Raw genomic sequence first — 115,343 nt, forward strand, 5'->3', positions numbered from 1 at the left:
GTCAGGTCTGACATTCGGACACAACCTCAGCTGTAACCGATGCCTGAGAGCGGCAGCTCAATGCCGACGGGACTGATATGGTTGAGGCGGTGTCGGAATGTCAGACCTGACCCCACAGTGGCTGATATGGTTGAGGCCGTGTCGGAATGTCAGACCTGACCCCGCTGTGTGCATGACCCCGCTGTGTGCAACCAACGTCTGAATGGACGTACGCCCGGCTCAATCGCCGCTACGCCCACCGCTCATATGCAAATCGACGACCTTCATGATCTCGAGCGTGAGATCGAGGTCGAACTGGCCCGACGCCAATGCAGCTGCCAGCTGCTCGCGCGGTACGCCCACGCTGGCTGCCAGCGCGCCCAGTCCCGGCGCCTGCGCCACCGCCTTCAGGGCCGCGCCGACGACGGCGCCATCGCCGTCTTCGAAGGCATCGGCCAGGCAGTCTGCAATCGCATCGAGCGAATCGAGGCTGGCGGGATCGATCGGGGAATTCTGTTCACTCATAAGATTTGACTAGTGCGTCGGCGTCGCGCCAGGCTTGGCGCCGTCCTTCGGCGGTGGCGGCGGAGGCGGCACGGTCATCGACTCGACCGGCTGCTCGTTCTTGCGCAGCACCTGCACGAAGATTTCATTCTGCTTGATCATGCCCAGGTCGTAGCGCGCGCGCTCCTCGACCGCCCCCAGTCCTTCGCGCAAATCCTCGACCTCGGAAGCCAGCTTGGCATTCCGGGCCGTGAGCTGCTCGGTCTTGAGCCGGGTGGCTTCGACCTGGCCCTGCATGTCGGCCACGGACAGCCAGCCGCCCTTGCCGAGCCAGAGTGGGTACTGGATCAGCACGAGCAATACGGCAAGGGCGATCGTGATCAGGCGCATGGAAAAATGGATGCAATCTGGCCGGAGAACGGGAAGAGCAAGCGCCCTTCCCGCGCGCCGGCCAGTGGATTACTTCAGGTTGTAGAACGCGTCGCGGCCAGGGTAGCTGGCGATGTCGCCCAGGTCCTCCTCGATGCGCAGCAGCTGGTTGTACTTGGCCATGCGGTCCGAACGCGACAGCGAGCCGGTCTTGATCTGCAGGGCGTTGGTGCCAACCGCGATGTCGGCGATGGTCGAGTCTTCGGTCTCGCCCGAGCGGTGCGAGATGACGGCGGTGTAGCCGGCGCGCTTGGCCATTTCGATGGCGGCGAAGGTCTCGGTCAGGGTGCCGATCTGGTTGATCTTGATGAGGATCGAGTTGGCGATGCCCTTCTGGATGCCCTCTTTCAGGATCTTGGTGTTGGTGACGAACAGGTCGTCGCCCACCAGTTGCACCTTCTTGCCCAGCGCGGCGGTGAGCGTGGCCCAGCCTTCCCAGTCGCCTTCGTGCATCGCGTCCTCGATCGAGATGATCGGGTATTTGTCGCACCAGGTGGCCAGCATATTGGTGAAGTCGGCTGCCGACAGCGACAGGCCGCCCTCGCCTTCGAGCACGTACTTGCCGTCCTTGTAGAACTCGCTGGCCGCGCAGTCCAGGCCCAGGGCAATGTCCTGGCCGGCCACGTAGCCGGCCTGCTCGATCGCCTGCATGATCAGCTTGATGGCTTCTTCGTGGTTCGCGACCGATGGTGCGAAGCCGCCTTCGTCGCCGACGGCCGTGTTCAGGCCCTTCGAGTGCAGGATCTTCTTGAGGGTGTGGAACACCTCGGCGCCGTAGCGGATGGCTTCCTTGAACGACGGCGCGCCGACCGGGATGATCATGAATTCCTGGATGTCCAGGTTGTTGTCGGCGTGCGCGCCGCCGTTGATGACGTTCATCATCGGCACCGGCATCTGCATCGCGCCCGAACCGCCGAAGTAGCGGTACAGCGGCAGGCCGGCTTCTTCGGCCGCGGCCTTTGCAACCGCCATCGACACCGCCAGCATGGCGTTGGCGCCCAGGCGGCTCTTGTTTTCGGTGCCGTCGAGATCGATCAGGGTGCGGTCCAGGAAAGCCTGCTCGTTGGCGTCCAGGCCCATGATCGCTTCGGAGATCTCGGTGTTGATATTCTCGCAGGCCTGCAGCACGCCCTTGCCGAAGTAACGCTTCGGATCGCCGTCGCGCAGTTCGATCGCTTCGCGCGAACCGGTCGAGGCGCCCGACGGCACCGCGGCGCGGCCCATCACGCCCGACTCCAGCAGCACGTCGCATTCGACGGTTGGGTTACCGCGCGAATCAAGGACTTCACGGCCGATAATATCAACGATAGCACTCATGTTTCTCAGTCTCCAGATGGTGGGGAAATCGTACTGATGCGCCCTGCCGCAGGACGCACCGAGGATGCGCTGTTACTTGAACTTGGTTTCCATGAAACCGGTCTTCTTGACGATGCGGTCGATCTCGACGAGCGTGGTCAGGAGTTCCTTCATGTGCGCCAGCGGCACGGCATTCGGACCGTCCGACATCGCATTGGCCGGATCAGGGTGGGTTTCCATGAACAGGCCGGCGATGCCCGCCGCCACGGCGGCGCGCGACAACACCGGGACGTGCTCGCGCTGGCCGCCCGACGACGTGCCCTGGCCGCCCGGCAGCTGCACCGAGTGGGTCGCATCGAACACCACCGGGCAGTTCGATTCGCGCATGATGGCCAGGCCACGCATGTCCGACACCAGGTTGTTGTAGCCGAACGAGGCGCCGCGTTCGCAGGCCATGAAGTTATCCTCCGGCAGGCCTGCTTCGCGCGCGGCGGCCCTGGCCTTGTCGATCACGTTCTTCATGTCGCCCGGGGCCAGGAACTGGCCCTTCTTGATGTTGACTGGTTTACCCGAACGCGCGCAGGCGTTGATGAAATCGGTCTGGCGGCACAGGAAGGCCGGGGTCTGCAGCACGTCGACGATGCTCGCGACTTCGGGGATCATCTCTTCGTCGTGCACGTCGGTCAGGACCGGCACGCCGATTTCGCGGCGCACATCGGCCAGGATCTCCAGGCCCTTCTCGCGGCCAGGGCCGCGGAACGACTTGCCCGACGAGCGGTTGGCCTTGTCGAACGACGATTTATAGATGAACGGGATGCCCAGCGCCGAGGTGATTTCCTTGAGCGTGCCGGCGGTGTCCATCGCCATCTGGCGCGATTCGATCACGCAGGTGCCGGCGATCAGGAAAATCGGGTGCTCGAGGCCGACGTCGAATCCAGCGAGTTTCATGCTGCATCTCCTTGCAAGGCCGGGGCTGCATTGGCTGCGCCGGCCGCGGTGTTCGTGTTGGAAGCCTGGTGCGCCAGCGCCGCCCGGATGAACGAGGTGAACAGCGGGTGGCCGCTGCGCGGGGTCGACTTGAACTCTGGGTGGAACTGCACGCCCATATACCACGGGTGCACGTCACGCGGCAGTTCCATGATCTCGCACAGGTCTTCATTCGGGGTACGCGCCGAGACGGTCAGGCCTGCAGCCTCGACCTTCGGCAGGTAGTAGTTGTTGCCTTCGTAGCGGTGACGGTGACGCTCGGTCACGACATTGCCATAGATCTCGGCCGCCAGCGTACCCGGATTGACCGCGCAGGTCTGGGCGCCCAGGCGCATGGTGCCGCCCAGGTTCGAGTTGGTGTCGCGTTTCTCGACCTTGCCGTCATGGTTTTGCCATTCGGTGATCAGGGCGACGACCGGCTGGTCGGTTTCCGGATCGAACTCGGTCGAGTTCGCGTTCGGCAGGCCGGCCATATTGCGGGCGTATTCGATCAGCGCGACCTGCATGCCCAGGCAGATGCCGAGGTATGGGATCTTGTTTTCGCGGGCATAGCGCGCGGCCATGATCTTGCCTTCCACGCCGCGCTTGCCGAAGCCGCCCGGCACCAGGATGGCGTCGTACTTGGCCAGGTGGTCGCAGCCGCGGGTCTCGATCTCCTCGGAATCGAGGTACTCGATATTGACCCGGCTCTCGGTATGGATGCCGGCGTGGCGCAGCGCCTCGGTCAGCGATTTGTACGACTCGATCAGGTCGACGTACTTGCCGACCATGCCGATGGTGATCTCGTGCTTTGGATTCTCGAGCGTGTGAATCAGGCGGGTCCACATCGACAGGTCGGCCTTCGGCGCCTCGAGGCCCAGGGCTTCGAGGATGATGTCGTCCAGGCCCTGGTCGCACAGCACTTGCGGGACCTTGTAGATGGTGTCCACGTCCCACACCGAGATCACGGCCTGCTCTTCGACGTTGGCGAACAGCGAGATCTTGGCGCGTTCGTCGTCCGGGATGCGGCGGTCGGCGCGGCACAGCAGCGCGTTCGGCGAGATGCCGATCTCGCGCAGCTTCTGCACGCTGTGCTGGGTCGGTTTGGTTTTCAGTTCGCCGGCCGAGGCGATGAATGGTACCAACGTCAAATGCACGAAGGCGGCGCCCTTGCGACCCGAGCGCAGCGACAGCTGGCGCGCGGCTTCCAGGAATGGCAGTGACTCGATGTCGCCGACGGTACCGCCGATTTCCACGAGCGCGACGTCGACGCCTTCGGCGCCGCGGCGGATGTAGTCCTGGATCTCGTTGGTGATGTGCGGGATGACCTGCACGGTCTTGCCGAGGTATTCGCCGCGGCGTTCCTTGCGGATCACCGATTCATAGATCTGGCCGGTGGTGAAGTTGTTCACCTTCTTCATGCGGGTGCTGATGAAGCGCTCGTAGTGGCCAAGGTCCAGGTCGGTCTCGGCGCCGTCGTCGGTGACGAACACCTCGCCGTGCTGGGTGGGGCTCATGGTGCCCGGGTCGACGTTGATGTACGGGTCGAGCTTGAGCATGGTGACTTTGAGGCCACGGCTCTCGAGGATCGCGGCGAGGGAGGCGGCCGCGATCCCCTTGCCCAGGGAAGACACGACGCCGCCAGTGACGAATACGAATTTGGTCATTGTGCTGATGGTGCCGAACGGCACACGCGGGAAATAGAAATTATACCTTAAAGCTGCAAATACTTCTTCATAACAAGCTGCCAACACCTCGAAAGTTCGTGTCGCCGCTCGTGCACAAAACCACTATTCTCAGTGCATTTTCGTTTCGGTTGGGCAATAATTGTAACTGGTCAGACGAGACAATATTTTACCGACAACGCTTGTCAAAGACAGTTCCGGTGTCATAAGCACAAACGCCGCAAGGATGCCGCCAATCCGGCGCAAAAACCCAATCTCAACTACACAAATCATGGGCAATTTCATCAAACTCAATATCGGTACGCGCCTGGCCGCCGGCTTCGCCTTGACGCTGCTGATGACCGTCATCATCGCCACCGTCGGCGTCTGGCGCCTGAACCAGGTCGCGCAAGAGACATCGTCGATTCTGGCAGAACCGCTGGCGAAGGAGCGCATGATCGCCGAGTGGTACACGCAAATCTTCGCCGCCGTACGCCGCACCGCCGCCATCGTCAAGAGCAGCGACCCGTCGCTGACCGGGTTCTTCAAGGAAGACGCGGCCGCCACCGGCAAGCTGTCGGCCGACCTGGTCAAGCAGATCGAACCCCTGATCAGCGGCGACGACGAGACCGCGCTGTTCAAGTCGGTGATGGAACACCGCACCGCCTACAGCCGCGCCCGCGACGGCGCAGTCAAGGCCAAGGCCGATGGCGACGTCGACCTGGCCGAGCAGATCCTGACCCAGCAATTCAATCCGGCCGCCAAGGCCTACCAGGAACGCGTGAAGGAACTGGTCGACCTGCAGCACAAGCGCATCGCCGCCAGTGCCGGGCTGATCGCCAGCACCGCGAAACGCGGCAATATCGTGATCGGCTCACTGGCCGCCGGCGCCTTGCTGCTGGGCGGCGTGTTCGCCTGGCTGCTGACCCGCTCGATCACCCGTCCGCTGCGCCAGGCCGTGTACGCCGCTGAACAGGTGGCGGCCGGCGACCTGACGGTGGACATAGACAGCAAGGCGACCGACGAGACCGGCGCCCTGCTGCGCGCGCTGGGGCATATGAATACCTCGCTGTCGAAGATCGTCGACGAAGTGCGCAGCGGCACCCAGACCATCAGCGGCGCCTCGAGCGAGATCGCGGCCGGCAGCTTCGACCTGTCCAGCCGCACCGAGCAGCAGGCCGCGGCGCTGGAAGAAACCGCCGCCTCGATGGAAGAGCTGACCGGCACCGTGCGCCAGAACGCGGACAATGCGCGCCAGGCCAACCAGCTGGCGATCGCCGCCTCGAGCGTCGCCTCGCAAGCCGGCCAGGCGGTCGACCAGGTGGTTGCCACCATGGGCTCGATCAACGATTCGTCGCGCAAGATCGTGGACATCATCTCGGTCATCGATGGCATCGCCTTCCAGACCAATATCCTGGCGCTGAATGCAGCCGTGGAAGCGGCGCGCGCCGGTGAACAAGGCCGTGGCTTCGCGGTCGTGGCATCCGAAGTGCGCACCCTGGCGCAGCGCTCGGCCGCCGCCGCCAAGGAAATCAAGCAGCTGATCGGCGACTCGGTCGAGAAGGTCGACACCGGCACCAAGCTGGTCGACCATACCGGCGCGACGATGCGCGAAGTGGTCGACTCGATCCAGCGCGTGACCGACATCATGGGCGAGATCTCGTCGGCCAGCCAGGAGCAGATCACCGGCATCGACCAGGTCAACCAGGCCATGGGGCAGATGGACAATGCGACCCAGCAAAATGCGGCCCTGGTCGAGGAAGCGACCGCCGCTACCGCGGCAATGCAGGAGCAGGCGCAGCGCCTGGCGCAGGTGGTCGATGTGTTCAAGCTCGATCCGCGCCATGTGACGCCGGCGGCGCCAGTGGTGGCGGTCAAGCGTCCGCCGGCACGGCCGGCGTTGGCCAAGCCGGTGACGCGTGCGGCGGTCAAGACTGCGCCGGCGGCCAGGCCGGCCTCGAAACCGGCAGTTGCCAAGGCGGCGGGCAAGCCTGCAGCGCCAGCCAAGGTCAATGAGGCAGAGTGGGAAGAGTTCTGAGCAAGCCATCGCCTGGATGAAAAGCCGCCGTCCCCGATCCGGGCACGGCGGTTTTTTTCAATCCACAGGGCGCCGATGACGATATCGGCCTCTCGCATCAGCCATGATAATCCTCGACTTCGCGCGGATCGGTCAGCTTGATAACGCCCTTTGCCAGATACAGGGCGAACATGATGCCAACAATGTCACCCGCGATCATCACAGCGAGCGCGAACCAATCCACAAGCCCGGTCTGGACCCACATGAACGCGTGATGGAAAGCGGGACTCATCAGGCCGCACAATATCCCGGTAATCAGCAGCCTTGGCGCAGTCAGGTTCTTGAGGCGCGGCCCAAGGTTGTACCAGTGTTTTGCGAACAGGTAGGCGAGATAAGGCCCACCCGCACCTGCCAGCGCACCGCTGATGGCGCGTACGTCATCCGGGAAAGCGAAATGATGGAAGTTCAAGTAAAAACTTGCCAGCAATAGACCGACAAAGCCGGCAAATCCGAACAGTAGGGTTGCCAGCAGGCGTATCCCCGCCGGTAAGAATACCCAGTTAATGCCGGGACTGTGCTCCAGCCTCAAGAACATCCATTCGTTGATCGCGTTCAGCGCGAGAAAGCTGATCGCCGTGATACCGACGTAGGCCAGCTGCCGTCCCGGGCTTTCCTTCAAGGCGTTCATTTTCACGTAACCACAACGGAGCTTTGCAATCAGGCAATTATAGCTGCGGCACATAGCAGCCCGTGAATAATGTTTGTGTTTGACATGCCGCCCAACGGGCGGCATACTTGCCAACGATGTTAGCGCTCACATAACGATTAACAAAATCTGGAGACAAGCATGTTCAAGCGCGGGCCCGAGACACCTGCAGCAGCGAACGCCCCCCTTGGCTGGCGCGAAAAGCTCAGCTATGGCGTGGCCGATATGGGCTTCAATTTTTATTGGGCCAATATCGCAACCTTCCTGCTGATCTTCTACACCGACACCTTCGGCATCTCGGCGGCCCAAGCCGCCACCCTGCTCGCCTCGATCAAGCTGGTCAACGCCTTCACCGACCCGCTGATCGGCGCCGCCGCCGACCGCACCAGCACCCGCTTCGGCAAGTTCCGGCCATATCTCGTCTGGATGTCGATCCCGCTCGGCGCCGCCGCGGTACTCACCTACACCACGCCCGACCTCGACGCCGACGGCAAACTGGCCTGGGCCTACGCCAGCTACCTGGCGATGATGGTGTTCTACACCTGCGTCAACATCCCGTACAACGCGCTGTCGGGCGTGATGTCGGCCGACCCGCAGGAGCGTTCGACCATCAACGGCCTGCGCTTCATCTTCGCCTTCGCCGGCGGCACGCTGGTCACGGCCGCCACCCCGGCCATGGTTCAATGGCTTGGCAATGGCGACAACGAGCGTGGCTGGCAGCTGACCATGGCCGCCTGGAGCGTGGCAGCTGCGTTCATGTTCCTCATCACGTTCCTGAACACGCGCGAACGCATCGCGCCGCCGCCCGGGCAGAAGAGCGACGTGTGGCGCGACATCCGCGACCTGGCCGCCAACCGGCCCTGGGTGGTGCTGTTCGTGCTGGCCCTGGTGATCATGGTGACCATCACCCTGCGCACCACCACCTCGGCCTATTACTTCAAGTACGTGGTCGAGCGCCCCGAACTGATGGCGAGCTTCGTGCCGACCTATATGATCTTCGCCGCCATCGGCGCGGCCTGCACGCCGCTGATGACGCGCTTCGTCGACAAGAAGCTGCTCATGATTATCCTGATGAGCGCCACCGCCGTGCTGTCGAGCGCCTTCTTCCTGATCCCGGCCGACCGCATCGACCTGATGTTCGTGCTGCAGGCCGCCACTGGCTTCGTGCTCGGTCCCAAGTCACCGCTGGCGTTCTCGATGTATGCCGACACCGCCGACTACAACGAATGGACCACCGGCCGCCGCGCCACCGCCATGACCTTCGCCGCCGCCACCTTCTCGCAAAAGCTGGGCACCGCGGTCGCGGTGAGCGTGATCGGCGCCGTCTTCACCTGGCTCGGCTACGTGCCCAATGCGGCGCAGACCACCGGCTCGCAGGCCGGGATCGTGTGGCTGATGTCCTTCGTGCCGGCCTCGTTCGCCCTGTTGGCGGTGCTGGTCATGTGCTTCTATAACCTCGACGCCAAGCTGCTGGCGCGCGTCCAGCTCGAGCTGGCGTCACGCAAGGCGGCGCCATGAAATCACTGGAGATTCCATCCATGCTGCACCCGCAAGACGACCGTTATGTGCTGACCAGCCCCACCGCGATGCCGCAGGCCGGCGGCTTCCTGTGGAACCGCAGGATGATGATCCAGTCGACCTGCCGCGGCTACGCCACCGCCCAGTTCATGCAGCCGGAACCGAGCAAGTATTCGCACGCGCCGAACATCCAGGCCAAGTCCTTCATGCAGCCCGAGCAGCATTACTACGCCCACCATCCGGGCCGCTTCTTCTACGTGAAAGACGAAGACACGGGCGAACTGTTCTCGGCGCCCTACGAGCCGGTGCGCGGCGGCGTCGACCTGTTCGAATTCTCGGTCGGCCGCGCCGACCTGCGCTGGACCGTCGAGAAGTTCGGCATCCGCATCGAGCTCGTGCTCGGCCTGCCGGTCGACGACGTCGCCGAGCTGTGGTCGATGCAGGTGACGAACCTGTCGGATCGCCCGCGCCGCATCAGCGTCTATCCGTATTTCACGATCGGCTATATGTCATGGATGAACCAGTCGGCCGAGTACCGGCACGACCTTGGCGGCATCGTGGCGTCGAGCGTCACGCCCTACCAGAAGCTGGAAGATTACTTTAAAAACCGCTTGTTCAAGGACCGCACCGTGCTGCTGTGCGAGCAGGCGCCGGACGCCTGGGAGACCGGCCAGGTCGCATTCGAAGGCGAAGGCGGCCTGCATGCGCCGTCCGCGCTGGCGGGTGAACGCCTGGGCTGCGGCGATGCTCGCTACGAGACGCCGGCCGCGATCGTCCAGTACCGGCTGGCGCTGGCGCCGAGTGCCGCGACGACGCGCCGCTTCCTGTTCGGCCCCGCGTTCGACGATGCCGAGATCGATGCGCTGCGCCAGCGCTACCTGGGCGCAGAAGGCTTCGCCGCCGCCGCGCGCGACTACGCTGCCTATATCGCCGAGGGCGAAGGCGTCATCCAGGTCAGGACGCCCGACCGCGAGCTCGACAATTTCGTCAACACCTGGCTGGCGCGCCAGGTGTATTACCACGGCGACGTCAACCGCCTCTCCACCGACCCGCAGACCCGCAACTACCTGCAGGACAATATGGGCATGGCCTTCGTCAAGCCGGCATCGGCGCGCGCCGCCTTCCTGCATGCGCTGAGCCAGCAGGAAGCCAATGGCGCGATGCCCGACGGGATCCTGCTGTTCGAAGGCGCTGAGCTGAAATACATCAACCAGATCCCGCACACCGACCACTGTGTCTGGCTGCCGGTCTGCCTGCGCGCCTACCTCGACGAGACGGGCGACGCCGCCATCCTCGACGTGCCGGTCGCCACCCACGACGGCCAGGTGAAAAGCGCGTTCGAGCGCATCTCGCTGGCGATGGACTGGCTGCTGCACCGGCGCGACGCGCGCGGCCTGTCGTACATCGAGCAGGGCGACTGGTGCGATCCGATGAATATGGTCGGCTACAAGGGCCGCGGCGTCTCGGGCTGGCTGACGGTGGCGGCGGCCTATGCGCTGAACCTGTGGGCCGACGTGTGCGCGGCGCGCGGCGACGGCGCGCGCCAAGCCCATTATCGCGCCGGCGCCGACGAGATGAACGCGGCGGCCAACACGTACCTGTGGGACGGCGCCTGGTTCGCGCGCGGCATCACCGACGACGACGTCAAGTTCGGCGTGGCCAGCGATGCCGAGGGCCGCATCTACCTCAATCCCCAGAGCTGGGCTTTCCTGTCCGGCGCGGCCAACCATGAGCAGCGCGCCCGGATGCTGGGCGAGATCGACGAGCAGCTGCGCACGCCATACGGGGTGCAGATGTTCGCCCCACCCTACAGCGGTATGCGCGAAGACGTCGGCCGCGTCACGCAAAAGCATCCCGGCTCGGCCGAGAACGGCGCGGTGTACAACCACGCCTCGGTGTTCTACATCTATAGCCTGTACACGATCGGCGAGGCCGACCGCGCCTTCGATGCGCTGCGCAAGATGATTCCGGGGCCGGGCCTGGACGACTACCTGCAGCGCGGCCAGCTGCCGGTGTTCATTCCCAACTATTACCGCGGCGCGTACAAGGAATATCCGCGCACCGCCGGCCGTTCGAGCCAGCTGTTCAACACCGGCACCGTGGCCTGGGTCTATCGCTGCCTGATCGAGGGCCTGTGCGGCCTGAAAGGCGATTTGCAGGGCTTGACGGTGGCGCCGCAGCTGCCGTCGGGCTGGGACGGCATGACGGTCACGCGGCGCTTCCGTGGTGCGATTTTCGAGGTCGACATCAAGCGCGGCCCGGTCGCGCAGGTCGAGGTAATATGCGATGGCGTGGCCCTGCCCGCGGCTCGCATCGACAACATCGAGCCAGGCCGCACTTACCGCATCGAGGTAACCGTCCCTTCGACACCATGAATATCACGACACGACCGGCCGTTGATGCCGACATTCCCTGGCTGCTGCAGCTGCGCCGCACGACCATGGACGCCCATTTTTCGGCATCCGGTGCGCCGGCGAGCGAGGCTGAGCACATGCAACGGCTGCGCAAGCGCTTCGACTGCGCCGAGGTGCTGCTGCTCGACGGCCGTCCCGCCGGGCTGCTGAAGGTGGCGCGCGATGGCGAGTGCTGGGAAATCGTCCAGATCCAGCTCGATCCTTCCCTGCAAGGCAAGGGCATCGGGCGCCGGCTGCTCGAACGGGTGATAGCCGAAGCGCGCGCAGCAAAAGCCCAGCTGACGCTTCACGTCCTGACTGCGAATCCGGCCAGGAAACTGTACGAACAGCTGGGCTTTTCGATCGTGGCCACCGAAGGCCACGAATACCGCATGCTGCTGCGGCCATGACGACGCTTAGAACCTATCTCGGTAGGTTCTTACTGCATCGTATGCGTCTGCTGCTGGGTATCGACCGCGAAGTTACGCTGCGTATCCCAATAGGTAAACCAATACCGCACCACGTCGCCGATCTTCAGCCCGCCCGCCGTGTACGTATTGTTGCCGCCGCTGAGCTGCATGCGCACGTTCTGCTGCGCGCCATTGTTGACGGTGTAGTGCACGTCGGCCCAGCCGCCGGTCGTGGTGCGGAACTGCAGCATCGTCGACGAGGCCTGGCTGACCGAGGTCGGCCCGCTCGGCTCCGGCGTCGGCGTGGTGCCGCCGCCGCCCGACTCCCATACGATGTCGTCGATCGCGAACTGGAAGCTGGATGACGGCAGCGCGCCATCGATGCTCGAGATCATGAAGATGTCGTGGATAGCCTGGGCCGCCACCAGTGGCCCGAGCAGGGTCGAGACCGGGATCGAGACCTGCCCCCACTGGCCATTGCGCGTCAACCCATACGCCGTGGTATTGGCCGGGAAGTTGACCCAGTTCTGGTTCGTATACGTGTCGCCGATGCCGATCCGGAAGCCCACATTGGCCGGGATCCGGATGCGGAACTTGACGGTGCCATTGGCGCGGTAGTTACTCAGGTTGCGCACCTGGCGCGCCTGGATGCCGCCGCCGAACCACTGGCCGGGCGTGTTGTAGCTCCAGGCGATGACGTTATTGCCTTCGAACGGCGCCGTATTGCCGGCGCCAGTGGAAGTGGTATTCCACAGGAAGATGTCGGAGCTGGTGCCCGCCACCAGCTTGTCGTTAACCGCCGTGTCGTCGGTGAACACGCCGAACTTGCCGGCCACCTCGGGCACGGTCTGGTCGCCCAGCTTGACCTGGCCCTTGCCGTCGAGTTGATAGACGCGGACGTAGTCGACGTACATGGTGCCCGGCAGCGGCGCCGTGACCTGGCCCGGGTTGGCGGCGTCCGTGAAGTTGCCACCCACCGCCATGTTCAGCAGCAGGTAGAACGGCGCCCGCAGCGCGGTCGAGTTGACCGGCAGCGGCGCGTTGTACATATTGTGCTCGACGCCGTTGTCGACCGTCGTGAAGCGCATCTGGCTCTCGTCCCAATAGAAGCGGTAGGTGACGAAGCGGTTCGCCAGCGAGTTCTGTGGCACGTACCAGTTCTTGGTCTGCCATGCGGTCGATGCGGCGCAGCTCTCGTTGCCCGGCACGCAGGCGGCCTGCTGCCAGGTGATCACGTTCGAGCCGACGAAGTGGTTCGACGACGGCGCCCCGCCCTCTGCGCGGCCGGAGGCCTTGTGCCCCATCTCCATCATGTCGATCTCGCCGTTACGCGGCCAGGTCTGCGGACTGACGCCCAGCAGCCACGCGGCGGGCCACAAGCCGGTGCCGAGGTTGGGCGTGGCCACGCGCACCTCGATCATCCCGTACTGCACCTGCACCTTGTTCTTCGTGTCGAGCCGGGCCGACGTGAAGACATTGCCGCCGACCGTCTGGCTGCGCGCCTGGATCGCCAGCGCGCGCGTGCCCGCTTCGAAGGGCACATTGACGATGCTGGCGTTATTGGGACTGTAGTACTGCAGCTCGGCGTTGCCGTAGCCGCACAGGCCGATCTGGCAGCCGTTCCCGTCCTGCAGGGTCCACACGCCGGTGTTCACGCTGCTGCCGTTGAACTCTTCGGACCATAGCAGCTGGCCTATGACCGGATTGGTGACGCTGGCCGCAGCCTGCGCGCCGCACACCGCCAGGATGGCGGCGGCAAGTATGTGGAAAGGTTTCCATCTCGAGCGATACTGCTTGATTTGCTGGTTCACGTCGACTCCTCGGTTCTCACTACAAGAAAATGCGGCCCATGCCGGATGGCCCTGCCGCGCCTTGCCAACTTGGCGTTGGTCTCGAATGATGTCGTGCGAATGCGTGTGGAATGTGAACTTGGAAACCTTTCCAATCAGGAAAGGAAAATATAGTCCGATTTCAGGATCATGTCCATACAGGATGGATGACGTGCGCGATTACCCGGATGGCATATGGCAGGGAGAAAATCTCCCTGACCAGTTGCTCGGGCATGTGACGAATAACTCGCCATTCCCTGGGGCCGTGAACTGGATCGCAGGATTACTGAAATGCGTCAATCGACGAATAATGCGAAATCGTCACCGATTTCGCATCATTGTTTGCGGTCGACGATACGGCACAACGCCGTAGCGTGAAAGTAGCGGGGTCGGTGCGATTATGCCGTTGGGATTTTCTGCAGGGTGCGGCGACGACGGCCATAGCCCATCATCATGATGCCGGCACCCATCAACAGCGCCGTTGCAGGTTCTGGCACATCGGTCGTCGGTGGATCGATATCGGGCGAATAGGTGATGGTAATCGTGCCGAAGTTCCAGATACTGTCCGGATTGACGGCGCTATCATTGAAATCGTCGTAGAACTCGACGCGCAGGAGGCCGTCGGCGCCGACGTTGAAGCCGAGACCTTCATCGGCAAGGATCACGTTATCCGAATAGCTGGCGGTGCCGCCAAAATCGCTCAGGAAGCCGGGAGTAAACAGGACGCCTTCGGTCACGCTCGAGTCGGAAATGGCGAACCCGATTTCCGACAGCCAGCTCGGGGAATAGGCAGTGACGTTGAATGAATAGTTAACGCTGAGAATAGTCGCGCCGGCGCCAACGTTATACGAGTAAACCGTGTTGCGGGAATCGCCAAATTGGCCGCCGCTCTGAATGCCGCCGACATCGATGGTGACTGGTGCAGCAAATACCGAAGAGCAGGCCAGCAGCGACAGTCCAGCAAACAGCTTTTTCAGGGAATTCAACGACATGGAAATCTCCTTTCAGGGTGAATCCTCCCAAAAGCAATTAGCATGCCATTAATCTGTATTTATTTATCTTCTTGATTTTTATCGAAATAATTTCCAGCATGAATCGTGATCAGGATTGCTTGTAAGATATTTCGACAAAATCTGAGCGCGCGTAGGCTTGCATCCAGCGCACCTAAACCTGGATAGTTGCCAGGATCTGCGCCACCAGCTGGTCCGGCGTCTCGCGAATGTCGAGCGTGATGCCGGCTTCATCCGGCTGCAGGGGTTCGAGCGTGCGCAGCTGGCTGTCGAGCAGCGATGGCGGCATGTAGTGGCCGGGACGGTTGCTGACGCGCTCGAGCAGCAGGCTGCGCTCGCCGGCCAGGTGCACGAAACGCACGTCGCCGCCGGCGCCGCGCAGCAGATCGCGATAGGCGCGCTTGAGCGAGGAACACGACAACACCGCCCCGCCCTCGCGCGCGGCCAGCTTGTCGCGCAGGGTCACCAGCCAGCCGTGGCGGTCGTCGTCGGTCAGCGCGACACCGGCCGACATCTTGGCGACATTGGCTTCGGAATGAAAGGCGTCGCCTTCGATGAAGGGCATGCCGAGCCTGGACGCCAGCTGCGAGCCGATGCTGCTCTTGCCGCAACCGCTTACACCCATCACCACCCAGGCCGTTCCCTTGCCGTCGTCTCGCACTTGTGTCGTCATCTTTTCCATGTTAACGCTAACATACATGCTGCGATTGTAACGGCTGCACAGGAAAAGTAAAGCGGCGATTGTGGGCCGGTCGAGGCGGCCGCGGTTCAGGCGCTTTCGCGCGCGCGCAAGGTGAAGCCGAGATCGATCCGCTTGCGTTCGGGCTCCTGGCCCTTGATCACCTGCAGCAGCAGGCCGGCGGCCTCGAAGCCGATCTGGTAGCGCGGCGTGTCGATGGTGGTCAGCGACGGCATCATGAATGCCGACGCGGGCAAGTCGTTGAAGCCGCACACGGCGATGTCCTGCGGGATCTGGACGCCGTGGCGCTGGCAGTGGTAGACGGCGCCGTGGGCCAGGTCGTCGTTGCAGCAGAAGACGGCGTCGCAGTCGGGCATGCGCGCCATCATCTGCCCCATCAACTCGGCGCCGAGCGCGATGGTGGAGCGTTCCGGCACCATCATCTCGAGCCCAGGGTCGGCCAGGCCCGCCTCGGCCATCGCGGCGCGGTAGCCGTCGGCGCGGCGCAAGGTGCGCTCGTCGAGCTGGGCGCCCATGAAGCCGATGCGGCGGTAGCCCTTCTTGAGCAGGTGGCGCGTCATCTCCATGCCGGCCTCGAACTGCGAGAAGCCGACCGACAGGTCGCCCGGTGCGTCGGACAGGTCCATCATCGATACCGCCGGCACCTGCGATGCTTCCAGCATTTTTACGACGGCCGGGCTGTGGGCCTGGCTCGAGAACAGGATGCCGTCCGGGCTCGATTGCAGGTAGGTGCGCAGCAGCTTTTCTTCTTCGGCCTGCGAATAATAGGTATTGCCGATCAGGAGCTGGTACTGGCCCGGCGCCACCGCATCGTGGATGCCTTCGAGGACGGCGGTGAACACGGCATTGGAAAACGACGGCACCAGCACCACGATCACGTGCGATTGCGACGAAGCCAGCGCGCGCGCGGCGCGGTTGGGCACATAGCCCAGCTCCGCCACCGCCCGCTCGACCTTGACGCGGGTGACTTCGGAGACCATCTGCGGCTGGCTCAGCGCGCGCGAGGCGGTCATGATCGACACGCCTGCCATGCCCGCCACCTGCTCGAGCGTCGCGCGCCCCGTTCCCCTGCCCCTGCTGCGGCCCGTTTTTTCCATTGTCATCCTGTCGTGGCTTTCTTCATCCCTGGTTCCATTCTATCAACAACGGCCAGGGCTTTTGCGACTCCCTGGGCGGATGCCAGAACTGGCTCCCGAGTCGACTATTGGTTTTACTGGTTTTTGCGTTGTATTTTTGCTGAATCTGATGCCTGGGTCGCAGACGCCCTCACCGGCTGTCGTTATACTTTCCTGTTAGAAATCCCGCTACCCCTTCATTGTCTCGACCGTTCGAGAAAGGCCTCTTGTATGCGTCTTAACACCCCGATCACCGACAACGAATACCAGCTCGCCGACGGCAAGACCATCGTCTCGACCACCGATTTGCAGGGCAATATCCGCTATGCGAACCCGTACTTCGTGCAAGTCAGCGGCTTCACCGAGGAAGAGCTGATCGGCGCGCCGCAGAACATCCTGCGCCATCCCGACATGCCGGTCGAGGCCTTCGCCGACATGTGGCAGGCGATCCGCGCCGGCCAGCCATGGAGCGGCATGGTCAAGAACCGCTGCAAGAACGGCGATTATTACTGGGTGTCCGCCAACGTGACGCCGGTGCTCGAGAACGGCCAGGCGGTCGGCTATATGTCGGTGCGCACCAAGCCGACCCGCGAGCAGGTGCGCGAAGCGGCGGCAGCGTATGCCGAATTCAAGGCCGGCAACCCGCGCGGACTGGTGCTGCGCCGTGGCCGCGTCGAACGGGGCGGCCTGCGCGGCCGCCTGGCGGCACTAAGCAGGCTGCCGCTGCGCACGCAGGTCAATGCCGGCATGGGCCTGCTGGCCGTGCTGCTGGCGGCGATCACGGTCGAATGCTGGCGCGACGGCTTGCCGGCGTGGACCTTGTTGTCCCTCGGCGTGTCGCTGGCGATGGTGCTGGGCCTGTGGGCCAGCCTGCGCCGCAACGTGCTGGCGCCGCTGGCCGACGCATCGGGCTTCGCGCGCCGCCTGGCCGGGGGCGATCTTACCTGCCGCCTGGCGCCGCGCCGCGACGACGAGATGGGCCAGTTGGTGGCGGCGCTGCGCCAGTCGGCCGTGAACCTGTTCAGCGTGATCGGCGACGTGCGCGCCAACTTCGACGAGATGCGCCATGCGACCGGCGAGATCGCGACCGGCAACCTGGACCTGTCGAGCCGCACCGAGACGCAATCGTCCAGCCTGCAAGAGACGGCGGCCAGCATGGAACAGCTGACCCATAACGTGTTGCAGAGCGCCGACAGCGTGAACGCGGCCAGCGACCTGGCACGCCGCGCCGCCACGACCGCCGGCAACGGCCAGCGCACGGTCACCGAGGTGGTGAGCACGATGGAGGCGATCAGCGCCTCGTCGCACAAGGTGCTCGACATCGTCGGCATGATCGACGGGATCGCCTTCCAGACCAATATCCTGGCCCTGAACGCCGCCGTGGAAGCGGCGCGCGCGGGCGAGCAAGGGCGCGGCTTCGCGGTGGTGGCGGGCGAGGTGCGCACGCTGGCCCATCGCAGCGCGCTCGCGGCCAAGGAGATCAAGACGCTGATCGACGCCTCGATCGTCAACGTCGAGAGCGGCAACCGCCTGAGCGTGGCGGCCGGCGCGGCGATCCAGGAAGTGGTGGGCGCGGTCGGCCAGGTCACCCGCGTCATGGACGAGATCGCGACCGCGACGCGCGAGCAGTCGAGCGGCATCGGCCAGGTGAACCAGGCCGTGACCCAGCTCGACGCGATCACGCAGCAGAACGCGGCGCTGGTCGAGGAAGCGGCCGCCGCGACGGCGACGCTGGCGCGGCAGACCGACGAGGTATCGCAGGCCTTGCAGGTGTTCCAGTTGCATGCGGGCGCACCGGCGCGGACCGCGCGTGCGGTGGCCGGCAAGCGCACCACGAAACTGGTCGCCGCGTAATCAACAAAAATCCCTGCTGCGCGTATCCAGCCCACCGAGCAGGTGCGACAGGTCCACCAGCCGCTTGGCCACCAGGTGGCGCACCTCCCCCTGGCGCTGCCAGATGCCATACACCCCCAGCAGCGGCGCATTGAGCACTTCGCGCCGCTGCTGCTCGACCAGGGTCGGCCACACGATCACATTGATGTTGCCGGTCTCGTCTTCCAGCGTCATGAACAGCACGCCCTTGGCCGTGCCTGGACGCTGGCGCACCGTGACCAGGCCGCAGGCGCGCGCCAGCTGGCCGTCCTGGTAATCCATCAGGCTTGACGCCGGCATGAAGCGCTGCTTGAGCAGCCGTTCGCGCAGCAGCGCCAGCGGATGGCGGCCCAGGGTCAGGCCCTGGGCGCGGTAGTCGCCGACGATCTCTTCGCCTTCGCTCGGCGCCTGCAATGCCGGTGTTTCCTCGCGCGGCACGGTCGGGCGCAGCAAATCCTTGTCGGGCGCCGCGCCCGAGGCCTGCCACAAGGCTTCGCGCCGGTGCCCGGCCAGCGAGCGCAGGGCATTGGCTGCTGCCAGCACCTGCAGGTCGCCCCGGTCGAGCTGCGCGCGGCGCGCCAGGTCGGCCACGCTGTCGAAAGGCCGCACGGCGCGCGCCTGCTCGATGCGCTCGGCCGCGTCCTGGCTCATCCCCCGCTGTAGCGACAAGCCCAGCCGCACCGCCGGCTGGCGCGAACGATCGAGCGGATCGTATTCTTCCAGGGCCGAATCCCAGGTGCTGACGGCGACATCGACCGGCCGCACCTCGATGCCGTGGCGGCGCGCATCCTGCACCAGTTGCGAGGGACTATAAAAGCCCATCGGCTGGCTGCCCAGCAGCGCGCACAGGAAGGCGGCCGGCTCGTGGCACTTGAGCCAGGAACTGGCATAGGCCAGCAGCGCGAAGCTGGCCGCGTGCGATTCGGGGAAGCCGTATTCGCCGAAGCCCTGGATCTGGCTGAAGATCGCCTCGGCGAATTCCTGCGTGTAGCCATTCTTGAGCATGCCGCCGACGATGCGCTCGTAGTATTTTTCGAGGCCGCCCTTGCGCTTCCAGGCCGCCATCGCGCGCCGCAACTGGTCCGCCTCGCCGGGTGTGAAATCGGCGCCCAGGATCGCCACCTGCATCACCTGCTCCTGGAAGATCGGCACGCCCAGGGTGCGCCCGAGCGCGACCTCCATCTGGGGGCTTGGATAGACGACCGGCTCGAATCCCTGGCGCCGGCGCAGATAGGGATGGACCATGCCGCCCTGGATCGGCCCGGGACGCACCACCGCGACCTCGATCACCAGATCGTAGAAACGGCGCGGCCGCATGCGCGGCAACATGCTCATCTGCGCGCGCGACTCGATCTGGAACACGCCGACGGTGTCGGCTTGGCAGATCATGTCGTAGGTGGCGACATCGTCGGCCGGGATGTCCTGCATCTCGAACAGCTGGCCATGGCGCTGGCCGACCAGCTCCAGGCCGCGCCGCATCATCGACAGCATGCCCAGCGCCAGCACGTCGACCTTCATCAGGCCCAGTTCCTCGAGGTCGTTCTTGTCCCACTGGATCACGCTGCGGTCGGCCATCGTCGCGTTCTCGATCGGCACCAGGCGCGAGAGCTTGCCCTTGGCGATCACGAAGCCGCCCGGATGCTGGGACAGGTGGCGCGGGAAGTTCAGCAACGACTGCGCCAGCGTGGCCCACTGGCGCGACAGCGGCGCCTCGGGATCGAGGCCGCTTTCGGCCAGGCGTCCCAGCAGGTCGGCGCGGCTGTCGAACCAGTGGTGGGTCTTGGCCACCTTCTCGACGATGGCGAGGTCAATGCCGAGCGCCCGCCCGCTGTCGCGCAGCGCGCTCTTGGGCCGGTAGCTGATCACCACCGCCGCCAGCGCCGCCCGCTCGCGGCCGTACTTGTTGTAGATGTACTGGATGACTTCTTCGCGCCGCTGGTGTTCGAAGTCGACGTCGATGTCGGGCGGCTCGTTGCGCTCGCGCGAGATGAAGCGCTCGAACAGCAGGCTGGCGCGGGCCGGGTCGACCTCGGTGATGCCGAGGCAGTAGCACACCGCCGAATTGGCGGCCGAGCCGCGGCCCTGGCACAGGATGTGCTGCGAACGCGCGAAGCGCACGATGTCGTACACGGTCAAAAAGTAATGCTCGTAGCCCATGTCGGCGATCAGTTCGAGCTCGTACTCGATCTGGGCCTGCACCTTGGCCGGCACGCCTGCGGGGAAGCGCCGGTGGGCGCCAATCCAGGCCTGGCTGCGCAAGTAGCTGGTGGCGTCGTGGCCTTCGGGGACCACCTCGTCGGGATATTCGTAGCGCAGTTCGTCAAGCGAGAAGGTGCACAGGCGGGCGATGCGCACCGTCTCGGCCAGCGCTTCGCGCGAATAGAGATTGGCCAGGCGCAGGCGCGCGCGCAGGTGCTGCTCGGCGTTCTGCGCCAGGCCGTAGCCGCAGGCCGCCACCGGTTTACCGAGACGGGTCGCGCTCAGGGTGTCCTGCAGGGGCTTGCGCGAACGGACGTGCATGCACACATGGCCCAGCGCGACGATCGGCAGGCCGTGCTGCCAGCCCACCTCTTCGACCGTGGCGCGGTGGGCGTCGTCGAAGGCGCGGTGCAGCAGGGTGAGGCCGAGCCAGGCGCGGCCCGGGAAGGTGGTGGCCATCCATGCGGCCTGCGCGTGCAGGCGGTCGACGTCCTGCGCTTCGTGGCCGGGGTATGGCGGCAGCAGGATCGCCAGGCAGTCGGGCATGTGTTGCAGGTGCGCGTATCGTGGGGCGGGATTGGCCAGGTCGTCGGGGGTGAGCAGGTAGGTGCCCTTCTCGCTGCGCGTGCGGCCGATCGTGATCAGTTCGGACAGGTTGCCGTAGCCGTTGCGGTTTTGGGCCAGCAGGATCAGGGACGGGGCTGGGGTTAGAGCATCGTCGGGGTTCTTGAGGTGGAAGTGGGCGCCGATGATCAGGGGCAGGCCAGCGTTTTTCGCCTCGGCGTGGGCGCGCACGACGCCGGCCAGCGAGCATTCGTCAGTGAGGGCCAGCGCGAAGTACCCGAGCTGCACCGCGCGCGCGACCAGCTCCTCGGCGTGCGAGGCCCCTTGCAGGAACGAGAAGTTCGAGAGGCAGAACAACTCGGCGTAAGGTGGCAGCGCTTGGGAGGCTGGAGGCTGGGCGGTGTTGGCGGTCACGCTGCGGGGCTGTCAAACAGCCAATACTGTACAAAAACACAGTATAACCCAGCTGACCAAAGCGGCAAAAAATCTGCAATATCGGGTGAACGGGTTGACTACGCGTCCAGGCCCACCCTACGCATCACAAATTTAGACATGCGTTGGAAAAGGACGTGGCAGCGGCCCGAGGGTCGACGCGCAGGACTCCTTGCAAGCCGTCCGCGCACGCAGGCCCGACACGCCACCACCATGCGCACGGCGCAGGATCGGCTGGTCGGCACTGACCATGCGCTCGTACGCGAGCATCAGCGCCGTGCCACCGGTGGAATTGATGTAGTCGAGCATATCCATCGTGGTCTCGTAAGCCCAGTCGGAAAAACTCTCGCCCGGCCCGGCCGCTTGGGCAGCCCCGGCCATCGCGACACCGCCCTGCACTTTCGTCAGGATCGTGACGATGGCCCACGAAATCCCCATCCATCCGCTCGTCGCAAGCGTCAGGCGCAGCACCGGCATAAGAATGCCCGCTTCATGAATCGCCTTGAGCACGGACAGCAAGGCGCCGGAGGGCATCGCGCGGTTGCAGTTGATGGTCGCGATCAGGATCGCGATCTTGTTCATCACGCCCGGATAGCGCCGCAGGAAGCGGTACAAGGTAGGACCGATTTGCCGCGGGTCGCCGAGCAAAGGGCCAAGTCCGGTCGCTAGAAAGCAGCCGCCGGTCAGCTTCCACACCACTTTCACCAGCTTCATGTCGACCGGGCCGTCCAGCATCGTCTCGCTGGCGAAGGCCTGCAAATGGCTGGCGTTGCCGGCCCGGGTGGGGTTCAGCAGCAGGTTGAAGCAGGTGGAAAAATTGGTGTCGTAGCTGCCGTCCACCGCGATCGCGCCGCTCGCGGTGACCGCGATGAAGGGCGCGCCCGCGCCACCGACGACGCCGATATTGATGGCGCCGTTGGCCTGGAGCGATGCCATCAGCTGGACTGCATCCTCCACGCTGCCACCCCCACGCAAGCTGCCGTCCGGGCCGGTGCTCACATAGCTACCGTCACGACAGCGCAGGGTGATGGCGGCCGAATCCAGGGCCTCGGGGACGCCGATGGTGAACACCTCGGCGGCATCGCTCGAGGTCCCGAGCGCCGTGATCTGGTCATCGGCGGCGAGCGACCAGTAGCCGCCGGCGGCGGTCTGGAGCTTGATCTCGTCGCCAGCGGCGAGCAGGCCGGCCAGCGAGACGAAGGTGCGGTCGGCGGCAAAGGCAGGCTCGGGCGGGGTGATCGAGACCGGCGTCTCTTCGGGCACGTTGACATATGACACCGCCGTCGTGCCCCAGCTATACACCATCGAGAACGACTTGACGGCGGCCGGCCAGGTGTCGCCGAAGGTCATGCTGTCCACCGTGAACGACAGGCTGCCGTCCTCCACCAGCGCGGCCACCTTGGCCGTGACGTCGACCGGTCCGTAGGCGGCCGCGATGATGTTCAGGGCGCGTGGGTCGAGCGAGGCCTGGGCGGCGGGCGCGGACGGGTCGTAGTCGATGTGCAGAACCTGGTTCTCGGTGGTTGCGGCCATCTGCGGCTTGCGGTCACCGTACTGGTAGACCACATGCAGCGTCTTGCGCATGGCCGGCCAGCCATCGCCGAATACGCTGCTCGATGCGCTGACCGACAGCCTGCGCCGGCTCACGCTGGCGCGGACGATGTCGGTGACGTCCTTCAGGCCGTAGAAGGCGCTCAGGATATGCAGTGGCGGGCGGTAGCCGAGCGTATAGGGATTGCCTTCGACGACGATGTCGATGAACGGCACCTGGCCGGCATAGCTGGCCACGATGACGAAGGCGCTGCGTTTGTCATTGCCCGCGTTGCCGAGGGTGGCGCGGTCGGCGATCAGGGACAAGGTGCTGGCTGTCCTGTCAACCAGGCTGCGCACAGTCGCGCTGACGTCGGCAGGACCGAAACTTGCGCCCCACACCGTCAATGCCGACTGGGCGGCATCGTCTTCCGGCGCTGGGAGGGGAGCCTGGGCGGCTTGCTCGAACTGCGGCACGCCGATGGTCAGCGTCTGGCCTTCCGACGCCGTCGCCACGTACGTCGGGCCACCGTCGTAGCGATAGACGACCGTCAGCGTCTTTTCATGGCCGACCCAGGTGTCGCCGAACGCCTGGTTGCTTGCCAAGACAGTCAGGGACTCTGGAAAAGCCTGACGGTTGACCAGCTTGATGACTTGGGCGGTCACTTGCTTGAGTCCATACGCCGCGCCAACGATCTGCAGAACGCCTGTGTTTTGGGTAGCCATACTTGAATCTTCTCTCGGGAATGAATAACATGCTTTGCGTCAAGGGCAGCGATGGCGTCACGGCTTTTTGTTGCGTTTCATCATCGCTGCGAGCAATAGTTTGCAAACTCCGTGCCAGGCTGAAACAATGGTGCCGGAGCAACAAATCCGAGGATTTGGTCGACGATTTATGCCAAACGGGTGTAAAACAGCGGGTGTTTTTACATGTCAACGAAGTCGTTGACACGCTGGGTGCCTGCATCACGGACTAAAGAATGTGTGTTCGGCAAGTTTCTTTTCCTGTAGTATTTACGGCGCCTGCGCCGACCAAACGAGCCGCAAATGACTTCTTCGCCTGACCTGATTGCCACTCCCAGTACCGAGCGCTATCGCCTCGGTAAGCTGCTTGGGAATGGCGGTTTTGGCGACGTGCATGAGGCTTGGGATCCGGCGCTGCAGCGTACCGTTGCCATCAAGCGCCTGAAGCCTGACCTGGTGCGCGACCAGCCGGACAATCTGCTGCAGGAAGCCCGTCTAGCGGCTTCGCTGCGGCATCCCGCTTTCATCCAGATTTATTCGCTCGAAGACGACGGGCACAGCAAGTCGATCGTGATGGAGCTGGTTGGGGGGAAGACCCTGCATCAGCTGCTGTCCACGACCAAGCTGTCAAGGGATCAGATCCTCGATATCGTTTGCCAGTTGGCGGATGCAATGGCGCAGGCACATGCGGCGGGGTTGATTCATGGGGATTTGAAGCCGGCGAACCTGATGATCGAACCGTCGGGGCAGTTGCGCATCATGGATTTTGGGCTGGCGCGCAAGATTGATCCGCTGGCGACCGAATCAGGGGATGTGCTGCAGACGCAGGGCACGATCGCCTATCTGGCGCCTGAAATTTTGAACGGCAAGCTTCCGAGCACGCTCAGCGATATTTATGCTGTTGGCGTGCTGATGTACGAGATGATGCATGGGGAGCGGCCGTTTGCGCATTTGCATGGATTGGCGCTAGCTGCTGCGCAGGTGCAGTCCTCATGTACGCAATGGGCCATTGCTCCGGATGCTGATCAGGACATGGTAACGTTGCTACGCGCAATGTGTGCCCCGGATCCAGCTATGCGTATACCGACGATGCAAGCCGTCAAAGAGACTGCGCGAGCGTTGCAAGGATCAGACTCTACAGTGTCCCAAAGACTCATGTCCCCGACTGCGGCTAAAGAACCGTCTACGTCTCGCTACATTTCGCGAAAGATTATTTACTGTTCTTTAGGATTTTTACTAGTTTTAGGTGCTACCGCATATTGGGGAACCACCGAAGAAATTACTCGCCAATGGCTGCCTCCAATATCCGATTCGGCGCATATGTCAAATGGCATGGCAGCACTGCGTCGGTTTGATAGTGATGGCAGCTTAGATATTGCGATTGAGAATTTTAACGCTATCCTAGCGAAACAGTCCAATCATGCAGCTGCATCGGCCGGCTTAGCGTTGGCCTATGCACTACGTTTTGCGGGCGATCGCAGCGACGCAAGTTGGTTACAACGTGCCGACGCTAGTGCTCAGGCAGCAGTGGCTCTTGATGACCAACTAGCACTCGGCTATGCCGCCAAATCTTACGTACGCTGGCAGCAAGTACGAAACGAGGAAGGGCTGCAATTTGCAAATCAGGCATTACAACTCGACCCTACTAATCTTTTCGCTCATAATACCAAGTGCGGAATTCTACTTCATTTACAGCGCTACTCGGAAGCCGAGCTTAGTATCGAAGCCGCCCGTAAGGCACACCCAACAGAACGTCTATTTGTTGATCAATTGGGCGAGCTACGCTATCGACAAGGCGACTATATGGGTGCTGAGCAGGCTTTCCGCCAAAGCATTAGATTGGATCCAGACGCCGTATACTCCTACGCCAACTTAAGCATGACATTAGTACGACTGGGACGAGATGACGAAGCATTACAAGTGCTTCAACAAGGATTACAGGTGCGTCCCAATGGACACCTTTATAGCAATCTTGGAACAGCATTATTCAGTCGAGGTGACTATATCGGTGCGGCCAAAGCCTTTGAGCATGCCGTATCTGTCTCAAAAGGTAACAGTATTGCATATTTGCGGTGGGCAAATTTGGCAGATACACTCCGCTGGATTCCAGGTCGCGAATCAGATTCCCAGCAAGCCTATCGCAAAGCAGCTGCATTAATAAAACCCTTATTGGAGCGCGCTCCAGACAACGCCACCCTGATTTCACGTATGGGTTTATATGCAGCTAAATTAGGCGACAAGGACGTTGCATCTGTAATGAGTCAAAAAGCAGTATCCGCCAAGCCGTCCAATGCGGATATTCGCTTTCGTGCTGCCATAGCCTACGAAATAACGGGGCAACGCGATTCGGCGCTGCTTGAGTTAACTACAGCACAGCAGCTTGGCTATCCCAGGAAATTAATCGGGACCGAGCCCGATTTATTGGCACTGCGGAGCGATCCGCGGTTTGATTTACTCAAAATGGAAGAGGAATAATGGCACAACCATTGATGACATTGACAGCAAGCTTTGACGTTAATCAAGTAGACGACGGTATTGACTGGGTATTTGCGGACATCGATGCCGCCATCAATTCCGAGCATAATTCTCCAGAACCTTACTGGAATCGTGACATTGACTTCTCCGCTGGCCAAGTTTTCCGAATTGCCATTAACGCAACCGACAAAGATAAAACCGGCTTTGACTCACTGGAAGTGATCGATTGCTGTTTGATTACTCGGCCTCGTATTCTGAGTTGCGGGCCAGACGTACGTACCCACTATGGCATGCCTTCCCTCTTCGTTGACGAAGAAGGAAAACAACTCGGTGCACTGTATCAAATTAACCCTTCAGCATTCTCTATCCATAGCACTGGCGTCGACCCCAAAAAAGGAAAACGCGTCACCCTACTTTGGGACGGCAAGCTTACCGTCGGACCTTATAACGGATTTTGGGATATTTCTTTCTATGTCACCGTCCGGATTAAACGTACTGGCGAAGAACTGGAGCAACTTCGGGTATTCTATTTCGACCCCGAAGGCGAAATCGGTAATGGCACCTATCCTCCGAATTAAAAGATTAAATTAATTCAGCCAAAGCCTAAAATTCCCACATGACGCCTTAATGCCTCCGCCGGCGTCATGAGCCTAGAAGCACACCGCTGGAGATCACCCTCACAAGCCTCCCAAGCTGCACGAATCTCTTCCTCCGAAATATTGGCAGGAAAGCGAATCCGAGGGTGAGCCTCCAGCAACTTATAAACCGTCGGCCGCGAAATCCCCAGTGTCCTGGAAGCAGCCAGAATCTGCCACTGACTCTTCTCCATCGCCTCCACCAGATCGTCATCGCTCAACTCCGACACCTTGCGCCGTACCGGCCTCGATGCAGCAGAAGCAGTAGCCGCAGCACCAGCAGGACCAACCGGCTGCACCACAGGCATCATCACCGACTGCTCCAACATCGGCACAATCCCCGCCTGCAAATCCAGCGCCACCCGCCGCATCGCATGCCCCAGCTGCCGCACATTCCCCGGCCAGTCCCCATTGAACACCTGGCTCAGCAACTCAAACGGCAAACTCCACGCATCCCCTGCCGCCTCAGCCTCAAGAAAATGCCGCACCAGCACCCCAATATCCTCACGCCGCTCGCGTAACGCCGGCACCCGAATCACGAACGCTTCAAGACGCCGCCGCAGCGCCTGATTAAACCCATCTGCCCCCAGATCCTGGTCGGTCGCCGCAACGATCCGCGCATTCGACCTCGCATCCGCACTCGCCCCCAGCGGCCGATACTCGCCGCTTTCGAGCACACGCAACAGCATGGCCTGCACCGACGCCGGCGTATCCCCGATCTCGTCGAGGAACAAGGTCCCATCCTCGGCCTCGGCAAACCAGCCGCGCCGGCTGTTCGCGGCCCCGGTATATGCCCCCTTGACCGCGCCAAACAGCTCGGCCGCCGCAAGCGACTCGCTCAGGGTCGCCATATTGATCGCGACAAACCGTCCGCTCCGACGCGCACTGAGCGCATGAATCGCCTGCGCCGCCACCTCCTTGCCGCTGCCGGTCTCGCCCAGCAGCAGCACCGGCATGGTCGTCCCCGCCACCTGCGCGATCGCTTCGCGCATCTTGATCGCGCCATCGCCAACGCCGATCAACCCCGGCACGTTCGCCGCGCGCGGCAGGCTGCGCATCAGGTGCAGGCAAACAAAGACCTGGCTACCAAGCCCGATCACGATGCCGCGATCGAGGTCGCCGGCCGTGAACTGGTCGGTGCCGTTCGACGGCCGGCCATTGAGCTCCAGCCCCATCTTGCCGCGTACATGGTCGATCTGGATGCCGCCCTCGGCGATGAAGCGGATGTGCACCGGCTCGCGCGTGATCGAGCGCTCGCCCAGCGGCGTGCCGTCATGCCCGGCGCCAGGACGTGTGGAAAGCGGCGCAAACAGCGGCGCAAACCGGTTCACGGCGATCGCACCGCCCGCGGCCGGGCCGAGCATCTGTTCGCCGATACGTTCGCGCTGCGGATGCCAGAGGATCGTGATGGCGAGCACCGGCGCCGACGCGAAGTCCTCGGCCATCCCATAGCTGGTCAATGTGGCGTCGGGATCGCTCACGCTTGTTCGCTCACGAAGTGGGCTCCTGCTGCATCGAGATATTCCTGAAACATGGGCAATGTCGGCACTATCCGCTTGATGAAAAATATACACAAATTCTAACCGATCGGAACGACTTGGCGGTCGTCTTAAGGCCCATGAAATTGTCATCATTTGGTCAGCACGAGCAGGCCAATCCCGCTATGCTGCATCCGGCCACACTACCCATGCCACACACGAAGGAACATCCATGCAGATCCACACCCTGCGCTGCTTCGGCGCCATCCCGGGCGCCGGCAATCCGGCGCTCGTGATCGAAGACGATCGCTCGCTCCCCGACGCGCGCCAGGCCTTCGCGCGCGAGCGCGACACCACCTGTGTGTGGATCGATCCAGCGCTTGACGACGGCATCGCGGCAAGCGTCGACTTCTACTATCCGCACACGCGCAGCCCACTGTGCCTGCACGCCACGCTGGCCGCGGCCGAGCGCCTGTTCGCGCGCGCCGACGCGCATCCACCCCTGACCGTGAAAACCGCCATGCACGGCCAGCCGCTCGCACTGACGCGCAAAGGCGAAGACGTGTTCGTGCGCCTGGCGCCGCAGGCCGCGCCGCAACCGTTACTGACGCCCGAACTGCCGGCGCGCCTGCTCGGCATCCCCGCACACGCCATCGTCGCGCCACCGCAAGTGGCCTCGATCGGCAGCCCGAAACTGCTGGTGCAGGTACGCGACGCGGCCACCCTGCACGCGCTATCTCCAGACCTGGATGCGATCGCGCAGTGGAGCAAGCATTATGGTGTGAACGGCTTGTACGCCTACTGCCGCCTGGCCGACGATACGAACACACAGTTCGACGGCCGCAGCTTCAACCACCTCGACCCACGCCTCGAAGACAGCGCCACCGGCGTCGCGGCCGGCGCCCTCACGGTCCTCCTCGGCCACGGATTGACCCTGCGCCAGGGCCGCGCAACCGGCCACGACTGCCTGATCCAGACGCTGATCAAAGACGACGACGTGCTGGTCGGGGGCCAGGTCGAGACAATGTGACACACCCATTTGTCACATTTTGTCGCCAATTGGCCGAATAAGACCGAGCTATAGCAATACACCGTTGTGTTATTGCTACATTACGATGGTTATCGAAGATACAATTGAGTAAAATCCGAATTTCCTTCGGAGAAAATCGTGATTAAACTCAAAATAATGTCTGGTTCGGTGCTGTTTGCCTTATATGGTAGCGCCATCCTCGCCGCCCTCGTTCCCGCCATCGCCCACGCGCAAACCGCGCCCGCCGTCACTGGCGAGGTCATCCCGAGTGTCAGCGTAGTCGGCTCGCGCCGCGTCGGCGCCGCATCGAGCACCGACACCCCGGTAGCGATCGATTTCATCCCGATGACGAAGGCGGCCGAGCAAAGCGGCCAATTCGACCTGGCGCAGGTACTGTCCAATCTGTCCCCCTCGTTCAACTCGACCCGCCAGACCGGCGCCGACGGCGCCGACCTGATCGACTCGGCCGCCCTGCGCGGCCTGGGCTCGGACCAGACCCTGGTGCTGGTCAACGGCAAGCGCCGCCACACGGTGGCGCTGGTGAACCTGTTCGGCGCGCGCAACCGCGGCAATACCGGCACCGACATGAATGCGATCCCCGTGATGGCGATCCGCGAAGTGCAGGTGCTGCGCGACGGCGCCGCCGCCCAATACGGCTCGGATGCGATCGCCGGCGTGATCAATATCGACCTCAAACGCAGCCTGGGTTGCGAATCGGTGCTCGGCTACGGCCAGTACACCGCAGGCGATGGCGAGAACTGGCTGGCCTCGGCCTATTGCGGCGTGGCGGTGGCCGGCGGCGTGCTGGGCATCACCGGCGAATACTACGATCGCGGCCGCTCCAACCGCTCCGAACCTGGCAACCCGCGCATCATCGGCGACACCAAGTCGCAGAACCAGACCGTCTACCTCAACGGCGAATTCCCCGCCGGCCCAGGCAAGCTGTATTTCACGGCCGGCGCGCAAAAGCGCGACGCCTCGTCGGCCGCCTGGGGCCGCGAAGGCCTCGGCTCCGAAGACATCCCCTCGCGTAACTCGGCGGCGATGTACCCGGATGGCTTCGTCCCCTTCATCGACGGCGACGTCGACGACCGCTGGGGCACCGTCGGCTACCGCTGGGCGGTGGGCGAATGGAATGCCGATGTCTCGCAGACCTATGGCTACAACCGCCTGAAGTACGACATCAACAACACGCTCAACGCCTCGATCGCCAACCTCGATCTGCTCAATGGCGGGCCTGGCGTCAGCGCCAGCCGCTTCTATGCCGGCGCCTTCTCGTTCCAGCAGTCGACCACCAATCTCGACATCAGCCGCTTCTATGGCGATGTCTTGAAAGGCATGAACGTCGCCTTCGGCCTCGAGCACCGCCGCGAGAACTATAAAATCTTCGCCGGCGAGACCGGATCGTGGATCGACGCCGACGGCGTGGGTATAGGGGGCAACGCCGGCAGCCAGGGCTTCCCGGGCTTCCAGCCGGGCGACGAGACCGACAGCGACCGTCACAGCAACGCCGCCTACGTCGACATCGAGCTTGACGCGACCGACCGCTTCAAGGTCCAGGCCGCGCTGCGACACGAACGCTACTCGGACTTCGGCTCGACCACCACCGGCAAACTGGCCGGCGCATACCGGCTGGCGCCGAACGTGCTGCTGCGCGGCTCGGCCAGCACGGGCTTCCGTGCGCCGTCGCTGCAGCAGGTGTACTTCTCGTCGACCTTCACCGACTTCGTCGGCGGCCAGCCGCTCGACGTCGTGCTGGCGCCGAACGGCGGCCCGGTGGCTAATGCCGCCGGCATCCCGCAACTGAAGGACGAGGAATCGAAGAGCTATACCCTGGGCCTGACCTGGTCGCCGACCGGCTCGACCTCGGTGACGGCCGACCTTTACCGCATCGACATCGACGACCGCATCGTGCTGTCGGGCCGCTTCGACGCCGACAACTACCCGGCGCTGGGCGCCACCCTGCAGCAGCTGGGCGTCGGCCAGGCGCAGTTCTTCGTCAACTCGGTCGACACCAAGACCCAGGGCCTGGACCTGACCGTGTCCAACCGCAGCAAGGTGGGCATCGGCAACCTGACGACCTTCCTGGCCGTCAACTTCAGCAAGACCGAAGTGCAGCGCGTGAAGGCGCCGGCGGCGCTGGCAGGTTTCGAGGACGTGCTGCTGTCGGAACGCGAGCGCCTGTTCATCGAAGAAGGCGCGCCGCGCCGCAAGGCCACGCTGGGCCTGGACTGGACCCAAGGCCAGCTCGAAACCTCGCTGCGCGTGATCCACTTCGGCCCGCAGACCCTGGGCACCTTCTCGGGCCCGCCGGTGCCGAACCAGAAGTACGAAGCGAAGACCTCGGCCGACCTGTCGTTCACCTGGGCGTTTACCGAGAAGACCCGCCTGACCGTGGGCGGCACCAATATCTTCGACGTCAAGCCGACCCGCCAGGATGCGAACGAGACCGACAACGGCTTCAAGTACGAGAGCGTGCAGTTCGGCCTGAATGGCGCGGCGATGTTCGCGCGCCTGGCGCACAAGTTCTGATCACGCGCGTCGCTCGAGCGTAGCGCAGGCGGCCCGCGATCTTCGCGGGCCGTTTTCATTCGTGTTGTCGCACCGTCCGGCCGACAAGCGATATCATGCTTTTCTTTTGACGTCGTAAGAACACCATGCAAAAACTGATCGCCGAACTGATGCGGCTTTATCTTCCCGCGGACGCGCCGCCGCCCGATGTGCTGGCGGCGCACCTGCTCGGCCAGCACAGCGTGCCGGTCAGCCTGACGGGCAGCGACGGCCTGGCGCGCGCCATGATGATCCCCTTTCGCAAGGCCAAGGGGACCGATGGCGATGCCCACTGGCTGCGGCTGTGCGACGTCGCCAACACACTGCAAGAGACGCTCGGCCTGCCGGCGCCGGCGGTGAGCATCTCGGGCGGCGACGCCTATTACCTGTGGCTGTCGCTAGCGACGCCGGTTGCTGCCGAGCGCGCCCAGACCTTCCTTGAGCGCCTGCGCGACGCCCACTTTCCCGAGATCGAACTGGCGCCGGACGCCGTGCGCGCGCCGGTGGCGCTGCCGCCCTGCCTCCACCCGCGCACCGGCAAGTGGGCCGCCTTCATCCATCCGGGCATGGGCGCCTCGTTCGCCGACGAGCCGGGGCTGGACATGCAGCCGCCGCCACTGGGCCAGGCGGCCTTTCTGGAAGGACTGGAAAGCATCGGTGAAGAGCAGTTCGAACGGATCCTCCAGGCGCTCGAAGCGGCGCACGAAAGCAAGCCGGTGGCGGCGCCCGCGGTGGCCGCCGCGCCCGCACCATTCGAGCCACAACCGGCGCCGGGCCTGCTACTGAAGGATGCGACGCTGGAAGACATCGTGCGCCACCTGCATGCGATGAATATCGAGCCGACATTCAGGCATGTGATCGCGCCGCGTGGCGGCGCTTAGGGCGCCGCTTACTTGGTGACGGCGATCATCGAGCGCTTGCCGCCCTTGAAGGTATACAAGGTGATGGTGCCGTCGCGGATATCGCCGCGCTGGTCGAAGGCGATCGGCCCGGTGACGCCCTTGTACTGGATCTTGGCCAGCACCGGCAGGTACCTGGCCGGCACCGACGATCCGGCCTTCACCATCGCCTCGGCCATGGCCATCGTCGCGTCATAGGCATACGGCGCGTTGATCTGCACGTCGATGCCGAAGCGCTTCTTGTAGTCGGCGCGGAACTTGTCCATGCCGGCCTTGGCGTCGCCTTCGACGCCGCCGGCCTCGGCGCACACCACCTGGCCATCAAGCATGGTGCCGCCCGACAGTTTAAAAATCTCGTCCGAGCAGATGCCGTCGCCGCCCATCATGCGTACGTTCATGCCCAGCTGCTTCATCTGGCGCAGCATCGGCCCGGCGGTCGCGTTCATCCCGCCGAAGAACACCAGGTCGGGCTTGGTGGCGCGGATACGGGTGACGATGGCGGAAAAATCGGTCGCCTTGTCGTTGGTGAATTCGCGCGCGACGACACTGCCGCCCTGCTTTTGCAGGCTGCGCGAGAACTCGGTCGCCAGGCCCTGGCCGTAGGCGGTGCGGTCGTCCACCACCGCCACCCGCTTGGCCTTCATGGCGCCGGTGGCATAGCGGCCCAGCGCCTGGCCCAGCTGCACGTCGTTGGCGATCACGCGGAAGGCCGTGTTGAAGCCCTGCTGGGTGTATTTCGGGCTGGTGCTCGAGTGCGAGATCTGCACAATGCCGGCGGTGTTGTAGATCTTGGAAGCCGGGATCGTGGTGCCCGAGGTCTGGTGGCCGATCACGCCGTTGACTTTCGCATCGACCAGCTTCTGCGCCACCGCGGTGGCCTGCTTCGGATCGGCCGCGTCGTCCTCGGCCACCAGCTGGAAGGTGACCTTCTTGCCGCCGATCGACACGCCGCGCGCATTGAGCGCCTCGATCGCCATGCGCGCGCCGTTCTCGGTGTCCTTGCCAAAATAGGCCACCGGACCGGTCAGCCCCGCCACGTGGGCGATCCTGACCACTTCCTGGGCCGGCGCCACGCCCGCGGCCGTCGACAGCAAGGCCACAGCCAACATCTTCTTGTTCATCGATTCCTCGTCCTCTGCAATGCGGGCCATGCATGGCCCGCGGAACCGGTCATTCTACCGCGAGGGCGAGTTGAACGTCACGACCGCCTTCAATCCACCCAGGCGCGCCGAGGCATCCAGTGCCAGGGTCGCGCCGTGGCGCTCGGCGATCGCCTTGATGATCGCCAGCCCCAGGCCGCTGCCGGCGGCTTCGCTGCCGGCCACGCGGTAGAAGCGGTCGAACACGCGCTCGCGTTCTTCCGGCGGGATGCCGGGGCCGCTGTCCTCGACCTGCACCACGATGCTGGCGCCCTCGTGCTGGACCGAGATGTCGACCGTGCCGCCACTCGGGGTGTATTTGACGGCGTTGTCCACCAGGTTGCGCAGCAGGATCTGCAGCGCGTCGGGCTGGCCGTCGACGGTGGCCGGGTCGGCCTGCTGCACGCCCAGGTCGACGCCCTTGGCGGCGGCCACGCCGGCAAGATCCGCCACGGTGCGACGCGCCAGGTCGGCCAGATCGACCGGCCGCGACACTGCGCCCTCGGCCGCCGTCGCCTCTTGCCGCGCCAGCACCAGCAACTGCTCGACCAGGCGCGTGGCGCGGTCGATGCCGGCCGTCAGGCGCCCGACCGCGACCCGGCGCGCGTCCGGATTGTCGGCGCGGTCCAGGCTTTGCGCCTGCAGGCGCAGCGCCGCCAGCGGCGTGCGCAGCTCGTGCGCGGCATCGGCCACGAAATGCTGCTGGGCCTCGAAAGCGGTTTTCACGCGGCCGAACAGCAGGTTCAGCTCTTGCACCAGCGGGCGCACCTCGTCGGGCAAGCCGGTGTCGGACACCGGCGACAGGTCGTCGGCCTGGCGCGAAGCCACCTGCGAACGCACCCGCGCCACCGGCTGCAGCGAGCCGCTCACGACCCACCACACCACCAGCATCAGGATCGGCATCATGACCGCGATCGGGCCCAGGGTGCGCAGCGCCATATTGCCCGCCATATTGCGGCGCACGGCCAGGTCTTGCGCGACCTGTACGGTCTGGTTCGAGGTCTGGATCGAGAACACGCGGTAGGTGGTGCCGTTGGCGCGCACATTGGAAAAGCCCAGCACCGCGCGCTGCGGCAGGCGCGCGCGCGAGACGCTGTGGAACATCTGGACCCCGTCGGGAGACCACATCTGCACCACCATGTCGTCGTTGCCGCTGGCGCTGCTGTCGGCTTCCAGGCGCGCACGCGCCTCGTCGTTCGACAGCGGCGTGCCGGAGCGCAGCGACAGCGCCATCTGCTGCATGTGGTAGTCGAAGATCTGGTCGGCGTCGTGCAAGGCGGTGCGGTAGGCGATCGTCGCCTGGGCCACCGCCGCGATCGTGATCGCCGCAAGCAGGAACCAGAGCAGGCGCCCGCGCAGCGAGTGCGTCATTTTCATGCCTTGGGCACCATATAGCCGACGCCGCGCACGTTCTGGATCAGGTCACTGCCCAGTTTCTTGCGCAGGCCGTGGATATACACTTCGACCGCGTTGCTGGAGACTTCATCGCGCCAGCTGTACAGTTTTTCCTCTAACTGCGCCCGCGACAGCACCGCGCCCGGACGCGCCACCAGCGCCTCGAGCACCGCCCATTCGCGCGCCGACAGCGACACTTGCGTGCCGTCGACCAGCACTTCGCGGGTGACGGGATTGATGGTGATGTTGCGGTATTCGAAGATCGGCTCGGCGCGCCCGGCGGCGCGCCGCAGCAGCGCGCGGATGCGCGCCAGCAGCTCGTCGAGATCGTAGGGCTTGAGCACGTAGTCGTCGGCGCCGGCGTCGAGGCCGGCGATGCGCTGCTGGACCGAGTCGCGCGCGGTGGCGACCAGCACCGGCGTGCGGTCTTTTCGTGTGCGCATCGAGCGCAGCACTTCGAGGCCGTCCTTGCGTGGCAGCCCCAGGTCGAGCAGCACCAGGTCGTAGTTCTGGTTCTGCAGCAGGGCCGTGTCGGCCATCTCGCCGTCCTTGACCCAATCGACGGCGTAGTGCTCGGCCCTGAGCAGGTCGAGCACCACTTCGCCGATCATCGTATCGTCTTCTACCAGCAATAGCCGCATGAAATTCCCTGTTATGAAGCCCGTGCGGGTCGAGGACGCTATGCCTTCTTAACCAATCCGCACCGGAATGAAGATTTTGTCACCACCGCGCTGGATCAGCAAGGCCACCGACTTGCTGGCCTTGGACACCATGTCGCGCACCTGCTCGACCGAGTTCACCGGACGGCCGTTGACCGAGATGAGCACGTCGCCCGGCTCGATGCCGGCGACCATCGCGGCGCCGGACGCATCCTCGATCACCAGGCCGTTGGCGATGCCGCTGCGGCGGCGCTCGACCGATTCGAGCGGACGCAGGGTCAGGCCCAGCCTGGCGCTATTGTCGACCGCCTCGGCCAGTTGCGGCTCCTGGCCGCGGCGCGGCCGGTCGTTCGCATTGCCCAGGGTGGCGTCGATACGCACCAGTTTACCTTCGCGCCAGACATCGAGCGCCACCTTGTCGCCCGGCTTGGACAGGGTCATCATGGCCGGCAGGTCGACCGACGCGACGATGGGCCGGCCATTGGCACTGCGGATCACGTCGCCCGACTTCAGGCCGGCGCGCTCGGCCGGGCCGCCGCGTTCGACGTTGAACACCAGGGCGCCCTCGACCGATTCGAGCTTGAACGAATCGGCAAAGGCCTGGTCCACCTCTTGCACGCTCACGCCCAGCTTGGCGTGCTGCACCTTGCCGGTGGCGACGATCTGGTCCTTGATGCGCACGGCGAGGTCGATCGGGATCGAGAACGACAGGCCCTGGTAGCCGCCGGTCATGCTGTAGATCTGCGAGTTGATGCCGACCACCTCGCCGCGGGTATTGAACAGCGGACCGCCCGAGTTGCCGGGATTGACCGCGACGTCGGTCTGGATGAAAGGCACGCTGTTCTGCGAGATCGAACGGCCGGTAGCGCTGACCACGCCGGCGGTGACGGTGCTCTCGAGGCCGAACGGCGAACCGATGGCCAGCACCCACTCGCCCACCAGCAGCGATTGCGATTTGCCGATCGGCGCGACGGGCAAGCCCTTGGCGTCGATCTTGAGCACGGCCACGTCGGTGCGCGGGTCGGAGCCCAGGACCTTGGCGCGGAATTCGCGGCGGTCTTGCAGCTTGACGGTCACCTCGTCGGCGCCTTGCACGACGTGGGCGTTGGTAAGGATGACGCCGTCCGGGCTTACGATAAAGCCCGATCCGGCGCCGAAAACGGGAGCTTCACGACCGGGCTCGGCATAGCGCGGGTCTTGAAACTGCTTGAAGAATTCGTAGAAGGGATGGCTCGGGTCGAGGTTCGGCAGGCCGCCGCGATTGGCCGCCTTGGTGCCGCCCACGACACGGATATTGACCACCGACTTGCCCTGCTGGGATGCGATGCGGGTAAAGTCTGGCAGCGCCACGGTCGACGCTGGAGCGCCGGCGGCAGCGGCCGGGGCTGGTGCGGGGGCCGGAGCGGCTGCCACGGCCGGCACATTCGGGGCCGCGGCATTGGCGACGGCGTTATTGTGGTTGACTGCGATGGCACCGACCGCGCCACCGATGACGCCTGCGGCACCCAGGGCCAGCATGAGGCGTTTGGCAGTGATGGCAGTAACGGCACTTGGGTTCGACATGGTGTGTGCTCCTGGTGAAAATGTATTGAATCGATGTTGAGTACCGATGGACGTATCTTCGCGCAGCCGCCTTAGATCATGCTTAAGTTGACAAGGCGTGGGGCTTAGGGATGTCTTAAGGATGAGCGGGGCGCGGGCAACCCGGACGTACGAAGGGCGCCCAAACCGCGAGCGCCCTTCTTTCAAACGACTACCGGGCCGTTACCGTTGCTGGTATTGCCAAGCCTTAGGCGGCTTCGCGCTGTTCCAGGGTCTTGACGTTGTCGCCACTGATGATGCCGCTCGCGTCGCCGATGGCGATCTTGCGCGGCTTGAGCGCCTCGGGCACTTCGCGCACCAGTTCGATGGTGAGCATGCCGTTGTCGAACGACGCGGTGGTGACCTTCACGTGGTTGGCCAGCTGGAAGCGCTGTTCGAAATCGCGCGCCGCGATACCGCGGTGCAGGAAGGTGCGCTGGACGTCGTCCTTCTGCTTGCGGCCGGTGACGTGCAGGCTGTCACGCTCGGTGACGATTTCCACTTCGTCACGGCTAAAGCCGGCGAGCGCCATCACGATGCGGTATTGGTCTTCGCTCACCAGTTCGATGTTGTACGGCGGGTAGCTTGGCTGCGCTTCGGCGCGTTGCTCGAGCAGGCTGGCCAGGCGATCGAAACCGATGGCGGAACGGTACAGGGGAGTCAGGTCGAAAGTACGCATGGTGTCATATCCTTTTGAAAGTTAAGCGATAAGGGGCGGAACCTCTGATGAGCATTCCGCTGGGACCAATCTAATGTCGTGCTAAGCGTTTTTCAAGTCATACGAAATACGGATTTTTATACTGATTTGCAAATATTATTTGCATGATGTATCTGGAGAAATTTGGGTTGGCATGCGGTGCTACACTCGCCCGCTTCCCTCCAGCTTCCCCGTTCCACCATGACCGCATTCCGCTTCCTGGCCCGCGCCGCCCGTCCGGCCGGCGCCCTCGCCCTTGCCCTCGCTCTCGCCCTGCCTGCTTCCGCCCAGGTGCCCGCCGTCGGCGACGCCCCGTATCCGGGCACGATCGCGCTGCACGTCGATGCGAGCAACCTGTCGCAGCAGATGTTCCGCATGCGGCTGTCGATGCCGGTGCGTCCGGGTCCCATGACCTTGTTCTATCCGCAGTGGGCGCCAGGTAACCACGGCCCGAACATTCCGCTGACCCAGCTGGCCGGCCTGAAGTTCAGCGCAGGCGGCAAGCCGCTCGAATGGACGCGCGACCCGGTGCAGGTCCACGCCTTCCACGTGACGGTGCCGGAAGGCGCCACCACGCTCGAAGCCGAATACCAGTTCCTTTCGCCGCTCGACACCAGCCAGGGCCGCATCACGATGACCGACGACATCCTCGGCGTGCAGTGGCAATCGGTGGCGCTGTACCCGGCCGGCTACCACGCGCGCCGCATCACGGTGCAGCCGACGCTCACGCTGCCGGCCGGCTGGCAGTTCGCCAGCTCGCTGGCGGTCGAGGGCCGCACCGGCGACGAGGTGCGCTTCAAGGCGCACGACCTCGACACCCTGGTCGACTCGCCGCTGTTCGCCGGCCGCTATTTCAAGCGCATCGACCTGGCGCCCGGCGCCAAAAACCCGGTGCTGCTGAACATGGTGGCCGACAATCCCGAGAACCTCGAGGCCAAGCCCGAGCAGATCGCGCTGCACCGCGCGATGGTCGACCAGGCCGTCAAGCTGTTTGGTTCGCGCCACTACCGGCAGTACGACTTCTTGTTCGCGATCTCGGACGAATTCGGCGGCATCGGCCGCGAGCACCAGCAGTCGAGCGAGAACGGCGTGCGGCTCGGCTACTTCAGCGACTGGGGCCGCAACGAAGCCGGCCGCGAACTGTTGCCGCACGAGTTCGTGCATTCGTGGAACGGCAAGTTCCGCCGTCCCGCGGGCCAGGACGTGGCCAACTTCAACACCCCGCTGCAGAACGAGCTGCTGTGGGTGTACGAGGGCCAGACCCAGTTCTGGGGCAAGGTGCTGGCCGCGCGTTCCGGCCTGGTGTCGCAGGCGCACGCGCGCGAAGCGCTGGCGATCGACGCGGCGCGCTACGACACCACCCAGGGGCGCGACTGGCGCGCGATGCAGGACACGGTCAACGACCCGATCATCAACGGCCGCAAGCCGATCGGCTGGGGTAACTGGCAGCGCAGCGAGGACTACTACACCGAGGGCATGCTGGTCTGGCTCGACGTCGACACCAGGATCCGCGAACTGTCGGGCGACAAGCGCAGCCTGGAAGACTTCGCGCGCGCCTTCTTCGGCATCCAGGACGGCAGCATCGACCCGGTGTACTACACCTTCGACGACGTGGTGGCCACGTTGACCAAGGTGCAGAAGTTCGACTGGGCGCCGTTCCTGCGCACGCGGCTGGACGGCCACGGCCCGGGCGCGCCGCTCGACGGCTTGAAGCGCGCCGGCTGGAAGCTGGTCTACGCCGACGCGCCGGGCAATGCGGTCCGCGCCGTTGAAGATCGCAACCGCAGCACCGACTTCACCTATTCGCTCGGCTTCTCGGTGCGCAGCAACGGCGACATCGCCGGCGTGGTCTGGGACGGCGTGGGTTTCCGTGCCGGCCTCGCAGCCAACACCACCATCGTCGCCGTCAACAACCGCGTGTACAAGGGCGACGTGCTGAAGGCGGCGGTGCGCGCCAACAAGGACGGCAAGGCGCCGATCGAGCTCCTGGTACGCAAGGGGAACAACCTGCGCACCATCACGCTCGACTACCGCGACGGCCTGCGTTATCCGAAGCTGGAGCGCATTCCGGGCACGAAGGATCGTCTCGAGGCCTTGTTCAAGGCGGCCAAATAATCTTGACCTGCGTTCTTCGCTGCGGCTAAGATGGCCTCATGACTTTCATCGTGACCTCCCCTGCCAGCTATTGCGCCTACCGCAACGCGCGGCGGTAGGGGCTTCACACAACCCGGTCCGCCTCAGGCGGACCACGCATGGGCAATCGGTCATCCTGGGGCGTTCCACCACCAGGAAACCACATGACCCACACTTCCGACCTGCTGCAGCTGCTGCAAGAACGCGGCTTCATCCACCAATGCACCGACGCGAACGGCCTGCGCCATGCCATGGGCACGCCAGTCACCGCCTACCTCGGTTTCGACGCCACCGCCGACAGCCTGCACGTCGGCCACCTGCAGGGCCTGATGCTGATGCGCTGGCTGCAGCGCGCCGGCCATCGGCCCATGCTGCTGATCGGCGGGGCCACCACCCGCATCGGCGATCCGAGCTTTCGCGACACCTCGCGGCCGGTGCTGGACGCCGCCGCCATCGACGCCAACAGCGCCGGCATCCGCCGCGCCTTCATGCGCTACCTTGGGCCTGGCGTCACCGTGGTCGACAACGCCGAATGGCTCGACGGACTGGGCTACCTCGACTTCCTGGGCAAGGTCGGGCGCCACTTCAGCGTCAACCGCATGCTGACGTTCGACGCGATCCGCTCGCGCCTGGATCACTCGCTGTCCTTCCTCGAATTCGGCTACACCCTGCTGCAGGCCTATGACTTCGTCGAACTGGCGCGTCGCCACGGCTGCACCCTGCAGATCGGCGGCGCCGACCAGTGGGCCAATATCATCAATGGCATCGATCTCGGGCGACGTTCCGCCGGGGTCGACCTGTACGGCCTGACGATGCCGCTGCTAGCCACCAGCGACGGCAAGAAGATGGGCAAGTCGGCCGATGGCGCGGTGTGGCTCAATAGCGATCGCCTGGCGCCCTACGGCTTCTGGCAGTTCTGGCGCAATGTGGACGACCGCGACGTCGAACGCTTCCTGGCGCTGTTCACCGAGCTGCCGATGGATGAGGTGCGGCGCCTCGGCGCGCTGCAGGGCGCGGAACTGAACGAGGCCAAGATCGTGCTGGCCAACGAAGCCACGCGGCTGGCGCACGGGCAGGATGCGCTCGATGCGGCGCAGCGCGCGGCGGCGGCGGCCTTCGGCGGCGCGGACCGCGGCGATATGCCGACCCATGCGATCGATGCAGCGCGCCGCGGCGCCGGCGTGACGCTGGCGGAGCTGGCAGTGGAAGCCGGCCTGGCGGTATCGCGCGGCGCGGCGCGGCGCCTGGCCGCGGGCGGCGGCCTGCGGCTGGACGGGGTGGCGGCGATGGATGCCGACATACCGCTGGCGGGCGATCGTGCCGAATGGGTGTTGTCGGCGGGCCGCAAGCAGCACGTGCGCATCGTGGTCGCGGCCGGGGAGCCGGAAATCTTCTAGGCGCTCGGGGCCCGCAGGCTGTGGCACACTGGCGGCATCCATTGTCCGCCATCCGTCCATGAACAAGTTCGCCGCCAAGCCTTATTTGCAGCGCGTCTGGCCCGACTTCGGCAACGAGGTCGATGTCGACGCCTTCCCGTTCAACATCCCGGCCGTGCGCGAATTGCAAACGATCGAGTTCCACGCCGACGTGACTTTCTTCGTCGGCGAGAACGGCAGCGGCAAGTCGACGATCCTGGAAGCCATCGCGCTGGCGCTGGGCTTCGGGGTCGAGGGCGGCACCATGGCCGTCCAGCTGCTCGATACCCTGGGCGAGAGGTCGCCGCTGGCCGGGCATCTACGCATGTCGCGCGGCGTGCGCCGGCCCAGGGACAGCTATTTCATGCGCGCCGAAAGTTTTTATAACGTCGCGACCTATATGGACCAGCAGATCGGTTCGGCCAGCTATGGCGGCAATTTGCATGCGTGCTCGCACGGCGAGGCCTTCATGAGCGTGCTGCTCAACAAGTTCAAGGGCAACGGCCTGTACCTGCTGGACGAACCCGAGGCGGCGCTATCGCCCAATCGCCAGCTGGCCGCCCTGCGCGCGATCCACCAGCTGGTGCAGCAGCAATCGCAATTCATCATCGTGACCCACTCGCCGATCCTGCTGGCCTATCCGGGCGCGAAGATCCTCGCCTTCGATGCCTCGGGCATCACCGAGATGGCCTACGAGGACACCGAACACTATGCGGTCTCGCGCGACTTCCTGAACCACTATCCGCGCCGGCTCGAGCAACTGCTGGCGCCGGATTGAATCCGGGCCGGGATCACTTCCATTCGCCGCGCTGGTTCACCAGTGTCTTCTTGCCTTCGGTGACCACCAGGCGGCCATCGGCGAACACGGTATAGCTCACGCGGCCTGACTTGAACACATAGCCCTGGAAGGCGCCAGGCGTCACGCCGTCGGCGGCGGTCGCGTGCATGGTCTTGCCGCGCAGGGCGATCGCCTTGCCGGACTTCTTGCTGGTGCCGACGTAGCGCACGTCGTCGCAGGTGACGTTGCCCTCTTCGCATTGCTGCGTGATCTTGACGGTATAGCCTTTGGTTTCCAGGGTTTGCTGCGCCTGGGCGTGGGCGGATGCGGATGCGGCCAGCGCCAGCGCGGCCACGGCTGCCAGGTTGATTGATCGCTTCATGGTTCCTCCGGTCGGCTTCGATGGGCGAAATTATGCCCGATCGGGGCGTCTCGACCGTTCGCTGGCGCGCTTATGACTCGGCGCGGCCCAGGTCGAGGTAACGCGAGGCCCAGGCCGCGATCACATCGGCGATGTAGACGGCGTCGTGGCGGCGCCGCAGCAGGTGGTCGGCATCGTCGAGCGAGACGAAGCTCTTGGGATGGCGCGCGGCCAGGAAGATCTGCTCCGCATTGGCCACGGCGACAGTGTCGTCCTGCGGCGAATGCATCACCAGCAGCGCACGGCCCAGGTCGCGGATCTTCTGCTCCAGGCGCTGCTCGGCGACGTCCTCCAAAAACTGGCGCTTGATCGTGAACGGACGGCCGGCCAGCTGGACATGGGCGACGCCGTGCGTTTCGATGGCGTCGAGGTGCTCTCGGAACATGCCGGTGACGTGGTGCGGGTCGCTCGGCGCGGCGATGGTGGCGACGGCGCGCACCTCCGGCATGCCGGAGGCCGCGGCCAGTACCGCCGCGCCGCCCAGGCTGTGGCCGACCAGGAGCTGCGGCGCCGCGTACTCGGTGCGCAAGAAGTCGCTTGCCGCCACCAGGTCGGACAGGTTGGACGAGAAATTCGTGTTGGCGAATTCGCCTTCGCTGGCGCCGATGCCGGTGAAGTCGAAGCGCAGCACGGCGATGCCGTGGCGGGTCAGGCCCTGGGCGATGCGGGCCGCGGCGAAGACGTCCTTGCCGCAGCTGAAGCAGTGGGCAAACAGGGCATAGGCCTTGACCAGGCCTTCGGGTGCGTCGAGGCGGGCGGCCAGCATCTGGCCGTCGGCGCCTTTGAAGTGGACTGCTTCGCCTGCCATGAGCGTCTCCTCGTCGTTGTCGTATCGTTGTCGTATCGTTGTCGTAGCGTCGTGCCGTCGTCGCAGGCAAGATAGCATGGGCTTGCGAGGCGCAGATATCTGCCAATGGGGGCATTCAAGCCAGGCCGTCACCCGAACAAGCCATGCAGGAACCAGCGCGGCGCGGCATCCTCGCCGGTGCCGTTGATACGCTCGCGATAGATCCAGTACAGCGCATGGTCTTGCCCTTCGGCGATGAAGTAGTCGCGGGTTTGCGTCTGGCTCCACCACCCGGCCTCGATGCGCTCGGGATTCGAGGCCACCCGCAAGGGCGAACCGTAGAACGGCCGGTGGTCGCGCATCAGGAGCGCGATCGGCTTGGCCAGCAGCCAGCTCGGACGCGGCAGGCTCTGCACGTCGGGCGGCATCTGCGCCGCGCGGGCGGCTGCGCTCACCTTTTGCTGCACCGGCACCCAGGCATTGGCTACCTCGGGCCGGTAGTCGGCCAGCGGCAGCGCCTGCAAGACATTGTCTGCACCCAGGCGCGCCACCAGCAGCTCGATCATGCGCATCCGGTCTTCTTCGCTGCCGCCGGGATCGGGAAACAGCGAGTCGGTCGGCGGCGCCATCGCCTGCAATTGCTGTGCCTCGAGCCCGATGCCGATCACGGGCGCCACGAGCTCCAGCTTGGCCAGGCGCTCGCGCAAGAGCCGCAGCAGGTGGTCGTCGCGCCAGGTGGGCTCGGCCAGCGCGACCTCGAGCAGGGTCGGCGGACGCGCAAGGCGGCCGCGCTCGTGCTCGAGCGACAGCCGGATGCGCTCGACCGCCAGCTGGCGCGCGCACAGCCAGCCGGTCATTTGCAGCACCAGGCGATGGGCGCCGGCCAGCAGCAAGTCTGCCTGTTCGAGCCGGTCGAACAATTCGAGCCGCGCATGGAAACGCTCGGGCGGCGCGACCCACTGGAACAACTCGGCGTTCAGGCCATAGGCGGCGTCTAGCATGTCGAGCAACTCACGACCGCAGCGCCGCTGCAGGCCGGGACGCGGCAGGCGCCGCAACTCATCCAGGCGACGACAGCCGATGCCCTCGAACCAGCTGGCGAACGGGCGCGCCGGCGGCAGCAGGGCCACCGGCAAGCGGTCGAGGCGCCGCACCAGTGTATCCATCGTCAACGCGCGGCCCGCATTGCGGCGCGCCAGCAGCCACGCCCCGCGCGCGGTCGGCGCGCAGGCGATGCAGGCCGTGAAGCCGAGCGCCGCCATATTGGCGCGCACCCGCTCGCACAGGCGCCGGATGCCGCCGAACAGGCGCAGGCTGGCGCCGACATCGAGCAGCAAGGTCGCCTCTTGGGCCAGGGTCACTTGCGGCGTGTACTGCAGCATCGTCATGGCCACCGCCTCCATGGCCTCGGCCTCGCGCTCGTGGCTGCGCAGCTCGATGCGCGCCTCGGGCATCAGCATCAGCACGCCGCCGCGGCGCATGCCGATCTGCACGCCGGCAGCGTGCGCCGCCGGCGACAGCGCCATCACCCGCTCCTGCTCGAGGACGACGCTGCCGAGATCGCGGCCTAGACCGCCATTGCCATCGCTGCCGCTTGCGCCATTGCCATCGCCTGCGCCTGCGCCTGTGCCTGCGCTGCCAACCATGCTGCCAACTGCTGCGCCGGCAGTTACACCGCCAGTCGCATTGCCAGTCGCATTGCCAGCCCCGCCGCTCGCCGCGCTGCCAGCCTCACTGAACCAGCGTGGGCTGAAGACCTCGAGCGGTAGCTGGGGCAAATACAGGCCGATCCAGAGGCGCATGGCGTTGCAGTAGTGAAGATCCAAGAGGAAGGAACAGCGGCGCTTCGCGCTGCGGTCCCCGACGTTTGACGAAGTCGATATGCATGCCGCCGGCTGCTGGCCGCAGCGCAAGACGCAAAGGCGCGGGAGATGCGTCTTGCGCCGCCGCCAGCGGGCGGAGCATGAAAAACAGCGTTTCGCCGCCCTGCGCCGCCAGGTGCAGGCGGCGCAGGCTTTCGTTACGCATATGGTTGCTCCAGAACAGCAAGGCGCCGCAACTGCCACTACGCAATACCTGCTCGGCCGCCCATAGCGCATCTGCGGTGCGCGTCGTGCGCAGCCACAACAACTGGGATGGCTCCAGGCCCAGCGCGGCAAGCGCCAGGGCCTGGGGTGGATGGGGCGGCTGCAACAGCACGATGCGGCGTTCGGCGCAGGCGGCCAGGGCCGGACGCAGCAGGCGCATTTCGCCGATGCCGGGCTGTTGCACGTGCAGGTCGACCAGGGTGCCGCCGGGCCAGCCGCCGCCGGGAAGCTGGCTCGAGAGCGTCGCGTGGCCGGTGTCGATGCAGCGCGTGTCGGCATGCGCCAGCTGCGACGCGCGCCACAGCGATGGGTGCACTGCCTCTGGTGCGGCAAGGATGGCTGAGTGAGTCATAGGCCTTATCAAACAAATACTGTATAAACATACAGTACTATCTGCACCCGGGTTTGGCAAGGTCTATTCAATTTGACTATACCAGTTAGGTGATTGGTATTGACCATAATTAAATGTGTTCATAAAGACCACACCACATGGGCGAAATGGCTTGTTTATTGGCGTTCCGGCACCATCTCTTTTACTTGCGTACGACGACAACCTTACGAGGACGCCATGGACGACGACATCCTGGTCAGCAAGGCCGCCACTATCGAACGCTGCTGCCGGCGCGCCCGCGACGAATACGACAAGGACCCCAACACCTTCGCCGACGACGTCACGCGCCAGGACGCGGCCACGCTGAACGTGATCCGGGCCTGGGAAGCGGCGATCGAGATGGGCGACTATGTGATCGGCAATGCCCGCCTCGGCCTGCCGCAGGACGAGCGCGAGGTCATCGCCTTGCTGGCCGAACATGGCTGGATCGCCCCGGTGCTGGCCGAAGACCTCAAGCGTACTGGCGAATTCTGCCGCGCGGAATGGGATTACCAGGCGGCCCCATTGCCGGCCCTGGTGACCATCGTCAAGCGCGGCCTCGACGATTTCACCGATTATTCGGCTGCACTATTGAGCGGCGTGCGCGAAGTCGGCTAACAGCCCTCAGGCGCGCCATCCCTGCGCCAAAGCTGTACTAACTGATATCATGCGCCATTTTCCGGGGATGGCCCCCACTATCGTCCGACACGATGCCCCGCCATCCCGCACCTGATTACAAAGAAAAAATGACCCAACCTGACAACCTGCCCGGCTTCTTCAGCCGTCTTTCGATCGCCTTCGGCGCCCTGTTCAAATCGCTCGGCGACGCCGAGTTCGCCGCCCGCGTGCGCGACGACAGTGTCGGCCCGACCGCCGCGCCGGCGCCGGCCCCTGCTCCAGCGCCAACGCCCGCTGCGGCGCCGCTGCGCGCCCCGACCCCGGACTCGGCCCTGCAACTGCTGAGCCTATTCCAGCGCGAAGCGCGCCTGATCGACTTCGCCCACGAAAATCTCTCCGGCTATTCGGACGCCGACATCGGCGCCGCCGCCCGCGTCGTGCACGAAGGCTGCGCGCGCGTGCTGCGCGAGCACTTCACGATCGAAGCGGTGCGCAGCGAGAACGAAGGCAGCCGCATCACCCTCGACGAAGGCTTCGACGCCGCCAGCGTGCGCCTGACCGGCAACGTGGTCGGCAAGGCGCCGTTCACCGGCACCTTGAGCCACCGCGGCTGGCGCGCATCGAAAGTGACGCTGCCACAGCTGGCCGAAAGCCACGACGCGCGCGTGCTGGCCCCGGCGGAGGTGGAACTGTGAGCCAGCCAGAAAACGCACGCTACGCCATCGGCATCGACCTGGGCACCACCCACAGCGCCCTGTCATACGTCGACCTGCAGGCCAGCGACGGCGAGAAGGCCGTCGACGCCGTGCTGCCGATCCCGCAGCTGACCGCCCCCGGCACGATCGAGGCGCTGCCGCTGCTGCCGTCCTTCCTCTACCTGCCGCACCCAGACGAAATGCCGGCCGGCGAACGCGCCCTGCCCTGGAGCCAGGGTGAAGAAGCCGCGGTCGCCGGCGAGATGGCGAGGAGCCGCGGCGCGACCACGCCGATCCGCCTGGTGTCGTCGGCCAAGAGCTGGCTGTGCCACCCCGGCGTGGACCGCCGCGCCGCGATCCTGCCGCAGGACGCGCCGGAAGAAGTCACCAAGGTGTCGCCACTGGCCGCCTCGACCCGCTACCTCGAACACCTGCGCCAGGCCTGGAACGCGGCGCACCCGGAATCGCCGTTCGACCAGCAATCGGTCACCGTCACCATCCCCGCCTCGTTCGACCCGGCCGCGCGCGAACTGACCGCGGAGGCGGCGCGCCAGGCCGGCTTCGCCCCGACCCTGCTCGAAGAGCCGCAAGCGGCCCTGTACAGCTGGATCCAGGGCAGCGGCGGTCGCTGGCGCAAGCAAGTGCAGCCGGGCGACATCATCCTGGTGGTCGACGTCGGCGGCGGCACCAGCGACTTCTCGCTGATCGCGATCCTCGAGCGCGACGGCAAGCTCGAACCGCACCGCGTGGCCGTGGGCGACCACATCCTGCTGGGCGGCGACAATATGGATCTCGCCCTGGCCCATTTCGTGGCACGCAAACTTGCCACCAACGGCACCCAGCTCGACGCCTGGCAGATGCGCTCCCTCACCTATGGCTGCCGCAGCGCCAAGGAACACCTGCTGGCCGACCCGAACGCGACCACCTGGCCGATCGTGGTGCCAAGCCGCGGCTCGAAGCTGATCGGCGGTTCGATCCGCACCGAACTCACAAGCGAAGAAGTCACGTCCTTCATCACGGATGGTTTCTTCCCGCGCGTGGAAGCGTCGGCACGCCCTGCCGTGCGCGCCCGCGCCGGCCTGACCCAGCTCGGCCTGCCGTATGCGCAGGACGCGGCGATCACGCGCCACCTGGCCGCCTTCCTGGCGCGCCAGGCCGGCGCCACCGCCGAACTCGAAGGTTTCAGCGGCCGCGTGAACGCGGAGCACAGCTTCCTGCATCCGAGCGCGGTGCTGTTCAACGGCGGCGTGTTCAAATCCAGCATCCTGGCCCAGCGCGTGATGGACACCATCAACGACTGGCTGTACATGGAAGGCGCCGAACCGGCGCGCATGCTCGAAGGCGCCGATCTCGATCTGGCGGTCGCGCGCGGCGCCGCCTATTTCAGCTACGCGCGGCGCGGCGGCGGTGTGCGCATCCGCGGCGGCACGGCGCGGTCCTATTACGTCGGCGTCGAGTCGTCGATGCCGGCCATCCCCGGCATGGAACCGCCGCTGGAAGCCCTGTGCGTGGCGCCGTTCGGCATGGAAGAAGGCAGCGAACTCGAACTCCCTGGCCAGGAATTCGGCCTGGTGATCGGCGAGCCCGTCACCTTCCGCTTCTTCGGTTCGACCGTGCGCCGCCAGGACCGCATCGGCGAGGTGCTCGAATTCTGGGGCCCGGACGAGCTGCAGGAACTCAACGAGATCCAGGCCACCTTGCCCGCCGAAGGCCGCGTGGCCGGCGAAGTCGTGCAGGTGAAACTGCATGCATTGGCCACCGATGCGGGCACGCTGGAACTGGCGGCTGTCGCCCGTGACGGTCAGCGCTGGAAGGTCGAGTTCGACGTTCGTACTGCCGCAGAGGCATAGTGACGTACCTGGTAGGCATCGACCTGGGCACCACCAATACGGTGCTTGCCTTTGCCCGTGATGGCAAGGGCGCGATCGAACTGTTCCCGATCGACCAGCTGGTGGCGCCCGGCGAAGTCGCCGGCGCGCCGCTGCTGCCGTCGATGCGCTACCACCCGGGCGCCGATGAACTGGCGCACGGCGAACTGCAACTCCCCTGGAACGTATCCGACGTCGCCGGCGTCGAACGCTTCGCGCTGGGCCGCCTGGCGCGCGCGCTCGGCGCGGCCACGCCGGGACGCCTGGTCGCCAGCGCCAAGAGCTGGCTGTCGCATACCGGCGTCGACCGCATGGCGCCCATCCTGCCCTGGGGCGCCGATAACGAGGTAGCCAAGGTGTCGCCGGTGGCCGCCAGTGCCAGCTACCTGGCGCACCTGCGCGCCGCATGGAACACGCGCCATCCCGGGCAGCCGCTCGAACGCCAGCAGATCGTGCTCACGGTCCCCGCCTCGTTCGACGAAGGCGCGCGTGCGCTGACACTGGAGGCGGCGAAGCAGGCCGGCCTGCCGGATGTGCGCCTGCTCGAAGAACCGCAGGCCGCGCTGTACGACTGGCTGTACCGGCATCGCACCGACCTTGGCGCGCTTCTTTCCAATACGCGCCTGGTGCTGGTGGCCGACGTCGGCGGCGGCACCACCGACTTCAGCCTGGTCAAGGTCGAGACCAACGATGGCGAGCCGACGCTGACCCGCATCGGCGTGGGCAACCACCTGATCCTGGGCGGCGACAATATGGACCTGGCGCTGGCCCATCTGGTCGAGGCGCGCATGGCCGAGCAAAGCGGCGACGACGCCACCCGCACCCGCTTGCCCGCTGCGCGCCTGGCCCAGCTCACCGAACGCTGCCGCGCGGCCAAGGAGCGACTGCTGGCCGAGGATGCACCCGATCACGTCACCGTCACCCTGCTCGGCGCCGGCAGCCGCCTGATCGGCGCCAGCCGCAAGGCCGACCTGCGGCGCGAGGACATCGAACGCATCGTGCTCGATGGCTTTTTCCCGCTCAATGCCGTGCAGGAGGACGCCAGGCGCGCACGCGCTGGCATCGTCGAATTCGGCTTGCCGTATGCGAGCGATCCAGCCGTCACGCGCCACCTGGCGGGCTTCCTGCGCCAGCACGCGTCGGCCGCGCGCGAGGCGCTTGGCCTGCCAGACGATGATCAACTGCCGGTGCCAGACACGGTACTGCTCAACGGCGGCGTATTCAGGGGCAGCGCCCTGGCGCAGCGCCTGGTCGATACCTTGACGGCGTGGCGTGGCGCGCCAGTACGCGTGCTGCACAACGAGAACCCCGACATTGCCGTCGCCCGCGGCGCCGTGGCCTACACGCTGGCGCGCCAGGGCCTGGCCCCGGCCATCGAAAGCGGCGCCGCGCGCAGTTATTACCTGCTGCTCGATGGCGAGGCACAGCAAGACAAGCTGCGGACTGTCTGCCTGCTCCCGCGCGGCACACAAGCCGCGCTCGAGGTGGCGCTGGCCGATCGCAGCTTCGCGCTGCGCGTCGGTCGCCCGGTGCGCTTCCACCTGGTCTCGACCATCGCCGACAGTGGCGCCCCGCCACAGCCCGGCGACCTGGTCGACCTGGATCCGCTTGAGGTGGCGCGCCTGCCGGCGATCGCCACCGTGCTGCGCGCCGCGCGCGGCGCTCCGACCGAGATTCCGGTGCGATTGGTGACGACGCTGAGCGAGGTCGGCACGCTCGACGTGCACTGCGTGGCCGAGGATGGCGGCCAGCGCTGGCAACTGGCCTTCCAGCTGCGCGGCGAGGCCGACGATGAATCCCAGGACGAAGCGCTGCCGCTGGAACTGGACGCCGCGATCGACAAGATCGAGCGCGTATTCGGCGCCCGCTCGAAACAGGTCGACCCGAAGGAAGTCAAGCAACTGCGCGCCAGCCTGGAACACCTGCTCGGCTCACGCGAACGCTGGACCACGCCCCTGCTGCGACGCCTGTTCGACGCCCTGCTTGCGCGCGCCAAGGGCCGACGCCGCTCGGTCGAGCACGAGCGCGCCTGGCTCAATCTCGCCGGCTACAGCCTGCGGCCCGGCTTCGGCCATCCGCTCGACGAATGGCGCATGGAGCAGTTGTGGGCGATGTTCGAGGGCGGCGTCCAGCACCACAAAGACAGCCAGGTACGCGCCGAATGGTGGACCTTGTGGCGCCGCGTGGCTGGTGGCCTGTCGACCGAATCGCAGTTGCGCGTGCTCGACGATTTCGCCTTCAACCTGCAGGCCGACGAATCCGAACGCGGACGCAGGCCGGTCACCCTGGTCGACGGCAGCGAAGAGGACATGCTGCGCGTCGGCGCCTCGCTCGAGCGCATCCCCTCGGCCTACAAGGCCGAGATCGGCGAATGGCTGCTGGGGCAGATCGACGGCATCCCCTCCGCCGGCAAGCTCGATGCCCGCGCCATGGCGCGCTACGGCCGCTACCTGTGGGCGCTGGGCCGGGTCGGCGCGCGCCAGTCGTTCCAGTCCAGCGCCCATGAAGTCGCGCCACCCGAAGTCGCCGAACACTGGCTCGGAAAACTCCTGCAACTGGACTGGCGCAAGGTGGAGCCGGCCGGCTTCGCCGCCGCCCACATCGCGCGCATGACGGGCGACCGTTCGCGCGACGTCCAGGAGGCGGTGCGCGACGACGTGCTGCGGCGCCTGGCCGCGAGCGGCGCGCCGCCGATGTGGGCATCGATGGTGCGCGAGGTGGTGGAGCTCGACCAGGCGGTCGAGACCCGCTTGCTGGGCGATGCGCTGCCGCCGGGACTCAAGCTGCTGTACTAATAGTCCCAAGCTAATCTAAGCTAGTCTTGCTTCATGGATACGCCATCCGTACGCTACGAACGTAGACAAAGCACCGCATGATTTGTCATTCACTGACATCATTAATCTGCAAGAAGCCCATAATAATCAGAATGCATAGGCCTATCATCCAACAGGTGAGAATTCGCGCATTTTGACGGAAACTAAAAGGGTATTCTGGAACTGCGTTTTATTGACTAACAAGAGACCCCGCTGAATTCACGGCAGAGTGACAGATAATGATCCGTCAAGCACACATCTGAGTACTCTCTACCAAAAAATTAGAACGAAAGCGAAGATTATGTCGATCCAAAAAATATTTGAAAATTTTTCCAACTGGCCAAATTCTGTTGCCTTAGGAATCTCATCACTTGAATCCATCGCAAATCTTCAACTGTGGCCAAATGGAGAAGCCGAAGTTGCAATCCCTGACAATCTTGCTCGTCTTTTGGATCTAATTCGTGACGGCAGCCAAGAACATCGCACATTCCTAGCCAGGATAATTCGCTATTTTCGCGGAGGATATTACCGTCCCACCTCTCAATATGAAAGCTATGACGATGTATTAGTTGATAGAATCATTGAATTTATAGAGAATCTACGGATTACAGGACGGTTAGTAATTATTGGCGACGATAACAGCGACCCAGAAATTTCCAATGCATTAAGAAAGCTCTATCCTGGCAAGGCTTTCGAAATTTCGCTTAGCCCTAAAAGAAATTTTGTTCGAGATTACCTGATCAGGATTTACTCATGGTCCAAGGCCAAAGGTGGATTAGTACTTGAGCGCACACGTCGAGTGTTCAGTGATATGGGCCATCATATAACGGCCCTTCAAATTCCAGATAACCTCGACAGACATATCGATCTGAAAAGTAGATATATCCAAAATATTTTTAACTTTAAAGGTGGCAAAACAGCAAAGTTCTTTCTCGGATGTGCGGTAAGTATTGCTGGACTCGAACATTACTCTGCCGGAATTGTTGGTGTCGCGATTGCGTTCACCGATCCCTGAGTAGCAGTGCCTAAAATCACATTGTCCGCTAATGGTTAACCAATAACTCACGACTTTCCAATAAAGGATGATATTCACCGTCGGTGGCAGCCAACAATTTTCCAAACAAAATCAGCGACACCGGCTTGCCGGTACGCGGATGCAGCGGCTCGCGCAGCTCGACCACGCGCAGGCCGTGCGTTTCAAACAGTGCGATCCAGCTCGAGATGGTGCGGAAGTACCACGGCGGCGCGTCCTGGAAATCGTCGCTGAAGCCGGCCCAGCTGCCGGCGCGCCAGCCGTCGACATAGGGCGCATCGCCGCAGGCCATCAGGGGATGCACGGTCTGCACGATCAGCGTCCCGCCCTTGCACAGATAGGTCGGCGCGGCGGCGAACAGGCCCTCGACCGCTTCCTTGCCGATCAACGAGAAATTGGCGACCGCGACGTCGACCGACAGCGCCAGCGCGCCGGCCGCGATCTCTTCATACGACAGCACGCGAAAATCTCCGCCACCGGCGGCCCGCGCCTGCTCGACCAGACCGTCGATCGCATCCACGCCGACCATGTCGACTTCGGGCAGCGCGCGCACCAGCCATCCTTCGCCGCAGCCAAGATCGACGCCGGTGCGCGGCGCCCGTGCGCGCACCGCATCGACGATGGCGGCATTGGTCACCAGGGTGCGGCTTTCGATGTCGCCGCCGCGCACTGCGCTGGTCCAGGGATTCGCATTGCGCGACCAGGATTCGAGGATTGCTGCATCGGTTTGAGCGGTCATGGCGTCTCCTTTGACGACGATTATGCCTGAGGCGGCGTGCAGCTCCCCAGGCTGGCGGCGTCTGACGCGATCATCCAGTAGACTGGCCGGGTTTCCAGTCCATGCAACCGCCCTGCCGTCCATGAAATCTCCGCAACGCCTGCCGATCCTGCTCGTCGCCCTTACCGCCGCGGCCATCACCTTCGCCTTCATCAAGCAGCCGGCCGAGCAGGAAGCCGCGCCGCCGCCGCTGGTGTCGCTCGAAAAGATGGGCCACCTGGTCTCGCTCAAGATGAACTACTCGGACGTTATCGAGTTCACGCAGCCCAATGCCGTCGACATCCCCTGGTCGCAATGGGAGGTGCGCCTGGGCAGCACCCGCGTGCTGCTGGTCGCGCGCGGCGATTGCACGGTCGCGACCGACCTGCGCCAGGCGCGCTACGAAGACATCGACGAACGTGCGCGCACCCTGAGCATCGTGCTGCCGCCGCCCGCCCCGCTGCAGGCGCGCATCAGCCACGAGACCCGCGCCCGCGGCGGCTCATACTTCTATGCGATCACCGAACAGGGCCTGCAAGCCTTCATCCCCTCGGCCCAGACCCGCACCAATGCGATGAACAGCGTGCTGGCTAAGGCGCAAAAAGCGGTGCAGGTAGCCTGCAACCAGCCCACGGTGCTCAATACGGCCAAGGAAAATGCGGCCACCGTCATGCACGCCACCCTGGGCGCCACCGGGTGGACGCCGACCATCATCTGGGAACCGCCCGCGCCCGCCAGGCCCTGAGTTCAGGCCGGCGCCGACAATACCGGCGCAATCGCATGGCCGAGCGGGATGCCATCGACGCTGTCCGGCAGCGCCATCGACAGCACCAGGAACGGCCGCTCGATGCCGTTCTGGCCGCCGTCGTGCTCCGGCAGCAGTTCGCTCTGGGTCGCCGGCACGAACAGGCGGCGGTCGCGCGTGATGAACAGCGCATCGGGATCGACCAGGCGCTCGTCCGACGCCAGCACGGCGCGCTGGCCGGATGGCGCCCTCACCTCGATGCGGCGCTGCTCGGCATTGGCTAAATACAGGTTGCCGCGGCTGTCCATCGCCGTGCCGTTCAGGGTCGGGTTCGCGGCCACTTCCTCGATGGCGGCGGCAAGCGCCTCGTCGTCCACCGCCTGGTCGCACAGCAACGCGGTCGGCACGCGCCGGAACGGGCCGGTCGGCGTCGAGAAATACAGCCACTCGCCGTCGGGCGAGACTTCGAGAAAGTCGCAGCCGACCCGCGGCCGTTCGCCATCGGCATCGACCAGCACGCGCCGGCCGCTGCCGCGCATCGGCTGCACCTCGGATTGCAGCAGCAGCGGATGCGCTTCGAGGCGGCGCAGTGTGCGCCCGGTCGCGAGATCGTGCACGACAAGGGCGCCCAGGCCGGAGTCGGTCAGGTAGATACGCGAGCCCCAGATGCGCAAGTCGTTCAGGCAGGCGCCGTCGGGCAGGATGCCGGCATCGAAGCGCAGCGCGCGCAGCAGCTCGCCGCTGCGCGTATCGAACTGCAGCACCTTCTGCGCACCGGCCAGCGTGGCCTTGCGGTCAGGCGCGCCCTGGTCGACCACCCACAACGTATCGTCGCCGAAGACATGCAGGGCGTTGACCTGCACGAAGGCGTGTTCTACCGGCTTACCGAAGGCCCAGTCGTTCCAGGCGCCGCCGGGGAAAGGCTGCAGCTCACCGTCGGCGTCGACCCGCACCACCGACGGCGTGTCGCGCATGCCGGTCCAGCGCGGCAGGCCGAGGAACATCGTCCCCGCCGCCGTCAGGGCCACGGCATTGCACAGGAATTCGGGAGAACGCGCCGCGATGGCCAGCGCATTGCCGTTCGATGCCGGCACCGTGGTCGAAGGCGCCGCGCGCCGCGTGGGATCCTGCTGTTCGTGTTCGTTCGCCATGTTCACCTTTCGCGTTGCAACGGGTGGACGCGAGCGGTTTCCTCGATGGCGCGTCAATACCTCGCCAGGAAAAGGCGAACCCGATGCCGGGGTTGGGGATGTCGCCGCATTGTAGAGGGCCTGCGTCTTGTGCAGCGCCACATTGGGCGGCCTAGTGTCCCGAATTGAAGATTCGTTGAATAAATGCGGCGAGAATCGCCCCGATACTGCGTCGCAAATGCGCGCAAGGCCCCGGCCTTGCTGTGCTTTGCTCCTTGTCTCGGGGCGATTCTCGCCACATTTACTATTCAACGAACTTCCAATTCAGGACACTGGCCCTTGAACAGGGCGGCGAAGCGCGCGAGCTCGTCGTCCACGAATTCGTGCACCGGCCTGACCGGGTCGAAGGCCCACCACAGCAAGGCGCCCTGCCACTGGCTCGCCATGAAGCGGCCGATGCCGTCCGGCGCGCCGGGCGTGCCGACGAAACAGGCGTCCAGCGCGGCAACCAGGGTCCGGCCCCAGGCCGCGCCGCGCTCGCGCAGCAGCGGGTCGCGCAGGTCTTCGCGCAAGAGGAGCAAACCCTGGGCATAGGCTTCGATGCCGCCATAGTCGCGCGACAGGTCGACCAGCAGCCGGCGCGCGCCTGATGGCGTGCGCTCCATGGCCCCGATCAGCTGCGCGCTGCGCCGCTCCAGCAGCTCCCATGCATGCAGCAGGGTGCGCTGGCGCAGCCCGGCCTTGGTAGTGAAGCGCTGGACAAGAGTCGCGCCGGACAGGCCGGTCGCAGCCGCCAGGCTGGCGAAGGTCAGGTGGTCCGGGCCGCTGCCGTGCATCAGCGCGACCGCCTGGTCGAGGACCGCCAGGTCGGGAAGGGTCTTGGTGCGTGCCATGCCGGCATTATCCCATAAGTGAATAATCATTTATAATCGATTTATAAGTGAACGTTTGTTTACAAATCGAGACAAGGAACGCATATGGACTTGAGGAACAAAATCGCCCTGGTGGCGGGCGGCACGCGCGGCGCCGGCCGCGGCATCGCCATCGAACTGGGCGCGGCCGGCGCGACGGTCTACGTCACCGGCCGCACCACCCGCGCCCGGCAATCCGAGTACGCGCGGCCCGAAACGATCGAGGACACCGCCGAACTGGTGACGGCCGCCGGCGGCGCCGGCATCGCGCTGCAGGTCGACCACCTCGACCCGGCGCAGGTCAAGGCGCTGGTGGAGCGCATCGGCCGCGACGCCGGCCGCCTCGACATCCTGGTCAACGACATCTGGGGCGGCGAGAACCTCAACGAATGGGAAAAGCCGGTCTGGGAACACGACCTGGACAAGGGCCTGCGCATGCTGCGCCTGGCCATCGACACCCACCTGATCACGGCCCACCATGCCTTGCCCCTGATGCTCGCGCACGAGGGCGGCCTGCTGGTCGAAATCACCGACGGCACCGCGGCCTACAACGCCGACCACTATCGCCTGAATCCCTTCTACGACCTGGCCAAGACGGCGGTCAACCGCATGGCGTGGGCCCATGCGCGCGACCTCGGCCCACGCGGCGCCACCGCGGTATGCGTCACGCCGGGCTGGATGCGTTCGGAAATCATGCTCGAGACCTTCGGGGTCGATGAGGACAACTGGCGCGCGGCCCAGGAGCCGCATTTCACGATCTCGGAAACGCCGCGCTTCGTCGGCCGCGCCGTCGCGGCGATCGCCGCCGATCCGCAGCGCGCGCGCTGGAACGGGCAATCGCTGTCGAGCGGCGAGCTGGCCAGGGTGTATGGCTTCACCGACCTGGATGGTTCGCAGCCCGACGCCTGGCGCTACATGCTCGAGGTCGTCGAAGCCGGAAAACCCGCCGATGCGACCGGCTATCGATGATTTTCGTTACTATCTATCACTATTGATGGATAATACTCGCTCCATTTTTTCGACCGGATTGCACATGCCTGCATGCCTGCCCTATCGCCTGCTCCATCGCCTGACCTTGTCGACGGTCCTCGCCAGCGCCATTCTCGCACCGGCCTTCGCCCAGAAGCCCGGGAGCCGCGCCGAGGCGGTCAAGATCGTCGCCGACATGCGCCGCCTGGTCATGCCGGGCGCCATCGAGCGTACCGAGGCGGTGCGCATCGGCGGCATCGAGCAGTGGATCTCGGTGCGCGGCGTGGACCGCCGCAACCCGGTGCTGCTGATGCTGCACGGCGGCCCGGGCTACGTATCGATGCCCACCAGCTGGTACTTCCAGCGCGGCTGGGAAGATTTCTTCACCGTCGTGCAATGGGACCAGCGCGGCGCCGGCAAGACCTACGCCGCCAACGATCCGGCGCGCGTGGCGCCGACCATGACGCGCGCGCGCATGGTCGCCGACACCGAGGAGATGGTGCAATGGCTTAGAAAGGAGTTCGGCAAGGAGCGCATCTTCGTGCTCGGCCATTCCTGGGGCAGCTCGCTCGGCATCGAGCTGGCGAGCAAGCACCCGGAGTGGCTGCACGCCTATATCGGCATGGGCCAGGCCACCAACGGCCCGGAAGGCGAGCGGCGCGGCCTGCGCTTCGCGCTCGACGCCGCGCGGCGCGACAATAACGCCAAGGCCGTGCAGGAACTCGAAGCGCTCGGTCCCTATGCGGCGCCGGGCCGCCCGATCGTGCTCAAGGACATGTACCTGCAGCGCAAGTGGCTGGGCTATTACGGCGGCGCCATACATGGCCGCAAGGACTTCTCCCACGAAGGCGCCGCGGCGCTTCTCGCGCCCGAGTACACCGACGCCGACCTGCGCACGATGTGGGAGGCCAACGACTTTTCGCAAGAACGCCTGCTGGTCGAGGTCGTCTCGACCGACTTCAGCACCTATCGACGCTTCGACTGTCCGATCGTCGTGTTCAACGGCCGGCACGACTACAACGTGTCGTCGAGCGTGACCGCCGAGTGGTTCGAGACCGTGAAGGCGCCTTCCAAGAAACTGGTGTGGTTCGAGCATTCGGGCCACGAGATGTTCAACGAAGAGCCGGGCAAGATGCTCGATGCGCTGCTGCGCCACGTGCGGCCGATCGCCGAGAAGGCGGGCGACGTCGCGCCTTGAAGTCAGCGTGGCTGTGCCAACCGGACGCGCCGCTCGAAGTCCTGGCCGATGTCGGCCAGCGAGATCTCGCCCATTCGAAGCAGCATGAATGCCTCGGTCTCACCGAAGATCGTCTCGAGCGCGGCAACTGCCGACTGCTCGACCGGGCATGAAGAATGGTCAGTGGCGGCCTCCAGCGCCAGCGCCGGGGGCGCGCCGAGCGCCAGATAGACATCGCGCACGGTGATCGCGCCCAGGTCGCGCACCAGGGTCCAGCCGCCGCCATGACCGCCTTCGGAGCTGACGATGCCGGCCGCCTTCAGCGTACCCATGGTCCGCCTCACCACGACCGGATTCGTCCCCAGCATCAGCGCGATCGTTTCCGACGTCGCCTTCCCTCCCCGCTTGTCCATATGCACCAGCACGTGCAGCATGCGTGACAATCTTCCATCGCGTCTCATCAACCACCTTTTATTCGACCATCGATTCTGTAACCGCATATGTTACGCCACTTGACCGCCAGAATTGCGTAACTTATGATGTTTCACATGTTCCTGATGGAGGCTTCATGCAACGCAAAACGATCGATGCACGTGGTTCGACCATATCCTTTCTCGACGCCGGCCAAGGGCCATTGGTATTACTGTGCCATGGCTTTCCCGAGACTGCTCATGCATGGCGCCACCAGATCGACGCACTGTCGGCCGCGGGCTTCCGGGCGATCGCGCCCGACCTGCGCGGCTACGGCGACTCCCTACAGCCGGAAGCGATCGACGCCTACACCGTATTTCATGCAGTGGGCGACCTGGTCGGCTTGCTCGACGCACTCGACGTCCGGCAAGCGGCGATCGTGGGCGGCGACTGGGGCGCTACGGTGGCCTGGCAGGCGGCAATGATGCGACCGGACCGGTTCCGTGCGGTGGCAGCGCTCGGGGTACCATTGATGGAGAGCACACCGATGCCTCCAACGCGCCTGTTCCCCTGTTTTGAGCACGCACTGTTCTATACCTTGTATTTCCAAAAGCCTGGCGTGGCCGAGCAGGAGCTGGAGCGCGATACACGCTCGAGCCTGCGCAAGATTTATTTTTCGGCATCGGGCGATGCAGGGCCCCGCCGGCCGGGCGACGGCACGCCGAATCCGTTTGGCATGGTGCCGCGCTCACAAGGGCTGCTGGGCGCCCTGCCAGACCCGGACACGCTTCCCGGCTGGCTGACCGAGGCTGACCTGGACATCTACACTGCCGCCTTCGAGCGCAGCGGCTTTCGCGGCGGCCTGAATTACTATCGCAACCTGGACCGCAACTGGGAACTGCAACGCAGCCTGCATGGCATGCAGGTGACAGTGCCGGCGTTGTTCGCCATCGGAGAACGCGATCCCGGCCTGCAGATACCGGGAATGGACGCCATCATCGACGCCATGCCGCGGCTGGCGCCGGGCTTGCGCGACTCGATCGTCGTTCCCGGCGCCGGTCATTGGCTGCAGCAGGAACGACCGGATGCGGTCAACCGGGCGCTGCTCGGCTTCCTGGAGGCGCTGCCGCATGGGGCGTGAACGAGGGCCTGTCAGTCATCAAGACGCAGGCATCGATACACGCAGCTCGTCGCGCGCTTCCTTGTAGTGAGGCGACGCCTTCAGGCGTTCCAGGTAGCGGATCGGCCGCTGCTTGTCCATCCCGATCTCGTAATTCAGGCGCAGTTGTGATGCGTATGTACATGCAACACTTTACCGGGAACGGACGACCCACGTACTACTACGTACGCAATCCGCATGACCATTCGTGTAAAATCGTTACAGCAGCTTAACTAAAATTCGCGAATAATTCGCGTAATAATCAACTACATAGGTGACAAAACCATGCGAGTCTTCCCGTCTAAAGGAAAATCCCTCGTCTTCGCTCTCGCAGCAACCGTTCTCTCCACCAGCGCCTTCGCCCAGAACTGGCCGACCGGCAACGTGACCGTGGTGGTGCCATGGCCCGCAGGCGGCCCGTCCGACATCGCGGCGCGTCCGCTGGCCAAGGGCCTGACCGAAGGCCTGAAGCAGTCGTTCGTGATCGATAACCGCGGCGGCGGCGGCGGCAATATCGGTACCCTGGCCGTGACCCGCGCCAAACCGGACGGCCAGACCCTCCTGATCACCTCGAGCGCGCCGATCGTGATCAACCCGAGCCTGTACAAGAAGATGGCCTTCGACCCGGCCAAGGACCTGATCCCGGTCACCAACCTGCTGCGCGCACCGCTGGTGCTGGTCGCCCACCCGTCGGTGCCGGCCAAGAATGTCAAGGAACTGCTGGCCCACATCCAGTCGAAGAAAGGCCAGTTCTCGTACGCGTCGGCCGGCAACGGCACCCCGCAGCACCTGACCGGTGAACTGTTCCGCGGCGTGACCAAGCTCGACATGGTGCACGTGCCGTACAAGGGCTCGGCGCCGGCGATTTCCGACCTGCTGGGCGGCCACATCCCGATCATGTTCGACTCCACCATCGCGATCATGCCGCACATCAAGAGCGGCAAGGTGAAGCCGATCGCCGTCTCGGGCAACAAGCGCTCGCCGCTGCTGCCGGACGTGCCGACCTTCGCCGAAGCGGGCCTGAACATCGAGTCCTACGCCTGGTACGGCATGTTCGTGCCGGCCAAGACCCCGAAAGCCGTCGTCGACAAGATCAACGCCGAATCGCAGAAGGTCATGAAAGGCGCCGACTTCCAGCGCGTGCTGGCCGATACCGGCACCGAGTACGTGGGCGACTCGCCTGAGAACTTCGCCAAGTTCGTCCAGGCCGAAAGCGCCAAATGGTCGAAGATCGTCAAGGACAGCGGCGCGACCGTCGACTAATCTACGCGATCTGGAAGTACCCGATGAAACGGGTGACGCGGCGATGCCGGGTCACCCGTTTTTTCGTTTACTTCCGCCCGTTTTGCAAGGCGACATGGTGGAAATGCGGCGACGTCAGCCTGACGCCGGCAGCATCGAACACGTCCAGCACGTTCTGGTGCAGCGCGTTGCGCACCTCGGCCCGGCCGCGCGGGCTGTCGGCCGACGAATGCGCGCACAGGCGGTACTCGATATAGAAGTCGGACAGCGCCGACTGCACGATGAAGGGCTCCGGTTCGGCCGCGATGCCCTGCGTCGCCGCGGCAGCATCGTCGAGCAGCGCATGCACCGTGCGCCATGGCGTGTCGTAGCCGACCGTGACCTTGACCTCGGTGACGAAACCGTCCTCGGTCACGCCGTCGCGCGAAAAATTGCTGGTGGTGTTGGACAGCACCCAGGCGTTCGGCATCAGGACCTCTTCACCGCTGCCGGTGCGCAGGCGGGTCTCGAACATGCCCATGTCGACCACCGTCCCCTCCTTGTCGCCCACGCGCACATATTCTCCCTTGCGCAGCGAGCGGGTGTACATCAGGATCAGGCCCGCCGCGCCTTGCGCGACGATGCTCGAGGCGCCGATCGACACCATCAGGCCGGCCAGCACCGTCACGCCCTGGAAGGCCGCCGTGTGCGAGCCAGGCAGGTAGGGATAGGACATCGCCAGCGCGAACAGCCCGATCACCAGGTTGACCAGGCGCCGGGTCGGCGCCGCCGTGTCCTGGTCGAGCCAGCCGACCTGCAACTCTCCGCTCTCGACCCGCTTGAACACCGAAGCCGCGGTCAGCATCACCAGGCGCGCCAGCGCGGCGATCACCAGCACCACCAGCAAGCCGGGAATCGCGGCCGCCATCGACTGGCCGATCCCGACCGCCATCTCGACCAGGTAGCCCTTGAGCCATTCGCCCCAGCTGCGGGTATAGGCGAACTCGCCGAGCAGGAAGCTGATCCAGATATAGGTGGCCAGGAGGCGCAGGCCCCACACCACCGCCATCGTTACCTGGCGCAGGAAGCTCACATAGAGCTGGGCATCGAGCAGGCGCACATTGCGAAAGCTCACCCGCGCCAGGCGCACGCCGAGCAGGCGCTCGAAGCGGCTCTTGACCGCGCTGCGCAGCAGCACCAGCGCGCGCAGCACGACCACATAGGCCAGCGTGGCGGCCATGCACAGCGCCGCCGCCTCGACCAGCACGCGCGGATCGCTCGCCTCGCGCCGCGCGGCCAGGGCGCGCTCGAGCTTGCGCGCGCTGTCCTGGGCGACGTCGTGCGGCGTGTCGCCGGCCAGCGCGTTGATGTCGTTCGGTGTCACCAGGAACAACGGCGCGCCGTCCAGCAGCACCTGGCTGCCCTGGGCGAGCTGCCTGGTCGCGGTGCGCTGTGGTCCCTTGCCCGACAAGGCCTTGTCCAGGCGCCGCTGGGCCGCTTCGAGACGGTCCTGCGGCGAGTGGCCGTCCAGGGTCGAGCGGAACACGAAGACCTTGCGGGTGGCGACGGTGAAGTCGGCGCGCACGGCCGGCTGGGCCGGCGCCGCGGCGGTGGGCGTTGGCTCGAGCTCTGCAGCCCAGGCGAAGGGATATAGCGCAAGCAAGGCAAGGACGAGGAGTGCTCGGAAGATCGTCATGGAAAGACGCAAAATCGGTAAAGGCGAAATGTTACCCCAGAACACTTCTTCTCAACCGGCAATGCGTGCGCTTACAACAGTCTTCCTTCGATTCTTGCCGGCGAGCTACCGTGTTCCGTGTCTTTTCGATAACGACTAACATCTTCGCCACCAGTGGCCGCGCTTGGCGGCCGCCCACCCCCATCAAGGAGCAAGCATGAATCCAGAAGACCAGAAGCCAGAAGGCGTGACGCCATCGCGCCGTCGCTTCGTGAGCACCGTTGCCGCCGGCGTGGCCGCCTCGGCCGCCGCCGTCCCGGCCCTGGCCCAGCAGGCGAGCGGCGGCAACCAGCCGGCGCCGAACGCCGCGCGCGAAGCGGCCAAGCGCTATCCACGCCCGCCCTTCCCCAACCAGGAACAGAACTGGCCGGCGCTGGCCAGCAAGATGACGCCGCGTCCCGACCATGGCGAAACCACCTACCGCGGCAGCGGCCGCCTGGCCGGACGCAAGGCCCTGATCACCGGCGGCGACTCGGGCATCGGCCGCGCCGCCGCGATCGCCTATGCGCGCGAAGGCGCCGACGTCGCCATCGGCTACCTGCCGGCCGAGGAGCCGGATGCGCGCGAAGTGATGCAGCTGATCCGCGATGCCGGCCGCAAGGCGGTGGCGATTCCCGGCGATATCCGCGACGAAGCTTTCTGCAAGAAGCTGGTGGAGACGGCGGTGCGCGAACTGGGCGGCCTGGACATCCTGGTCAACAATGCCGCGCGCCAGCAGAACAATGCGTCGATCCTCGACATCACCAGCGAGCAGTTCGACTGGACCGTGAAGACCAATGTATATGCGGTGTTCTGGATCACCAAGGCGGCGATCCCGCACATGTCAGCCGGCAGCGCCATCATCAATACCTCGTCGCAGACGGCCTACGATCCGCCGGAAAAACTGCTCGACTATGCTGCGACCAAGGCCTTCGAGGTGGCCTTTACCAAGTCGCTGGCCAAGCAGATGGCATCGAAAGGGATTCGGGTGAATGCGGTGGCGCCGGGGCCGGTATGGACGCCGCTGCAGCTGGCCGGCGGCAATTCTCCGGAGGGGCGCCAGAAGTTCGGGGAAGATACGCCGATGAAGCGTCCGGGCCAGCCGGCCGAGCTGGCGGCGGTGTTCGTCACGCTGGCGTCGGACGAATCGAGCTATACCACCGGCCATGTGTATGGCGTGGCGGGCGGCGGCGGACAGCCGTAAGCGTTCACTTCGGTCCGCCTGGCGCTGCCGGGCGGTCAGCCGCGGCGCAGCAGGCGCGCCAGCAGCGAAGCGAAGGACCGGGTGCGGATCAGCTGGCCAAGCGGGCCGGCGTTGGTGCAGCGCGAAATGACGGTCATCTGATTTTCCTCCTAAACATAGCTTGGCAGATTAGCCATGCCACGCGGGCTGATCTGTGCGCTGGCTCGCATAGTGCTCCAGCCCGTTCGATGCTAGCGCGCGCGCCCCGAACCGGTAGCGTCCTATCATGACTCCTTCGTAGGGTGACGGTCTGCTCAAATCGGGATGATCGTCGCATTGTTCGCAACGTCAATTGACTAGGAGGAACATATGGGCTACGCAGACCGCGATAAATACGGTATCTACAGGGACAGCACGAACGCCGGACCGGGACCTTCCCTGATGGGCGCCGACACCTTGATTGGCGACAGCGTCGTCAACGCCGCCGAGGAAGACTTGGGCGATATCAAGGAAATCATGCTCGACATGCAGACCGGCCAAGTGGCCTACGCCGTGCTGGCTTTCGGCGGCTTCCTGGGCGTGGGAGAAAAACTGTTCGCGGTGCCATGGCAGGCGCTGCACCTGGACACCGTCAATAAACGCTTCGTGCTCAATATCGACAAGGACCGCCTCAAGACCGCGCCGGGCTTCGACAAGGATGCCTGGCCGGATATGAGCGACCTGAGCTGGGCGAGCGGCATCCACAGCTTCTATGGTACCGACCCGAACCGTTCGGGCGCACCGACCATGGGGCCGGGTGTGCCGATCGGCGGCATGGTGGGCGGCGCCGGGACCGGCAGCAGCACCTATGCCGGCGGCGCGATGGGCTCGAGCGTGGGCGCCGGGCATGCCGGTTCCAGCAGCCTGGGCGGCGCCGGCGCCGGCATGGGCGATTCGCGGGCGAACCAAGGACCGGGCAGCAGCCTCGACCCGCGCTCGGGCAACCTGGGCGACGACAAGGATATCAGCCGGATCAGGGGCAGCAATATCGGTTGATGCCACACTAGGCCCGGAATGCAAGAGGGGACGGCGTACTGCCGTCCCCTCTTGCATTCCGGGCGCTACGCCAATCGCTCAACAAAACACGAAATCGTCGTTCGACCGCGGCACGCCAAGCAGCGCAACGCGTACCAGATACCCTGCCAATCCGGCCAGGGGCAGCACCAGTAACCATAATCCAGACATGACCGACTCCTTCTGCACAGCCCGCTTTCGCACGGGTGTGCGAAATTTGATAAAAAAAAGGGCGGGCGATGCCCGTCCCGGCCCGACCGACCTCATTCGAGGTCGCTGAAACTCCTGTAGGTGGAAATGAGGCGGTTGAAGGCACGCTGCGCCCGCTTGGGCGCACCCTCGTCGCGCAGGAAGCGCGCGTCGTGCATCACCCCGATCACCAGGCTGTAGATCTCGAACACCAGCTGCTCGGGCTCGGTATCTGGCCGCAGATGCCCTGCTTCCATCGCCTGCAGCACTGTCTTGCGGATCGATGCGCGCCAGCGCACCACGCCCGCCTCGATGCGCTCGCGCAGCGGATGCGGCATCGGGATATCGTCGAATTCGAAAGCGCCCGCCGTGTAGAGGCAGGAACCGCGCGCGGTTTCACCGGCGATCTTTTTCAGCCACAGGTTGACCATCGCGGACAGGCGCGGCAGGCCGCGCGGCGATTGCAAGGCAGGCAGGAAGACCTCATCGGCAAAGCGCCGGTCGTATTCGTCCAGCACCGCCGCCTGCAGGGCCTCGAGCGAGCCGACGCGCGAGAACACGCCGCTCTTGCTGATCCCGGTGCGCTTGGACAGCTCACCCAGCGACAAGCGGCCGATGCCTTCGGTCGACGCCATCTCGACCGCGGAATCGAGGATGGTGGCGTAGGTTGCTTCGCTTTTGGCCGTGGTGTTCATTGAGCCACTTTAGCACAGGTGTGCGAAACAGCAAGCGGTATTTCACCACACCGCTTACCGCAACATGGACTCCCATACTTTTTGCAGCCGCTTGGCCGACACCGGCATCGGCGTCCTCAGCTCCTGCGCGAACAGCGACACCCGCAGCTCTTCCAGCATCCACCTGAACTCGATCATGCGCGGATCGTTGTTCTTGCCCGCCATATTCTTGAGCGTGCGCTGGAACTGGCTGGCCGCCGTCTGCCACTCGGCCATCAGCTGCGCATCGCGCGATGGATTGCCGCGCAACTTCTCGAGTCGCACATTGATCGCCTTCAGGTAGCGCGGGAAGTGCGCCAGCTGGCCGTACTCGTTGTCGGCGATGAAGCGCTTGTGCACCAGCGCCTGCAACTGCGCCGAGATGTCCGACGACACCGCCGACGGCAGGCCCTGCACGCGCTTGGGCAGGCCGTGGTACTCGCCCAGGATCTGCCCGGCCAGGCGCGCCACCTCGTTGATCAAGAGGCCGATGCGGCCCTTGCCCTGGTCACGGCGCTGGTTGAACGAGGCCGCATCGACCGGCAGCGGATCCTGCAGGCAGGCGATGTCGATCGCCTTGGCAACGATCTGGTCGCGCAAGTCTTCCTGCGAGCCGATGTTCATGAACTGCATGCCCATGCCCTGCAGGCCCGGGATGTTCTTCTCGGCGAACTTCAGCTGTTCCTTGAACTGCAGCGCGAACAGCCGGCGCAGGCCCACGCGATGGGTGCGCGCCGCCACGTTCGGATCGTCGAACACCTCCAGGTCGCAGTGCGTGCCCTTGTCGACCAGCGCCGGGAAACCGATCAGGGTCAGCTTGCCCTGCTTGATCTCCAATAGCTCGGGCAGCTCGCCGAAGGTCCAGCCGGTCAGGCCCGTATGCTGGCGGCCGGATGCCGATTCCTGGGCCGGCGCGGTCGCCGCCGGCGCAGCCTGCGGCGCACCGCCCTTGCCCTTGCCGGCAGGCGCAGCGGGCGCACTGGGCGCCGCCGCCACCGGCCGCGCCGCCTGGGCCCGCGCATTGGCCGCGGCAGGCGTTGCCTCCGCCATCTTCTGGAAGCTCTGGCGCGCCTGTCCGCCCAGCTCGGCCTGCAGGGTCGAGAGATTGCGCCCCATGTCCAGCTGGCGGCCATGCTCGTCGATGACCTTGAAGTTCATGAACATATGGGCCGGCAGGGTCTCGAGCTTGAAGTCGGCGCTGCGCACCGCCACGCCGGTCTGCGCGCGCACATCCATGATCAACACGTCGACCAGGTCGCCGCGCCCGAAGGCGCCCGCCGCATGGATGCGGTCGACGAACCTGGCGGCATACTCGGGCAGCGGCACGCAGTGGCGGCGCAGCTTCTGCGGCAGCGATTTGAGCAGCAGGTGCACTTTTTCCTTGATCATGCCCGGCACCAGCCACGCCGGACGCTCCTGCGGAATCTGGTTCAGCGCGAACAGCGGCACGGCGAGCGTGACGCCATCGCGCACGCTGCCCGGCTCGAAGTGATAGGTCAGGCCCATCTCGATGCCGGTGACGACCATCGTCTTCGGGAACAGCTCGGTGGTGACGCCGGCCGCCTCGTGGCGCATCAGCTCTTCGCGGTTCAGGTACAAGAGCTTCGGATTGTCGCGCGCCGCATCCTTGTACCACTTCTCGAAGCCGGCGCCGTTCACGATATCGCCCGGGATCTCGCTGTCGTAGAAGGCCGCGATCAGCTGGTCGTCGACCAGCACGTCCTGGCGGCGCGACTTGTGCTCGAGGTTCTCGATGTCCTTCACCAGCTTGTGGTTGTGGATGTAGAACGGCAGCCGGGTCTCGTAGTCTCCGGCCACCAGCGCGTCGCGAATGAAGATCTCGCGCGCCTCGCGTGGATTACGCTGGCCGTAGTTGATGCGCCGCCCGCCATAGATGACGATGCCGTGCAGGGTCGCGCGCTCGAGCGCCGTCACTTGCGCCTGTTTCTTTTCCCAGCGCGGCTCGCCCCACGATTTTTTCAGCAGGTGGGCGCCGACCTTCTCGACCCACTCCGGCTGGATCTGGGCGATGGTGCGCGCATACAGGCGCGTGGTCTCGACCAGCTCGGCCGCCATGATCCAGCGGCCCGCCTTCTTGCCCAGCGTGGAGCCGGGCCAGATGTGGAACTTGATGCCGCGCGCGCCAAGATACACGCCGCCCTGCTCGTCCTCGGCCTTGAAGCCGATATTGCCCAGCAAGCCAGTGAGCAGCGCCAGGTGCAGCTGTTCATAGGTCGCGGGGCTTTCATTCAAGCGCCAACCCTGCTCGCGCACGATGGTCAGCAATTGCGAATGCACGTCGCGCCACTCGCGCAGGCGCAGCTGCGACAGGAAGTTGGCGCGGCAGTTGTCCTGCAACTGGCGATTGGTCTTCTTGTGCGCGATCGCGTCCTCGAACCAGGCCCAGATCTTCAGGTAGCCCAGGAATTCGGATTTCTCGTCCGCGAACTTCTTGTGCTTCTCGTCGGCCTGCTGCTGGTATTCGATCGGCCGGTCGCGCGGGTCTTGCGTCGACAGGGCCGAAGCCACGATCAGCATCTCGGTCAGGCAGTGATTGTCGAGCGCGGCCAGGATCATGCGGCCCACGCGCGGGTCGAGCGGCAGCTTGGCCAGCTTGCGGCCCAGCGGCGTCAACTCATTATCGTCGTCGACCGCGCCGACTTCGTGCAGCAGCTGGTAGCCATCGGCGATCGCGCGCCCTTGCGGCGCCTCGATGAAGGGGAAGGTCTCGACATCGGTCAGGCGCAGGGACTTCATGCGCAGGATGACGGCCGCCAGCGACGAGCGCAGGATTTCCGGTTCGGTGAATTTCGGACGCTTGTTGAAATCGTCCTCTTCGAACAGGCGGATGCAGACGCCGTCGGCCACGCGGCCGCAACGGCCGGCGCGCTGGTTGGCGGCCGACTGCGCGATCGGCTCGACCTGCAGCTGCTCGACCTTGTTCCTGAAACTGTAGCGCTTCACCCGCGCCAGACCCGTGTCGACCACGTAGCGGATGCCCGGCACGGTCAGCGAGGTCTCGGCCACGTTGGTGGCCAGCACGATGCGGCGCGCGTTGCCGCTGGGGCGGAACACGCGGTCTTGCTCCTCGACCGACAGGCGGGCGAACAGCGGCAGGATGTCGACGTGCGGCGGATGGTGCTTGCGCAGCGCCTCGGCGCAGTCGCGAATTTCGCGCTCGCCCGGCAGGAACACCAGCACGTCGCCCGAACCGAGGCGGCACAGCTCATCGACCGCGTCGACCACGCCATCCATCAGGTCGCGTTTTTCACGCGCGGCTTGCGCCTTCGGCAGCGGCTTGGTCGGGTCGACCGCAGGGGCTCCGGCAACCGGGTCCCGGTCGATCGGGCGATAGCGCACCTCGACCTTGTACAGGCGGCCCGACACCTCGATCACCGGCGCCGGCTTGTCGTTGGCGGCGAAGTGGCGCGCGAAGCGCTCGGCGTCAATGGTCGCCGAAGTGATAATGATCTTCAGGTCGGGACGGCGCGGCAGCAGCTGCTTGAGGTAGCCGAGCAAAAAGTCGATGTTCAGGCTGCGCTCGTGCGCCTCGTCGATGATGATCGTGTCGTAGTTGCGCAGCAGCGGGTCGGTCTGCGTTTCGGCCAGCAAAATACCGTCGGTCATCAGCTTGACCGAGGCGCCCTTTTGCAGGGTGTCGTTGAAACGCACCTTGAAGCCGACGTGCTCTCCCAGCGGCGAGCCGAGTTCCTGGGCGATGCGCTTGGCGGTCGACGACGCCGCGATCCGGCGCGGCTGGGTGTGGCCGATCAGGCCTTTGCTACCGCGGCCCAGTTCCAGGCAGATCTTCGGCAGCTGGGTCGTCTTGCCCGAACCGGTTTCGCCCGAGACGATGACCACCTGGTTCCCTGCGATGGCTTTCGCGATCTCGGCGCGGCGGCCGGAGACCGGCAGGTCTTCGGGGAACGTAATCAAAGGCAGCGGGTTGCGCACCACGGGAGTTTCTTCGCGCGGCGGACGTTCCTGGCGTGGACGCGACTCACCCCGCTCGCCGGACGCGCCCGGTGCACGACGTGGGCGACGCTCGGAGGAATTGGCGTTGGCGGTGGCGCCTGCTTCGCGCGCCGGCTGTGGCGAAGGCTTGTTACTCTGTTCAGACATTGATTTTTACAAGGATTTGGTGCGCACAACGCGCAGCGAATTATAATGCGGCAAATGGAAACTCCTACCCAATTCGTCCAGTGGCTGCGCTCGGTCGCGCCGTATATTCATGCCTTCGGTGGCAAGACCTTCGTGGTCGCCTTCCCGGGCGAACTGGTGGCCGCCGGCGCCCTGCCGGTACTGGCGCAAGATCTCTCCCTGCTGGTCGGCCTCGGCATCCGCATCGTGCTGGTGCACGGTTCGCGGCCGCAGGTAGCCGAACAGCTGGCATTGCGCAACGTCGAGGGACGCTTCCACAACGGCGTGCGCGTCACCGACACCGCCGCGCTGGAATGCGCCAAGGAAGCCGCCGGCGAGCTGCGCCTGGATATCGAGGCCGCCTTCAGCCAGGGCTTGCCCAATACGCCGATGTCGAACGCCCAGATCAGCATCGTCTCGGGCAACTTCGTGGTCGCCCGCCCGCTGGGCGTGATCGACGGCGTCGACTTCGAGCTCACCGGCGTGACGCGCAAGATCGCCGCCGAAAAAATCCACCCGATCCTGCAGACCGAGGACAACCTGGTGCTGCTGTCGCCGCTGGGCTTCTCGCCGACCGGCGAGATCTTCAACCTGACGATGGAAGACGTGGCCGCGTCGGCCGCGATCGCCCTGCACGCCGACAAGCTGATCTTCATCACCGAATCGCCGATGATGCTCGATGCCGGCGGCGCCGAGCTGCGCGAATTGTCGTCGCACATGGCCGAAGCGGTGCTGCAGGCAGGATTCCTCTCGGACCCCGCCGCGTTCTACATGCAGCACGCGATCAAGGCCTGCAACGCCGGCGTCGACCGCGCCCACATCATCCCGTTCGAGATGGACGGCTCGGCCCTGCTCGAGGTGTTCACCCACGACGGCGTGGGCACCATGATCAGCCACGAGAACCTGGAAAGCCTGCGCCAGGCCACAATTGAGGACGTTGGCGGAATTATCAAGCTGATCGAGCCACTCGAAGCGGACGGCACCCTGGTGTATCGGGGCCGCGAGCTGATCGAGCGCGAGATCGATCAGTTCTCGGTGATCGACCACGACGGCGTGATCTTCGGCTGCGCGGCGCTGTATCCCTTCCCCGAAGCGAAGATGGGCGAGATGGCCTGCCTGACGGTGAGCCAGGACGCCCAGACCCAGGGCGACGGCGAGCGCATCCTGAAGCATATGGAAAACCGCGCCCGTGCAGCAGGATTAACCAAGCTGTTCGTGCTGACCACGCGCACCTCGCACTGGTTCAAGAAGCGCGGCTTCGTGCCGGCCACCGTGGACGATCTGCCAAAAGACCGACAACATATGTACAACTGGCAGCGCCGGTCACAGGTACTGATCAAGACCTTATAATAGCGGTCTTACCCGGAAAACGCACAACAGGAGTACACGATGGCACGCACCGTCCACTGCATCAAACTGAACAAGGAAGCCGAAGGCCTGGATTTCCCGCCGGTCCCAGGCGAAATGGGCAAGAAGCTGTACCTGTCGATCTCGAAAGAGGCCTGGCAGGCATGGCTCAAGCATCAAACGATGCTGATCAATGAAAACCGCCTGAACCTGGCAGACGACCGCGCGCGCAAATACCTGGCGACGCAAATGGAGAAGCATTTCTTCGGCGAAGGCGCCGATGCGGCGGTGGGTTACGTGCCGCCGACGGCCTGATCGAAACGCATCGTCCAGGAAAAATCCCGCTTGCGGCGCCAGCCGCCAGCGGGATTTTTTACATCTTGCGGCACTGGCGCAATTCGCAGCGCGCCATGAATACCTTGCCATCCTGGCATTGCATCCGGTAGACCTCGATCGGCCCCGGCTCCGTGACCAGGCCTGCGCCCTGCTCGCTGGCGCAGGCCTGCGCCCGGGCCAATTGCTCGACCGTGGTCGACGACACGCCGATCTTGAACGGCACGCGCTGGATCTCGACGACGTCGGTCGACGCTGCCACCACGGCCGGTTCCGACAAATCCACCTTGCTGCCGAAGGCGGAGCAACCGCCCAGCAGTACCGCCGCCACGATCCACGCGCGTTTCAAGGCCGTTCTCCTTCTTACAGCGACAGGGTCTTGACGCCGTCGGCCGTGCCCAGCAGGCAGACGTTGGCGCCGGCCCTGGCGAACAGGCCCACGGCGATCACGCCGGTGATCTGGTTGATCCGCTCTTCGAGCGCCACCGGGTCGGTGATCGACAGGCCGGCCACGTCGATCAGCTCACCGCCGTTATCGGTAATATAAGGCTGGTCGGTGCCCGGCTTGAGGCGCAGTTTCGGCTGGCCGCCGAGGGCCGCCAGCTTGCGCATCACGACGGCCCTCGCCATCGGGATCACCTCGACCGGCAGCGGGAATCTACCGAGCGTGTCGACCAGCTTCGACCCGTCGGCGATGCAAACGAATTTGTTCGACACCGACGCCACGATCTTCTCGCGCGTGAGCGCCGCGCCGCCGCCCTTGATCATGGCGCCTTGCGCGTCGATCTCGTCGGCGCCGTCGATGTAGACCGCCATCGACTCCACCTCGTTCAGGTCGAATACCGGGATGCCGTGGCCGCGCAGGCGCGCAGCGGTGGCTTCGGACGACGCCACGGTGCCCTTGATGCGGTCCTTGATCTTGGCCAGTTCGTCGATGAAGAAGTTGGCGGTCGAGCCGGTGCCGACGCCGATGATTTCACCATCGACCACGTAATCGATGGCGGCGCGCGCCACTGCCTGTTTCAGTTCGTCTTGAGTCATGATGCGGTTGGTAGAGGAAAGGGAATGCGCCATTTTAGCGGATTGCCGCGATTCTCCCGCTGAAAAAACATCGCACTATCTGGCATATGCATGCCACGTTCATGCAATCTGCATTTGCTAATCTTGTAACGAGGCATCACACTCGTCGTTTTCGTCGCAGTCCGTTTCAGTGGGAACCAATGAAAATCTTTACCAAGAAACGCATCGTCATCGCCACCGCCATCCTGGTCGCCGTCGCGACAGCCGCGGTTTTGCTCAAGCCGAAAGACGATGTGGTGCCGCCATCCAAATACCGCAGCAGCGCGGTCGACCGCGGCGCCATCAACCAGACCGTGACCGCCACCGGCACCATCAATCCAGTCGCCCTGATCAACGTCGGCTCGCAGGTGTCGGGCACCGTGGCCGAGCTGCACGCCGACTTCAACGACCGCGTGAAAAAAGGCCAGGTACTGCTCAAGCTGGAGCCGACCATCTTCAACGCCCAGGTGGGGCAGGCCGAAGCCAATATCGCCTCGGCGCGCGCCAGCCTGCGCCTGGCCCAGGCCACCTTCCAGCGCAACGAACAGCTGGTGGCGCAGAACTTCGTCTCCAGCCTGGCGCTCGACCAGTCGCGGCGCGAGATGGATGTCGCCGCGGCCAACCTGAAACTGGCCCAGGCCCAGCTCGACCGCGCCCGGGCTGACCTCAACAACAGCGTGATCCGCTCGCCGATCGACGGCGTGATCATCAAGCGCACGATCGACCTGGGGCAGACCGTGGCGGCGTCGTTCACCACGCCGAACCTGTTCCAGATCGCGAACGACCTGACCAAGATGCAGATCGACACCAGCGTGTCGGAAGCCGACGTCGGCCTGCTCAAGGATGGCCTGCCGGCGCGCTTCGTGGTCGACGCCTATCCCGACCGGGAATTCCACGCCACCATGCGCCAGTTCCGCCTGGCGCCGAACGTGGTGCAGAACGTCGTCACCTACAACGTCGTGCTCGACGTCGACAATAGCGACGAACTGCTCAAGCCCGGCATGACGGCCCAGGTGCGCCTGGTGGTGGCGAACCGCCCCGACGTGTTGCGCATCCCGACCACGGCGCTGCGCTTCCGCCTGTCCGAAGAAGAGCAGGCGGCCGAGAAGAAGCGCAACGAGGCCAGGGACAAGGACGTGAAGCAGGTGGCCGCCAAGCCAGCGCCGCCCGCGCAGGCGGACGACGACGTCGCCTTCCGCAGCGCCAGCGAGACCGCGCGCATGTTCAAGATCTATAAACTCGACGCGATGAACCAGCCGCAGCCGGTCGACATCCGCGCCGGCCTGTCCAACTTCCGGTATACCGAAATCCTGGCCGGTGACCTGAAACCGGGCGACCGCGTGGTGACCCGTGCGCTGGCCCAGCCGGAGAATCGATGAGCGGGCCGCTGATCGATATCCGCGGCGTCACCAAGACCTATGTCAGCGGCAGCGTCGAGACGCCGGTACTGCACGGCGTCGACCTGGTGGTGGAGCGCGGCGACTTCGTCTCCATCATGGGCGCCTCGGGCTCCGGCAAGTCGACCCTGATGAACATCCTCGGCTGCCTGGACCAGGCGACCGGCGGCACGTACCTGCTCGACGGCGTCGATACGCGCACGCTCGACCGCCCGGCCCTGGCCGACATCCGCAACCGCAAGATCGGCTTCGTGTTCCAGAGTTTTAACCTGATCAAGCGCATGAACCTGGCCGAGAACGTCGCCCTGCCCCTGATCTATGGCGGCGTCGCGCGCGCCAAGGCACATGCGCGCGCGCTGGCCGAACTGGAACGGGTCGGCCTGGGCAATCTTGCCGGGCGCACGCCGAACCAGCTGTCGGGCGGCCAGCAGCAGCGCGTCGCGATCGCCCGCGCGCTGGCGACCGATCCGCCGCTGCTGCTGGCCGACGAGCCGACCGGCAACCTCGATACGCAAACCAGCGACGACATCATGAACAGCTTCGGCCAACTGAACCGCGAGCGCGGCATCACCATCGTGCTGGTGACCCACGAGCCGGACATCGCTGCCGTGAGCCGCCGCCTGGTGCGCCTGAAGGATGGGCGGGTGCTGTACGACGGACCGGCCGCCGACGGCCTGCGCCAGTTCGCCCCAGGCCAGGTGGGAGTCGCGCCATGAACCCGATCCAGATCCTGATCGAGTCGTTCCGCTCGATGGCCGCCAACCGCCTGCGCACCGCGCTGACCATGCTGGGCATCGTGATCGGCATCGCCTCGGTGGTGCTGCTGCTGGCGCTGGGCGACAGCATGCAGCGCTTCATCGGCAAGCAGCTCGAGGTGCTGGGCACGAATATGGTGTACGTGATGCCGGGGGGCGATCGCACCGCGGCCCAGCGCGCCCGCGAAGGCAAGGTGGCCGTGCTGACCCAGGGCGACGCCGAAGCGCTCAATGCCCTGCCCAGCCTGACCGGCGCCGCGCCCGCACTGCAGGGCAACTTCAAGGTCAGCGCCGGCAGCGAGAACCTGAGCAGCACCGTGATCGGCGTGACGCCGGCCATGTTCACCATCCGTAACTGGAAGGTCGACCAGGGGACGCTGTTCGGCGAAGCCGACGTGCGCGCCAGCGCGCGGCTGGCGGTGATCGGCCAGAAGGTGGCCGACCAGTTCTTCTACCGCGCCGACCCGCTCGGGCGCTACCTGCGCATCGAGAACGTGTCGTTCCAGGTGGTCGGCGTGCTGGCCGGCGAAGGCCGCCAGAGCGACGGCACCGAGCTGTCGGAACAGATCCTGGTGCCGATCACGGCGGCCAGCGCCCACCTGGTCAAGTCGCCGTTCCCGCAGAACGTCCACTACATCAACGCGCAGGGCCGTTCGGACATGTCGATGAACGAGGCGATCGAAGACATCAAGGAAGTGCTGCGCGACCGCCACCGGATCCGGGTCGACGATCCGGACGACTTCAGGGTGCAGAACCTGAACACGATCGCCGAGACGGCCAACAAGATCACCACCGGCATCGCGCTGCTGCTCGGCCTGATCGGCGCGATCTCGCTGCTGGTGGGCGGGATCGGGATCATGAACATCATGCTGGTGTCGGTGACCGAGCGCACGCGCGAGATCGGCATCCGGATGGCGATCGGGGCCCGGCCGAATGCGGTGCTGCTGCAGTTTTTGGCCGAGGCAGTGGTGATCTGCCTGGCCGGGGGCCTGGTCGGGATTGCGATCGCGGCCGGCGGCGCGGCGCTGATCACGGCCTTCGGCGGCGGCGACTTCGAGGTGTATCTCACCATGTCGGGCATCCTGGTGGCGTGCGGGTTCTCGACCGCGGTGGGCGTGTTCTTCGGCTTCTATCCGGCGCGGCGCGCCTCCAGGCTGCTGCCGGTCGACTGCCTGCGCTACGAATAGCCCTCTCTTTCGGCCAGCCGCGACAACGCCTACGTTTTGCTGGTGCGTTTGCGCGGCTTGGCCGGCGCCGCCGCCCCCACCCCTTCCGCATGTGAATGCGTCGACATGATCGACTGCATCTGCTCCTCGTCGTCGCTCGACATCACGGTCAGCACCTCCGCCTCGTCGCAACCTTCCGGAATCAGGTAGGCATGCCCCATGCTCGAGTCGAAATAGATCGACTGCCCTTCCCGTAACACCACCGGGTCGTAGAACTCGCTGTGCAGCACCACGGCGCCCTTGAGCACGTAGGTGAACTCTTCTCCCGAGTGATGCACCAGCTGCCCGAACTGCTTGACAGACTTGGCGCGGATGCGCGCGATCACCGGGATCATGCGCTTGCGCCGCAGTTCGGCGCACAGGTAGTGGTAGTCGTAATTGGGGGTCTCGACCCGCACCGCGCTGGCCAGGTCGCCCAGGCTGCGGCGCGCCGTCACTGGCGCTTCCACTTCCTGCTCTTCTTCGGCAAACAGCTCCGACATGCGCATGCCGAGCTTTTGGCTCAGCTGGTACAGCTTGTCGTAGGTCAGCGTCAGCTGGCCATGTTCGACCTTCGACAAGGTCGATACCGGGATGCCGCTTTTCACGCTCATTTCCTTCAAGGTCCAGCCCTGGCGGCTGCGCAGGCTGCGGATCAATGCGCCGAGTGTGGGTGATTCAGATGCCATAGAAGGATTTTTTATATGTTGACATAGTCTCTGATTAGGAAGATATTTCTCCAATCAGAGAAAAATAACTCGGATCAAGCTTTATTTTATAGGCTGGCCCGGTCGATCGCAATCAATCGAACGAATAGGGAGAAGAGACACGATGAGATTCCTGAAGATTCTGCTGCTGGGCATGCTGTGCTGGCAGGCCGGCGCAAGCGCCCAGCAGGCCACGCAGGCGCCGACACTGCCGCCGTCGCCGATCGCGCCGGGCCCAAGCGCGAAAAACCCATCCGACACGGCGCAAACCGCCGTCCTGGCCCCAGGCGCCAACGGCGCCCGCACCCTCGACAAGAGCAATCTCGACACCTGGCTCGATGGCTATATGCCGTTCGCGCTCAATACCAGCGACATCCCGGGCGCGGTGGTGGTGGTGGTCAAGGGCGGCCAGGTCGTCAGTGCGCGCGGCTTCGGCTACGCCGACGTCGACAAGCGCACGCCGGTCGATGGCGAGCGCACCCTGTTCCGTCCCGGCTCGGTATCGAAGCTGGTGACCTGGACCGCCGTGATGCAGATGGTCGAGCAGGGCAAGGTCGACCTGGACGCCGACGTCAACGCCTACCTCGACTTCACCATCCCGCAGCGCGCCGGCAAGCCGGTGACGATGCGCGAGATCATGACCCACACCGCGGGCTTTGAAGAATCGGTGAAATACCTGATCGTCTACGACAAGGACAAGGCCAGGCTGCTGGGCGAGCTGCTCAAGTCGCGCATCCCCGAGCGCATCTTCGATGCCGGCGCCACGCCCGCCTATTCGAACTATGCCACCTCGCTGGCCGGCTACATCGTCGAGCGCGTGTCGGGCATGCCGTTCGACGACTACGTCGAAAAACACATCTTCGCGCCGCTCGACATGCGCACCGCGACCTTCCGCCAGCCGCTGCCGGCGGCCCTGGAGCCACTCATGTCCAGGGGCTACAGCAAGCCGGGCGAGCCGTCGCTCGGCTTCGAGATCGTCAACTCGGCGCCGGCCGGGGCCTTGTCGGCCAGTGGCCGGGACATGGCCAACTTCATGATCGCCCATTTGCAGGGCGGCCAGTTCAATGGCCGGCGCATCCTGTCCGCCGCCACCGCCAGGACGATGCACGACAGCCCGCTCGACAAGATCGCCAAGTCGTCGCTGCTGCCGCCGCTGAACCGCATGGAACTGGGCTTTTTCGAGACCAATGTGAACGGCCGCGACGTGGTGGCCCACCTGGGCGACACCGAAGGCTTCCACAGCTCGCTGCACCTGTACATGGACGAAGGCGTGGGGCTCTACCTGTCGGTCAATAGCGGCGGGCGCGCCGGCGCATCGAATACCTTGCGCAGCGCCCTGTTCCAGGATTTCTCGGACCGCTACTTCCCCACCACCCTGCCGGCTGACGGGCGCGTGCCCGAGGCCGAAGCGAAGCAGCATGCGCAGAAGATGGTCGGCTCGTGGGAAAGCACGCGCCGCTCGGAATCGAATTTCTTCGCCGTGTTCGGCCTGCTCGGCCAGGTCAAGGTCACGATCGACGACAAGGGCCAGCTGGTGGTGCCGGCCCTGCTCGGCCCCAACGGCCGCCCGCGCGAGTGGGTGGAGATCGCGCCCTTCGTGTGGCGCGACAAGAATGGCGAAGACCGTCTCGCGGCCCAGGTCGTGAACGGTGAACCGGTCCGCTGGAGCATGGACTTCATGTCGCCCTTCATGGTGTTCGACCGCGTCCCGGCCGGCAAGAACAGCGCCTGGCTGATCCCCGCCGCCTGCGTGGCGATCGCGGTGCTGCTGTTCGCCGTACTGGCGATACCGGCCGGCTGGATCGTGCGCCGCCGCTACAAGCTGCAGCACACGCTGGACAAGCCGGCGCGCCAGGCCGCGCTGGCCGCGCGCCTGTCGGCGCTGGCCATCCTGGCGGTGCTGGCCGGCTGGGGCGGCATCGTGGCCGCGCTGGAGGCGACGCTGGAAAATGCGACCTCCCCGCTCGACCCGTGGCTGTGGCTCCTGCAGATCGGCGGCCTGCTCGCGTTTGTTGCGGCACTGGTCTCCGGTGCGCGCAACCTGCAGCTGGCATTCAAGGGAAGCGGCCGCCTGCGCAAGGTGTGGAGCGTGCTGTTCCTGCTCTCGGCACTGCTGCTGGCCTATATCGCCCTGCGTTTCAGCCTTCTTTCGATGACGGTGAACTACTGATGGCCCACTTGAACATCTCGGTCGCGACCGACAAACTGCGGCTCGCCAAGCCATTTCGTATCTCGGGCTATGTGTTCGAGGCCTTCGACGTGATCGTCGTTACCCTGGACGATGGACGTCACCGCGGCCGCGGCGAAGCCGGCGGCGTCTACTACCTGGGCGACGACGTGCCCCATATGCTGGCCGCGCTCGACGGCGCCAGCGCCGCGATCGCCGCCGGTCCCACGCGAGAGCAGTTGCGCAGCATTTTGCCGCCGGGCGGCGCGCGCAATGCGGTCGATTGCGCGCTGTGGGAGCTGGAAGCGGCGCGCGCCGGCGTGCCGGTGTGGCAGCTGGCCGGCAAGGCCGCGCCCAAGCCGCTGCGCACCACCTTCACTCTCGGCGCCGACGAGCCCGAAACCATGGCGCAGACCGCACGTTCCCATACCCAGGCCCGGTCCATCAAGATCAAGCTGACCGGCGACCTCGATCTCGACCTGGCGCGGGTGGCGGCGGTGCGCGCCGTCCGGCCGGACGCCTGGCTCGGCGTGGACGGCAACCAGGGCTTCGTGGCCGGCCAGCTCGACGCCCTGATCGCCGGCCTGCTGGCCCAGGACGTCGGCCTGCTCGAGCAGCCGCTGGCGCGCGGCCGCGAAGCCGACCTGCAGGGACTGCGTTCGCCGATCCCGCTGGCCGGCGACGAGAGCATTTTGTCCCTTGGCGACGTGGCGGCCAGCGTCGGCCGCTACGACGTGGTCAATATCAAGCTCGATAAATGCGGCGGCCTGACCGAAGGCTTGCTGATGGCGCGCGAGGCGCGCCGCCTCGGCCTGGGCGTCATGGTCGGCAATATGGGTGGCTCGAGCCTGGGCATGGGGCCCGGCTTCGTGCTGGGCCAGGAATGCGACATCGTCGACCTGGACGGCCCGATCTTCCTGGCCAACGACCGCCAGCCCGGCGTCGAGTACGTCGACGGCAAGATCTGGGCCGGCCCCGAGGTCTGGGGCGGCGCATGAGCGTTCCGCTGACCGTGCAGCCGACCTGGTTCGGGCACCCGCGCGGCCTGACGATCCTGTTCCTGACCAATATGTGGGAACAGTTCTCGTACTACGGCATGCGCGCGCTGCTGGTCTACTTCATGACCAAGGAACTGCTGTTCGCCCAGGCCCAGGCCTCGTTCATCTACGGCGCCTACACGGCGGCGGCCTATTTCACGCCGATCCTGGGCGGGGTGCTGGCCGACCGCTGGCTGGGCAAGCGGCGCGCCATCGTCATCGGCGCCTCGATCATGGCGGCCGGCCACTTCATGATGGCCTTCGACGCCTTCTTCTATGTCGCGCTGGCCACCATCGCCCTCGGCAACGGCCTGTTCCTGCCGACGCTACCGAGCCAGGTCGGCGACCTGTATGCGCGCACCGACCCGCGCCGCGGCTGGGCCTTCAATGTCTATTACGTCGGCATCAATATCGGCGGCTTCCTGGCCCCGCTGTTGTGCGGCACGATCGGCGAGCTGTATGGCTGGCATTACGGTTTCGGCCTGGCCGGCATCGGCATGGTGCTGGGCCTCGCCATCTACATCGCCGGCCAGCGCTACCTGCCGCCGGAAGCGCCGCGCAATGCACCGGCCGCGCAGACGATGGACGATGGCGCGCCGCGCAGCCTGGGCCGCGAGACGGTGCTGGTCCTGGTCGGCATCGGCGTGGCGGTGACGGTGTTCCGCGCCGCCTACGAGCAGGTCGGCAACACGGTGGCGCTGTGGGCCGACAGCGGCGTCGATCGCACCCTTGGCGACTGGACGATCCCGATGACCTGGTTCCAGTCCCTGAACCCGCTGTTCGTGATGCTGCTCACGCCGCCCCTGCTGGCCTACTGGCATCGCCGGGCGGCCGCCGGCGTCGACCAGGCCCCGCTGCGGCGCATGGCCTGCGGCGCGCTGATCGTGGCCGGCGCCTACTTGGTGCTGGCGGCGGCCGGCTGGAGCGCCGGCGCCGCTGCCACCGGCTGGATCTGGCTGGTGCTGTTCTTCCTGGTGCTGACGATCGGTGAGCTGTTCATCTTGCCCACCGGCCTGGGGCTGTTCGCCCGGCTGGCGCCGCGCCACCTGGGCAGCACCACGGTCGCGGCCTGGTTCCTGGTGACCTTCGCCGGCAGCCTGTCGGCCGGCCTGGTGGGCGGCCTGTGGAGCCGCTTCGCACCCGGCGCTTTCTTCGCCCTGCTGGCGGCGCTGGCGACGCTCGCCGCCGCCCTGCTGTGGCGTCTCGACGGTCCGATGCGGCATGCGGACCGGCTGCATGCCGGCGGCGTCCCCGCCGGCGCCAATGCTTGATAACGATAACGAAAAAACAGGAGAGAACCACATGGCATTTCCCACGCAAAGAGCAGCAGGCAAGATCGCATTGACTTCCATGGCGCTGGCGGTAGCCGGCGCATTCTCCACCGCGCATGCGGCGGGGCAGGACAGCGCCGCGCGCGACGACGTCCAGCAAGTGGTGGTGACGGCCCAGAAACGCGCCCAGACGATGGTCGACGTGCCGCAATCGATGTCGGTGGTCGGCGGCGACGCGCTGGAAAAACACCAGGCCACCGGCTTCGCCGACTACCTCAAGCTGGTGCCCAGCCTGCAACTGGTGCAGAGCACGCCCGGCGAGGGGCGGCTGGTGCTGCGCGGCCTGGACACCGGCGGCGTGGCTTCCACGGTCGCGGTCTACCTGGACGAGACGCCATTCGGCTCGAGCAGCGGCCTGGCCAACGGCGCAATCCTGGCCGGCGACTTCGACACCTTCGACCTGGCCCGGGTCGAGGTCTTGCGCGGCCCGCAAGGCGCGCTGTATGGCGCCAGCTCGCTTGGCGGCCTGGTCAAGTTCGTGACCAATGCGCCCGACTTCGACGGTTTCGCCATGCGCGCCCGTGTCGGTGCGGCGTCGGTCGACGGCGGCGGCGTGTCGTACCGGACCAACCTGGTGGTCAACACGCCGATCAGCAACACGCTGGCCGCGCGCGCCTCGGTGTCGTACCAAAAGGAGCCCGGCTTCATCGACTCGATCGGCACCGCCGGCTCGGACGTGGCCAGGGACATCAACAAGGCAAGGAACTACGGCGGCCGCATGTCGATGCTGTACAAGCCGAACGCAGATTTCGATCTCCGGCTGACCGCGGTCATGCAGAACATCGCCACCGACGCCCCGAGCGTGGTGGAAAGCGATCCTGACTCGCTCGAGACACTGTACGGCCGCCCGACCCAGTCACAGTTCGTGCCGCAGATGCGCGACATCCACTATCGCGTGTTCAACGGTACCGCCAACTGGAACCTGGGCAGCGCCAGCCTGACGTCGTCGACCAGCTACAGCACCCAGAAGCAGTATGCGCGCGAAGACATCACCCACAACCTGAGCGGCTTCATCGAGGAAAATCTCGGCGTGCCGAACGACCTGTTCATGGGCATGGAACTCGAGGTCAAGAAGTTTACGCAAGAGCTGCGCCTCTCCTCCAATGGCGGCGGACGGGTCGACTGGCTGGGCGGCCTGTACTACACCGACGAAGACGCCAAGCTGGCCCAGCACTACAACGCGCTGGTCCCGGGCACGATGACGCCCGCCACCGGCCTGCCGCTGCTGGCCGAGATCGGCCTCGGCTCGAACTACCGCGAGGTCGCGGCCTTCACCAACGCCACGATCCACCTGAACCCCGTGTACGACCTCGATATCGGCGGCCGCTACAGCCATAACAAGCAGGACGCGCGCCAGGTCGGCGAAGGGGCCCTGGCAGGCGCGCCGGTCGACAATCGCGCCGAATCGTCAGAGGACGTATTCACCTACGCGGTCTCGCTCAAGCGGAAATTCAGTGAGCGCACCGCCGTGTATGCGCGCGCGGCCAAGGGCTTCCGCCCGGGCGGACCGAACGTGCTGCCGCCGGAAGCGCCGCCCGGCACCCCCGCCACCTACGATTCGGACAGCGTGATGAGCTACGAGGCCGGCCTCAAGACCCAGACCGCGGATGGACGCTGGTCGCTCGACCTGTCGGCCTTCCACATCAAGTGGAAGGACATCCAGTTGCTGGCCGAAGTGAACGACTACGGCGTCAACACCAACGGCGCCGGCGCCACCGCCGACGGCGTGGAAATTACCGCGGGCTGGCGCCCCATGCGCGGCCTGCGCCTGTCGGCCAACGGTTCGTGGAACAAGGCGCGCCTGGACGGCGACACCAGCCCGCTGGTCGGCGGCTTCAAGGGCGATCGCCTGCCGTTTTCGCCGAAGTACACCGCGGCGCTGCTGGCGGACTACCGCTGGACCATCGGCGACACCACGCCCGCCTTCGCCGGCGCTTCGGTGCGGCGAATGGCGGGCCAGTACGGCAACTTCGACATCGATTACCGCGCTGCCCGCGGCCACCAGCGCGAGATCCCGTCGTACAACGTGGTCGACGCCTACGCCGGCCTCGAACTGGGTAACTGGACGGTCGAGGTATTTGGCAAGAACCTGGGCAATAGCGACGGCCGGCTGTCGACGACCTCGACCACGGCAAACGGCATGTTCGTTTCTCCGAATGGCGCGATGCTGACCGGCGTGATCGCGCCGCGCACCGTCGGCTTCACCTTGACCCGGGAGTATTGATGTCAGCAGCATCCAAAGTACCTGCAGTCGAAACCCAGGCCGTCGGCCGCTACCTGCTGTTCCTGGGCGATGTCACCGAACCGGGCTTCGCCAAGACTGCCTTCGGCCTGCGCGACTGGGCCGGCGAACGCTGCGTGGGCGAGCTGCGCCTGCCCGCGGCGACCGTCTCGGCCGGGCTCCCGCAGCTGAGCTGCGAGGAAGCCGCGGCGCAAGGCGCCACCGCGCTGGTGATCGGCGTGGCCGCGGCAGGCGGCGCTATTCCCGACGCCTGGGTGCCGACCCTGGTCGCCGCGCTCGATGCGGGCCTCGACATCGTCTCGGGCATGCACGTGCGCCTGGATTCCCTGCCCGCCTTGCGCGCGGCGGCCGCGCGCAGCGGCCGGCGCCTGTTTGACGTGCGCGTACCGCCGGCCGAGATCCCGATCGCGACCGGCCTGCCGCGCAGCGGGCGCCGCATCCTGACGGTCGGCACCGATTGCGCGCTGGGCAAGAAGTACACGGCGCTGGCCATCAGCCGCGGCCTGGGCGCGCGCGGCGTCGACGTGAGTTTTCGCGCCACCGGCCAGACCGGCATCATGATTGCCGGCAGCGGCATGCCGATCGACGCCGTCGTCTCGGACTTCGTGGCCGGCGCCGCCGAGATCCTCAGCCCCGCCGCAGACCCTGGCCACGTCGACGTGATCGAAGGCCAGGGTTCGCTGTTCCACCCGGCCTTCGCCGGCGTCTCGCTGGGACTGCTGCACGGCAGCCAGCCCGATATGTTCGTGGTGTGCCACGATCCTCGCCGCGAGCACCTGCTGGGTTATCCTTCGTCCAGCCTGCCGTCGATCGAGACCGTCATCGTGCAGACCATCGCGCTCGGCCGGGTGACCAATCCGTCGATCCGCTGCGTGGGCGTGGCGCTCAATACCGGCGGCATGACGCAAGAGGACGCCGAGGCCGCGATCGCCTTGTATGCCGCGCGCCTGCCGTATCCTGTGGCCGATCCGATGCGGGGCGGTCCCGCTTTCGAACGCCTGCTCGACGCCTGCCAGGAGATGTCATGAAACACGTTCTTCCCGCCCTGCTGCTGACCCTCGCCTGCGCCCCCGCGCTGGCGGCGCCGCCCGCCGATTTCGAGGCCCGCGTCGAGACGCTGCGCCAGCGCATCGGCGTGCCGGGCCTGGCGATCGCCATCGTCGAAGACGGCAAGACGACGCTGGCGCGCGGCTTCGGCTTACGCCAGCTCGGTGCGGCAGCGACGGTCGACGGCGATACACTGTTCCCGACCGGCTCCACCGGCAAGGCAATCACCGTCGCCGCGCTGGCCACGCTGGTAGACGATGGAAAAATCAAGTGGGACGACAAGGTGATCGACCACCTGCCGGGATTCCAGATGCATGACCCGTGGGTGACGCGCGAGATCACGATCCGCGACCTGCTGACCCACCGCAGCGGCCTTGGCTACGGCGCCGGCGACCTGCTGTTCGTCCCGCGCAGCAAGCTCTCGCGCGCCGAGACCGTGCACCGCGTGCGCTACCTGAAACCGGCGACCAGCTTTCGCAGCACCTATGCCTATTCGAACCTGATGTATGTGGTGGCCGGCCAGCTGATCGAACAGGTCAGCGGCAAGACCTGGGAAGACTACACCCGCGAGCACGTGTTGCGTCCCGCCGGCATGACGGTGTCGACCACCCATAACGAAGACAATTTCGCGACCGCGAATCGCGCTTTTCCACACGCGAGGATGAATGGCGGCCTGCGCGGCGCCGGCGACCAGGTGCGGCTCGACGAGCGCGACGACCTGGGACGCAACGCGGCGCCGGCCGGCGGCATTGCCAGCAGCGCCAACGACCTGGCGCGCTGGCTGCACACCCTGCTCGGCGCCGGCGCCACGCCCGAGGGCAAGCGCGTATTCAGCGCCGAGACCCACGCGCAGATGTGGACCCCGTCGATGCCGATGCCTACCGGGCCCATGCCGCCGGAGCTGAAACTGACCGAGTCGAAGCTCGCCAGCTATGGCCTGGGCTGGGACCTGATGGACTACCGCGGCGCGCGCATGATCTGGCACGGCGGCGCGGTGTTTGGCTTTGGCACCGCCGTGGTGCTGCTGCCCGAGCAGAACGTGGGCTTCGCCATCGCGATCAATAGCGAGGACGGGGAACTGGTGCGCGGCCTGATGTACGAGCTGGCCGATCACTACCTCGACAAGCCGAAAGCGGACTGGCCGGCGACCTTCCAGGCCTACAAGGCGAAGAAGGTGAAACAGGGCCTGGAGCTGCTCAAGGCCAAGCAGGCCAGGCCGGTGAAATCCAGGCCGTCGCTGCCACCGGCGGCGCTGGCAGGCACCTATACCGATCCCTGGTACGGCAAGCTCGTGATCTCCGAAGAGAAGAATGGCCTGCGGGTCGACTTCACCTCGACCCAGCGCATGGCGGGCCGGCTCGAGCACTGGCAATACGACACCTGGATCACCCGCTTCGACGATACTGCCCTGGAGCCGGCCTACCTCAGCTTCGCCTTCGACAAGGACGGCAAGGTGCAAGGCATCAAGCTTGCGCCGGTCTCGCCGATCGCCGATTTCAGCTGGGATTACGCGGACCTGAACTTCACCCCGACCAAAACGCCTGAATGAAAACGACCACGACTGCCAGCCTCGCCCTCGCCACCATGCTCACGCTCGCCGGCTGCGCCACGCCGCCGGCCCACGACATCCATCGCCGCCTGCTGACGCTCGACGCCCACCTCGACACGCCGGTACATTTCGGCCGCGCGGGCTGGGACTTCGGCCAGCGCCACGATCCCGCCCTCGAGGTCGCCCAGCTCGACCTGGCGCGCATGGGCGACGGCAGCCTGGATGGCGGCTTCTTCGCCATCTTCACCGACCAGGGGCCCCTGACGCCGGAAGGCTATGCGGCGGCGCGCGAGCATGCGCTGGCGCGGTCAGCGCTGATCGACACGACCCTGGCGCGCCATGCCGGCCGCATCGGCATCGCCACCACCGCCGATGAAGCGCGCCGCCTCGACGCGGCCGCCAAGCTGGTCGCATTCAAGAGTATCGAGAACAGCTATCCGCTGGGCGACAGCGTAACGGCGCTGGCCGAATTCCAGCGCCAGGGCGTGCGCCTGGTCGGCATCGTCCACAGCAAGAACAACCAGTTCGCCGATTCGTCGACCGACAAGCCCACCTGGAACGGCTTGTCGCCGCTCGGACGCGACTGGGTGCGCGAGATGAACCGGCTCGGCATGGTGATCGACGCCAGCCACGCCGCCGATGCCACGGTCGACCAGATGCTGGCCTTGTCGAGCACTCCGCTGCTGCTGTCGCACTCGAACTCGCGCACCAGCTACGACCATCCGCGCAATATCGACGATGCGCGCATCCGCAAGATCGCGGCCGGCGGCGGCGCGGTCTGCGCCTCGACCATCTACCTGAGCGAGCTGAAAATGGGCCCGCAGCGCGCGGAGCTGTTCGACCGCATCGAAACTATCGGCACGCTCGCGCCACGGGAACAGGCCGCGCTGGGCAAGGAATGGCTGGCGCTGGACGCCGTCGAACCGCTGTGGAACACCAGCTTCGAGCAGTACATCGCCGCGCTCAAGCACCTGATCGCGGTGGCCGGCATCGACCACGTGTGCATGGGCGCAGATTTCGACGGCGGCGGCGGTATTCGCGGCCTGGACAATGTGTCGCACCTGCCGCGTATCAGCGCGCGCCTGAAGGCGGATGGCCTGTCGGAGCCAGACCTGGCCAAGCTGTGGAGTGGGAACCTGTTACGGGTACTGGAGGCGGCCGAACAGCAAGCTGGCGGCGATCGTTGACCCGAAATTGTCCCGCTGTACGGCACTTAAACCTTTGCCAACTTCGATGAAAATCTACTACTGGTAAGTATTTTTCAAACATTATTTCGTTTCCAACACGCAACAGTCGTGCTGATTTGCTGACTTTGGGTTTCCCAAGCCGGCATACGGGCGCTTATTCTTGAACAGCTCCTGGTCTAACATCGTTACGGATCAATACGTTACATGCAGAACAGGTGAAAGACACAAGCCAGCCCATTGTTCCAGAAACGGAAAAATATGAAAATCAACGACCTCAACATCGGTACCCGTCTAGCCGGCGCCTTCGCCGCAGTCCTTCTCCTCATGGTAATCATGCTGGCAAGCGCACTATGGCAGCTGGCGCGCATCGCGGATGCGAAGACCGTCATGACCGAGGCATCGCACAAGTCGGACCTGGCCACCGTCTGGGTACAAGGGATCGCGCTTAACTCGGTGCGCACCGTCGCCAAGTTCAACAGCGTCGATGCGGCCTATGAACAGATGCTCGACAAGGAGATGGCGGAGGTCAGCAGCAGTGTCAGCAAGTTGCAGAAGGAGCTTGAAGTGCTGGTCGTAAGCGACCAGGGCAAGCAACTGCTGGCGGCAGTGGCGGCACATCGCGAGCGCTACAGTGGAATCCGCAATGCAGGCTACAAGCTCAGGGAAGAGCACGGCATCTCGAGCCCCGAGGTACAAGCCTACCTGCGCGACAAGGTCATGCCCGAGATGCGCGCCTATGTGCAGAGCGTCGAGGACGTGAAATCCTTCCAGCAAAATATGTATATCCGGGAGAGTAGCCACATCGATGCGCTGACCACCTCTGCGCGCCAGGTCATGGTGACCCTCGGCGTCATCGCGCTCGCCCTTGGCAGCGCGTTCGGCTGGCTGCTCACGCGCAGCATCACGCGGCCGCTGGCGGGCGCGGTCGACGTCGCGCAGCAAGTCGCGGCAGGCGACCTGTCGGCCGATATCCGGGTCGGATCGCGCTGCGAGGTTGGCGCCCTGATGGCCGCACTCAAGACCATGACCGAGAACCTGCGCAAGACCGTCACCGAAGTGCGTACCGGCACCGAGACCATCGTCACGGCCTCGCAACAGATCGCGTCGGGCAATCTCGACCTGTCCTCGCGCACCGAGGAGCAAGCCAGCTCGCTGGAAGAGACCGCATCGTCGATGGAAGAACTGACCAGCACCGTGCGCCAGAATGCGGATAATGCGCGCCAGGCCAATGTGCTGGCCAAGAACGCCTCGCAGATCGCCGCGCACGGCGGCGAAGTCGTGTCGCAGGTGGTCACGACCATGGCATCGATCAATGAGTCGTCCAAGAAGATCGGCGACATCATCGCCGTCATCGACGGCATCGCCTTCCAGACCAATATCCTGGCGCTGAACGCAGCGGTGGAAGCGGCGCGCGCCGGCGAGCAGGGCCGCGGCTTCGCGGTGGTGGCCAGCGAAGTGCGCAACCTGGCCCAGCGCTCGGCCAGCGCGGCCAAGGAGATCCGCGGCCTGATCACCGATTCGGTGGCCAAGGTCGATGCCGGCGGGCGCCTGGTCGACGATGCCGGCGCGACCATGCAAGAGATCGTGCAAGGCATCACGCGCGTGACCGACATCATGTCCGAGATCGCCTCGGCCAGCGCCGAGCAGACGGTCGGCATCGAACAGATCAACGAAGCCATCACGCAGATGGATGGCGTGACCCAGCAGAATGCGGCGCTGGTCGAAGAAGCGGCCGCGGCCGCGAGCTCGCTGCAAGACCAGGCGGCAACGCTGGCCCGGCTGGTGAGCGTGTTCAATATCGGCGACAGTGGCGCGGGCCATGCCATGCGCGCTGCCTCGGGCAGCCGTGGGCTGGTGGTGAGCTCCCGCAAGCCGGGAGCAGGCAATGCCCGCCGCACGGCCCCGGTCGACGCGCAAGAAGAGTTCATCGCCTGACAGCCCGATGTCACACTCTTGACAAGGGCGCGCCCGTACGCGCCCTTGTCATGATGACCTTTCCAGTATCAATCGTTTATCGCACCGTAGCTTTTCACTATTTTTTTGTTAGCGTTAAGCAACATGCGTGAGAATTAGTGCGCTTTTTTTGGCCTCCGACCCAAAACGGTGCTTATGCTTGATGTCGAGCAATGCATTCTCACGCAATGTCACATTTCACCTTGCATCGAGCTGCTGGTCGCTCCTCATTCAACCAGGGACACCATGAAAATCACCGACCTCAAGATTGGAATCCGGCTTGGCGGCGCGTTCGCCGCCGTCCTCGCCCTCGTGGCCCTCATGCTGATCATTGCACTATGGCAGCTGAGCCGCATCGCCGATGCCAAGACCGTGATGGCGGATGCTTCGACCAGCGTCAATCTCGCCCAGCAGTGGCTGCGCGGTACCGAGGGCAATGCGGTGCGCACGCGTGCCAAGGCCACGACCGTCGATCCGGCCGAGGAAGCGTATTACGACGCCGAGATGAAGAAAGCGAGTGCAGGCATCAGCAAGACCCAGAAAGAACTCGAGGCGATGGTGGGCACCGGCAAGGGACGCGAACTGATGGACGCGGTTGCCAGCCAGCGCAGCCGCTACACGGGCTTGCGCGACCAGGGCTTCAAGCGCAAGGCGGCGCTGGGCGCGGCCGATCCCGAGGTCCAGGCCTTCTTCAGGGATAAGGTAATGCCGGAGGTCGACAAATATGTCGCCACGGTGCAGGCGGTGGTGGTCTATGAAGAGACGCTGTTCCTTGAGGCGAACGCCAACATCGACGCGCTCAACGCGGCGGCCAGGCAGATCCTGATCGTGCTCGGCGTAGCCGCAATGGCAGCGGGCGCCGTGTTCGGCTGGCTGCTCACGCGCAGCATCACGCGGCCGCTGGGCCACGCGGTGAGCGTGGCACAGCGCGTGGCCACGGGTGACCTGAGCGCCCGGATCGAGGTGCGCTCGCGCGATGAAGTCGGCGCGCTGATGGCATCGCTGCATGCCATGAACGCAAGCCTGCTCAAGACCGTCACCGAAGTGCGCGCCGGTACCGAGACCATCGTCACCGCCTCGCAGCAGATCGCCACCGGCAACCTCGACCTCTCCTCGCGCACCGAGGAGCAGGCCAGCTCGCTGGAAGAAACCGCATCGTCGATGGAAGAACTGACCAGCACCGTGCGCCAGAACGCCGACAACGCGCTCCAGGCCAATGTGCTGGCCAGGCACGCTTCGCAGATCGCCGCCCACGGCGGCGAAGTCGTGTCGCAGGTGGTGGCCACCATGGCCTCGATCAACGAGTCGTCGAAGAAGATCGGCGACATCATCGCCGTCATCGACGGCATCGCCTTCCAGACCAATATCCTGGCGCTGAACGCGGCGGTCGAGGCGGCGCGCGCCGGCGAACAGGGCCGCGGCTTCGCCGTAGTGGCGAGCGAAGTGCGCAACCTGGCCCAGCGCTCGGCCGGCGCAGCCAAGGAGATCCGCGCCCTGATCACCGACTCGGTGGCCAAGGTCGACGCCGGTGGACGCCTGGTCGACGATGCCGGCGCGACCATGCAAGAGATCGTGCAGGGCATCACGCGCGTGACCGACATCATGTCCGAGATCGCCTCGGCCAGCGCCGAGCAGACGGTCGGCATCGAGCAGATCAACGAAGCCATCACGCAGATGGACAGCGTCACCCAGCAGAACGCGGCGCTGGTGGAAGAAGCGGCCGCCGCCGCGAGTTCGCTGGAGAGTCAGGCAGCGGGACTGGCGCGGCTGGTGAGTGTGTTCAAGGTCGACGATGGCGCGCCTAGCGGCTCGCGTAGTACCGACTTAGTTCAGCAATCTCGCGGTCGTTCAGCGCCTGCACCGCATTACGCATTTGCCGGTTGATGTCGTTGTTGCGCCGCCCGTCGCGAAACGCGGTCAGCTGTTCGCGCAGGTAGATTTCGGACAGCCCTTCCAGCACCGGCGTGGCCGGACGTTCGGCGTGCGGGCTGTGGCAGGACGAGCAGGCGCCGATGGCGCGCATCGGGTCGCCGTTGCGCACCAGGCGCGGCGTGCCGGTGTCCGACGGTTCCACCGCCGCGATGCGCTCGCGCTCGAGCGAGGCGTAATAGGCGGCCAGGTCGCGCATGTCCCGGTCGCTCAGGTTCGCCACCAGCGGCTGCATGATGGCGCTCGGGCGATGACCAGAGGCGAAGTCGCGCAGCTGCTTGTAGGTGCCGGACGCCGGCTGGCCGGCCAGGTGTGGCGTGCCGGCGGGGCTGGTGCCGCGCGCGCCATGGCACATGGTGCAGCTCATCGCCAGGGTGGCGCCGTTGCCGACCGAGGCCGTGTCGTGCTCTCCCATCATGGTGGCGCTGACGATCACGCCGCTCGGATTGCGCTGGCCGGGGCCGGGCAGCCCGGCGCCCTGGAATGGGGCCGGCGCGCCGGCGGCGCTGCAGATCGCATCCCACAGGCTCGCCAGCGTCGCCTGCGCATGCGCGCGCGGCAGCCAGACGAAGGCCACCATCGCCCCCAGCAGCGCAACGCCCGCCACCGCGCCGACGCTCCAGGCGAACCAGCCGTTGCGCAGCGAGAAGACCTTGTCGTCGCTCATGGCCGCCCCCCTACCGGCACCGCCGGCACCGAGGTCTGCTCCAGCACCATCAACTGGCTGATCGGATAGCCGTAGTTCACCACCGACAGCCCCACCATCAACGCCAGCCACAGCGCGTAGCCGTTCAGCGCCGCCGGCATGCGGCCGCCCTCGTGCACCGCCCTGGCGAAGGTAAACGCGGGCAGCGTGATGGGCGCGCTGCGGTGGCCGCGCAGCAGGACCAGGATGAACATCAGCCCCGATGCCACCAGGACCAGGCCGCCAAAGAAGGTGATGATCACCGTGACCGCCTGCGCCGTGAGCGCTGGATGGCTGTAGTCGAAATACGCCATCCGGCGCGGCATGCCGAGGATGCCGACCACGTGCCAGGGGAAGGTCAGCACGATCATGCCGATGAACCAGGTCCACAATTGCGCGCGCATCAGGCGCCCCGACGCCAAGCAGCGGCCGGTCAGGTGCGGCCACAGGTCGTAGGCCAGGGCGAAGTACATGATCACGATGGCACCGCCGAAGATCAGGTGGAAGTGGCCGGTGATCCACTGCGTATTGTGGACGGCGAAATCGAGCTGGTAGCTCATATTGATCAAGCCACCCGCGCCACCGAAGCCGAGCAGGATGAAAGAGAACGCCACCGCCAGCATCATCGGGTTCTGCCACGGCAGTTTCTTGAGCCAGCCGAAGGGGCCCATGCCGCCGCGCAGGCGGCCCGCGATTTCGACCGAGGCCGTGATGGTGAAGATGGTCAAGAAGGTGGGGATCGACACCATGGCCGTGAACACGGCGTGCATGAACTTGACGCCCGATCCCACCTGTGGATCCTGGAACAGGTGGTGGATCCCGATCGGCATCGAGAACACGAGGAACAGCACGAAGGAGATGCGCGCCATCTTGTCGCTGTAGAGGCGCCCGCCGATGGCGCGCGGCACCAGCGTATAGAAGGCGATATAGGCCGGCATCAGCCAGAAATAGACGATCGCGTGCAAGGTCCACGAGAAGAACACGCGCGCCAGGCCCGCGTCGATGGTGTGCCTGAACCCCAGCGCCACCGGCAGGATCTGGAACAGGATCTCGATCGCGGCGCCGAGCGAGGTCCAGGCCCACAGGTAGGCGCCGGCCAGGTTGGCGAACATCGGCAGCGGCACCGTGGCGCCGGGATTGGCCTTGCGCCACACGACCAGGTTCACCGACATCAGGCCGACCCAGATCCAGGAACCCACGACCACCAGCACCACGCCGATGTAATAGAAGGGATTGCCGATCAGCGGCGGATAGAAGGTATACAGCACGGTGGCCAGGCCCATCGACACCGGGACCATGGCGGTCACGGTGCCCAGCACCACCAGCCAGAAGCCGAGCCAGGCCCAGCGCCGGCCGACGATCGCCTGCCTGAGCGAGAGTTCGACGATGGCATAGCCGAAACCCATCGCCACCAGGGTCGGGAACACATAGCCCATGGCCGTGCCGTGGGCGGTGACGGCGCGATAGTACAGCTCGGGGTTGCCGATCCAGTCGCGCAGCGGGCTGCGGATATACATCTGCCATTCGCCCAGCAGCAGGGCCAGGAAGAAGGCGGCGAAGGCGACCCAGAAATGGGCCAGCACCAGGCGCTTCGAATCGGCGCTATGCACAGCTGGCCCTCCTGCCGCCGGCGGCCTGGCGCGCGAATTCCTGCTTGTCGACGATCTTCACCCTGGCCCACATGGCGGCGTGGCCGACGCCGCAGTACTCGTGGCAGGGCATGACGTGCTCGCCGGTTTCCTCGAAGCGGGCGCGGAAGTTCGAGATATAGCCAGGCACCAGCATCACATTGACATTGCCGGCCGCGATCGAGAAGCCGTGCACCACGTCGGCCGCCGTGCCGCGGATATGGACCGGGGTGTCGCTTGGCACCAGCAGGCAGGTCGGGGTAAAGGAATACTGGTTGGCCAGCACGCGCAGGGTGACGCTGCCGTCCGGCTCGAGCGTCGAGCCCAGGTTGGCCTCGACGAATTCGCCCGACAGGTGCAGGGTGCCGGGATCGATGGTCTCGGTCCGCACCGGCGGCATCGCCGCCCAGTGCACGCTCATCCAGACCAGCATCCCGAGCAGGAACACGATGATGGCGCCGACCAGCCAGGCCCAGCGCGCCTCCGCGGCATGGGCGACCGCGTCGACGTCGACCGGTTGGGGAGCGTGCTCCATCTACCGCCCTCCCCGCGCGACGTAGACCAGCAGGTAGAAGGCCAGCCACATGGCCATCACGATCGCCACCGCCAGGCCGGCCACGGCGAAGGCGCCGCCCGGTCCCCTGGCGACGACCGCCTCCACGCGCTGCTGATTGGCGCTGACATCGTCTTCCGGCGCTTCCTGGATCATGTCCGTCCTCCTGTTTTCGAATCAAGCCGTGCTATTCGACGGTGGCCGCGCGCAGCGCGCTCACCTCGCCCGCCGCGACCGGCGTGCCGCGGTTGCCCCAGGCGGTGCGGATATACGTGACCACCGCCGCCACGTCGCCGTCCGACATCGCATGCGCGAACGGCGGCATCCCGTATGGCATCGGATTGCGGCGGGTGCCCGGCGGGTAGCCGCCGTTGAGCACCATGCGGATCGGATTGACGCTGGACGTCATCGTGATCGACTGGTTGTCCTTCAGCGGCGGATAGTGAGGCGGCATCCCGCGCCCGTCGCCGCCATGGCAGCTGGCGCAATGAAGGTCATAGACGCGCTTGCCCTGGGCATGCATCTGGCCGATATTGGCGCGCGCCGGGGCGCTGGCCGGATCGGCATTCACCGGCCGGTCGGCGGGCAGGCTTTTCAGGTAGACCGCCATCGCACGCACATCGGCGTCCGTCATGTGCTGCAGGCTGTTATAGGTCACCTCGGCCATCGGGCCATACACGGTGCCGCGCTGCGAGACGCCTTTTTGCAGCAGGTCGACGATGTCCTGGATCTCCCAGGTGCCCAGGCCGGCCTCCTTGTTCGAGGTGAGCGATGGGGCGTACCAGTTCTGCATCGGGATCAGGCCGCCCTGGAATTCGCGCGCTGAGGAGGAGCCGCCCAGCGCATTGATCGGCGTGTGGCACATCGCGCAGTGGCCCAGGCCCTGCACCAGGTAGGCGCCGCGGTTCCATTCGACCGACTTGCCCTTGTCCGGCACGTACTCGCCTTCCTTGAAATACAGCGTGCGCCAGCCAACCAGCAGCGAGCGGTTGTTGTAGGGGAAGCGCAGCTCGTGCTTGCGCGAAGCCTGGCGAACCGCCGGCACCGAGCGCAGATAGGCGTAGATGGCGTCGGAATCCGCGCGCGTGACCTTGGTGAAGCTGGCGAAGGGCATGGCGGGATACAGCAGGTCGCCGTTCTTGGCGCGGCCGGTGCGCATCATCCTGAAGAAGTCGTCGGCGCTCCAGCTGCCGATGCCGGTCTTGATGTCGGGCGTGATGTTCGGCGCGTACAGGGTGCCGAACGGGGTCGGCATGGCGCGGTTGCCGGCGAAGATGTTCCCGGCCGGGACTGTGTGGCAGGCGATGCAGTCGCCGGCCTGGGCCAGGTATTTGCCGCGCTCGATGAGCGCTTGCTGGCTCTCCCTGGCTGGCGCTTTCTGCGCCGCGGCGGGCGCCATCGCACCGGCCAGGAGCGCCAACGCAAGCAAGTGCGCGAGCGCGGCGCGGATCAGGACATGCAGGCGCTTCATGGGCGGCCTCCGGCGGTATGCGCCTGGCTGCCGCAAGCCAGCGGCAGCTTGGCCGGCCCCGCCTTCGCCGGCCGTGTCTTGCTCACCGGGAGCGAGGCCAGGTAGGCGGAAACGGCGGCCACTTCGGGCTCGGTGAGGCTGGACGAGATCACCTGCATGCAGTCCGGCGCCAGCGCGGTGCGCACGCCGTAGCGCCAGGCGCCCAGCTGGGCGCTGACATAATCGGCGCGCAGGCCGAGCAGGCCCGGGATGCCCGGCTCGCGTCCGGCCAGGTCGACGCCATGGCAGGCGGTACAGGCCGGGATGCGGCGGCCGGGAACGCCGCCGGTGGCGATGCGGTGGCCATCCACCACCAGCGCCGCCGGCGCCGGCGCCGGCGCCGCGGCGACCGCCAGCGGCGGCGGATCCTGGACGGCGAACCAGTCCGCCATCTGGCGCAGGTAGGCGTCCGGCAGGTAGGCCAGCAGGTAGTTCATCGGCACGTACTTGCGGCGGCCGTCGCGAAAGGCCACCAACTGGTGGTACAGGTAGCCGGCAGGTTTGCCGGCCAGGCGCGGGAAGTAGACGTTCTCGACGCCGCGGCCGGCCACGCCGTGGCAGCCGGTGCAGGCGGCGACGCGCGCCTCCATGGTGTCGGGCACACGCGGCGGCGCGGCCGGCGCGGCGCGTTCCTGGGCCACGGCGGCCAGCTGCAATCCGGCCCCGGCCAACAATACGACGACTACACGTTCGAGAGGTTTCAATCCGACCCTCCTACCAAACATCGACGCAGGCAACGCCGCCGGGACGCATCCCGGCGCTGATATTTGTTATGAAGGATAAAACACTTGTTTTTCGCGCGCTCCACCCATAAGGCAGACCGTCAGGCCGGTTTCAGGCAGGATGCCAGCCAGCGCGCCGGCCCGCGATGCAGGTTGGCGCGCTCGCCCGGGTCGCGCAGGAACGAGGCCAGCACCCGCTCGAACAAGGCCAGGCTGTCGCGATAGCGCTGCTGGCGCATCACGCCCGGTTTCTTGAGGAATTTGAGGACGAAGTAGTCGGCCAGCAGGTCGCCCTGGGCTTCCATATTGAAGTCGGCCAGGGTGGCGTCTTCGTGCAGGGTATAGCCATACGAGAGGCCAATGCGGAAGGCTCCGCGCAGGCGCACCGGATAGCCCAGCTGGTGCTGCCAGACGTGCGCCATCTCGTGCATGAACCAGTGGATCGCGGGCGGATCGCCGCGCGCATAATCGGGCAGGAAGCAGGATGAGTGGAAATAGATGCTGCCATTTGGCGTCATCGCGCAGTTACGCGGCTGGAACGGCATATAACGCCGGTTGTACACACGTACCCGGCGGTAATCGATGGCGTCGCCGAACAGCAGCAACGCCATCGCGGTTTCGCCCTCGCTGAGAGGGCGGAAGCGCGATCGCTTCATGCGATCCTGCGGATGCCTGAACGCGACGCTCAGGCGCGCAGCGCAGCCGCCGCCTTCGCCAGCTCGGTGATGCGGCCCCAGTCGCCGGCCGCGATCGCATCCTTCGGCGTCAGCCACGAGCCGCCCACGCAAGCCACGTTCTTGCAGGCCAGGAAAGCAGGCGCGGTCTCGATCGAGATGCCGCCGGTCGGGCAGAAGGTCACGTCCGGCAGCGGGCCGCCGATTGCGTTGAGCATGCCGACACCACCCGCCGGCACCGCCGGGAACAGCTTCAATTGCCTGAATCCCTGCTCGCGCGCCGCCATCACTTCGGATGGCGTCATCACGCCTGGCAGCAACGGCAGGCCGCTGGACTTTGCGGCGTCGATCAGCGACTGGGTCAGGCCCGGCGAGACGCCGAACACGGCGCCCGCATCGCGCGAGGCGGCGAATTCTTCGGGCTGGGTCAGGGTGCCGACGCCGACGATGGCGCCTTCGACCTGGCTCATGGCGCGGATCGCTCCCAGGCCATGCTCGGTGCGCAGGGTTACTTCCAGCACACGGATGCCGCCCGCCACCAGCGCCCTGGCCAAGGGCACGGCGTGGTCTGGGTCGTCGATGGCGATGACGGGGATGACGCTCGCCGAGCGCATGATCTCAAGTAGGGTCATTGGTTGGCTCACTTATTCGTCCTGAAAAGATGGTCTTCGTCGGAACCGGGGATGATGTCACCGGCATCAATACCTTCGTGCAGCGGCACGACGGTCTGTTTCGGCGACGGCAGCGGGAAGGTGGCAGCACCCTCCTCTGCCGCGCTGATCGAGTTGCGGAACATGGCGAACAATTCGCGGCCCATGCCGATGTGGCTGGACGTGAGATCGGCCGTGGCCTGCTTGCGCTGGGCCCAGACGTCGTCCGCGACCAGCGCCTGCATGGTGCCGGTGTTGGCGTCGACGCGGATCATATCGCCGTCGCGCACCAGGCCCAGCGGGCCGCCGGCCAGGATCTCGGGCGACACGTGGATCGCCGCCGGCACCTTGCCCGAGGCGCCCGACATGCGGCCGTCGGTCACCATCGCCACCTTGTAGCCGGCATCCTGCAGGTTGGCCAGCGCCGGGGTCAGCGCGTGCAGTTCCGGCATGCCGTTGGCGCGCGGGCCCTGGAACCGGACCACGGCCACGAAGTCGCGGTTCAGCTTGCCGTCTTTGTAGGCGTGCATGAAGTCTTCTTGCGAATCGAAGGTCAGCGCCGGCGCTTCCACCGAGTAATGCTCTTTCTTGACCGCCGAAACTTTCATGACGGCGCGGCCCAGGTTGCCCTTGACCAGCACCATGCCGCCGTTGTTGTTGAACGGGTTCGTGGCAGGGCGCAGCACGTTCTCGTCGCCGCTCACTGCCGTGGCGTCCCGGAACACGACCTTGCCGTCTTCGCCCAGGAAGGGCTCTTTACAGTGGTTGCGCAGGCCGTGGCCGAGGATGGTGTTGACGTCGTCGTGGGCCAGGCCGGCGTCGAGCAGTTCGCGGATCACGAAGCCCGGGCCGCCAGCGGCCTGGAAGTGGTTGACGTCGGCGTCGCCGTTCGGATAGATGCGGGTCAGCAGCGGCACCACCTTCGACATTTCGTCGAAATCGTTCCAGTCGATCACGATGCCGGCCGCGCGCGCGATCGCCACCAGGTGCAGCGTGTGGTTGGTGGAGCCGCCGGTGGCGTGCAGCGCGGCGATGGCGTTGACGATGCTCTTCTCGTCGACGATGTGGCCGATCGGCATATAGCTGCCGCGCTGCTGGGAAATCTCGACCGCGCGGTGGGCGGCGGCGGCGGTGAGCGCGTCGCGCAGCGGCGTGCCGGGCGTGATGAAGGCCGATCCCGGCAAGTGCAGGCCCATGACTTCCATCAGCATCTGATTGCTGTTGGCGGTGCCGTAGAAAGTACAGGTGCCGGCGCCGTGGTAAGAGGCCGATTCGCCTTCGAGCAGCTCTTCGCGGGTGGCTTCGCCCTTGGCGTAGCGCTGGCGGATAGCGGCTTTCTCTTTATTGGAGATCCCGGTGGTCATCGGGCCGCCCGGCACGAAGATGCCGGGGATGTGGCCGAAGTGCAGCGCGCCGATGAGCAGGCCCGGCACGATCTTGTCGCAGATGCCCAGGTACAGGGCGGCGTCGAACATATTGTGCGACAGGCCGACCGCGGTCGCCATGGCGATGGCGTCGCGCGAGAACAGCGACAGCTCCATGCCCGGCTGGCCCTGGGTCACGCCATCGCACATGGCCGGCACGCCGCTGGCGAACTGGGCCACGGCGCCGACTTCGCGCACGGCTTCCTTGATCACTTTCGGGAAATACTCGAAAGGTTGGTGTGCCGACAGCATGTCGTTATAGGAAGAAACGATCGCGACCGAGGGTTCCTTGACCTCGCGCAGCTTGAGCTTGTCGTTGGCCGGGAAAGCGGCGAAGCCGTGGGCCAGGTTGGTGCACGACAGGGCGCCGCGCTGCACGCCCTTGATGCGCGCCGCCTCGAGATGTTCGAGATAGGCCGCGCGCGACTTCTTGCTGCGCTGGATGATACGCTGGGTAACCTGTTCGACTACGGGGTGGAGCGCCATGTTCGTTCCTTCCTGAATTTAGTATCTGAAATTTTACTACAGATTAGCTCGCTGCGCTCATTCACCGCATTCTTCTCTATGAGGATGAGCGATCCCGGTGGCACGGAACGATGGGGAGAAAAATCGGGCAAGTGAGGTTCGCGCTATTTTTTGTAGTGAATTTACGCGCAGATGCTTGTATTATTCGATAATCTGCTATTGACAACATTGTGCCACGCACCCGGACCCCATGCGCCAGCCTCCTTTGACCAGTACCGCCAGCTTCCAAGCCCTTGCCCAACACGCCGATACCGCCAGGACCTGGCAGATGCGCGACCTGTTCGCCGCCGACCCGGACCGCTTCGAGCGCTATTCCGACGAGGCCGCGGGCCTGTTCCTAGACTATTCAAAAAATCGCCTCGACGGGCGCACGCTTGAACTGCTCGTCCAGGTGGCGCGCGAGCGTGGACTCGAGGCGCGCCGCGACGCGATGTTCGCCGGCGAAAAGATCAACAATACCGAGGGTCGCGCGGTGCTGCACACCGCCCTGCGCGCCCCGCGCGGCGCGCAGCTGACGGTCGACGGCCAGGACGTGAACGCCGACGTACACGCCGTGCTCGACCGCGTGAAGACCTTCACCGACGCCGTGCGCAGCGGCGAATGGCTGGGCCATACCGGCAAGCCGATCACGGATATCGTGAATATCGGCATTGGCGGCTCGGACCTCGGCCCCAAGATGGTGGTGCTGGCCCTGCGCCACTACGCCCATCCGCGCCTCTCCATGCACTTCGTGTCGAACGTCGACGGCCATGACATGGACGCCGCCCTGGCGAAGGTCGATCCCGAGACCACGCTGTTCATCGTCGCCTCCAAGACGTTCACCACGGCCGAGACCATGATGAACGCACAGACCGCGCGCGCCTGGTTCCTGCAGAGCGCCCCCGAGGAAGCGCTGGCGAAACACTTCGTCGCCGTCTCGACCAATACCGAGGCAATCAAGACCTTCGGCATCGACCCGGCCAATATGTTCCCGTTCTGGGACTGGGTCGGCGGCCGTTATTCGGTGTGGTCGGCGATCGGCCTGCCGGTCGCGCTGGCCGTGGGCTTCGGCTACTTCAAGGACTTCCTGGCCGGCGCCCATGAGCTCGACGAGCACTTCCGCACCGCCCCACTGGAGCAGAACCTGCCGACCCTGCTCGCCCTGGTCGGCTTCTGGAATCGCCAGTTCCTGGATTGCCCATCGGTCTCGATCGCGCCTTACCACCAGGACCTGAACCGCTTCCCGGCCTATCTGCAGCAGCTTGACATGGAGAGCAACGGCAAGCGCGTGACGCGCGACGGAGAAGCCGTGGACACCCCGACCTGCCCGGCGATCTGGGGCGAGTGCGGCACCAATGGCCAGCACGCCTACTTCCAGCTGCTGCATCAGGGCACCGACGTGACGCCGATGGACTTCATCGCCGCCCTGCGTCCGGCCCACGAGATGGACAACCACCACACCGCCCTGCTGGCCAACTGCTTCGCCCAGTCCGAAGCCTTCATGAAGGGCAAGACGGCCGACGAAGTGCGCGCCGACCTGCAGGCCCAGGGCCTGTCACCAGAAGAAATCGAACGCCTGACGCCGCACAAGACCTTCCCGGGCAACCGCCCGAGCAACACGATCCTGATGGAGCGCCTGACGCCATCGACCCTGGGCGCCCTGATCGCGCTGTACGAGCACAAGACCTTCGTGCAGGGCGTGATCTGGGATGTCAACAGTTTCGACCAGTGGGGCGTTGAGTTAGGTAAAGTGCTAGCGAAGAAGATCGAAGCCGAGCTGGCGGGCGAACCTTCACCCGGCCAGCACGATAGCTCCACGAACGGCCTGATCGCTCGCGCCAAGGCTGCGTTCTGAAACCTTCAACCGACCTATTTGATCTATGGCAACGGAAAAATTTGAAGTAGTACACGATGCGCCGATGCTGGTCGGCGAGTCCGCCATCTGGCACGAAGTCGAGTCGGCGCTGTACTGGGTCGACATCGAGGGCCTGACCGTCAACCGCCTGCACGCGGCGAGCGGCAAGTTCACCTCATGGAAGATGGGCTCGAACCCGTCGGCGCTGGCGATCGACGACAACAACTGCCTGACCGTGGCCACCCGCCATGGCCTGCTGCGCCTGAACACGACCGACGGCTCGGAAAAGCCCGTCGCCGACGCGCCATACGATCCGAGCAAGGTGCGTTTCAACGACGGCCGCGTCGATCCGGCGGGCCGGTTCTGGATCGGCACCATGTACGAGCCGCGCGACCAGCCGGCCGCCGAGATGTATGTGCTGGACCAGGACCAGTTGCGCCGCGCCTGGAGCGGTGGCATGACCAACTCGAACGGCCTGGCCTGGAGCCTGGACGGCCGCACGATGTACCACGCCGACACCACCACGCACCGCATCGACTGCTACGACTACGACGTGGCGACCGGCGAGCAGAGCAACCGCCGCACGATCGTGACCTTCGCCAGCGACAAGTCGGCGCCGGACTACGGCGGCCGGCCGGACGGCGCCACGATCGACTCGGAAGGCATGTACTGGGTGGCGATGTTCGAAGGCGCGCGCATCCTGCGCATCGCGCCGAATGGCGAGATCGTGCGTGAAATCAGGCTGCCGGTGAAGTGCCCGACCTCGGTCGCCTTCGGCGGACCGGACCTGCGTACGCTGTACATCACCAGCGCCAGCCATGGCCGGCCGAAAGAGGAGCTGGAGCAGTATCCGCTCAGCGGCAAGGTGCTGGCATTGAAGGTGGACGTGGCGGGGCGCGAAGAGCCCGAGTACCGCATCTGAAGCTGTCGCTCCTGCCCCGCCCGGGGCGGGAGTGCTTACGCGCCTGGCCTGTTCATTCCGGTTTGCCTCCGGTGCTCATCTGTTCGAATACCCCGTCGCGCCTGATCCAGGCGTGAAACAGCGCCGCACCCAAGTGGGCCAGGATGGTAAAGAACAGCACATAGGCCAGCACCCCATGCAGCGGGCGCAAGAAGCCGTACAAGACTGGGCTGTGCGGCAGGATCGGCGGCAGGCGGACACCGCTGAACAACTCGACTGGATAGGCGCCCGCCGACAGCATGGCCCAACCAATGACCGGCATGGCGAACATCAGGCCATACAGGAGCCAGTGGGATGCGGTGGCGGCCATGGCCTGGATGCGCGGCAGGTCGGCCGGCAATGGCGGCGGCGGATGGCGCAGGCGGTTCGCCAGGCGCACGATCGCCAATAACAGGATCGCCAGCCCGAGCGGGCGATGCAGGTCGAGGAGCACCTCGCGGTGGCGCAGCGACACGACCATGGCGGCGCCGACGAAGAGCATGGTGAGGATCGCGACGGCCATCGACCAGTGCAGCACGCGGGCCAGCAGGTTGAAATGGGGTGGACGGTTCATTGCGCGCTCCCGATCCGGGCCTGGCCGCGGCTGATTTCACGCTCGCGGCGGTTGAACGATTCCGAATAGACCGCCGACCGTGCATGCAGCACCGGATCGTCGGTTGCCACGATCCCTTTCGGCAGGATCAGCGGATCGAAGTTCAGGTCGAAGCAAGGACCGCCGGCCTGTGCCTGGGCGCGCATCAAGGTCAGCGTACCGACCCTGGTCTCGGGCCGGGTATCCGGCCATGGTTTGGAAGGATCTTCGATCGGATCGCCGGGCGCGGCGAACTGCATCACCATGTCCCATTTCAGCGGCCCCTCGGCCAGGCGGCGGTCCAGGTCTTCGGCCAGGAAATCGCGGCCCGCATTCTTGAGCCGCTCGGGATCGGCAGCCACGAAGGGCGTGTACGGACGCATCGACCAGCGCACGGCGCGCTCCCTGCCCTGCCCATCGACGAGGCGGAATGCATTGACGCCGTTGAAACGCGTATTGGCCAGGCTGTCGGGCGTCGGCGCACTCTTCGACCATGCGATGAAGTTGGCGATCTCGGGGTGCTGCGCCAGCACCGCCTTCATCTTCTCGGGATCGGGCTTGCCGCTGGCTGGATCAGGCAGGCGGGCGAGATTCATGGCCTGGAATCCCTCGGGCGTGGACGAGGCAAAGAACGGGAAGCTGTTCATCGCCACGCGCCACTCCTGGCCATCGTCGGTTTTCAGCTGCAGGGCCATGCCGCGCACCGCGGCCTTGTTGTCGGGGGCATGGGGATCGTTGCCGGGATTGGAAAACCGGCCCAGCACCGGCGTCGATGCCTGCGCGAAGACGCGCGCGGTCGACAGTTGCGCTGCTGCGGGAGTCGGCTCGAAGGTGCCGACAATGCAGATGCCTTTGCTGTGCGCGCGGCGGAAACCCGGCTGGGGCGAACCCGATGCTTCGGCGGTATTGGCCATGGCCTGGGGCGTGACGCCCTTGCCACCGAACCAGCCGCCGATCCACGCGAAAGCCAGCACCAGCAAGGAGACGATCAGGACGATCGGGATCAGGAAAACGAGAGAGCCGCGTTGCGGCGTGGGTGTGGTCATGATGGGACTGCTTTCGTCGATAATCCGGCGGCCGATCGCGCCTGCACGGGCAGGCGCATTGTCGCATAAACAATAGACACCACCCCGCGCAATTCAGCGGCGCACCGACAGCCCGAATGCCAGGCTCAGGTCCGGCGTATCATGATTCCATCCACGCACGACCATCGCATCGACCTGGCAGTTCTTGTTGAGCAGCCAGCTCACACCGACGTCGACCTGGGCCTGGGCGCCGCCGTGCGATGCGGACGCGACCCGAGGTGCCGCCAGTTCCACGAATCCCTGCAAGCGTTCGGTGAGCTTTCTCCCCAGCGAAGCCGCCAGGACCGCGTAGCCGAACCGCGCGCCGCCATCGTCCACGTCGGCGCCCACGCCAGGTGTGACTGCCAGCGACCAGTCGTCCGATATCTCCCATTCCGCCGCCAGTTCCAGCCGCGGCAAGAGTCCCTTGCCGCGGAGCGCGGTGCTGCCGGTAGGCAGCGTCACACTGCCGATCAGCCCCAGCGACGGACGCTGGCCCTCGCCATCGGCAATATGCCATTTCAAGCCGATCGCGGTGGACTGCCAGCCCGCATTCGTGCTGCGCACGCCGGTCGCCGGCTCGAACGTTCGCGCGATGCTGCGGCCGTCGGTCTCGACGCGCAGTTCGGTCGTGTCGCCCAAGCCTATGCGCAGCAGTGTCGGCGTGCCCAGTGTGCGCACGTGCAGCGCCCCGTGGCGTTCGCGATCCCAGTTGGCGCCGATCTCGAGCTGCACGCGGCCCTGGCCGACCACCTGGCTCGAGGCCGTCACGCTCGGACGGTCGGGAATGATGGCATCGTCGTTCGCGGCATGGGCCGTTTGGGCGCCGCAAGCGAGTGCCAGCAGGGTTGCCAGGAGGCCGGGGAGGAGACGCACAAGGGGCGGTTGGGGTTTCATGGGATCGGACAGCAAAACCACAAGGATAACCTCAGTCTGCCGCGCGACGGCGGCCAGCGCCGCATGCCAGGCATGCCCATGCGCCTCAGCGCCCGCCTGGGCCCATCATCCGCGCCGAGTCGTAGCCGATCCTGACCGCACCCCAGTGCTTCCCCTGGAGCATGATGGGCATCGAGAGATCATTGATCACTTCACCCGTATCGCGCAAATACGTCTGCAGCAGGAACGGCTCGCGGTTCTTGGCCAGCCTGATCCCCACCGGATCGTCGAAGATCCGCTTGTTACGGCAATACACCAGATCATGCTCGCGCTGCCCGGTCGACGGCCGCGAGAACTTGGTGTTGTGGGTCGGCGCATAGCCGCGGTTATCGACCGCCAGCGCGTAGGCCGCGCCCGGCAAGTCGGTCAGCACGCGGTCGAACATCTGCTGCAGGTCGCGCTCCACCACGCGGTCGTACGAGGTGGTAAACCGCGGCGGATCGGATTGCGCAATCGGCCGGTACTGCTGGTCGAAGACATTCGCGCCGCCGGCCGCATGCCGCTCCAGGCAGGCCAGCACCTCGTCGCGCAGCGCGGTGGTGCTGTCCACCAGCGCGTCGAAGGCCGTGCCGCCGGTACGAAAGCCCGCCAGCACGCCCTGCAGCTCCTCGGTGGCGCCCCGCACCTCGTCCACCCGGCGCGAGGCATCCTGCATCGTGGCCTCGGAGCCCGACGCATTCTGCGCCACCTCTTCCACCTTCGCATTGATCTGCTGGTTGACGCCGTCGAGCGACTGCATCGCCGCCGCCATCTGGTCGACGGTGGCGGTCATGCGCTCGAAGTCGGCCACGAAGGCCGTCAGGTGGCTGGCCGCGCTGCCGGCCTCGCGCGCCGACACGTTCACGCCATCGAGGATGCCGGCGGTGGCGCCCGAGGTCGACGTCACGAGTTCGCGCATCGCGCCGCTGGCGGTCGCGATCTTGACCGCTTCGGCATTGACCACCTGCGACAGGCGCCGCACTTCGGAGGCGACCACCGCGAAGCCGCGCCCGGCCGGGCCGGCGCGCGCCGCCTCGATCGCGGCATTGATCGCCAGCAGATTGGTCTGGTTGGCGACGTTCTCGATCACGGTGCCGAACTCGCCGATCTCGCGCAGGTGGCCGACCAGCTGGGTCACGGTGGCGGAAAACCCCTGCACCTGTTCTTCGATGAGCCGCATGCGCCGTTCGAGGCTTGCCAGTTCTTCCATCGATTCGCGCGCCGCCGCCAGGTTGCGCTGGGCGGTGTCGGCGATGCGCAGGGTGCCGGCATTGACGTCGGCCGACAGCGCGGCCACCTCGCGCGCGCTGGCCGCCAGCGCATCGGCCGCCGCGTGCTGGCGCGCCGCCTGGGCCTGGGCCTGGTCGACTTCCTTGCGCAGGCGCGCGGCGTTGATCGCCGTGCGGATGCTGCCGTCGCGCGCCTTGACCACCAGCGTGCGAACATTGCCGGACAGAGAGCGCCCCTTGAAAGGCGCGGCGACCTGCCGCACCACACGACCGATATTACGCAACCACTGCATGTCCCCTCCATCCACAGCGCCGATTGGCTGCGATCTTTATTTGAGGAAACTATAGTCTGAATCGATTCCGCTGTCATGCCTCTCGGGAATAGGCCCGCATGCTGTTGATACGGCGCGACAGCGCGCATTGTCACTTGCGTTCAGGCGCGATGCATGCGTAGCCAGGCCCCGACATCGACCGTCGGGATGCCGCGCGCCACGTTATAGGTCTGTTCCTTGTCCCACCACATGCCGTCGCCGCGCGCAAAAGCGATGCGGTAGGCCGCCATGCCATCGGCAGGATTGGCGGCGAGGTCAAACGCCAACCGTGCATCGGTCAGCAGTTCGCGCTGCACCGCGCGCCCGGTCACGGCATCGACGACGTCTGCCAGCTGGCCGTAGGACACCGTGTCGCTGGCCAGGTAGACCACCCGGTTGGCGATCGGCGGCTGCTCGAACAGGATGGCGGCCACGCAGCGGCCGATGTCGTCGGGCGTGGTGACGGTCACCCGGGTGTCCCAGCTGCCCAGGCCGCGCACGATCCCCGCTTCCAGGTCGACCAGGCCGAAGGCCGGCTCGAACAGGAAGCTGGTGAACATGCCGGTCGAGACGATGATCCAGTCGGTCGCCTGCTGCGCCCGCAGCATACCCCGCACCTCGAACTGCTCGTCGAAGACCGGCTGGCCGCTGCCCTTGCCAACGATGTCGTAGTCCACGCCGAACTGCCATGGAATGTAGCGCCGCACGCCGGCATCGAGCACCGCCCGGGTCAGCCTGCGCTGCGTTCCCGGCCCCGCAACGAAACCGGTGTAGCCGATCACGGTATCGAAACGGCGCAGCAGCGCCACCAGGTCGGCGCTGTCGCGCGTGGCAAGATCGAATGCCAGCAGGCCAACCCCCAGCGCGCGCAGTTCGTCATGGGCCTGCACCTGGGCCGGCGTCGGCGCCGCCAGCGCGCGTGGCGAGACCAGCGCGACCAGCGCAATGCCAGCGTCCCTGCAGCGTGGCGCCAGGTGGCGCAGGACGGCCATGCCGAGTTCGCCGGCGCCAAGCACCAGCATGCCGCCGTCCTGCGCGATCGAGGTCGATTGATTCATTTTCTTGACATCCTTGCTGTGGAAAGCGTCCAGTATAGAAATGCGGCTTCGCTGGCATAAGCCGTCGGCGCCTGGTTTCAGAATTGCGATAAATGGGATAATCGTGGTTCGACGGTGCAGCGCAGGAGGACGACCTTGGACAAGCTACGGGCAATGCAGATCTTTTCTCGCGTGGTCGAGGCGCGCAGCTTTGCCGGCGCCGCCCGCAGCCTGTCGCTGCCGCGCTCCACCGTCAGCCGCTCGATCCAGGAGCTCGAAGCGGCGCTGGGCGCGAGCCTGCTGCAGAGAACGACGCGCACCCTGCGCCTGACGCCGAACGGCAGCCTGTATTACGACCACTGCCAGCGCATCCTGCGCGACATCGAAGGCATCGAGGACATCCTGTCCGAGGGCGCCGCCAGTCCACGCGGATTGCTGCGGGTGGACATGACGGCGTCCTTCGCGCGGGCGCTCGTGATACCGGCCCTGCACGACTTTCGGGCGCGCTATCCGGACATCGACCTGTCGCTGACGCTGGACGACCGGCCGGTGGAACTGATCCAGGAAGGCGTCGATTGCGCGGTCCGCGCGGGCACGCCGGAGGCCCTTTCGCTGCTGGTCGCGCGCAGGATCGGCAGCTTCGACTGGATCACCTGCGCCGCGCCCGGCTACCTGCGGCGCCATCCCGCGCCGTGCACGCCGGACGACCTGGTGCGCCACGAGATCGTCGGATTCCAGTCGGGCCGCAACGGCCGCGCAGGCGGCTGGACCTTCGATGTGGACGGCGAACCGCGCACGATCGAAGCCGGCGCGCGGCTCACGCTGAACGAGACCGACGCCTACCTGGCCTGCGGCCTGGAGGGCCTGGGGCTGATCCGGATCGCCAGCTACCTGGCTGCCCCGCACCTGCGCGCCGGCCGCCTGGTCAGCGTCCTGGCCGGCTACCAGGGCGAGCCGGTGCCCCTGTCGCTGGTGTATCCTCAAAACCGGCACCTGTCGTCGGCGGTGCGTGCCTTCGCCGATTGGCTCGGCGAGCTGTATCGCGCACGCGAGCCGGGCTGGCAGCCGGCCGGATGGGGCGCCCGCGCCCCGGCGCCGGCGGATATGGCACCATAGGCCTGTCGCCGAAAAAAACGTAGTAGATTTTCTTGATTGAAGAGTATTTATGTAGTAAATTTACACAAATATTTTCTCCCACGCAGAACCTACCGATCATGGCCCTTTCCGATTTCGACCTCGTTTTCTTTGGCGGCAGCGGCGACCTTGCGATGCGCAAGCTGCTGCCCGCGATGTACTCGCGCGACGTCTGCAACGACCTGCCTGAAAGCAGCCGCATCATCTGCGTGGGCCGCGACGAGGCGACGCAAGAGGAATTTTTGCGCATGGTCGAGACCAATTCGAAGCCACACATCAAGGACGGCCCGGATGAAGCGAGCTGGGAGCGCTTTTTGCAGCGCATCACGTATGTCGCGCTGAACGCGACCGACGTCTCGACCTACCAGGCCCTGGTCGAGGCCCTGCGCGACGATCCATCGCTCACCCGCGTCTACTACCTCGCCACGCCGCCGCAGCTGTTCGCCCGGATCTGCGACAACTTGGCCAAGACCGGCCTGGCCACGCCGAATTCGCGCGTGGTGCTCGAGAAGCCCCTGGGCCGCGACCTGGCCTCGGCCAAGCAGATCAACCTCGACGTCGGCAAGGTGTTCGCCGAGTCGCAGATTTATCGCATCGACCACTACCTGGGCAAGGAGACCGTGCAGAACCTGCTGGCGCTACGCTTCGGGAACATCCTGTTCGAGCCGCTGTGGCGCCGCGAATGGATCTCGGACGTGCAGATCACGATCGCCGAGAAGATCGGCGTCGGCAACCGCCTGGGCTACTACGACAACTCCGGCGCGCTGCGCGACATGCTGCAGAACCACCTGCTGCAGCTGCTGTGCATCGTGGCGATGGAGCCGCCCGCGTCGATCGCACCGGACGCCGTGCGCGACGCCAAGCTGCAGGTATTGAGGTCGTTAAAGCGGTTTACCCCGACCACGCTGTCGCAGAACATCATCCGCGGCCAGTACCGCGCCGGTTATATCGACGGCCAGCCGGTGCCGGGCTACCGCGAGGAACCCGATGCGCCCAAGAGCTCGCGCACCGAGACCTTCGTTGCGATGAAGGCCGAGATCGACACCTGGCGCTGGGCCGGCGTGCCGTTCTACCTGCGCACCGGCAAGCGCATGGCCGACCGCCTGGCCGAGATCGTGGTGCGTTTCAAGCCGATCCCGCATTCGATCTTCAACCAGCCGACGTCGAGCTTCCAGCCCAACAGCCTGGTGATCCGCCTGCAGCCGGACGAAGGCCTGTCGATGAACCTGATGGCCAAGACGCCGGGCGATTCGATGCGCCTGAAGCAGGCCGAGCTCGAACTCGATTTCCGCGAGCAGTTCAAGGCGCCGCGCATGGAGGCCTATGAACGCCTGCTGCTCGACGTGCTGCGCGGCCAGCTGACCCTGTTCATGCGCGGCGACGAACTCGAAGCGGCCTGGGAGTGGGTCGAGCCGATCCTCGAGCACTGGGAACAGGACGACAGCGCGCCCGCGCCCTACACCTCGGGCACCTGGGGCCCGGCCTCGGCCAGCGCCCTGATCGGCCGCGACGGCCTGCAGTGGCGCGAAGAAGCGCTGCCGGAAGACTAACGCCCGAGACCTATCTATGCTGCTCGACTCGATCCGCACCCAGCTCGACTCGCTCTCCAAATCGGAGCGCAAGGTGGCGCTCGCGGTGCTGGCCGCGCCTTCCGCGACCGTGAGCCAGAACATCACCGCCCTGGCGCGCAACGCGGGGGTGTCGGAACCGACCGTGGTGCGCTTTTGCCGCACGCTCGGCTACGACGGCTGGCACGAGTTCAAGCTCAAGCTGGCGCAAGGCCTGGCGCTGGCGCTACCCGGCGCCAGCGAGGCGCCGCACCAGGACGACCTGGCGTCGGACCTGATCAACAAGATCTGCAGCCGCTCGATCAACACCCTGCTCGACCTGCGCAACAACCTCAAGCCCGAGCTGGTCCAGCAGGCGCTCGAGATCCTGGCGCGCGCCAACAAGATCGAGTTCTACGGCCAGGGCACGTCCGGCTTCGTGGCCGCCGACGCCCAGCACAAGTTCTTCCGCTCGGGCGTGCCGACGGTGGCGTATACCGATCCGGCGATCCACTCGATCGCGGCAGCCCTGCTGCGCGAAGGCGATGCGGTGGTGGCGATCTCGCAGCGCGGCAACAACCCGGCGCTGACGCGTTCGGCCAAGCTGGCCAAGGCCGGCGGCGCCGACGTGATCGTGCTGGCGCCATCGGGCACGCCGCTGGCCGAGATGGCGACGCTGCTGATCCCGATCGACCTGGTGTTCGCGACCGATCCCTATACCCCGATCTCGGCGCGCCTGGCCTACCTGGTCGTGATCGACGTGCTGGCGGTGGGCCTGGCCCTGCGCCGCGGGCCGGAATTTCGCAAGAAGATGCAGAACGCGCAGAAGGCGCTGCAAGAATTCGACATGCAGTTCGATTCCTTCATCGGCTGATCCCGCGCTGCGGCAAGCAGCCCATTTGGTCTAGAATGGGCGGTTACCGACGCTTGCCGTTTGACCCATGCACATCATTCTTTCATTGGCTGATCGGCCCTGACTTGCCAATGCCGACGTTCTACAAGCTCCTCTTGTCGGCCCTGGTTGCGGCCGGCGCCCTGACGATGTGCATGGCCAGGTCCGACCTGCGGGTGCCCGCGCCGGTCGTGATGCGCAGCGTGAGCGGCGTCGAGGGCCTCGAAGTACGCCATATCGGCTTCGACCGTGCCGGCGCAGGCCCATTCCAGCCGCTGTTCGGCCTTGACGACGTGCTGCCGGCCGCTTATCCATTCGTGCTCCATCTCGACAAGGTCTATCGCCGCGCCGGCCCGGGCAGCTTCGTCGTGCGCCCCCGCGGGGACGTCCGCGCGCGCTACCTGGTCGAGGAACATGCCGACCGCTCCGAAGAGCGGCCCGATCGCATCACCAGCCTGTCGATCCGCGACCGCGACAGCGATGAACTGCTCGGCCGGAAGTTCCTGCGCGCCCGGCAGGACCAGGCCGGACGCAGCCGGGCTGGCGACGATGCGATGGCATTCGTGCGCAGGGTGCTGGGCACCGAGGCCCCGGCCGGCAGCCGGCTCGACGCGCCATCGTATGGCGCGGCGCCCGTCACGCACACCCCGCTTCGGGTCGGCCGCATCGACCCTCCCATCCATGGGGGCGACGGCTGTCCGCCGTCCTACCGGATCGACATGGCGGCTTCGCCCCGGCAGTTCGATGCCGGGGCATGGTCATTCCGGCCCTGGGACGACGTCGACAGCTTTGCCTGCACCGGCAATTTCATCCTGGTGGCCTCGGGCGACGGCGCGCGCCTGCTGCTCGACTTGCTGGACCCGAGCGGCAAGCACCTGTTCCAGACCGAGGTCGCGATGCCGCTCGATGCGCGCGCCGGCGCGACGGTACAACGCTTGCGGGTGAACGGCGAGCGCCTGCAGGCCGACGTGCATTATCGTCCTGGCAAGCTCCCCGATGGCAAGCCCAGCTTGCGCCAGCGCTTCAGGCTCGTGATTTCGATGACGCCGCCGGACGCCGGACCTCCTCCGGCGGCGGTGGCTGTAAAATAGCGGTTTTCGACCAGCATTTTCGCCCGCCATGCATATCAATCCCGAACGCAGCGAACGTCCCGACTATGACCTGCTGGTGCGCCAGGTGACCAGCGTCCTCGAGGGCGAACGCGACCTGACCGCCAACGCCGCGCAGTTCTCGGCCCTGGTCTATGACACCCTGTCCGACCTGAACTGGGCCGGCTTCTACTTCACCGTGCCGTCGAAAAAAGGCGAAGGCCATGACCTGCTGGTCGGCCCGTTCCAGGGCAAGCCCGCCTGCGCCCGCATCCCGTTCGGCCGCGGCGTGTGCGGTACCACTGCTGTCGAAAAGAAGACCATCGTGGTGCCCGACGTACATGCCTTCCCCGGCCACATCGCCTGCGATTCGGCGTCGGCATCCGAGATCGTGATCCCGGTGATCAAGGACGACCGCCTGATTGGCGTGTTCGATATCGACAGCCCCACGCCGGACCGCTTCTCGGAAGAAGACCGCGTGGGCCTGGAAGCCATGCTCGCGGCCTTTGTTGCCGGTACCGATTTCTAATTGCGTCAAACCATCCAGAGACCCACATGAACCAACTCGAACAGCTCAAGCAGTACACCACCGTGGTTGCCGACACCGGCGACTTCCAGTCGATCAAGGCCTATGCCCCGCAGGATGCGACCACCAATCCGTCGCTGATCCTGAAGGCCGTGCAAAAGCCCGAATACCGGCCGCTGCTCGAAAAAGCGATCGCCGACGCCCCGGGCGCCTCGGTCGAGGCGATCGTCGACAGCCTGCTGATCGCCTTCGGCGTCGAGATCCTCAAGTATGTGCCGGGCCGCGTCTCGACCGAGATCGACGCCGCGCTGTCGTTCGATACCGAAGCGACGGTCGCCAAGGGCCGCGAGCTGATCGCCCTGTATGAAAAGAACGGCGTGTCGCGCGAGCGCGTGCTGATCAAGATCGCCTCGACCTGGGAAGGCATCCGCGCCGCCGAGATCCTGGAAAAAGACGGCATCCACTGCAACCTGACCCTGCTGTTCTCGCTGTGCCAGGCGGTGGCCTGCGCCGAAGCGAACGTGAAGCTGATCTCGCCGTTCGTCGGCCGCATCTACGACTGGTACAAGAAATCGACCGGCCTCGAGTACCAGGGCGCCGACGATCCGGGCGTGCAGTCGGTCAAGGGCATCTACCAGTACTACCGCAAGTTCGGCTACGCCACCGAAGTGATGGGCGCGAGCTTCCGCAACACCTCGCAGATCCTGGAACTGGCCGGCTGCGACCTGCTCACCATCTCGCCCGACCTGCTGCAGAAGCTGGCCGACAGCGACGCGCCGGTCGAGCGCAAGCTGGTCAAGGACGACGGCGCCGACATCCAGAAGATCGCGATCGACGAAAAGACCTTCCGCTTCATGCTGAACGAAGACGCGATGGGCACCGAGAAGCTGGCCGAAGGCATCCGCGCCTTCGTGGCCGATTCGATCAAGCTCAAGCAGATGATCGAAGGCATGCGTTAAACGCGGCAGCGCGAACACGAGACCCGGCCGCGGCCGGGTTTTTTTTTGGGAGCGGTGCGGTCAGCGCGCCTTCAACCCCGCCAGGAAGGTATCGATCACCTCCCCACCCAGCGCCATCAGGTCGAACGACTCGCCGTCGAACAGCCAGTTGCGCAGCAGGCCGTCGAGCATGATCCACATGCAGGTCGCGCCATTATGCGGATCGACGCCGACCGGTAGTTGGCCGTTCGCGCGCGCCTCGGCCAGGTTGGCTTGCATGCGCGCACGCCACTCGGCCACCGCTTCGCGCTTGCGCACGCGCGCCGAATCCACCTCGTCGGTGAACTCGGTCTTGAGCGTGGCGATCTCGAATACCCGGCGTGCCTTTTCGTCGGTGACGACGATGTGGAGCACCGCCATCAACTCGTCGCGCAAGCGTTGCAGCGGATCGGCAACCTGGCGCTCGCCCAATTGCTTGACGGCCGTATCCATAGGCATTGTGGCGCGATCCATCATCGCGCTGAACACTGCCCCCTTATCGACAAAATGCCAATAAATCGCACCACGCGTTACACCTGCCGCGGTGGCAATGTGCTGTAATGTTGTCCGAGAAACACCCTGTTTTGCAAACAAGATTTCTGCTGCATCGAGAATGCTGTCGCGGGTCGCGGCTGCTTCTTCCTTCGTCCTGCGAACCATTTCTTTTGAGTAACCCTAGAATTAAAAGGTGCTTAAAACATTTTACATACAGTCGTGATAGTATATAAAACTATTT

At 65.4% G+C, this 115,343-nt stretch carries 94 protein-coding genes and 1 pseudogene; 47 read left to right on the forward strand and 48 right to left on the reverse strand.

Features of this window, described 5'->3' with window-relative positions; genetic code table 11:
- Window positions 1-219: 219 nt before the first annotated feature.
- The 5 genes from E8M83_RS01365 to E8M83_RS01385 all read right to left on the reverse strand — a co-directional run bounded on the left by E8M83_RS01365 (window position 220) and on the right by E8M83_RS01385 (window position 4,841).
- Window positions 220-504 (reverse strand): DNA-binding protein, encoded by a 285-nt coding sequence (locus tag E8M83_RS01365; RefSeq protein WP_137171607.1) that lies wholly within the window; start codon window positions 502-504, stop codon window positions 220-222.
- A gap of 9 nt (window positions 505-513) precedes the next feature.
- The gene (gene ftsB / locus E8M83_RS01370; protein ID WP_137171608.1) at window positions 514-873 is read right to left on the reverse strand and encodes a cell division protein FtsB; all 360 of its coding nucleotides are present in this window, start codon (window positions 871-873) and stop codon (window positions 514-516) included.
- Window positions 874-942: 69 nt separating this feature from the next.
- Window positions 943-2,229, reverse strand: coding sequence for a phosphopyruvate hydratase (gene eno, locus E8M83_RS01375; RefSeq protein WP_123068323.1), 1,287 nt, complete (start codon window positions 2,227-2,229; stop codon window positions 943-945).
- A 72-nt stretch (window positions 2,230-2,301) separates the two neighbouring features.
- The gene (kdsA, locus tag E8M83_RS01380) at window positions 2,302-3,156 is read right to left on the reverse strand and encodes a 3-deoxy-8-phosphooctulonate synthase (protein WP_123068324.1); all 855 of its coding nucleotides are present in this window, start codon (window positions 3,154-3,156) and stop codon (window positions 2,302-2,304) included.
- The gene (locus E8M83_RS01385; RefSeq protein ID WP_137171609.1) at window positions 3,153-4,841 is read right to left on the reverse strand and encodes a CTP synthase; all 1,689 of its coding nucleotides are present in this window, start codon (window positions 4,839-4,841) and stop codon (window positions 3,153-3,155) included. The genes kdsA and E8M83_RS01385 overlap by 4 nt, the downstream gene beginning before the upstream one ends.
- A gap of 289 nt (window positions 4,842-5,130) precedes the next feature.
- On the opposite strand from E8M83_RS01385, the gene E8M83_RS01390 reads away from it, so the two are divergent.
- Window positions 5,131-6,876, forward strand: coding sequence for a methyl-accepting chemotaxis protein (locus E8M83_RS01390; protein ID WP_137171610.1), 1,746 nt, complete (start codon window positions 5,131-5,133; stop codon window positions 6,874-6,876).
- 97 nt (window positions 6,877-6,973) lie between these two features.
- Here E8M83_RS01390 and E8M83_RS01395 read toward each other — a convergent pair whose 3' ends face one another.
- On the reverse strand, window positions 6,974-7,543 hold the full coding sequence (locus E8M83_RS01395) for a hypothetical protein (protein WP_137171611.1): 570 nt from the start codon (window positions 7,541-7,543) through the stop codon (window positions 6,974-6,976).
- A 159-nt stretch (window positions 7,544-7,702) separates the two neighbouring features.
- Between E8M83_RS01395 and E8M83_RS01400 the strand changes: the two genes are divergently transcribed.
- Genes E8M83_RS01400 through E8M83_RS01410 form a run of 3 tightly spaced genes read left to right on the forward strand, consistent with a single transcriptional unit; the run spans window position 7,703 to window position 11,882 of the window.
- Window positions 7,703-9,079 (forward strand): MFS transporter, encoded by a 1,377-nt coding sequence (locus tag E8M83_RS01400; RefSeq protein ID WP_137171612.1) that lies wholly within the window; start codon window positions 7,703-7,705, stop codon window positions 9,077-9,079.
- Window positions 9,076-11,454 carry a GH36-type glycosyl hydrolase domain-containing protein gene (locus tag E8M83_RS01405; protein ID WP_229491379.1) on the forward strand — a complete coding sequence of 793 codons (2,379 nt, stop codon included), beginning with the start codon at window positions 9,076-9,078 and terminating at the stop codon, window positions 11,452-11,454. The genes E8M83_RS01400 and E8M83_RS01405 overlap by 4 nt, the downstream gene beginning before the upstream one ends.
- Window positions 11,451-11,882, forward strand: a complete 432-nt coding sequence (locus E8M83_RS01410; protein ID WP_170976649.1) for a GNAT family N-acetyltransferase — start codon at window positions 11,451-11,453, stop codon at window positions 11,880-11,882. Before E8M83_RS01405 ends, E8M83_RS01410 begins: the two co-directional genes overlap by 4 nt.
- 29 nt (window positions 11,883-11,911) lie before the next feature.
- Here the strand turns inward: E8M83_RS01410 and E8M83_RS01415 are convergent, their stop codons facing one another.
- The 4 genes from E8M83_RS01415 to E8M83_RS01430 all read right to left on the reverse strand — a co-directional run bounded on the left by E8M83_RS01415 (window position 11,912) and on the right by E8M83_RS01430 (window position 16,518).
- A complete protein-coding gene (locus E8M83_RS01415) occupies window positions 11,912-13,693 on the reverse strand; it encodes a glycoside hydrolase family 16 protein (protein ID WP_137171614.1) in 1,782 nt (593 codons plus the stop codon).
- A 416-nt stretch (window positions 13,694-14,109) separates the two neighbouring features.
- Window positions 14,110-14,703 carry a PEP-CTERM sorting domain-containing protein gene (locus E8M83_RS01420; RefSeq protein ID WP_137171615.1) on the reverse strand — a complete coding sequence of 198 codons (594 nt, stop codon included), beginning with the start codon at window positions 14,701-14,703 and terminating at the stop codon, window positions 14,110-14,112.
- 172 nt (window positions 14,704-14,875) lie between these two features.
- On the reverse strand, window positions 14,876-15,394 hold the full coding sequence (locus E8M83_RS01425; protein WP_137171616.1) for a gluconokinase: 519 nt from the start codon (window positions 15,392-15,394) through the stop codon (window positions 14,876-14,878).
- 95 nt (window positions 15,395-15,489) lie between these two features.
- The gene (locus E8M83_RS01430) at window positions 15,490-16,518 is read right to left on the reverse strand and encodes a LacI family DNA-binding transcriptional regulator (RefSeq protein ID WP_137171617.1); all 1,029 of its coding nucleotides are present in this window, start codon (window positions 16,516-16,518) and stop codon (window positions 15,490-15,492) included.
- A 249-nt stretch (window positions 16,519-16,767) separates the two neighbouring features.
- Here E8M83_RS01430 and E8M83_RS01435 point away from each other — a divergent pair, with 249 nt between their 5' ends.
- Entirely contained in the window at window positions 16,768-18,390 is a 1,623-nt protein-coding gene (locus tag E8M83_RS01435; RefSeq protein ID WP_137171618.1) for a PAS domain-containing methyl-accepting chemotaxis protein, read from the forward strand.
- Here E8M83_RS01435 and E8M83_RS01440 read toward each other — a convergent pair whose 3' ends face one another.
- Both E8M83_RS01440 and E8M83_RS01445 read right to left on the reverse strand, forming a co-directional pair.
- Window positions 18,391-21,585 carry an error-prone DNA polymerase gene (locus E8M83_RS01440; RefSeq protein ID WP_137171619.1) on the reverse strand — a complete coding sequence of 1,065 codons (3,195 nt, stop codon included), beginning with the start codon at window positions 21,583-21,585 and terminating at the stop codon, window positions 18,391-18,393.
- A gap of 132 nt (window positions 21,586-21,717) precedes the next feature.
- On the reverse strand, window positions 21,718-23,859 hold the full coding sequence (locus tag E8M83_RS01445) for a hypothetical protein (RefSeq protein WP_137171620.1): 2,142 nt from the start codon (window positions 23,857-23,859) through the stop codon (window positions 21,718-21,720).
- 321 nt (window positions 23,860-24,180) lie between these two features.
- Here E8M83_RS01445 and E8M83_RS01450 point away from each other — a divergent pair, with 321 nt between their 5' ends.
- Together E8M83_RS01450 and E8M83_RS01455 are read left to right on the forward strand one after the other, a co-directional pair.
- Complete coding sequence (locus tag E8M83_RS01450) at window positions 24,181-26,352, forward strand: serine/threonine-protein kinase (RefSeq protein ID WP_137171621.1); 2,172 nt, start codon at window positions 24,181-24,183, stop codon at window positions 26,350-26,352.
- Window positions 26,352-26,930 carry a hypothetical protein gene (locus E8M83_RS01455; RefSeq protein ID WP_137171622.1) on the forward strand — a complete coding sequence of 193 codons (579 nt, stop codon included), beginning with the start codon at window positions 26,352-26,354 and terminating at the stop codon, window positions 26,928-26,930. Before E8M83_RS01450 ends, E8M83_RS01455 begins: the two co-directional genes overlap by 1 nt.
- 14 nt (window positions 26,931-26,944) lie before the next feature.
- Here the strand turns inward: E8M83_RS01455 and E8M83_RS01460 are convergent, their stop codons facing one another.
- A complete protein-coding gene (locus E8M83_RS01460) occupies window positions 26,945-28,468 on the reverse strand; it encodes a sigma 54-interacting transcriptional regulator (protein WP_170976650.1) in 1,524 nt (507 codons plus the stop codon).
- A 229-nt stretch (window positions 28,469-28,697) separates the two neighbouring features.
- Between E8M83_RS01460 and E8M83_RS01465 the strand changes: the two genes are divergently transcribed.
- From E8M83_RS01465 to E8M83_RS01475, 3 genes are all read left to right on the forward strand, one after another.
- Entirely contained in the window at window positions 28,698-29,495 is a 798-nt protein-coding gene (locus tag E8M83_RS01465; protein ID WP_137171624.1) for a PhzF family phenazine biosynthesis protein, read from the forward strand.
- A 138-nt stretch (window positions 29,496-29,633) separates the two neighbouring features.
- The gene (locus E8M83_RS01470) at window positions 29,634-32,027 is read left to right on the forward strand and encodes a TonB-dependent siderophore receptor (protein WP_137171625.1); all 2,394 of its coding nucleotides are present in this window, start codon (window positions 29,634-29,636) and stop codon (window positions 32,025-32,027) included.
- A 125-nt stretch (window positions 32,028-32,152) separates the two neighbouring features.
- A complete protein-coding gene (locus E8M83_RS01475; RefSeq protein ID WP_137171626.1) occupies window positions 32,153-32,926 on the forward strand; it encodes a hypothetical protein in 774 nt (257 codons plus the stop codon).
- Window positions 32,927-32,934: 8 nt separating this feature from the next.
- On the opposite strand, the gene E8M83_RS01480 is transcribed toward E8M83_RS01475, so the two are convergent.
- The 5 genes from E8M83_RS01480 to E8M83_RS01500 all read right to left on the reverse strand — a co-directional run bounded on the left by E8M83_RS01480 (window position 32,935) and on the right by E8M83_RS01500 (window position 38,397).
- Complete coding sequence (locus E8M83_RS01480) at window positions 32,935-34,065, reverse strand: branched-chain amino acid ABC transporter substrate-binding protein (RefSeq protein ID WP_137171703.1); 1,131 nt, start codon at window positions 34,063-34,065, stop codon at window positions 32,935-32,937.
- A 54-nt stretch (window positions 34,066-34,119) separates the two neighbouring features.
- Complete coding sequence (locus tag E8M83_RS01485) at window positions 34,120-35,460, reverse strand: ATP-binding protein (protein WP_137171627.1); 1,341 nt, start codon at window positions 35,458-35,460, stop codon at window positions 34,120-34,122.
- The gene (locus E8M83_RS01490; protein WP_137171628.1) at window positions 35,457-36,119 is read right to left on the reverse strand and encodes a response regulator transcription factor; all 663 of its coding nucleotides are present in this window, start codon (window positions 36,117-36,119) and stop codon (window positions 35,457-35,459) included. The genes E8M83_RS01485 and E8M83_RS01490 overlap by 4 nt, the downstream gene beginning before the upstream one ends.
- Window positions 36,120-36,167: 48 nt before the next feature.
- Window positions 36,168-37,700 (reverse strand): Do family serine endopeptidase, encoded by a 1,533-nt coding sequence (locus tag E8M83_RS01495; protein ID WP_137171629.1) that lies wholly within the window; start codon window positions 37,698-37,700, stop codon window positions 36,168-36,170.
- Between the two features lie 226 nt (window positions 37,701-37,926).
- Entirely contained in the window at window positions 37,927-38,397 is a 471-nt protein-coding gene (locus tag E8M83_RS01500) for an Hsp20 family protein (RefSeq protein WP_137171630.1), read from the reverse strand.
- Window positions 38,398-38,616: 219 nt separating this feature from the next.
- Here E8M83_RS01500 and E8M83_RS01505 point away from each other — a divergent pair, with 219 nt between their 5' ends.
- From E8M83_RS01505 to E8M83_RS01515, 3 genes are all read left to right on the forward strand, one after another.
- Window positions 38,617-40,530, forward strand: a complete 1,914-nt coding sequence (locus tag E8M83_RS01505) for a M61 family metallopeptidase (protein WP_137171631.1) — start codon at window positions 38,617-38,619, stop codon at window positions 40,528-40,530.
- A gap of 182 nt (window positions 40,531-40,712) precedes the next feature.
- Window positions 40,713-41,945, forward strand: a complete 1,233-nt coding sequence (tyrS, locus tag E8M83_RS01510) for a tyrosine--tRNA ligase (RefSeq protein WP_137171632.1) — start codon at window positions 40,713-40,715, stop codon at window positions 41,943-41,945.
- A 58-nt stretch (window positions 41,946-42,003) separates the two neighbouring features.
- Entirely contained in the window at window positions 42,004-42,741 is a 738-nt protein-coding gene (locus E8M83_RS01515; RefSeq protein ID WP_137171633.1) for an AAA family ATPase, read from the forward strand.
- 13 nt (window positions 42,742-42,754) lie between these two features.
- Here E8M83_RS01515 and E8M83_RS01520 read toward each other — a convergent pair whose 3' ends face one another.
- The 4 genes from E8M83_RS01520 to imuA form a co-directional block, all read right to left on the reverse strand.
- Window positions 42,755-43,123, reverse strand: a complete 369-nt coding sequence (locus E8M83_RS01520; protein ID WP_137171634.1) for a hypothetical protein — start codon at window positions 43,121-43,123, stop codon at window positions 42,755-42,757.
- Between the two features lie 70 nt (window positions 43,124-43,193).
- Window positions 43,194-43,970, reverse strand: coding sequence for a S9 family peptidase (locus E8M83_RS01525; RefSeq protein WP_137171635.1), 777 nt, complete (start codon window positions 43,968-43,970; stop codon window positions 43,194-43,196).
- Between the two features lie 128 nt (window positions 43,971-44,098).
- Entirely contained in the window at window positions 44,099-45,595 is a 1,497-nt protein-coding gene (locus E8M83_RS01530) for a DNA polymerase Y family protein (protein WP_267874159.1), read from the reverse strand.
- Window positions 45,596-45,680: 85 nt separating this feature from the next.
- Window positions 45,681-46,388: a translesion DNA synthesis-associated protein ImuA gene (gene imuA, locus E8M83_RS01535; RefSeq protein WP_137171636.1), complete on the reverse strand. Its 708-nt coding sequence runs from the start codon at window positions 46,386-46,388 to the stop codon at window positions 45,681-45,683.
- A gap of 216 nt (window positions 46,389-46,604) precedes the next feature.
- Here imuA and E8M83_RS01540 point away from each other — a divergent pair, with 216 nt between their 5' ends.
- The 5 genes from E8M83_RS01540 (at window position 46,605) to E8M83_RS01560 (ending at window position 53,415) form a co-directional block, all read left to right on the forward strand.
- Window positions 46,605-47,024: a DUF86 domain-containing protein gene (locus E8M83_RS01540; protein WP_137171637.1), complete on the forward strand. Its 420-nt coding sequence runs from the start codon at window positions 46,605-46,607 to the stop codon at window positions 47,022-47,024.
- Between the two features lie 128 nt (window positions 47,025-47,152).
- Window positions 47,153-47,719 (forward strand): DUF2760 domain-containing protein, encoded by a 567-nt coding sequence (locus E8M83_RS01545; RefSeq protein ID WP_137171638.1) that lies wholly within the window; start codon window positions 47,153-47,155, stop codon window positions 47,717-47,719.
- Complete coding sequence (locus E8M83_RS01550; RefSeq protein WP_137171639.1) at window positions 47,716-49,569, forward strand: Hsp70 family protein; 1,854 nt, start codon at window positions 47,716-47,718, stop codon at window positions 49,567-49,569. Before E8M83_RS01545 ends, E8M83_RS01550 begins: the two co-directional genes overlap by 4 nt.
- Entirely contained in the window at window positions 49,566-52,382 is a 2,817-nt protein-coding gene (locus tag E8M83_RS01555) for an Hsp70 family protein (protein ID WP_373995026.1), read from the forward strand. The genes E8M83_RS01550 and E8M83_RS01555 overlap by 4 nt, the downstream gene beginning before the upstream one ends.
- Window positions 52,383-52,701: 319 nt before the next feature.
- Window positions 52,702-53,415 (forward strand): hypothetical protein, encoded by a 714-nt coding sequence (locus tag E8M83_RS01560; RefSeq protein WP_137171641.1) that lies wholly within the window; start codon window positions 52,702-52,704, stop codon window positions 53,413-53,415.
- Window positions 53,416-53,443: 28 nt separating this feature from the next.
- Here the strand turns inward: E8M83_RS01560 and E8M83_RS01565 are convergent, their stop codons facing one another.
- Window positions 53,444-54,172 carry a bifunctional 2-polyprenyl-6-hydroxyphenol methylase/3-demethylubiquinol 3-O-methyltransferase UbiG gene (locus E8M83_RS01565; protein WP_137171642.1) on the reverse strand — a complete coding sequence of 243 codons (729 nt, stop codon included), beginning with the start codon at window positions 54,170-54,172 and terminating at the stop codon, window positions 53,444-53,446.
- Between the two features lie 121 nt (window positions 54,173-54,293).
- Here E8M83_RS01565 and E8M83_RS01570 point away from each other — a divergent pair, with 121 nt between their 5' ends.
- Entirely contained in the window at window positions 54,294-54,935 is a 642-nt protein-coding gene (locus E8M83_RS01570; protein ID WP_170976651.1) for a DUF4230 domain-containing protein, read from the forward strand.
- A 2-nt stretch (window positions 54,936-54,937) separates the two neighbouring features.
- On the opposite strand, the gene E8M83_RS01575 is transcribed toward E8M83_RS01570, so the two are convergent.
- Both E8M83_RS01575 and E8M83_RS01580 read right to left on the reverse strand, forming a co-directional pair.
- Complete coding sequence (locus E8M83_RS01575; protein ID WP_137171644.1) at window positions 54,938-56,086, reverse strand: SMP-30/gluconolactonase/LRE family protein; 1,149 nt, start codon at window positions 56,084-56,086, stop codon at window positions 54,938-54,940.
- 287 nt (window positions 56,087-56,373) lie between these two features.
- Entirely contained in the window at window positions 56,374-56,958 is a 585-nt protein-coding gene (locus tag E8M83_RS01580; protein WP_137171705.1) for a TetR family transcriptional regulator, read from the reverse strand.
- Window positions 56,959-57,042: 84 nt separating this feature from the next.
- Between E8M83_RS01580 and E8M83_RS01585 the strand changes: the two genes are divergently transcribed.
- Together E8M83_RS01585 and E8M83_RS01590 are read left to right on the forward strand one after the other, a co-directional pair.
- Complete coding sequence (locus E8M83_RS01585) at window positions 57,043-57,945, forward strand: SDR family oxidoreductase (protein ID WP_137171645.1); 903 nt, start codon at window positions 57,043-57,045, stop codon at window positions 57,943-57,945.
- A gap of 64 nt (window positions 57,946-58,009) precedes the next feature.
- Window positions 58,010-59,143, forward strand: coding sequence for an alpha/beta fold hydrolase (locus E8M83_RS01590; protein WP_229491380.1), 1,134 nt, complete (start codon window positions 58,010-58,012; stop codon window positions 59,141-59,143).
- 2 nt (window positions 59,144-59,145) lie between these two features.
- Here the strand turns inward: E8M83_RS01590 and E8M83_RS01595 are convergent, their stop codons facing one another.
- Complete coding sequence (locus E8M83_RS01595) at window positions 59,146-59,583, reverse strand: Rrf2 family transcriptional regulator (protein ID WP_137171646.1); 438 nt, start codon at window positions 59,581-59,583, stop codon at window positions 59,146-59,148.
- A gap of 107 nt (window positions 59,584-59,690) precedes the next feature.
- On the opposite strand from E8M83_RS01595, the gene E8M83_RS01600 reads away from it, so the two are divergent.
- The gene (locus E8M83_RS01600; protein ID WP_137171647.1) at window positions 59,691-60,674 is read left to right on the forward strand and encodes an alpha/beta fold hydrolase; all 984 of its coding nucleotides are present in this window, start codon (window positions 59,691-59,693) and stop codon (window positions 60,672-60,674) included.
- A gap of 303 nt (window positions 60,675-60,977) precedes the next feature.
- Window positions 60,978-61,955, forward strand: a complete 978-nt coding sequence (locus E8M83_RS01605) for a tripartite tricarboxylate transporter substrate binding protein (RefSeq protein ID WP_137171648.1) — start codon at window positions 60,978-60,980, stop codon at window positions 61,953-61,955.
- Between the two features lie 67 nt (window positions 61,956-62,022).
- Here the strand turns inward: E8M83_RS01605 and E8M83_RS01610 are convergent, their stop codons facing one another.
- Entirely contained in the window at window positions 62,023-63,609 is a 1,587-nt protein-coding gene (locus E8M83_RS01610) for a mechanosensitive ion channel family protein (protein ID WP_137171649.1), read from the reverse strand.
- A 196-nt stretch (window positions 63,610-63,805) separates the two neighbouring features.
- Here E8M83_RS01610 and E8M83_RS01615 point away from each other — a divergent pair, with 196 nt between their 5' ends.
- Both E8M83_RS01615 and E8M83_RS01620 read left to right on the forward strand, forming a co-directional pair.
- Window positions 63,806-64,831, forward strand: coding sequence for an SDR family oxidoreductase (locus E8M83_RS01615; RefSeq protein WP_137171650.1), 1,026 nt, complete (start codon window positions 63,806-63,808; stop codon window positions 64,829-64,831).
- 348 nt (window positions 64,832-65,179) lie between these two features.
- Window positions 65,180-65,845, forward strand: a complete 666-nt coding sequence (locus E8M83_RS01620) for a PRC-barrel domain-containing protein (protein WP_137171651.1) — start codon at window positions 65,180-65,182, stop codon at window positions 65,843-65,845.
- A 281-nt stretch (window positions 65,846-66,126) separates the two neighbouring features.
- Here the strand turns inward: E8M83_RS01620 and E8M83_RS01625 are convergent, their stop codons facing one another.
- A complete protein-coding gene (locus E8M83_RS01625; protein ID WP_137171652.1) occupies window positions 66,127-66,747 on the reverse strand; it encodes a TetR/AcrR family transcriptional regulator in 621 nt (206 codons plus the stop codon).
- 54 nt (window positions 66,748-66,801) lie between these two features.
- Entirely contained in the window at window positions 66,802-70,887 is a 4,086-nt protein-coding gene (gene hrpA / locus E8M83_RS01630) for an ATP-dependent RNA helicase HrpA (protein ID WP_137171653.1), read from the reverse strand.
- A 54-nt stretch (window positions 70,888-70,941) separates the two neighbouring features.
- Between hrpA and argA the strand changes: the two genes are divergently transcribed.
- Together argA and E8M83_RS01640 are read left to right on the forward strand one after the other, a co-directional pair.
- On the forward strand, window positions 70,942-72,255 hold the full coding sequence (gene argA / locus E8M83_RS01635; protein WP_137171654.1) for an amino-acid N-acetyltransferase: 1,314 nt from the start codon (window positions 70,942-70,944) through the stop codon (window positions 72,253-72,255).
- Window positions 72,256-72,294: 39 nt separating this feature from the next.
- On the forward strand, window positions 72,295-72,567 hold the full coding sequence (locus tag E8M83_RS01640; protein WP_137171655.1) for an oxidative damage protection protein: 273 nt from the start codon (window positions 72,295-72,297) through the stop codon (window positions 72,565-72,567).
- 58 nt (window positions 72,568-72,625) lie between these two features.
- On the opposite strand, the gene E8M83_RS01645 is transcribed toward E8M83_RS01640, so the two are convergent.
- Window positions 72,626-72,934: a hypothetical protein gene (locus E8M83_RS01645; protein ID WP_137171656.1), complete on the reverse strand. Its 309-nt coding sequence runs from the start codon at window positions 72,932-72,934 to the stop codon at window positions 72,626-72,628.
- Between the two features lie 14 nt (window positions 72,935-72,948).
- A complete protein-coding gene (rpiA, locus tag E8M83_RS01650; RefSeq protein WP_137171657.1) occupies window positions 72,949-73,626 on the reverse strand; it encodes a ribose-5-phosphate isomerase RpiA in 678 nt (225 codons plus the stop codon).
- A gap of 179 nt (window positions 73,627-73,805) precedes the next feature.
- On the opposite strand from rpiA, the gene E8M83_RS01655 reads away from it, so the two are divergent.
- From E8M83_RS01655 to E8M83_RS01665, 3 genes are read left to right on the forward strand one after another with little or no spacing between them, the layout of a single operon-like run.
- Entirely contained in the window at window positions 73,806-75,023 is a 1,218-nt protein-coding gene (locus tag E8M83_RS01655; protein WP_137171658.1) for an efflux RND transporter periplasmic adaptor subunit, read from the forward strand.
- The gene (locus tag E8M83_RS01660) at window positions 75,020-75,757 is read left to right on the forward strand and encodes an ABC transporter ATP-binding protein (RefSeq protein ID WP_137171659.1); all 738 of its coding nucleotides are present in this window, start codon (window positions 75,020-75,022) and stop codon (window positions 75,755-75,757) included. The genes E8M83_RS01655 and E8M83_RS01660 overlap by 4 nt, the downstream gene beginning before the upstream one ends.
- Window positions 75,754-76,983: an ABC transporter permease gene (locus tag E8M83_RS01665; RefSeq protein ID WP_229491381.1), complete on the forward strand. Its 1,230-nt coding sequence runs from the start codon at window positions 75,754-75,756 to the stop codon at window positions 76,981-76,983. The genes E8M83_RS01660 and E8M83_RS01665 overlap by 4 nt, the downstream gene beginning before the upstream one ends.
- Before the next feature lie 29 nt (window positions 76,984-77,012).
- Here E8M83_RS01665 and E8M83_RS01670 read toward each other — a convergent pair whose 3' ends face one another.
- Window positions 77,013-77,690: a helix-turn-helix domain-containing protein gene (locus tag E8M83_RS01670; RefSeq protein WP_137171660.1), complete on the reverse strand. Its 678-nt coding sequence runs from the start codon at window positions 77,688-77,690 to the stop codon at window positions 77,013-77,015.
- Window positions 77,691-77,832: 142 nt separating this feature from the next.
- Here E8M83_RS01670 and E8M83_RS01675 point away from each other — a divergent pair, with 142 nt between their 5' ends.
- The 9 genes from E8M83_RS01675 (at window position 77,833) to E8M83_RS01715 (ending at window position 92,105) form a co-directional block, all read left to right on the forward strand.
- A complete protein-coding gene (locus E8M83_RS01675; protein WP_137171661.1) occupies window positions 77,833-79,878 on the forward strand; it encodes a serine hydrolase in 2,046 nt (681 codons plus the stop codon).
- The gene (locus E8M83_RS01680; RefSeq protein ID WP_137171662.1) at window positions 79,878-80,873 is read left to right on the forward strand and encodes a dipeptide epimerase; all 996 of its coding nucleotides are present in this window, start codon (window positions 79,878-79,880) and stop codon (window positions 80,871-80,873) included. The genes E8M83_RS01675 and E8M83_RS01680 overlap by 1 nt, the downstream gene beginning before the upstream one ends.
- Entirely contained in the window at window positions 80,870-82,183 is a 1,314-nt protein-coding gene (locus tag E8M83_RS01685; RefSeq protein WP_137171663.1) for a peptide MFS transporter, read from the forward strand. Before E8M83_RS01680 ends, E8M83_RS01685 begins: the two co-directional genes overlap by 4 nt.
- Before the next feature lie 31 nt (window positions 82,184-82,214).
- Entirely contained in the window at window positions 82,215-84,467 is a 2,253-nt protein-coding gene (locus tag E8M83_RS01690) for a TonB-dependent receptor (RefSeq protein ID WP_137171664.1), read from the forward strand.
- Window positions 84,467-85,513, forward strand: a complete 1,047-nt coding sequence (locus E8M83_RS01695; RefSeq protein ID WP_137171665.1) for a DUF1611 domain-containing protein — start codon at window positions 84,467-84,469, stop codon at window positions 85,511-85,513. The genes E8M83_RS01690 and E8M83_RS01695 overlap by 1 nt, the downstream gene beginning before the upstream one ends.
- Window positions 85,510-87,081 carry a serine hydrolase gene (locus tag E8M83_RS01700; RefSeq protein ID WP_137171666.1) on the forward strand — a complete coding sequence of 524 codons (1,572 nt, stop codon included), beginning with the start codon at window positions 85,510-85,512 and terminating at the stop codon, window positions 87,079-87,081. The genes E8M83_RS01695 and E8M83_RS01700 overlap by 4 nt, the downstream gene beginning before the upstream one ends.
- Window positions 87,078-88,268 (forward strand): dipeptidase, encoded by a 1,191-nt coding sequence (locus E8M83_RS01705; protein WP_137171667.1) that lies wholly within the window; start codon window positions 87,078-87,080, stop codon window positions 88,266-88,268. The genes E8M83_RS01700 and E8M83_RS01705 overlap by 4 nt, the downstream gene beginning before the upstream one ends.
- A gap of 258 nt (window positions 88,269-88,526) precedes the next feature.
- The gene (locus tag E8M83_RS01710) at window positions 88,527-90,203 is read left to right on the forward strand and encodes a methyl-accepting chemotaxis protein (RefSeq protein ID WP_137171668.1); all 1,677 of its coding nucleotides are present in this window, start codon (window positions 88,527-88,529) and stop codon (window positions 90,201-90,203) included.
- A 264-nt stretch (window positions 90,204-90,467) separates the two neighbouring features.
- Window positions 90,468-92,105, forward strand: a complete 1,638-nt coding sequence (locus E8M83_RS01715) for a methyl-accepting chemotaxis protein (protein ID WP_137171669.1) — start codon at window positions 90,468-90,470, stop codon at window positions 92,103-92,105.
- On the opposite strand, the gene E8M83_RS01720 is transcribed toward E8M83_RS01715, so the two are convergent.
- The 9 genes from E8M83_RS01720 to edd all read right to left on the reverse strand — a co-directional run bounded on the left by E8M83_RS01720 (window position 92,023) and on the right by edd (window position 100,482).
- Entirely contained in the window at window positions 92,023-92,817 is a 795-nt protein-coding gene (locus tag E8M83_RS01720) for a c-type cytochrome (protein ID WP_137171670.1), read from the reverse strand. The two genes, E8M83_RS01715 and E8M83_RS01720, sit on opposite strands and share 83 nt — an antisense overlap.
- Window positions 92,814-94,418, reverse strand: coding sequence for a cbb3-type cytochrome c oxidase subunit I (locus tag E8M83_RS01725; RefSeq protein ID WP_170976655.1), 1,605 nt, complete (start codon window positions 94,416-94,418; stop codon window positions 92,814-92,816). Before E8M83_RS01725 ends, E8M83_RS01720 begins: the two co-directional genes overlap by 4 nt.
- Window positions 94,419-94,437: 19 nt before the next feature.
- A complete protein-coding gene (locus tag E8M83_RS01730; protein WP_137171672.1) occupies window positions 94,438-94,998 on the reverse strand; it encodes a cytochrome C oxidase subunit II in 561 nt (186 codons plus the stop codon).
- Window positions 94,999-95,172 carry a hypothetical protein gene (locus tag E8M83_RS25845; RefSeq protein ID WP_170976652.1) on the reverse strand — a complete coding sequence of 58 codons (174 nt, stop codon included), beginning with the start codon at window positions 95,170-95,172 and terminating at the stop codon, window positions 94,999-95,001.
- Window positions 95,173-95,203: 31 nt separating this feature from the next.
- On the reverse strand, window positions 95,204-96,487 hold the full coding sequence (locus E8M83_RS01735; RefSeq protein WP_137171673.1) for a cytochrome c: 1,284 nt from the start codon (window positions 96,485-96,487) through the stop codon (window positions 95,204-95,206).
- Complete coding sequence (locus E8M83_RS01740) at window positions 96,484-97,251, reverse strand: c-type cytochrome (RefSeq protein ID WP_170976653.1); 768 nt, start codon at window positions 97,249-97,251, stop codon at window positions 96,484-96,486. The genes E8M83_RS01735 and E8M83_RS01740 overlap by 4 nt, the downstream gene beginning before the upstream one ends.
- A 98-nt stretch (window positions 97,252-97,349) precedes the next feature.
- Window positions 97,350-97,904 (reverse strand): Rhs element Vgr protein, encoded by a 555-nt coding sequence (locus E8M83_RS01745; RefSeq protein ID WP_206077409.1) that lies wholly within the window; start codon window positions 97,902-97,904, stop codon window positions 97,350-97,352.
- Window positions 97,905-97,933: 29 nt separating this feature from the next.
- Window positions 97,934-98,554, reverse strand: a complete 621-nt coding sequence (gene eda, locus E8M83_RS01750) for a bifunctional 4-hydroxy-2-oxoglutarate aldolase/2-dehydro-3-deoxy-phosphogluconate aldolase (RefSeq protein WP_137171710.1) — start codon at window positions 98,552-98,554, stop codon at window positions 97,934-97,936.
- Between the two features lie 8 nt (window positions 98,555-98,562).
- Window positions 98,563-100,482 carry a phosphogluconate dehydratase gene (gene edd, locus E8M83_RS01755; protein ID WP_137171674.1) on the reverse strand — a complete coding sequence of 640 codons (1,920 nt, stop codon included), beginning with the start codon at window positions 100,480-100,482 and terminating at the stop codon, window positions 98,563-98,565.
- 229 nt (window positions 100,483-100,711) lie between these two features.
- Between edd and pgi the strand changes: the two genes are divergently transcribed.
- Together pgi and E8M83_RS01765 are read left to right on the forward strand one after the other, a co-directional pair.
- Window positions 100,712-102,355, forward strand: coding sequence for a glucose-6-phosphate isomerase (gene pgi, locus E8M83_RS01760; RefSeq protein ID WP_137171675.1), 1,644 nt, complete (start codon window positions 100,712-100,714; stop codon window positions 102,353-102,355).
- 25 nt (window positions 102,356-102,380) lie between these two features.
- Window positions 102,381-103,277: an SMP-30/gluconolactonase/LRE family protein gene (locus tag E8M83_RS01765; RefSeq protein WP_229491382.1), complete on the forward strand. Its 897-nt coding sequence runs from the start codon at window positions 102,381-102,383 to the stop codon at window positions 103,275-103,277.
- 52 nt (window positions 103,278-103,329) lie between these two features.
- Here E8M83_RS01765 and E8M83_RS01770 read toward each other — a convergent pair whose 3' ends face one another.
- From E8M83_RS01770 to E8M83_RS01790, 5 genes are all read right to left on the reverse strand, one after another.
- Window positions 103,330-103,869, reverse strand: coding sequence for a cytochrome b (locus E8M83_RS01770; RefSeq protein ID WP_137171676.1), 540 nt, complete (start codon window positions 103,867-103,869; stop codon window positions 103,330-103,332).
- A complete protein-coding gene (locus E8M83_RS01775; RefSeq protein WP_137171677.1) occupies window positions 103,866-104,933 on the reverse strand; it encodes a catalase family peroxidase in 1,068 nt (355 codons plus the stop codon). The genes E8M83_RS01770 and E8M83_RS01775 overlap by 4 nt, the downstream gene beginning before the upstream one ends.
- Before the next feature lie 93 nt (window positions 104,934-105,026).
- Window positions 105,027-105,827, reverse strand: a complete 801-nt coding sequence (locus tag E8M83_RS01780; RefSeq protein ID WP_170976654.1) for a transporter — start codon at window positions 105,825-105,827, stop codon at window positions 105,027-105,029.
- Between the two features lie 106 nt (window positions 105,828-105,933).
- Window positions 105,934-107,388 (reverse strand): methyl-accepting chemotaxis protein, encoded by a 1,455-nt coding sequence (locus E8M83_RS01785; protein WP_137171679.1) that lies wholly within the window; start codon window positions 107,386-107,388, stop codon window positions 105,934-105,936.
- Between the two features lie 140 nt (window positions 107,389-107,528).
- Complete coding sequence (locus E8M83_RS01790) at window positions 107,529-108,464, reverse strand: aromatic alcohol reductase (RefSeq protein WP_137171680.1); 936 nt, start codon at window positions 108,462-108,464, stop codon at window positions 107,529-107,531.
- A 153-nt stretch (window positions 108,465-108,617) separates the two neighbouring features.
- On the opposite strand from E8M83_RS01790, the gene E8M83_RS01795 reads away from it, so the two are divergent.
- From E8M83_RS01795 to tal, 6 genes are all read left to right on the forward strand, one after another.
- On the forward strand, window positions 108,618-109,559 hold the full coding sequence (locus E8M83_RS01795; protein ID WP_137171681.1) for a LysR family transcriptional regulator: 942 nt from the start codon (window positions 108,618-108,620) through the stop codon (window positions 109,557-109,559).
- 98 nt (window positions 109,560-109,657) lie between these two features.
- Complete coding sequence (zwf, locus tag E8M83_RS01800) at window positions 109,658-111,127, forward strand: glucose-6-phosphate dehydrogenase (RefSeq protein WP_137171682.1); 1,470 nt, start codon at window positions 109,658-109,660, stop codon at window positions 111,125-111,127.
- 16 nt (window positions 111,128-111,143) lie between these two features.
- Entirely contained in the window at window positions 111,144-111,998 is an 855-nt protein-coding gene (locus tag E8M83_RS01805; RefSeq protein WP_137171683.1) for an SIS domain-containing protein, read from the forward strand.
- A 110-nt stretch (window positions 111,999-112,108) separates the two neighbouring features.
- Window positions 112,109-113,107 carry a hypothetical protein gene (locus E8M83_RS01810; protein ID WP_137171684.1) on the forward strand — a complete coding sequence of 333 codons (999 nt, stop codon included), beginning with the start codon at window positions 112,109-112,111 and terminating at the stop codon, window positions 113,105-113,107.
- A gap of 28 nt (window positions 113,108-113,135) precedes the next feature.
- Window positions 113,136-113,633 (forward strand): GAF domain-containing protein, encoded by a 498-nt coding sequence (locus tag E8M83_RS01815; protein ID WP_137171685.1) that lies wholly within the window; start codon window positions 113,136-113,138, stop codon window positions 113,631-113,633.
- A gap of 26 nt (window positions 113,634-113,659) precedes the next feature.
- Window positions 113,660-114,589 carry a transaldolase gene (tal, locus tag E8M83_RS01820; protein WP_137171686.1) on the forward strand — a complete coding sequence of 310 codons (930 nt, stop codon included), beginning with the start codon at window positions 113,660-113,662 and terminating at the stop codon, window positions 114,587-114,589.
- 60 nt (window positions 114,590-114,649) lie between these two features.
- Here the strand turns inward: tal and E8M83_RS01825 are convergent, their stop codons facing one another.
- Together E8M83_RS01825 and E8M83_RS26170 are read right to left on the reverse strand one after the other, a co-directional pair.
- Window positions 114,650-115,066, reverse strand: coding sequence for a TetR family transcriptional regulator C-terminal domain-containing protein (locus tag E8M83_RS01825; protein ID WP_229491384.1), 417 nt, complete (start codon window positions 115,064-115,066; stop codon window positions 114,650-114,652).
- Window positions 115,067-115,093: 27 nt separating this feature from the next.
- Window positions 115,094-115,267: pseudogene (locus E8M83_RS26170) on the reverse strand (TetR family transcriptional regulator); the annotation flags it as partial.
- Window positions 115,268-115,343 lie beyond the last annotated feature (76 nt).

This window comes from Massilia sp. HP4, assembly GCF_005222695.1.
Taxonomy (GTDB): domain Bacteria; phylum Pseudomonadota; class Gammaproteobacteria; order Burkholderiales; family Burkholderiaceae_D; genus Telluria.

Excerpts from the sequence above, each read along its gene's own strand:
- E8M83_RS01365 (WP_137171607.1), bottom strand. The coding sequence starts at position 504 with ATGAGTGAACAGAATTCCCCGATCGATCCCGCCAGCCTCGATTCGCTC.
- ftsB (WP_137171608.1), bottom strand. The coding sequence starts at position 873 with ATGCGCCTGATCACGATCGCCCTTGCCGTATTGCTCGTGCTGATCCAG.
- eno (WP_123068323.1), bottom strand. The coding sequence starts at position 2,229 with ATGAGTGCTATCGTTGATATTATCGGCCGTGAAGTCCTTGATTCGCGC.
- kdsA (WP_123068324.1), bottom strand. The coding sequence starts at position 3,156 with ATGAAACTCGCTGGATTCGACGTCGGCCTCGAGCACCCGATTTTCCTG.
- E8M83_RS01385 (WP_137171609.1), bottom strand. The coding sequence starts at position 4,841 with ATGACCAAATTCGTATTCGTCACTGGCGGCGTCGTGTCTTCCCTGGGC.
- E8M83_RS01390 (WP_137171610.1), top strand. The coding sequence starts at position 5,131 with ATGGGCAATTTCATCAAACTCAATATCGGTACGCGCCTGGCCGCCGGC.
- E8M83_RS01395 (WP_137171611.1), bottom strand. The coding sequence starts at position 7,543 with ATGAACGCCTTGAAGGAAAGCCCGGGACGGCAGCTGGCCTACGTCGGT.
- E8M83_RS01400 (WP_137171612.1), top strand. The coding sequence starts at position 7,703 with ATGTTCAAGCGCGGGCCCGAGACACCTGCAGCAGCGAACGCCCCCCTT.
- E8M83_RS01405 (WP_229491379.1), top strand. The coding sequence starts at position 9,076 with ATGAAATCACTGGAGATTCCATCCATGCTGCACCCGCAAGACGACCGT.
- E8M83_RS01410 (WP_170976649.1), top strand. The coding sequence starts at position 11,451 with ATGAATATCACGACACGACCGGCCGTTGATGCCGACATTCCCTGGCTG.
- E8M83_RS01420 (WP_137171615.1), bottom strand. The coding sequence starts at position 14,703 with ATGTCGTTGAATTCCCTGAAAAAGCTGTTTGCTGGACTGTCGCTGCTG.
- E8M83_RS01425 (WP_137171616.1), bottom strand. The coding sequence starts at position 15,394 with ATGACGACACAAGTGCGAGACGACGGCAAGGGAACGGCCTGGGTGGTG.
- E8M83_RS01430 (WP_137171617.1), bottom strand. The coding sequence starts at position 16,518 with ATGGAAAAAACGGGCCGCAGCAGGGGCAGGGGAACGGGGCGCGCGACG.
- E8M83_RS01435 (WP_137171618.1), top strand. The coding sequence starts at position 16,768 with ATGCGTCTTAACACCCCGATCACCGACAACGAATACCAGCTCGCCGAC.
- E8M83_RS01445 (WP_137171620.1), bottom strand. The coding sequence starts at position 23,859 with ATGGCTACCCAAAACACAGGCGTTCTGCAGATCGTTGGCGCGGCGTAT.
- E8M83_RS01450 (WP_137171621.1), top strand. The coding sequence starts at position 24,181 with ATGACTTCTTCGCCTGACCTGATTGCCACTCCCAGTACCGAGCGCTAT.
- E8M83_RS01455 (WP_137171622.1), top strand. The coding sequence starts at position 26,352 with ATGGCACAACCATTGATGACATTGACAGCAAGCTTTGACGTTAATCAA.
- E8M83_RS01465 (WP_137171624.1), top strand. The coding sequence starts at position 28,698 with ATGCAGATCCACACCCTGCGCTGCTTCGGCGCCATCCCGGGCGCCGGC.
- E8M83_RS01475 (WP_137171626.1), top strand. The coding sequence starts at position 32,153 with ATGCAAAAACTGATCGCCGAACTGATGCGGCTTTATCTTCCCGCGGAC.
- E8M83_RS01480 (WP_137171703.1), bottom strand. The coding sequence starts at position 34,065 with ATGAACAAGAAGATGTTGGCTGTGGCCTTGCTGTCGACGGCCGCGGGC.
- E8M83_RS01485 (WP_137171627.1), bottom strand. The coding sequence starts at position 35,460 with ATGAAAATGACGCACTCGCTGCGCGGGCGCCTGCTCTGGTTCCTGCTT.
- E8M83_RS01490 (WP_137171628.1), bottom strand. The coding sequence starts at position 36,119 with ATGCGGCTATTGCTGGTAGAAGACGATACGATGATCGGCGAAGTGGTG.
- E8M83_RS01495 (WP_137171629.1), bottom strand. The coding sequence starts at position 37,700 with ATGTCGAACCCAAGTGCCGTTACTGCCATCACTGCCAAACGCCTCATG.
- E8M83_RS01500 (WP_137171630.1), bottom strand. The coding sequence starts at position 38,397 with ATGCGTACTTTCGACCTGACTCCCCTGTACCGTTCCGCCATCGGTTTC.
- E8M83_RS01505 (WP_137171631.1), top strand. The coding sequence starts at position 38,617 with ATGACCGCATTCCGCTTCCTGGCCCGCGCCGCCCGTCCGGCCGGCGCC.
- tyrS (WP_137171632.1), top strand. The coding sequence starts at position 40,713 with ATGACCCACACTTCCGACCTGCTGCAGCTGCTGCAAGAACGCGGCTTC.
- E8M83_RS01515 (WP_137171633.1), top strand. The coding sequence starts at position 42,004 with ATGAACAAGTTCGCCGCCAAGCCTTATTTGCAGCGCGTCTGGCCCGAC.
- E8M83_RS01520 (WP_137171634.1), bottom strand. The coding sequence starts at position 43,123 with ATGAAGCGATCAATCAACCTGGCAGCCGTGGCCGCGCTGGCGCTGGCC.
- E8M83_RS01525 (WP_137171635.1), bottom strand. The coding sequence starts at position 43,970 with ATGGCAGGCGAAGCAGTCCACTTCAAAGGCGCCGACGGCCAGATGCTG.
- E8M83_RS01530 (WP_267874159.1), bottom strand. The coding sequence starts at position 45,595 with ATGGTTGGCAGCGCAGGCACAGGCGCAGGCGCAGGCGATGGCAATGGC.
- imuA (WP_137171636.1), bottom strand. The coding sequence starts at position 46,388 with ATGACTCACTCAGCCATCCTTGCCGCACCAGAGGCAGTGCACCCATCG.
- E8M83_RS01540 (WP_137171637.1), top strand. The coding sequence starts at position 46,605 with ATGGACGACGACATCCTGGTCAGCAAGGCCGCCACTATCGAACGCTGC.
- E8M83_RS01545 (WP_137171638.1), top strand. The coding sequence starts at position 47,153 with ATGACCCAACCTGACAACCTGCCCGGCTTCTTCAGCCGTCTTTCGATC.
- E8M83_RS01560 (WP_137171641.1), top strand. The coding sequence starts at position 52,702 with ATGTCGATCCAAAAAATATTTGAAAATTTTTCCAACTGGCCAAATTCT.
- E8M83_RS01565 (WP_137171642.1), bottom strand. The coding sequence starts at position 54,172 with ATGACCGCTCAAACCGATGCAGCAATCCTCGAATCCTGGTCGCGCAAT.
- E8M83_RS01570 (WP_170976651.1), top strand. The coding sequence starts at position 54,294 with ATGAAATCTCCGCAACGCCTGCCGATCCTGCTCGTCGCCCTTACCGCC.
- E8M83_RS01575 (WP_137171644.1), bottom strand. The coding sequence starts at position 56,086 with ATGGCGAACGAACACGAACAGCAGGATCCCACGCGGCGCGCGGCGCCT.
- E8M83_RS01580 (WP_137171705.1), bottom strand. The coding sequence starts at position 56,958 with ATGGCACGCACCAAGACCCTTCCCGACCTGGCGGTCCTCGACCAGGCG.
- E8M83_RS01585 (WP_137171645.1), top strand. The coding sequence starts at position 57,043 with ATGGACTTGAGGAACAAAATCGCCCTGGTGGCGGGCGGCACGCGCGGC.
- E8M83_RS01590 (WP_229491380.1), top strand. The coding sequence starts at position 58,010 with ATGCCTGCATGCCTGCCCTATCGCCTGCTCCATCGCCTGACCTTGTCG.
- E8M83_RS01595 (WP_137171646.1), bottom strand. The coding sequence starts at position 59,583 with ATGAGACGCGATGGAAGATTGTCACGCATGCTGCACGTGCTGGTGCAT.
- E8M83_RS01600 (WP_137171647.1), top strand. The coding sequence starts at position 59,691 with ATGCAACGCAAAACGATCGATGCACGTGGTTCGACCATATCCTTTCTC.
- E8M83_RS01605 (WP_137171648.1), top strand. The coding sequence starts at position 60,978 with ATGCGAGTCTTCCCGTCTAAAGGAAAATCCCTCGTCTTCGCTCTCGCA.
- E8M83_RS01610 (WP_137171649.1), bottom strand. The coding sequence starts at position 63,609 with ATGACGATCTTCCGAGCACTCCTCGTCCTTGCCTTGCTTGCGCTATAT.
- E8M83_RS01615 (WP_137171650.1), top strand. The coding sequence starts at position 63,806 with ATGAATCCAGAAGACCAGAAGCCAGAAGGCGTGACGCCATCGCGCCGT.
- E8M83_RS01620 (WP_137171651.1), top strand. The coding sequence starts at position 65,180 with ATGGGCTACGCAGACCGCGATAAATACGGTATCTACAGGGACAGCACG.
- E8M83_RS01625 (WP_137171652.1), bottom strand. The coding sequence starts at position 66,747 with ATGAACACCACGGCCAAAAGCGAAGCAACCTACGCCACCATCCTCGAT.
- hrpA (WP_137171653.1), bottom strand. The coding sequence starts at position 70,887 with ATGTCTGAACAGAGTAACAAGCCTTCGCCACAGCCGGCGCGCGAAGCA.
- argA (WP_137171654.1), top strand. The coding sequence starts at position 70,942 with ATGGAAACTCCTACCCAATTCGTCCAGTGGCTGCGCTCGGTCGCGCCG.
- E8M83_RS01640 (WP_137171655.1), top strand. The coding sequence starts at position 72,295 with ATGGCACGCACCGTCCACTGCATCAAACTGAACAAGGAAGCCGAAGGC.
- rpiA (WP_137171657.1), bottom strand. The coding sequence starts at position 73,626 with ATGACTCAAGACGAACTGAAACAGGCAGTGGCGCGCGCCGCCATCGAT.
- E8M83_RS01655 (WP_137171658.1), top strand. The coding sequence starts at position 73,806 with ATGAAAATCTTTACCAAGAAACGCATCGTCATCGCCACCGCCATCCTG.
- E8M83_RS01660 (WP_137171659.1), top strand. The coding sequence starts at position 75,020 with ATGAGCGGGCCGCTGATCGATATCCGCGGCGTCACCAAGACCTATGTC.
- E8M83_RS01665 (WP_229491381.1), top strand. The coding sequence starts at position 75,754 with ATGAACCCGATCCAGATCCTGATCGAGTCGTTCCGCTCGATGGCCGCC.
- E8M83_RS01670 (WP_137171660.1), bottom strand. The coding sequence starts at position 77,690 with ATGGCATCTGAATCACCCACACTCGGCGCATTGATCCGCAGCCTGCGC.
- E8M83_RS01675 (WP_137171661.1), top strand. The coding sequence starts at position 77,833 with ATGAGATTCCTGAAGATTCTGCTGCTGGGCATGCTGTGCTGGCAGGCC.
- E8M83_RS01680 (WP_137171662.1), top strand. The coding sequence starts at position 79,878 with ATGGCCCACTTGAACATCTCGGTCGCGACCGACAAACTGCGGCTCGCC.
- E8M83_RS01685 (WP_137171663.1), top strand. The coding sequence starts at position 80,870 with ATGAGCGTTCCGCTGACCGTGCAGCCGACCTGGTTCGGGCACCCGCGC.
- E8M83_RS01690 (WP_137171664.1), top strand. The coding sequence starts at position 82,215 with ATGGCATTTCCCACGCAAAGAGCAGCAGGCAAGATCGCATTGACTTCC.
- E8M83_RS01695 (WP_137171665.1), top strand. The coding sequence starts at position 84,467 with ATGTCAGCAGCATCCAAAGTACCTGCAGTCGAAACCCAGGCCGTCGGC.
- E8M83_RS01700 (WP_137171666.1), top strand. The coding sequence starts at position 85,510 with ATGAAACACGTTCTTCCCGCCCTGCTGCTGACCCTCGCCTGCGCCCCC.
- E8M83_RS01705 (WP_137171667.1), top strand. The coding sequence starts at position 87,078 with ATGAAAACGACCACGACTGCCAGCCTCGCCCTCGCCACCATGCTCACG.
- E8M83_RS01710 (WP_137171668.1), top strand. The coding sequence starts at position 88,527 with ATGAAAATCAACGACCTCAACATCGGTACCCGTCTAGCCGGCGCCTTC.
- E8M83_RS01715 (WP_137171669.1), top strand. The coding sequence starts at position 90,468 with ATGAAAATCACCGACCTCAAGATTGGAATCCGGCTTGGCGGCGCGTTC.
- E8M83_RS01720 (WP_137171670.1), bottom strand. The coding sequence starts at position 92,817 with ATGAGCGACGACAAGGTCTTCTCGCTGCGCAACGGCTGGTTCGCCTGG.
- E8M83_RS01730 (WP_137171672.1), bottom strand. The coding sequence starts at position 94,998 with ATGGAGCACGCTCCCCAACCGGTCGACGTCGACGCGGTCGCCCATGCC.
- E8M83_RS25845 (WP_170976652.1), bottom strand. The coding sequence starts at position 95,172 with ATGATCCAGGAAGCGCCGGAAGACGATGTCAGCGCCAATCAGCAGCGC.
- E8M83_RS01735 (WP_137171673.1), bottom strand. The coding sequence starts at position 96,487 with ATGAAGCGCCTGCATGTCCTGATCCGCGCCGCGCTCGCGCACTTGCTT.
- E8M83_RS01740 (WP_170976653.1), bottom strand. The coding sequence starts at position 97,251 with ATGTTTGGTAGGAGGGTCGGATTGAAACCTCTCGAACGTGTAGTCGTC.
- E8M83_RS01745 (WP_206077409.1), bottom strand. The coding sequence starts at position 97,904 with ATGAAGCGATCGCGCTTCCGCCCTCTCAGCGAGGGCGAAACCGCGATG.
- eda (WP_137171710.1), bottom strand. The coding sequence starts at position 98,554 with ATGACCCTACTTGAGATCATGCGCTCGGCGAGCGTCATCCCCGTCATC.
- edd (WP_137171674.1), bottom strand. The coding sequence starts at position 100,482 with ATGGCGCTCCACCCCGTAGTCGAACAGGTTACCCAGCGTATCATCCAG.
- pgi (WP_137171675.1), top strand. The coding sequence starts at position 100,712 with ATGCGCCAGCCTCCTTTGACCAGTACCGCCAGCTTCCAAGCCCTTGCC.
- E8M83_RS01765 (WP_229491382.1), top strand. The coding sequence starts at position 102,381 with ATGGCAACGGAAAAATTTGAAGTAGTACACGATGCGCCGATGCTGGTC.
- E8M83_RS01770 (WP_137171676.1), bottom strand. The coding sequence starts at position 103,869 with ATGAACCGTCCACCCCATTTCAACCTGCTGGCCCGCGTGCTGCACTGG.
- E8M83_RS01775 (WP_137171677.1), bottom strand. The coding sequence starts at position 104,933 with ATGACCACACCCACGCCGCAACGCGGCTCTCTCGTTTTCCTGATCCCG.
- E8M83_RS01785 (WP_137171679.1), bottom strand. The coding sequence starts at position 107,388 with ATGCAGTGGTTGCGTAATATCGGTCGTGTGGTGCGGCAGGTCGCCGCG.
- E8M83_RS01790 (WP_137171680.1), bottom strand. The coding sequence starts at position 108,464 with ATGAATCAATCGACCTCGATCGCGCAGGACGGCGGCATGCTGGTGCTT.
- E8M83_RS01795 (WP_137171681.1), top strand. The coding sequence starts at position 108,618 with ATGCAGATCTTTTCTCGCGTGGTCGAGGCGCGCAGCTTTGCCGGCGCC.
- zwf (WP_137171682.1), top strand. The coding sequence starts at position 109,658 with ATGGCCCTTTCCGATTTCGACCTCGTTTTCTTTGGCGGCAGCGGCGAC.
- E8M83_RS01805 (WP_137171683.1), top strand. The coding sequence starts at position 111,144 with ATGCTGCTCGACTCGATCCGCACCCAGCTCGACTCGCTCTCCAAATCG.
- E8M83_RS01810 (WP_137171684.1), top strand. The coding sequence starts at position 112,109 with ATGCCGACGTTCTACAAGCTCCTCTTGTCGGCCCTGGTTGCGGCCGGC.
- E8M83_RS01815 (WP_137171685.1), top strand. The coding sequence starts at position 113,136 with ATGCATATCAATCCCGAACGCAGCGAACGTCCCGACTATGACCTGCTG.
- tal (WP_137171686.1), top strand. The coding sequence starts at position 113,660 with ATGAACCAACTCGAACAGCTCAAGCAGTACACCACCGTGGTTGCCGAC.
- E8M83_RS01825 (WP_229491384.1), bottom strand. The coding sequence starts at position 115,066 with ATGCCTATGGATACGGCCGTCAAGCAATTGGGCGAGCGCCAGGTTGCC.